This window comes from Desulfoluna spongiiphila (genome assembly GCF_900101345.1).
Taxonomy (GTDB): domain Bacteria; phylum Desulfobacterota; class Desulfobacteria; order Desulfobacterales; family Desulfolunaceae; genus Desulfoluna; species Desulfoluna spongiiphila.
Map to the genome: position 1 here is coordinate 1 of NZ_FMUX01000022.1, position 113302 is coordinate 113302.

Here is a 113302-nt window from a genome sequence, read left to right on the forward strand (position 1 = left end):
CTTCCAAGGAGAGGCCCTCTTTGATAACCCAAACCGTGGTAAGGGTTATGTCATCCGGTATTAGCAGCCCTTTCGAACTGTTATCCCAAATTCAGGGGTAGATTATTCACGCGTTACTCACCCGTGCGCCACTGTACTCGTTTTCCGAAGAAAACTTTCTCGTTCGACTTGCATGTGTTAAGCACGCCGCCAGCGTTCATTCTGAGCCAGGATCAAACTCTCCAATTAAATCATATTTAACAAAATGACCCAATAGGGTTTGATATTGACAGAGACTCGTTTGTCTCATTTATTCGCTGCTTACTGATTTTCAAAGATCAAGCAATATCGACCCGCTTGAATTAATTTCAAACGAACCCGAATAGTGTATCCCAACAAGCTGTTTCAGTCAAGAAAAAAGGTTAAAAACTTTAACCTCACCTTGCGGGCTCTCCGGCCGACCGTCGCGTGTTTTGCGTCGGTTCCGCGCTGAAGACTTGAAGGTTCTACCCCGAAAGACGGCATCTGTCAAAAGCTTTTCGACACCTTTATGCATTTTTTTCAGAACGGCGCGAATTTCCATTGAAATCCGCGCCGCCCATTTGATCATATATCCTGTCAAAAGGCCTTTCAGCCTGCCATGACAACGCGAAGGTAACGCTTTTTCCCGGCGCGCAGGAGTATCTCACCCCCTTCAAAATCCGCACGGGTGATGGGCCGATCAAAGACAGAGAGGCGCTCACCGTTTACATAGGCACCGCCCTGCTGAATCAACTTGCGTGCCGCCCCCCCGGACTGGGCAAGCCCGGCCTGGGCAAACAGCTTAAAAGCGGGCATCCCTTCCCCTTCAAAGGTACTCGCTTCCAATTCAAGACTCGGCACCGCGTCCAGGGCGCTGCCGTCATCCCCCCGGGGAATACCGCTTGAGGCAAGAAGGGAGGCGTCGATCTTTTTCACCCCGAACATGGCCGCTGCGGATTTGTAGGCCTCAAGGGCTGCCTCCCGGCCGTGGCACAGGGCCGTGGCCTCAAAGGCAAGGACAGCCTTGGCGTTGTTCAGGTCGGCACCGGAGAGCCCGGCCACCTGCCGGACCTCTTCCATGGGCAGAAAGGTAAACAGGGCAAGGAACCGCTCGACGTCCGCATCATCCGTGTTAACCCAGAACTGGTAGTAGTCGTACGGACTCGTACGCTCCGGGTCGAGCCAGACAGCACCCTTGTGGGTCTTGCCCATCTTGATGCCGGCAGCGGTCATGATCAGGGGAAAGGTGATACCAAAGGCTGTCTCCCCAGCCTTGCGGCGCACCAGCTCCACACCGGCAACGATGTTGCCCCACTGATCGCTCCCGCCCATCTGCAGATAGCAGTTGTGGGTTCGGGAGAGCTCGTAGAAGTCGTAAGCCTGGAGAAGCATGTAGTTGAACTCAATGAAGCTCAACCCCTCGTCGGAATCAATGCGTGCGCGGTAGCTCTCGGCCTTGATCATTCGGTTGACGCTGAAGTGCCGCCCCACCTCCCGCAGGAAGGGAATGTACTCAAGACCCGTCAACCAGTCCGCGTTGTCCAGGAGAAAGGCCTTTTCATCGGAAAAGTCGAGGAACCGCGACAACTGGGACCTCAGGCCCGCCTTGTTCTCCTCGATGGTCTCGGTGGTGAGCATCTTCCGCATTTCGGTCTTTCCGCTGGGATCCCCGATCATGCCCGTTCCCCCGCCCACCAGGGCAATGGGGCAGTGGCCGGAGCGCTGCATGTGACACAAAGCCATGACCGTCACGAGGTGCCCCACATGGAGACTGGACCCCGTGGGATCAAAGCCGATATAACAGCGCCTTCCAGGCGTGGACAGATATGAAATCAATTCCTCTTCATGGGTTGTATTATCCACAAAACCGCGGTCTCTCAGCGACTCAACGACATTCATAGCATTCTACCTCGTCTCGTTTGGTTGGCTACCGGGGTCGATGCCACCCTGGGCGGCCCACCTGAATAATCCGCCCAGGACCCCGAACCGGCCCTTTCTATAGTAAAGGTGCCCCTCGGCGACATCCCGGCTGCCCGTTCATCCATGGAGATCCGGTGGCCCAGCCACCGTCCCCCTGATACTAAAATAGCCGAAACACCAAGACAGGGACCGGGATTGCCTGTTCAGCAACCCCGATCCCGCTCTTAAGCGTTCGGCTTATTACATTCTCCTTGAAATGGCCGGAGATGCCCTATTTGTTTGCATACCCCACAGCGCGGGTTTCACGGATCACCGTGACGCGAATCTGCCCGGGAAAGGTCAGGGTCTCTTCGATCTGCTTGGCGATGTCCCGGCTCATGACCACGGCATCTTCATCCCGGACCACATCCCCTTCCACAATCACGCGAAGCTCTCGGCCCGCCTGGATGGCGTAGGAGTTGGCAACACCCTTGTACCCGTTGGCAATCTTCTCCAGATCGTCCAGGCGCTTGACGTAGTTTTCCAGGAGCTCTTTTCGAGCACCAGGCCGCGCCCCGGAGAGGGAGTCGGCAGCCTGAACCAGGAGGTCGTACACCGATTCGGGGGGTACATCCTCGTGGTGGGCGGCAATGCCCTGAACAATTTTGGGGTTCTCCCCGTATTTCTTGGCCAGGTTGGCGCCGATGACGGCGTGGGGACCCTCCACTTCATGGTCCACCGCCTTGCCGATGTCGTGGAGCAGGCCCATGCGCTTGGCCAGCTTCACGTTGAGGCCCAGCTCGGCGGCCATCACCCCGCAGAGGAATCCCACCTCCACCGAGTGCTGAAGCACGTTCTGGGCATAACTGGTTCGGAACTTCAGGCGACCGAGAATGGCGATAAGGTCGTTGCTGATGCCGTGGACCCCCAGATCAAAGGCGGCCTGATCACCGGCCTCCCGGATGGTCTGGTCCACTTCCTTTTCAACCGTCTTCACCACCTCCTCGATGCGCGCCGGGTGGATACGCCCGTCGTTGATCAACTTGGTCAGGGAAAGGCGGGCCACCTCGCGACGCACCGGGTTGAACCCGGAAAGGATCACCGCTTCGGGGGTGTCATCTATAATAAGGTCGATGCCGGTGGCCGCTTCAAGGGCACGGATGTTGCGCCCCTCCCGACCAATGATCCGGCCCTTCATCTCATCGTTGGGCAGGGGCACCACAGACACGGTGCGCTCGGCCACGAAATCTCCGGCATAACGCTGGATGGCCGTGGCGATGATCTTTTTGGCTTCCTTGTCGGCGCTCTCCTTCGCCTCGGAGGTCACACGCTTGATCAGTTTGGCGCCGTCGTGGCGGGCGTCGTTCTCCATGGCGCTCAAAAGAAGCCCCTTGGCCTCTTCGGAGGTCATTCCCGATATCTTTTCAAGCTGCATCTTCTGCTCGGAGATCAGGGCATCACACTCCCTGTTCTTCCCGGCGAGGGTATCGGTATCTTCAGACAGCTGCTTGCTTCGCTGGGACAGATCGTTTTCGATACGCTCAATCTGATCCTGCCGGCGGTCAAGCTTTTCTGTTTTCTGGTTGAGGCGTTTGTCCAGCCCTTTGAGCTCCACCCGTGTTTCGTTGGTTTCCGCGTCAAACTCGCTCTTCATCTTTATGAGCCGGTCCTTGGCTTCCACATTGGCTTCCATCAACAGATTTTCAGCCCGAAGCCCGGCGTCACGTATTATTTTCTCGGCCTCTTCCTCTGCTTCCTCTGCCCGCCTGCTGTCCACCCGGCCTTTAAGCACAAAGGTCAGAGCAGCGCCGACAAGAAAACCGACGATGCCGGTTGCCATAATTTTCACTACCATTTGATTCCCCCGAGAATATATCCACCTCAGTTATGACGGAAAAACCGCCTTACGGACTCCACACAATAGACATTCGCCCAACCTTGAGGTCACATGTTTTTGCATACCCAAAGACCGCAGCGGGTATCATACGAACGGACAAGAGGATCCGACGTGTGCCATGCGACGACTTCATAATCTTAAAAAACGGAGACAATGCCGCATCGACGCGGGGCATGGATATAGCTTGGATGTCGGAAACCCTTGACAGAGTCATCGACTTCGAGGGGTGGTTGGAAGGAAGGGTCGGGCAAACGGGGAGACATTGATATGAAAATATCCCCACCCGGGTGCCGTGTTGAATTAAGGTCTTTGAACCGATTGTTCAAAGGGGGGTGCCTCTGTAACTTCTTCAGGCTTTTCTGTCAGGCAGAACATGCGCACCAAAGCCAGAGGAGGCTCCCGTGATATTGCCATTGGGTCAAAGGATATACTCCAATCACGAACACGGCAGGGATATTTTTATTCAAATTGTATCGTATTTCGACCATGCAGAACAGCCTTTTCTGCACCGCCGTTACGGTTGACACCCCCCCAGTTTTTCAATGAGGGTGGCCGACTTCCGGGTGAGCTTCTCATGAAGATCCGCATGGTTCTTTTTCACCTCAGCCAGCTCCTTTGCGATATTCAAGGTGGCCACCAGGAGCTGAATGAACTTGCGATTCTCGGTCAAAGGGCCTTTCATCCCCTCTCCCGCACGACTCACTTCATCCGTGATGCTCTTGACAATGGCCGATGCCTCGCTTGAGTCGGCGTCAGTCTTGAACTTATACGTTTCCCCAAAAAGGTCGACTGTTAGTATCTCTTCCAATGATTGCGCATTCGCTTTTGTCATTCGGTTAGAGATCAGGAGTCCACATCGATGTAGGTGTTAAGGCGATCCATCAGCCCATCGATCTTACCTCGAATGGTTTCCCTCTGTTCTACAAAGGCCGCTTCCGACTGGTTTTTCTCCTGAAGCTGACCTTCAAGTATTTCAATCCTGCCTTTGAGCTCTGCTTTCTCTGATTTCAGGCTGTTGCAGAGTTCAATGAGAAAATCTACCTGTTCTTCTATATAATCAATTTGACCAACTATTGCTTCATCATCCAATTTAGCACCTCTCGAAATTCAAATCACTATAGTCTTCAATTTTCAATAAAGTCAAGGGAATTCATGTGGGCCGCTCTTCCAGCATTTGCCGTACGGTTTCGAGGTCATTTACGGTATTTACGCCCGTCACTTCCCGGGCGGAACCACCGGTTACGACCCCTGCGCCGGCCCCATCCTGAACGGCTATCTCCACGATATCGGTGAGATAGTACTCCCCTTGTGCATTATCCGATTTCACCTTGTCAAGGGCAGAAAAGAGAAAGCCCGCATCCACGCAGTAGATGCCGCTGTTGATCTCTTTAATGGCCTTCTCTTCAGCGCTTGCATCCTTTTCTTCCACGATGCGAAGCAGGGCCCCGTTCTCACCGGTAACCATGCGGCCATAACCCGTCGGGGAATCCAGTGAGACAGCAAGGACCGACACGGCCCTTCCGGCTGTTTCATGGGCCTGGACCAGCTCCTTGAGGGTTTCGGGCTTGACCAGGGGGACATCCCCGCAGAGGATCACCACCTGCTTTGTGGCCTCGCCAATGGCGCTTCGGGCGCTCATCACGGCATGGCCTGTCCCGAGCTGCTCGTCCTGCAGGGCAAAAAATGCCGCGTGCCGCTCGGCCACTGCGGCCTTCACCGCATCGGCCTGGTGGCCAACAACCACGACCACGTCAGGGCCTGCAATCTCTCGGGCCGACGCCATCACGTAATCCACCATGGGACGCCCAAGCACCTCATGGAGCACCTTGGCCTTGTCCGACTTCATGCGTGTGCCCTTGCCGGCGGCAAGGACAACCACCGCTGTCTTTCCTGTGGTTTTACTCAATTTTCCCCCTTGTTGCAATAGCACCTGACCTGCATGCGAAAAAACATGGTTTTCCCTCTCCGCTGAAACCCGCCGGTGTGTCCGTTAAACACGGCCGATGCCCCGGTACAGAAAAAGGGGCAAACCCACCGGGCCGCCCCTTTGAAACTTACGCGCTGTCGATCCTACCCAGGCGACAAAGGGGCCGCCATAACGGCCCATCGTCAGATTCCCCGGAGAGGTTATCGGCTCTCCACCGCATGGATGCGATGCAGGGCCCGGGCAAGAGCCGCTTTGGCACGGGTTTCATCAATGGATGAACGATTCCCGGCCAGGCGGTTTTCCGCCCTCTCCATTGCCGACTGTGCACGATTGAGATCAATGTCGCGCCTGCGCTCCGCCGACTCGGCCAGAATGGTCACCCGATCCGCCAGAGCCTCGGCGAACCCGCCGTTGATAAAGACCCCGCACTCGTTGCCGGCGGTGTCCTTAAATCGGGCCATGCCCACCTTCAGGGAGGTAAGAAACGGGGTGTGCCCATCGAGCACGCCGAACTCACCCTCCGAACCGGGGGCCATGACGATCTGTGCGTCCTCGCTGACCACACGCCTTTCGGGCGTCACGATTTCGAGTCTGATAGTGTCTGCCATATCAACCCCTCATAGGTTTGAAGGGGCGGAGAGGATTCCCCGCCCCGTTCATATCATGTTAATCGGCCATGCCCTTGGCCTTGGTCACTGCATCTTCGATGGTCCCTACAAGGTTGAAGGCGCCTTCGGGCAGCTCGTCGTGCTTGCCGTCCAGGATCTCTTTGAAGCTGCGGATGGTGTCTTCAAGCTTCACGTAGTTGCCCTTGAGACCGGTAAAGACTTCGGCCACATGGAAGGGCTGGGAGAGGAATCGCTGGATACGACGCGCACGGGTCACCACGACCTTGTCCTCATCGGACAACTCGTCGATGCCGAGGATGGCGATGATATCCTGGAGCTCCTTGTACTTCTGAAGCACGGTCTGGACCTGGCGGGCTACTGCGTAGTGCTCGTCGCCGATGTAGGCTGCGTCGAGGATACGGGAAGAGGAGTCCAATGGGTCCACCGCGGGGTAGATGCCCAGCTCGGCAATGGAGCGGGAGAGAACCACGGTGCCGTCCAGGTGGGCAAAGGTGGTGGCAGGGGCGGGGTCGGTGAGGTCGTCCGCGGGGACGTACACGCACTGTACCGCGGTGATGGAGCCTTTGTCCGTTGAGGTAATACGCTCCTGAAGACCGCCCATGTCCACCGCCAGGGTGGGCTGGTAACCAACCGCCGAGGGCATACGACCGAGAAGGGCCGATACCTCGGAGCCTGCCTGGGTGAAACGGAAGATGTTGTCGATGAAGATCAACACGTCCTGGCCTTCCACGTCGCGGAAGTACTCGGCGCAGGTCAGGGCCGACAGGGCAACACGCGCACGGGCTCCCGGAGGTTCGGTCATCTGACCGTAGATCAGGGCGCACTTGTCGAGAACGCCGGACTCCTTCATCTCATGGTAGAGGTCGTTGCCCTCACGGGTACGCTCACCAACGCCAGCAAACACGGAAATACCGCCGTGCTGCATGGCGATGTTGTTAACCATCTCCATCATGATAACGGTTTTGCCCACACCGGCACCGCCGAACAGGCCCATCTTGCCGCCTCGGGGGAAGGGCACGAGGAGGTCGATAACCTTGATGCCCGTCTCAAGGACGGTGACCGAGGTATCCTGTTCGGTGAACTCGGGGGCGGGGCGGTGAATGGGCATGATGCTGTCCATGCTTACCGCGCCGAGGCCGTCCACAGGGCGTCCCACAACGTTGAGAACGCGGCCCAGGGAGGCTTTGCCCACGGGCATGACGATGGGGTTTCCGGTGTCTTTTACGGCCATGCCGCGAACGAGGCCGTCGGTTACGTCCATGGCGATGGTACGTACCACGTTGTCACCCAGGTGCTGGGCCACCTCCACCACGAGGTTGTCCTCTTCGTCGTTGATGGCCGCGTTGGTTATGGTAAGGGCTGTAAGGATCGCCGGCAGGTTTCCAGGTTCGAACTCCACGTCAACAACAGGTCCCATGACCTGTGTGATTTTTCCGATATTGTCAGCCATTGAAAAGTACCTCCTATGTACCTAAATCTATGCTGTATATGCGATAAGCGAGTTACAATCAGCCCTTTAAGGCCTCTGCACCACCGACGATATCCATAAGGTCTGCAGTAATTGCCGCTTGCCGTGCTTTGTTAAACACCCTTTGAAGATCGGTGATCATGTCGGAACACGCCTGGGTGGCGTTGTCCATGGCCGACATTCGGGCCGCATGCTCACTGGTCGACGTCTCCAGAAGACCCCGATAGAGCTGGATATACACATTCCTCGGGAGCATCTCGCCAAGGAGCATGTCCGCACTGGGCTCACAGATGTGCTCGGCCTGGAACGGCTTGTCCTCTCCGCCCTCTTCCTCCTCCACCTCGATGGGGGGAATGGGGAGAAGCTGCTGGACCACCGGCACCTGCCTGCCCATGCTGACAAACTCGGCATAGACCAGGTAGACCTCGTCGTACTCACCGGAGAGAAAGCCGTTGATCAGCTTCTGCCCGCCGGTGGACGCGACGCCAAACCCCACCTTTGAACCGACAACCCCGATGTATTCATCCACCCGGGTCTGGGCCTCTTTACGGGCCCAGTCGCGGCCCCTTTTGCCAAAGTTGGTAAAGGAGATCTCGACCCCTTCACCCTCTTTTTCTTTGATCAGCTTTTCCGCTTTATCAATCAGGTTGATGTTGAAGCCCCCACACAGCCCCCTGTCCGATGTCAGGAGAACCACGTGGACCTTCTTCACCTCCTCGCGTGCTTCAAGGAGCGGACTGGCTCCTTCACCTGCCTTCTGAGCAAGGCTTCCCAGAACCTCTGCGTATTTTTCCGCATAGGGCCGGAAGGCCTCCATGGCTAACTGAGCACCACGCAAGCGGGAAGTCGCGACCATTTTCATGGCGCTGGTGATCTGCTTGGTCTTTTTGACGCCAGCGATCTTTAATTGTACTTCCTTTAACGTTGCCATATGCCATTTACCTTTACGTGTCTCAAATTAATAGAACTGCTCTTCAACGCAAGCTACTTGATGGTGTCCTTGAACTCCTCATCGTACGCTTCCAGGGCTTTGACAATATCGGCTTCAATTTCAGGCGTAATCTTCCTGCTCTCGGCAAGGGCGGGAAGCAGCGCAGGGAATCGACCCTCCACGAAGGGGTAAAGGCCCGCTTCGTACTTGGTCACGGCCTCACGCGGGTAGGCGTCGATGTACCCTTTGGTGCCGGCAAAGAGAATGAGCACCTGCTTTTCAAGGGGAAGGGGTGCGTACTGGGGCTGCTTGAGAACCTCAATCAGGCGCTGGCCACGGGTCAACTGCCTCTGGGTGGAGGCGTCCAGGTCGGAGCCAAAGGCGGCAAAGGCCTCGAGCTCTCTAAACGACGCCATGTCGAGACGCAGGGTACCGGCCACCTGCTTCATGGCCTTCTCCTGGGCGGCACCGCCAACGCGGGAGACCGACAGGCCCACGTCCACGGCGGGACGCATACCGGCAAAGAACATCCCCTTGTCGAGGTAGATCTGGCCGTCGGTGATGGAGATAACGTTGGTGGGGATAAAGGCGGACACGTCCCCTTCCTGGGTTTCGATGATGGGAAGGGCGGTGAGGGACCCTGCGCCCAGCTCATCGGAGAGCTTGGCGGAGCGTTCCAGCAGACGGGAGTGGTTGTAAAAAATGTCGCCGGGGAAGGCTTCACGTCCGGGCGGACGACGAAGCAGCAGGGACACCTGACGGTAAGAGGCGGCCTGCTTGGAGAGGTCATCGTAGATGATGAGGGCATGCTCGCCCTTGTCGCGGAAGTACTCGCCCATGGCGCAACCGGCGTAGGGGGCGAGGAACTGAAGGGCCGCAGGGTCGGAGGCACAGGCTGCAACCACGGTGGTGTACTCCATGGCGCCGTGCTCTTCCAGAACAGCCACAACCTGGGCCACGGTGGATTTCTTCTGGCCGCAGGCCACGTAGACGCACTTCACGTCCTGGCCCTTCTGGGCGAGGATGGCATCGACGGCAATGGCGGTCTTGCCGATCTGGCGGTCGCCGATGATCAGCTCACGCTGGCCTTTGCCCACGGGGGTCATGGCGTCGATGGCCTTGATGCCGGTGTAGCAAGGCTGATGAACACTCTTACGCTGGATAACGCCGGGGGCTACCATCTCGAGACGACGGAAATCCGGGGTATCGATGGCGCCCTTGCCGTCGATGGGCTCACCGGTGGTGGTTACCACGCGGCCGAGAACGGGCTCGCCCACGGGAACCTCGGCGATGCGGCCGGTACGCTTGACGGTGTCCCCTTCCTTGATATGGGTGTCATCGCCCATAACGGCGACGCCCACGTTGTCCTCTTCCAGGTTAAGGGCCAGGCCGAGAATGCCGCCGGGAAATTCCACAAGCTCCAGGGCCATCACTTTTTCCAGGCCGTAGACCCTTGCGATGCCGTCCCCTACTGAAAGAACGACGCCGGTTTCGGAAAGCTCGACCTTCTTGTCGAAATCCTTGATCTGCTCCTTGATTATTTGGCTTATTTCTTCAGCTTTGATTTCCATTAGACACTCTCACCCCTTTTAAAAGATTCTTTCATGTTCTGCAGCTGTGTGCGCACACTGCCGTCAAGTACAAGGTCACCTATCTTCGTTACAATGCCCCCAATCAGCCCGGGGTCTTTTTCCAGATTCAAAATGACGTCCTTGCCTGTCAATGCGGAGAGGGATGCCTTGATTTTCTCCACAGCGTCTTCCGACAGATCCACGGCGGAAACCACATGGGCGTGGGCGATGCCGTTCAGCTCGTCCACCAGCTCCTGGTAGGTTTCATCGATGGAACCAAGGTAACCGAAGCGGCCCTTGTCAAACAAAAGCAGGGTAAAGGATGCGATGACAGGAGAGAGGCCCAGCTTCTCGACCACCACCTTCAACACACCGCGCCTGCCGTCACATTCATAGATCGGGTTGGCGATGGCGCTGGAGAGCTCCGTCTCCCGTGCAAGAAACGCCGCCATCCCGCTGAGCTGTTCACGGTAGGTCTCGGCCTGACCGTCCTCTTTGCCGATAAGCAGCAGAGCTTTGGCATAACGCCTGGATATTGCGATATCTTTCATTACACCACCACCTTGTTCAGATAGTCATCCACCAGCTTTTCCTGGTCGTCCGTGTTGATCTTCTCCTGGATCAGCGCCTCGGCCCTTGAAAGGGCAAGGGCCATGATCTCGGCCTTGAGATCCGCACGGGCGGCCTTGAACTCATGGTCAATGTTGCGCTTGGCCTGCTCTTCGAGCTTTACGGCGTGGAGCTCGGCCTCTTCCATGATGCGCTTTTTGGCGGCCTCGCCCTGATCCCGGTACTGGCCCAGGATCACCTCCACCTCGTCTTCCAGGGTGGCAATCTTGGTCTCGTACTCGGCCAGGGTCTTTTCGGCGTCCGCCTTCTGCTTTTCAAGGGTATCCAGCTCATCTTTGATGGTACTGATGCGGCCTGACAGGGCATTGGATACCGGCTTGCGGAGCACGAAAAACAAAAACCCCATGAGCACCACAAAGTTCAGGACACGCGCCGTATCCGTGGTGAGCCAGTGCTTGGCTTCGGCGGCGTGGCCGCCCCCGCTTGAGGCAAAGGCCGCACCTGCGGTCAGGGTCAACGCAACGAAAAGGCCCCAGAACAGAAGCCTGCGCCCTCCGGACGATTTAAACACATCACGCATTACAGTGCCCTCCCCAGAATCTTTTCGCCGATTGCCTTCGCAAAATCGTCCACCTCACCCTGCAGACTCTCCCGCACAGCAACCATCTCTTGAGAAATCTTAACGCGCACGGCGGCAAGATCATCCTGGGCACGACCGGTGATCTCACCGATGATGCGCCGCTCTTCCTGAGACGCCTCATCTATGATCGCATCCTTGAGCTCAACGCCCTTGGTACGGCCTTCTTTGATGCCTGCAGCAAACGTCTCCTCCTTCTCGCGCACCCCCACAGATGAAGCATCAATGCTGTGATTGAGCCCGTCTATGGCCTCACGACGCTTCGCAAGAACTCCCCGGATCGGCTTATACAAGACGATATTCAAAATAAGGATCAAGAGGATGAAGTTGACGATCTGCACCAATAAGGAATAATCCACACTGACCATTGGTGACCCTCCAACAAAAGTTAATAAGAATGCCAGATAATATGCATAACAACACAGACTAAGGCTGGAGCAAGCCTTAGAAATTCCCTCATTTTAGCACCGAACCTATATCAGTTTTTCTCTTTTTATGTCAACCTGTTTTAGAAAATCTTTTCAGGATTCGCAAGTGATATCAGCTTTTTCCATCTCACCTTAATCCTTGCGAACCGGGGTCCTCAGGATTTACCAACAAGCACTATGTTGCCCGAAAGTCCACAGCCACATCCTGGAGAAAGCTAAGCATTCAACTGCCCTTGCTCATACCACAACAAACGAGTAAAAAGCCACCCCGGATGGGACCACGCCCCACCCAAAACAGCCCCTGCGGTATAGACCCTCCCAGGAGAGCCCCTACTTTTTAAACCGCCGCATGCTGACCCCCATGAGGAGCCCGATGGACATGAAGCTGGTCACCACAGACGAGCCGCCGTAGCTTACCAGGGGCAGAGGCACCCCCACCACGGGCATGAGCCCCATCACCATCCCCATGTTGATAAAGGCCTCCCAGAAGAGCATGGCCGTTACCCCCACGGCGGTGATGGTCCCGAAAGTGTTCTTGCTTTTGTGGGCGATGTTGAGACTCCAGACAAAAAGGGTGCCGTAAAGGAGCACGAGAAGCACCGTGCCCACAAAGCCCCACTCTTCTGCCAGGACGGACAGGATAAAGTCGGTGTGTCGTTCAGGAAGGAAGCTCAGGGTGTTCTGGGTCCCTTTGAGAAACCCCTTGCCGGTAAGCATCCCTGAGCCGATGGCGATTTTGGATTGAATGATATGATACCCCGCCCCCAGAGGATCTCGGTCGGGATTGAGAAAGGTCAGCACGCGCTGCTTTTGATAGGCTTTAAGGAAGAAGAGCCAGGCCGCAACGGCCAGGCCGAGCCCCGCACACACCAGCATGGTGAGGGTGCGGCGCTCAATTTTGACAAAAAGGGTCATGATGCCTGCGATCATCACGATGAGCAGGCCGGTTCCAAGGTCGGGCTGAAGGTAAATCAGCACAAAGGGCAACAGCACGATGGCCGCCGGCTTGATCAGCTCCCGGAAGCCCAGGCCCCGGGTGGTGGCATTGCGTGCGTAGTAGCGCGCCAGCATCAGGATGACGCCCACCTTGGCCAGCTCCGAGGGCTGCAGGGTCAACGGCCCCAGGACCAGCCAGCGACGTGATCCGCCCACCATGCGCCCCACAAAGAGCACCGCCACCAAAAGCCCCATGCAGCAGGCGTAGATCCCCGGGGTCCATCGTTCGAACTCCTTGGGGTCCACGCAGAAGGTGGCGATCATCACTCCCATTCCGGCACCCAGCCAGACCAGCTGCTTGACGAACAGGGGCCTTAAAGACGGGTCGTTTCCTGCGTACACAGCGCTGTACAGGGCCACAAGCCCCAGCCCCGACAAGGCCAGGGTAATGAGCAGGAGCCCCCAGTCGAAATGTTCCACCACACGGCGATCAATCACGGGCAGCCTCCCCTTTTCCCAGATAGGTCTCAATCACTTTTCTGGCAATGGGGGCGGCCTTGGTGGACCCGCCTTCGCCATGTTCCACGATCACTGCCACGGCAATGGTGGGATTCTCCACCGGCGCGTAGGCGACAAACCATGCGTGATCCCTGAATTTTCGAATGCTCTTTTTCGTCCGGGAGTCCCTCTTGGCCTTGCTGATGACCTGGGCGGTACCGGTCTTTCCGGCAACGGTCACCCCTTCAATGGCGGCAACCTTGGCCGTTCCCTTTCGGTCGTTCACCGTCCCCCAGAGCCCCTTGCGGACCAGGGCCAGGGTCTTCTTGCTGGCGGGGAGCCGCCCGTTCACAACAGGAAGGGTCTGCTTGACCAGAGCCCCGTCGGCGGTCTCCATTTTCCCCAAGATGTACGGCTTGTAGATCACCCCTCCGTTGCCAACCGATGCGATGAGCATGGCCATCTGAATGGGGGTCACCAGGTTGTAGCTCTGGCCGATGGACAGGGAAAGGGTCTCTCCGCTGTGCCAGCCTTCATTGAGCTTGCGGCGCTTCCACTCCGCTGTTGGAATCAGCCCGGCCCGCTCGTTGTCCAGCTCCACCCCCGTGGGCTTGCCCAGGCCGCAGCCCCGGGCGTAAAATGCCAGGCGGTCCACCCCGAGCTTTTCCCCCACTTCATAGAAATAGACATCGCAGGACTGGGCAATGGAATCTTCCAGGTTGATGGAGCCGTGGCCCGTACGCTTCCAGCACCGATACACCCGGTCCCCGAAAGCGTGGGTCCCGGAGCAGAAAAAGTGGGTCTTTTCATCCACCACCTTCTCTTCCAGGGCGGCAATGGATGAGACAATCTTATAAATGGACGCAGGCGGGTACAGGGCCTGGGTGGCCTTGTTCTCCATGGGGCGGCCCGGATTGTTTTTCAGGGCGTTCCACTTGGCATAGGAGAGCCCGCTGACAAAGTCGTTCTGATCAAAGGTGGGACTGCTGGCCATGGCCAGTACCGCGCCGTTACGGGGGTCAAGGGCCACCACGGCCCCGACATCTCCCTTAAGGAGGGCTTCCGATCTTTTCTGGAGTTCTGTGTTGACCGTCAGGTAGATGTTTTTACCGGGGTCCGCCTCCACCCGTTTGAGCTCCCGGATCACCCGGCCACGGGCATCCACCTCCACCTGACGCCCACCCTGGGAGCCGCGCAGGAGAGGTTCCATCACCTTCTCGATACCGAACTTGCCGATAAAATCCCCCCCGGAGGCCTCCGGGTGCTTGCCGCTGGAGAGCTCCCGGGCGTTGATCTCTCCCAGGTAGCCCAGCAGATGGGCCGCCATGCCCGGGTTAAGGTAAAACCGCTTGGGACGGACCTTGACCACCACACCGGGCAGGTCAAAACTGTTCACTTCCACCGGCGCCAGGGCGTCCCGCCCGATATCCCGCTTGAGCACCACCTGGCGGGAAGAGTTGTCGCCTCCCTTCTTGGCGATCTTGCCCGCCATCTCCTCCACGGGAATCCCTGTGAACTGCGAAAGGCGCTCCAGGGTCTCAGAAACGGGCTGGGCATCCCGGGGTACGATGATCAGGTCAAAGGCCGGCCGGTTGTCCACCAGGAGGTTGCCCTGGCTGTCGTAAATCAACCCCCGGGACGGAGGAAGGCTCTGGAGGCGGATGCGGTTGTTGGTGGAGAGTTCGCGGTAGACCTGGCCGTTGATGATCTGAAGGTAAAAAAGCCGCACCAGGATAACGGAAAAGGCGATAAAAATCAGGATCATCGTCCCTTTCAGGCGACGGTTGAACCACTCCCCGTCGGGGCTGTTGAGGTACCCTTCCGAGCCCCCCGTCCCTTCGACGTCTCGATTTCGGGGTAAATCAGACACCCTTGCCTCCTTCCAGGCGACAGATGATGCCCCGGGCCATGGCCCCGCCCAGGCGATACCCCAAGGCCATCAGCACGTAGACAAGGGGCCCCAGAAGCGCGCCCCAGAGAAGCTGCCGCCCCCCCTGCTCCACGGCCCACACCATGGTGGGGGGCGTGGCCCCGGACACACTGAGCACGAGCAGGGCCACCAGGTTCTCAAGGACGATGCCGGCCAGGATGGCAAGGTAGATAAGGATACGGCTGTAGACGTGCAGGACCTGAATGGCGACCTGAAGGATAAAAAACAGCCAGAAATAACTGGTGAGATAAAAACCGAAGGGACTGCCCGACAACCCGTCCACGAGGATCCCCGTGACCAGAACCACCGCTCCCCCCTGTAGCCGCGGCAGGGCAAGGGCCGTAAAAACCACCTGCACCACCAGCAGATCAAAGGGGGGACGCATGGACACCTGTGGCAACAGGGCCGTCTGGATCAGGATCAGCAAAATGGACACCAGGGTGTATCCGATGACCGCCATCAGTTCCCCGCCTCCGGGCTCATGATGACAAGGACCTCTTCCAGGGTCTCAAAGGTCACGGAAGGGGCCACGGCCACATCCTGAAAAATGCCGGACACCCCTTTGCGGACCTCGCTGACGGTCCCGAGAAAAAAGCCCTTGGGGAAGACACCGTCCAGTCCCGATGAGACGATCCGCTGACCGGGCTTGATGGTGTCGTTCCGGTTGGCGTAGGCAAACCGGCATTCACCGGCCCCGCCCCCTTTCAGCACCCCACGGACGCGGGTATCCTGGACCAGGACATCCACGGAGCTGTTGCGGTCGGTGACAAGAAGCACCTTGGCGTAACGATGGGAGGCCTCGATGACCTGCCCCACGATGCCATCGGGAACCACCACGGGCTGCCCCTTGGCCACGCCGTTTTCCGTGCCTTTGTCGATGATGAGGGTTCGGTACCAGAGGGAGGCGTCTTTGCCGGTGACCATGGCGGCCACCATGTTGCGGGCCTTGGCCTCTTTGAAGGAGAGGAGGCCGCGCATCCTCCCGTTGAGCAGCTTGAGCTCGTTGTACCCGTTGAGCTGCTCCCGGAGCTGCGCCACCTCACGGCGGAGTTCCTTGTTTTCCTCGGCGGTGGAGACCAGGTTGAAGTACCCGTGCCAGATGGATCGAATCCATCCGAGGGTTGCGGTCAGGCCTTTTTGAAAAGGGGCCGTCAGGTGCAACGCGATGGGCGCTGCACCTCCGGCCGAATCGGGACGGCTGCTAGAGACGGTCAAAGCGGCAATGTTGAGCAGAAGCAGCACCAGAACCGCCACAACCAGTACCATACGCCGAGAAAACATAGGCTACCTGATGACCACCTGCCTGAGGATTTCGATGCTGTCAAGGGACATCCCCGCCCCTTTGGCAACAGTGGAGAGGGGGTCTTCGGCAACAGTAATGGGAAGGCCGGTGTTCTCCTTGAGAAGTTTGTCGAGGTTTTTCAAGAGCCCGCCGCCACCGGTGAGCACAATGCCCCGGTCCACGATGTCTGCGGCCAGTTCAGGGGGGGTCTGCTCAAGGGCGATCTTCACGCACTCCACGATGGCGTCGATCTGCTCGCTGATGGCCTGCCGGATCTCCTCGGAGTCGATGGCCAGGATCTTGGGAATCCCGGAAACGAGGTCACGGCCTTTGACTTCAATGGTCTCAATGTGTTCGGTGTCGGGGTAGGCGTTGCCGATGGTGGTCTTGATCACCTCGGCGGTGCGCTCGCCGATGAGCAGGTTGTAGCGGCGCTTGATGTACTGCATGATCGCTTCGTCGATGCGGTCCCCTGCCACCCTCAGGGAGCGGGAGTAGACGATGCCCGCCAGGGAAATCACCGCCACTTCCGTGGTGCCCCCGCCGATGTCCACCACCATGTTACAGGTGGGCTCGGTAATGGGAAGCCCGGCTCCTATGGCGGCTGCCATGGGCTCTTCCAGAAGGAACACCTCACGGGCCCCTGCCGATTCGGCGGACTCTTTCACCGCCCGTTTCTCCACCTGGGTGATGCCCGAGGGAACGGCGATGATGATGCGGGGGCGGACAAACTTCTGGCGGTTGTTGTGCACCTTCTTGATGAAATGGCTGAGCATGGCTTCGGTCACTTCAAAATCAGCGATCACCCCGTCGCGCATGGGGCGAATGGCCACAATGTTCCCCGGTGTCCGACCAAGCATGTTCTTGGCCTCAAGGCCCACGGCCAGTACCTTGTTCTTGGATCTGTTGTCGGTGCGAACAGCCACCACGGACGGTTCGCTGAGCACAATGCCCTTGCCTTTCACATAGACAAGGGTGTTGGCCGTTCCCAGGTCAATGGCCAGGTCACTGGAAAAAATTCCCAGCAGCGAGTCAAGAAGGTTCATAGTCAGCCTTTGTTTCCGATAGTAAGTAATGGCCTTTGATTGCAGGAATCGCCGTTGTCGCGGCGTCGTCGTATCCCCGACGGGTCGGGTCCGTATCTCCTGAAGTCGTCGTTACATTGATCGATTGCACGCACTTCCCACCCGGAAGAGGGGTTCGCCTGAAGCCGTCTTCCCTAAAAATGGTGCGTGTCCCGGGCCCTGCAGGACAAAAAAAACGCAATAATCAACCTTCACCGCTATCAGAAATCATGCTTCTTGACAACTTAAAAAGCGGGACCGAAGCAGCGCCGGCCTCCCGTCCCAAGGGTGCCTTCGCGAACCATTTTCATAGCGATATCATGCACCTCAGGACGAAACACCCGAATCGCCGTGTTTTCCCGGGAGGGGTGCACCCGGTTGGTGAGCAGGACCACCACCACCCCCTGCCTCGGGTCGGCCCAGAACGAGGTCCCGGTGAACCCCAGGTGCCCCACGCTCCCCGCCGTAAAATACCGGCCGCTTGCCGATCCCTTGCCCGAAGGCAGGTCAAACCCCAGCCCCCGTCCCCTGCCCCGGGATTCAGCGAAAAAGGCGGTCACCACCTTCCGGGAAAAGGGCGAACCCGCCACCCCGTCCCGATGATGGGCCACCAGGTGCCACACAAGGCGCCCCACCTCACGGGCCGTGCCGAAGAGCCCGGCATGAAGGGCCACGCCCCCCAGGGTCCAGGCGTTGTCGTCGTGCACCTCCCCGCAGAGGGTCTTTCCCCGCCAGGGGCAACTCTCCGTGGCCGCCACCGCCCTGTGCACGGGCACATCGGGGGCGTACATCAGATCGTTAAGCCCCAGGGGCGCACGCACCTTCGCGTCGAACAGACGACGCACATCCGCCCCGGCCACGGCCTCCACCACCTCTTTGAGCACCATGAACCCGATATCGCTGTAGCACACCCCGGCCCCGGCCGCCGCCTCCAGGGGGCTGCCTTGAAGGAGCCCCCGGAGTCCCTCGCCCCTTTCGGCCACAGGCATGGACACCAGGGTTTCGTAAAAGGGACGCCAGGCCGGAAGCCCGGAGGAGTGGTCCAGAAGGTGACGAAGGGTAACCGCTTCCCGGCCGCCCCCCGCAAACCAGGGCAGATAACGGCACACCGGGGCGTCGATCTCCAGGAGCCCGTCGGCTACCAGCCCCATGGCAAGGGTGGCGCCGGAAAGGGGCTTGGTAAGGGATGCCAGATCAAAAAAGGTGTCGGGGGCCACCTCGGGCCCGCCATTTCGGAGCCTGCCCGCGCAGTGCTCTGCCGCCACCTCTCCATCCACCATGACCAGGAGCTGTCCCCCGGGAAAGACCCCGGAGGCAACCCCGTCAGCCATTTTTTGAGACAGGGCATCACACATACCGGAACCCCGCAGCAGACGAGAGGACCACGGGCTCGCCGAAGACCAGGGGCAGATTCGTGGGGCCGTGACCAAAGCGCCCCCCGGTCACCACCGGAATATTCAAGGGAGCAAGCACCTCCCGAAAGACCGCCTCCAGCTCCCCTTCCTCTCCGCAGTGAAGGCACTCCCCCACCAGCACCCCGGCCACCCCGTCAAGGGCACCTGAGAGCCGCATCTGCGTGAGGGCCCGATCCAGGCGGTACGGGGCTTCGTTGAGATCCTCCAGGGCCAGGACACACCCCGAAAAATCAGGTTGAAACGGGGTGCCGCAGAGGTGGGCCAGGGTGGTCAGGTTCCCCCCGGAAAGCACCCCCTCCCCTTCCCCGTCCACCAGGGTTTCCCAGGCTGAACCCAGGGGATCGGGACGGATACCGGACCTGAGCAGCCCATCCAGGGCGGCCAGTGTTTCCGGGCAGGCCGTGGCCAGTGCCTGGATCGTGGGGCCGTGCACAGCCCGCACTCCAAGCCCCACAAGCCGGACCAAAAGGGCCGTGGCATCGCTGAACCCCATAAACGGGGGAAGCCCCAGAAGCTCTTCCGGGGTAAGGTCGGCCAGGAGGCGCATGGCCCCGTACCCTCCGCGCGCCGCAACAAGAAGGCCGGCATGCGCTGCGGACATACGGAGAAGGGAAGCCTTTCGGGCCGCTTCGCCGCCGGCCAGATAGCGAAGGGAATCCCCCACCGCCGTCTCGGCTGTCACCTCCCATCCGGCCTCCCGGAGCCTTGCCATCCCCTTTTCCAGTTTTACCGGGTCCACAACCCCCGACGGGGCCACCACCCCGATCCGCGCATCTTGCTCAAGTGGAAACATCATCCGATCGCCTTTCGCCAACGCCCTGATTTTACGCGATTGCCCCGTGGGGTCATTCCACGGCCAGCCACGCGTTTTGCGCCATTATGGGGTCGGGCCATTTTTTTGTCAAAGAGTGCTTGACATCCCTTGAAGCATGGGGGTATAACCCTCCTGTTTTTGGCGGGGCGTAGCGCAGCCTGGTAGCGCACTTGACTGGGGGTCAAGGGGTCGGAAGTTCGAATCTTCTCGCCCCGACCAAAACACACATAGAAAATACAAAGGACCTGATCGATTTCGATCAGGTCCTTTTTTTTTGGTTTTTTGTAACGATTCAAAACAGCCTCCGGCGGCAAGGTGTGCCACCTTGAAAGCGGGTTACGGATGCACTTTGCCCCTCGTTCCTCGGGCCAAAACACATCCGTATTTGTGTCGGCGACATCTTAAAATATGGACACAAGACGCGCTTGAAAAACAGGCCTTGCTCAATTTCACAGAAACCTTCGCGAATGCCCTCACCCTGAGGAACGAAGGGGGAGGGCATTCGCAATATGGGGTCCAGGGGATCATCCCCTGGCCGCCGGAGGCTGTGTTTTTTTAACCGCCCGACTCACCCCTCCGAAGCAATCCTCTCGATCTCAAAGAAGAGCTCCTCCTCCCGGATAATTCCCTGGCACTGGCCCCAGGCCATCACAGCCAGCCTGCGTTGCCGCAAAGAGACCATGAGGTACGCGGCCTCCATGAGGTTGGCCTCGATATCCACTTCCGGGGGGGCTTCCGTCATCACATCCGAGACCTTGCGATCCATGAGCTTTTTGGTCTCAGAGGTAAAGAGCCCCTTCCAGAACATGGGGGAGTACCGGATGGTGGAGGCCGTGCTGGGAAGATCGGCATGGATATAGGCAGGGAGCAGGGCCTCCATGAGCCCCCTGACGGAAAGCACCCCTTTGACCTCGCCGTCGGAGAGCACCAAAAGGGACCGCTGCCCCGACTCGATAAGGGACCCGGAAAGGGTCCGGGGCGAAAAAGAGGCCCTTAAGGCCCGAACGGCGTAGCCAAGGGTCTGGTTGGGGCGGGCCGTTTCATACTCTGCCAGGGGAATCATCACCTCCCCCACCGTCTTCTCCATCTCGGAGTCCGTGCCGGGCACATGCCCCGCCTCGTAAATCTTGGTGGCCAGAAGGTCAATGTCACATGGCTTTGCCAGAAAATCATAGGCCCCCGCAGCCAGGGCCTCCTCGGCGGACTCCCCGGTGCCGTGGCCGGTGAGCATGATCACCGGGATCTTGGGCTTGCGAGCCTTGATCAGGCCCAGGGCCGTCAGGCCGTCCATCCCCGCCATGCGGATATCCAGCACCACCACCTGGGGCGCCTTGTCGAGGCGCTCCAGTGCCTCCTCCCCCGATTCCGCGGTAATCACCTCAAAGCCCCTTCGCTCCAGGACCTTTTGCGTGGCCACGCGAAAGCGCTCCTCATCGTCAACAATCATCACACGTATCTTTATACTCATCGTTGTCTTCTCCTTTCACGAAAATCAAGTGCTGTGCCCCACGGCCTTACACGCCCTGCAGCATGAAAATCCCCTTGAAGAGAGCCACCAGGGCCACAAGGGTGAGCACCACCGCTACAAAGGCACGGCGGCCGCTGAGCCCTCCGAGTTCCCTGAAGCCGGTACCGATGACGCCCCACTTCCAGGGTTCCGTGTACCAGAAGGCCCCCGGGATCCATGAGACAAGCAGGGTCACCCCAAACCCGTAGGCCACGCAGGGCACCACCACGGCCAGCCGCGCCCGGCGCGCCCCCACCGTCTTCAAGGCCATCCAGCCCAGAAGGGAGGAGAGGAGGGCCATGCCCAGGGCGTTGAACACCGACACGGTGCCCAGGACCGCCCGGCCCCCGCCAGGGGCCAGCATCCCCGCCATGAGACCGTTCAGAATCACCGCCCCGGACAACCCCCACAGCAGCCGGTGAAGGGCCCCCCGCGCCGCCAGGGCGCGGTAGACCCGGGAAGGCGACAGCAGCACGGCCGTCACCCCGATTTTCCCATCCTCCGAGGCCGGGCCCCGTTTCAGGTGAGTGTCCATGGGCTACCCTCCCGTCACCCAGGTCACCGCTCCGTAGAGCAGCATGACCAGGGTCAGCACAAAACACACGCGGCGCTCGGCCTCCGCAGAAAAAAAGAGCTTTCCGGCTTTCCATCTCACCGGCGGTTTCATGGCATGTTGCTCCTTCACAGGCCCCATCTCCTTAGGATTCACAGATGATTAAAAGCCCGGCAGGGCGTTAAACCCGCGCAGGACCCAGTACGCCCCGGTGAGGAGCAGAAGGACCGCGTTGGCCACAAACCACAGGGGAAGCCCCACCCTCAGGTAGTCCTTGGGCTCAAGATACCCAGAGGCATACACGATGGCGTTGGGGGGCGTTCCGATGATCAGGCAGTAGGCAAAGCTGGACGCGATGGCCGTACTCATGGCCATGAAGGGCAAAAAGGTGGTCCCGGGATGCACCAGGCCTGCCATGTTCAGGGTAATGGGCCCCACGGCTGCGGCAGCCGGGCCGTCGGCCATGAGGTTGGTGAGCACGGCTGTGAGCCCGTTTGAAACCGCCATGAGCGGAAGGCCGGAGTCCATGCCGAAGGGTGCCAGAAAATCGATGACGGTGCGGGCCAGCCAGTAGGCGGCGCCCGTGGTGTCCAGGGTTCGGCCGAAGATGATGGCCCCGGCATAGAGCCAGACCACGCCCCAGTCCACCTTTTCATGGTAATCCCGCCAGTTCACCACCCCGGTGAGCAGGTAGGCCACGGCCCCTGCCACGGCAATCACCCCGATGCCGAGACGGATGGGATAGATCCCCAGGTTGTAAAACTCTTTTTCCGTGAACCAGCCGAAGACCATCACCAGAAACACCACCAGGGCGATGATCTGCTTGCGGTTCCAGGGCCCCATCTTGTGAATCTCCACGCGCAGGTGGTCCATGGCCGGGGCAAGGCTGGTGACACGCGGCTTGAAGCGCCAGTTGACGATGAGCCAGGTAATGGGAATCATGACGAACAGGTAGGGAAAACAATAGGTGATCCACTGGAAGTACCCGATGTCAAAACCGAACATGTCGGTGAGGTAGGTCATCATGATCACGTTTCTGGCCCCGCCGGAGGGGGCGCCCGGACCGCCGATGTTGCAGGCCATGGCAATGCCGATCATCAGCATCTTGGCCAGCTCGGGGTCTTCCGGAACCTCACTGGTGAGGCTGTTCTGGTAGAGAAGCATCCCGATGGGAAGAAACATGGCGGCCAGGGCATGATCGGAGATAAAAGCGGCCAGGGGGGTGATGATGAGAAAAAAGATGAGGGTGATCCACCGGACGTTGGGCACCGCCAGCTTTTCAAACATCAGCAGGCAGACCCGCTTGTCCACCCCGGTCTTCACAAAGGCCGCGGCAAACATCAACGAGCCCATGATGAACCAGCAGGCATCGGACCAGTAGAGCATGGCCACCTGCTTTCGGGTCACCACCCCGGTGAACACCAGGATCAAGCCGATGCAGAAGGCCACCCCGGGCAGGGGGATGCATTCGGTGAGAAAACAAAGGACCACAAAGACGACCATGGCGATGGCCACCTTGATGTGCCAGCTCCCCTTGTCGGCTGCGGCCTTGTCCTTGCCGGACAGCGCCCCGTAGTCCAGGACGTCGCGCCTCTGCTTCAAGGCCCCTTCCATAAGGGCAAGGAACCTGGCGTCGTCCACCTCGTTTTTAATAAAGGCGTGGGCGCGCTTGAAGTTGGCCCCTGCCGCAGGGATCTTGTATTTTTTGCACCACTTTTCGTTTCGTTTCAGAAAACGGGCCTTGGTCAGGGCCCCCATGCGCATGTTGCGCTCCATCATCTGGGCGGTAAGGAGCTGCCACTGGGGCAGTTCCGTGCTTTGGGCCCCAAAGAGCTCCTGGCTCAGGTAGGCGATCACCGCCTTGGGCCCCACCTTGTACTCGGCCCCCACATCCTTCATCCCGCCAGGTGTGGGCATCAACAGAATAAGAAAAAAAAGGACAACGGGGATGGAGAAGATCTTCCAGTCCACGTACTTGTCATACCCGGTCACCTTTTGCTTGTCGCGTTCTCCCATGAGTGTTCCCCCTTCCTTAGGCGTCGATATCCGACCCCTGCTGCTTCATGATATCCCTCGGGCTCTGCATGCTTCGCTCAAGCATGGCCAACCGAATCTTTTCCGCGTGCCGACGGTACGAATCCCACGCCTCGCTGATCTTGCCCCAGAGCAGGTCGATGTCCGCCGGTTTGACCAGGTAGTCAAAGGCCCCGGCCTTTAACCCCTCCACCGCCGAGTCCACGGTGCCGTGGCCCGTCAGCAGGATCACCTCCACCAGGGGGTGGCTCTTTCGTATGGCCCGGAAGGTCTCGTGCCCGTCCATGCCGGGCATCTTCACATCAAGGACCACCACGTGGACCGGATCCTTGGCAAGCAGGGACAGGGCCTCCACCCCGGAAGTGGCCGTTGCCACGGAACACCCCTTTCGGGCCAGCAGCCGTGAGGTGGTCTCCAGGTAACGAGGCTCGTCGTCCACGAGCAGAACATAGAGAGTCTCCATTCATTCCTCCTAAAAGTATTTAAGGTTAAACATGTGCATACGAATGCATTGGAGATTTGCTCTCATGAGAAATTGCACGGGACATGCCAACCCGCACAGAAACAGTAACCCGCCGTTACAACGCAGGATTCGCACAAACCCATCCACCACACGGCCCCTGCATTGTCAGCCCCGTTTACAAGGTGTCGGACAAGGTTAAAACAGATGCCTCCGGCGGCCAGATTCCCCAGGTTGCAAAATGGGCACAAAAAAAGCCCCGGCCACGTTCTCTTAAAGAGTCGTGTGCCGGGGCTTGTGGTGGTTGGCGTATGCTTTCGAGACGGCTCACCTCGCTGCCGGAGGCAGTCCGGTTAAAGGTGCCTCCGGCGGTCCTGCCGGGGGGGGGGGGGCAAACCTTTGAAAAGTTTGATAAAAAGTCCTTAAAAACAGACTCCGTTTAATCTAAACCAATGGCGAATGTGATTTTCCCTGAGGAACGAAGGGGAAAACGCATTCGCAACTTGCTTTCAAGGTGGCACACCTTGCCGCCGGAGGCATCTTTTTGGTTTTTACTCTGAGCCCTCTTGCCCTGTCGTTCATCCGACTTTAACCATAGAAGGCATCACCTTCAATGTTCGCGGTAACGGGGCAGGGAGATGGTAAACACCGAGCCCTCGCCCACGGTGCTGGAGACATGGATGCGCCCCCCCATGCCCTCCACGATGCCGAAGCAGACCGAGAGCCCCAGCCCTGTCCCCGATCCCGGGGGCTTGGTGGTATAAAAGGGGGAGAAGATCTTGGCGCGGGTCTCCTCGTCCATGCCGCTCCCGTTGTCCGACACGTCCACGCACACGGTTTCCGCCTCCTCCCGGACGGCCACGCTCACCTTCCCACCGCAGCTCCCGTGCCGCGCTTCCACGGCATCCAGGGCGTTGTTGATCAGGTTGAGGAACACCTGCTGAAGCCGTGAGGGATCCCCCCAGACCTGGCGGCCGTTTTCCGGTATCTCCGTCCGGAACTGCACCCCGCTCACCTCGGCCCTTGAGCGCACCATCTTGGCCACGTCGGCAAGGAAGTCCCCCATGGACACGGCCTGGTCCCGGGTGGTGCTCTTTCTGCCGAAATTGAGGACCGACCGGGTGATGTCCGAGCAGCGGCCGATCTGAAGGCGCATCTGGTCCAGGGATTCCCGGACCACCTGAAAGTCTCCGGTGCCCTCCTCCACGTCCCGCACGGTCTCGTTCATGTAGGCCAGCTCGCTTTGCATCACCTGCAAGGGGTTGTTGATCTCATGGGCAAACCCTGCGGCCATCTCCCCCAGCTCGGCCAGCCGGGCCGCGCGATAGAGCTGCTCTTCCAGGTGGACGGCCGCATCGTCGCTTCGCCGGATCCGGGAGACAATGCGGGAGGTCAGCCCGTACCCCACGGCCAGAAGCGCCCCGCCGCCTGCCACCATCACGGCAAAGATCACAAGATAAATCCGCATTCGGTTCTCAAAGGCCTCGCGCTTGTCCTGCACCACCACCAGCCGCCACGCCTTTTCCGTGAGCCGGGTGGAGGCAAAGACCCGCTTGACCCCGTCCCGGCAGGGGATCACCCGGGCACCGGCCCACCCGTCACCCATGACGTAGGCATCGCTGTCGGGGTCCTTTTCCATAAGCTTGCCCCGGGAGGGACGAAGGCTCTGGTACACCCCTTCGTCGTTTAAGAGAAAGGCCTCCCCGGTCTGGCCGATGCGCACCCCGCCGGTGACGGCCTGGAACACATCGGTATCAATGGTGGCCCTCAGCACCCAGGGACGCCCCGTCCCCTGCACCCGCACGGCCACCACCACATGGGGGGTCTTGCGAAATCCGGTAAAGACATCACTGATCCAGGAGCCGGTGTCCATGGTCTTTCGAAACCAGAACTCCTCCTGATAATCGATACCCTCCAGCCGATAGGGGCCGGTATACGCCACATGCACCCCGGCCTCGTCGAAAACCCCCAGGTCCATGAAGGCCCCGGAGCTGGACTGGAGATGGCCAAAGGCCGCCTCCAGGTGCTCGGGATTCGACAGCGCTTCAAATGAGGAGATGGAGGCCAGAAGCACCAGGTCGGTGCGCCGCTCTTTTAAAAAGGTGTCCACCATCATCCCGTGATCCCGGGCCGTCTGGGAGATCCGCGCCATGATGCTTTTTTCCATGGCACCGGAAAAAAGGATGGCCCCCACCACCAGCAGTACGAGAAAGGGAACCAGGGGAACAAGGGTCATGTTGCCCAGGATAAACCGCGCGATTTTCCGATCGTATGCCCTGCCTGTCATCATCGCCTCCTTTTTGGAGAAAAAACGCCTCCGGCGGCAAGGTGAGCCACCTTGAAAGCTGGTTGCGCATGCGCTTTGCCCCTCGTTCCTTGGGTCAAATCACATCCGCCTTTCAAAAAAATTTACTTAAGTAACTATTCAGCTTGCCTCCGGCGGGTCGCTTTTTTGAAAAAAAGCTCCGCAAAAAACTTTCCCGAAAATGACAAACTATCGAAATTGGTTCGGCGAAGCCTGGAAAGACTTACTAAAAACCTGTTTATCAAACTTTTTAAAAGGTTGGCCCCCGGCAGGGCCGCCGGAGGCAAGCGTTTCCATTATTATTGATGCTTTCCCAGCTCCTCGGTCTCACCGGCGTTGATACGAGCGCCCACGGTGATGCCGTACTTGTCCATGCGGGCATGGAGGGTAGGCCGAGAGATCCCCAGCAGCCGGGCGGCCTGGGAGCGATTGCCCTCGGTGGCGGCCAGGGCTTCGGAGAGGATCACCCGGGAGCACTCATCCAGGAGGCGCTCAAACAGATCATCTTCCCGCCGGTCAAGGCGTCCCCGGACCCAGCGGCGGATGATCTCCTCCGGGTCCTTCCAGGGATCCTCGGTGACGACATCCTGGCCGAGGCTTCGCGCGATGCTCTCCTGGGTGATGGCCCCGCCCCGGTGAAAAATCAGGAGCTTCTGGATCACGTTGGAGAGCTCCCGCACGTTACCCGGCCACTCGTAGCCCCCCAGGAGCTTCAACCCCTCCTGGCTGATGCCGGGATTGGCCATGCCCAGCTCCAGGGCGTGGCGCCGGAGAAAGTAATCGGTGAGAAGGGCGATGTCCCCTTTGCGCTCCCGCAGAGGAGGCAGGGCAAGGGTCACCACCTTGAGGCGGTAGTAGATGTCTTCGCGAAACCGCCCCTTTTTGATGGCCCCTTCCAGGTCCCGGTTGGTGGCGGCTATGATCCGAACATCCACGGGGATGGTCTCCCGGCCACCGATGCGCTCAATGCTCCGCTCCTGGAGCAATCGCAGAATCTTGGTCTGGAGTTCCAGGGGCATGTCCCCGATCTCATCTAAAAAAAGGGTCCCGCCGTTGGCCTGTTCAATCTTGCCGATCTTCCGGTGGGTGGCCCCGGTAAAGGCCCCCCGCTCGTAGCCGAAGAGCTCGCTCTCCAAAAGGGTCTCGGGAATGGCCACGCAGTTGATCACCACAAAAGGCCGCCCGCTCCGGTTGCTGTGCTGATAGATGGCCCGGGCCGCCAGCTCCTTGCCGGTGCCGGACTCGCCCCGGATCAGCACGGTGGCGTCGCTTGCCGCCACCCGGCCGATGGACTTGTACACCTCCTGCATGGCAGGGCTGATCCCAACGATGCTCTCTTCATCGCCTCCGGGAACAGCTCCTGCCCCGGTGCCGCCTAAGGTCACGGTGGACTTCATGAAGCGCCCCGCCTCGGCCGCCTGCCCAATGAGCCGCAGCAACGCAGGAATATCAAAGGGCTTGAGCACGTAATCAAAGGCCCCCATCTTGGTGGCCTTGATGGCGGTCTCCGTGGTGCCGTAAGCGGTCATCACAATGACCGGCATAAGGCTCGCCACCTCCTTGAGACGCCCGAAAAGCTCCAGGCCACCCATGCCGGGCATCTTCATGTCGATGATGGCAAGGTCCGGCTTCAATCGCTCGGCAAGGTCAATTCCTGCAAGGCCGTTGGCCGCGCTGTGCACCCGGTACCCCTCAGCCGCAAGCAGCTTTTCAAAGGACGCCCGCAACGAATCGTCGTCGTCCACAATAAGAATGGTAACCATATCGCTCCTTAGTTTAAGGAAAAGCCTCCGGCGGCCCTGCCGGGGGCCAAACTTTTGAAAAGTTTGACAAACAGTTTTTAAAAAAGCGTGTGGACCAGCCCGCACAAACCATTAGCGTTTATATCGGGCGCAGCCCGAGCCGAAGGCCATTGCGCTTTGCCCTGAGGAACGAAGGGCAAAGCGCAATGGCAATCAGCTTTCGAGGTGGCTCACCTCGCCGCCGGAGGCTTGCTTTTGCTCCCGACTTTAACCATAGAAGACATCCCCCTATCCCCTTTCTTCGCTGTCCATGGGCAGGTAGACCACAAAGGTGGTGCCTTTGGCCGCCACGGAGTCCACATCAATCCAGCCGCCGTGGTTTTCGATGATGCGCTGGGAGATGGGAAGACCCAGGCCGGTGCCGTCCTCCCGGGTGGTGAAGAAAGGCTGGAACACCTGCTCAAGCTCCTCTTCGGGGATGCCGCACCCGGTGTCGGCAAAGGAGATCTCCGCAAGGCCCGCACCGTCGGTCTCGCTGACCACCCGCTCGGTGATCACGATGCGGCCTCCACCGCCCATGGCTTTGCAGGCGTTTTCCATAAAGTTCACAAAGGCCTCTTTGAGTTGCTCGGGGTCGCAGGTCACCTCGGGGAGCGCCCTTTCCCGCTTCACCTCCACGGCCACCTCGTAGGAGCGAAGGCGATGGGAGAGGAGCTGGAGGACCCGGTCCACCACCGTGGAGGGGCTTTCTAATTGCATGGCCAGGCGCGGGGGGCGGGAAAACTCCAGGAAGTTCTGGACGATGGTGTCCACCTGGCCGATCTCCCGGGTGATGACCTGAAAATCCTCCTCCTGCTCCCGGGTGAGGGGCAGGGAACGGTTCAGGGAGAAGAGGCGCATCTTCACCGAGGTCATGGGGTTTCGGATGCTGTGGGCCATGCCCGCGGCCAGTTTTCCCACCAGCACCATCTTTTCGGCCATAAGGAGGTTCTCGCGGCTCCGGGCCAGTTCGGTATGGGCCTCGCCGGCGCTGCGGATGAGGTTCTCGATGCGGTGGGTCACGGCCTTGACTTCGTTGGGTTCCATTAAGGAAAGTTCACCGGCCTCTTCCCGGGCCAGGCGACGCAAAGGTGCCAGGACCTGACGGCCCAGCAGCAGGGTCAGGGAGCCCCCCAGAAAGGTCACACAGAGAAGGGCCACCATCGTGACCCATCGCAGCTGTCTGGCCCGTGCATGGACGGCCTGCCGCGTTTCAAAGAGCTCCTCGGCATGGGCCTTCTTGTAGGCTTCGCAGTGGGTGAGGATCTGGAAGAACTGGGCCCTCACCCCGGCATGGGCCTCGCCCCCGGCCTTTTCATCGCCGCTGATGTAAAGGCCCAGGGCCTTGTCTTTGGCCGTCACGTAAAGGTCGTACGCCTCCCCGATGGTCGCAAGGGTTTCCCGCTCCTCGGCGGTTCCGGCAAACCCCTGGGCCCGCTCCAGCCTCATGCGAAACAGCTGCCGGTACTCTCCCAGGCGCTGGAGCCATTCGGGATTGCGGTCCATGACATAGTAGGACATGAACCCCTTCTGGTTTACCAGGGCCGTCTCCAGGGCCTCGGCCGCCTGGTAGGCCGCCACGGTGTCGCTCACCATCCCCTGAATAAGGCGATCCACCCGGTAGGTATTCCATATCATCACCCCGCCGCAGGCCAGGGTCACGGCCACCATCAGGGCCACGAGGGACGTGGTTTTCGTTCGCAGGCTCAAAAAACCCGGCATCTTCTACCTCCTTGCTCCCGTATCAAGCCCCATGCGGGCCACCAGCCAGGCGTAACGGGATGCCGGTAAAACCAGCCTCCGGCCCGGGTGAAGGGCCATGAGACGCCACACCACCTCCTCGGGATCGGTCAGGGAGTCGGGCAAGTCAACCAGCAACCGCCCCCCCCACCCGAGGCCACCGTAAATCACCACCTCATGCTTCGTCGAGGCCATGCGCCCCCCGTTGCGTCCGGCAACGGCCTCCGTCATCTCCGCCAGGCCCCGGTCGCCTTCCACCCGCATGGACAAAAGGTAGGGAACCCGGGCTTCAAAAAGGGAGGGCGGTGCGCCCCGCCGACAGGAGATGGCCCCCAGGGCGTAGTTCCGCCTCACCCGGTCCTCCAGCTCGCCGTTGTCGAGGGGCGACTGGTTCCACAGGGTCAACCCGTTCCCGTGGTTCCAGAACTCCACATCCACACCGCGGCGCACCAGGTCCAATTCGGCCTCGGCCATGTCGGCTGCCAGACGCAGCCGGTCTACGGACAGGGGGCGGCCGGGGTCTCCCATGGCGACGGCGGTGCGTTCCAGAATGGCCCTGGCTTCTTCCCCGGCCGGGGAGAGCCCGCAGGGGAGGTACATGTCGTAGAAGGTGTGATCGAGAAAACTCCGGCCAAACAAGCGCCGACGCCGGCGCGCCCATCCGCGATCGCCGTCGCCCCGGGCATCGGCAAAAAGCACACGAAACACCGCCACGGGAAAACGCTGCAGCAGGTGTCCCAGGTCTCCGTAAAAAATCCTCACCCCCCGCTCCAGGGCCGTGGCCATGGCCCGGCACATCCGGGCCCGGGCACATTTGCGTTCATTTACCATACGGTCTGCCAGGGGGTGAGCGCCGAAAAGAGCCCATGAGAGGGCCAGGCTTCCCCCGCCCCCTTCAGCCGCCATGCCGATGAGCTCGTCATCTCCCATGGCAACGCTTCCGGTCTCCCGTTCCAGGTCTTCAACCAGCGTCCGGACCCGTTCGCTTTCGCCCCCGGAAATCACTATGGCCGTCATATTCGTTTTTACCCTCCACCCGTGCAATCGGTGTTGCCGTTATCCGGGGCCACCACGCACCGATCCCGCCGGTGCCCCGCACATCATGCTGGCATCCGCCGCCCAGGGGCACCGCACCCCGGAGGGTCCTCTCCTGTCCCGAAGCTGACGTGTCAGTGCCCTCCTAACTCAGCAAGACCCATGCCAGCAGTGCCTGTCTGAAATCCTTTGAAAAATGACATCCGTGCGGGACCGGCCCGTGACAAAGGTTTACACAGTGGAAATTTTTCTGACACCCTTTTTTCGTCGGCATCCCTTGTCTACATTGCCCCTTGACACCACCTGCCGGGTACGCGATGGATAGGAGGCGGCATCACGCCACCGGCCCTGAGCCTTTGACCAAAGACAAAGGAGACCCCCATGCCCGTGCCCTCCCCGGCCATCGTTCATCTTCTCTCCACCGAGCTCTCCTTTGGCCGGTTCCTGGATGAAGTCCCCCTGGCCACGGCAGTCCTGGACAGGGACCTGCACATCGTCTGGCTCAACCGCGCCTTTGAGACCCTCACCGGCTTTTCCCGGAGCGATGCCTACGGCATCCCCTGCCGCTACATCGTTCGCAGCCGGGCCTGTGTGGAGGGCTGCCCCAGGAAAAACGGGGACATCACCACCCCGGTGCCCTGTGAGAGTGACCTCATCAACCGGGACCGGGTCCGCCTGCCCGTGAAACTCACCCTGGCTCCTTTGACCGACGCCCACGGCAACCTCACCGGGTACATGGAGACCATCGAGGACCTGCGGGCCGTCAGGAGCCTGGACAGCCGTAAGAGCCAGGCCTTCAGCTTCGAAGGGATCATCGGTCGCAGCGAAAAAATGGACAAGATCTTCCAGACCCTGCCCATCCTGGCCCAGAGCGACGCCTCCATCCTCATCACGGGAGAAACCGGCACCGGCAAAGACGTGGTGGCCGAAGCCATCCACCAGACCTCCCTTCGCGCCGGGGGGCCCTTTGTCAAGGTCAACTGCGGGGCCCTTCCCGAGACCCTTTTGGAAAGCGAGCTCTTCGGCCACGCCAAGGGCGCTTTCACCGGGGCCGTGGAGAGCAAGCCGGGCCGATTCCGCATGGCCCACAACGGCACCCTCTTCCTCACGGAGGTGGGGGACCTGCCCCTGGCCCTGCAGGTCAAGCTCCTCACCTTCCTGGACGACCAGGTGATCTACCCCTTAGGTGAGACCCGCCCCTTCCACGCCAACGTCCGGGTCATTGCCGCCACCCACCGCAACCTGGAGCAGATGGTGGCCCAAGGCACCTTTCGCCAGGACCTGCTCTTTCGCCTCAACGTGGCCCGGGTCCACCTGCCCCCGCTTCGTGAACGCAAAGGAGACATCCGCATCCTGCTGGACCACTTCCTGGAGATCTACCGAACCCAGCTCGGCAAGAGGCTCACCGGCTTCTCGCGGGAGGCCCTGGCCCTGCTCACCCACTATCGGTTCACCGGAAACATCCGGGAGCTGCGAAACATCGTGGAATTTTCCGTCAACATGGCCACCGACACCACCATCGGCGTGGGCGCCCTGCCCGCCTATCTCCTGGAAGGGCCGCCCCAGGTTCCGTCCCCGGATGCGTCCGGCCCGTCCCCGGTGGCCTCCTATGACACGGCCCCTTCCCCCGGTGCCCCCCGGACCTGGGCCAGCACCGAACGGGAGATGATTCTTGCGGCCCTGCAGACGGCCCGGGGAAAACGCCAGGAGGCGGCCAGGTCCCTCGGCTGGGGCCGCAGCACCCTCTGGCGCAAAATGAAACAATACGGCATCACCGCCTGACCCTTGTCCATTTAAGCACTTGAAACAATTTAAAACTCTATGATACAGTTTTTTCCATGTTAACAAAGATCCTCATCCCCATCGCCACCGATGAGGTGGCCCCCCGCTTCGACCTGGCCGCCGAGGTGCACATCGTCACCCTGCTCAAGGGGGGCGAGACCGAGGACAAGACCGTGGTCCTGCCACAGGCCTCCGCAGAAAAGCTCTGCCACCTGATCCTCACCGAGAACATCACCTGCGTAATCTGCGGCGCCATCGAGGAAGAGTATTTTCAGTTCCTTGCCTGGAAAAAAATCACCGTGATCGATGCCGTGGCCGGACCCTGGGAAAAAGCCCTCATCCGCCACCTTCAAGGGGACCTCTCCGAAGGGGAGATGCTCTGCGACCGCATTGTGGAGGGACAGCATGTGGACCATCCGTAATTTCATCAACCAGATCGACGCGCTCTTCAGCCGGGGGGCCGACTCTCCGGGCCACTACCGGAACCTCACCCGGAACATCATCATCACCATGCTGGTGGTCACCATCACCCCCTTAACCGTCATGGGGATCCTCAACCACTTTCAGTACGGCCGCCACCTGCAAAACGAGCTCATCACCCCCCTTGCCAACACGGCCAGCAAGGCCAAGTACTCCTTTGAGCTCTTTTTCGAAGAGCGCCTCTCCACGGTGCGGTTCATCGCCAACGCCTATGACTACGAGGACCTTCAGGACAGCCGGACCCTCCACCACATCCTGCGGATCCTGAAATCCGAACTGGGCGGGTTTGTGGACCTGGCCATCATCAACGCCGACGGCGACCTGGTGAACTACGCAGGCCCCTACAACCTCCAGGGCAAAAACTACGCCAGCCAGAGATCCTTTCAGGAGGTGCTGATCAAGGGCTCTTACATCAGCAACGTCTTCATGGGGCACCGCCAGTTTCCCCACATCGTGGTGGCGGTACAGCGCTACACCACGGAAGGAACCAACTGGATCATCCGGGCCACCATCGACACGGACCGCTTCTACAAACTCCTGGGCAACCTGAGGCTCTCCCCCTTAAGCGATGCCTTTCTCATCAACTCCGAAGGGACCCTTCAGACCAACTCCGCCTTTTACGGCAAAACCCTGGAGACTTGTAGGCTCACCATCCCCAGCGGCACCCGGAGCACCTTTGTAACGGAGACCACCGATCCCGACGGCCGCCAGATCCTTCTGGCCTGTTCCGGCTTCAACAACGCGGACTACGTCCTGGTCATCGCCAAGCCCCGCTCCGTGGTGCTGAGATCCTGGTATGCCCTGAAATCCGATGCCCTCCTCGTCTACGCCTTAAGCCTTCTGGTGATCATCTTCATGGTGGTGAAGATGACCGGCACCCTGGTGCGGCGCATCAAAGAGTCCGACGAACGCCGGGAGACGGCCCTCACCGAGCTGCAACACAACCAGAAGCTCTCCTCCATCGGGCGCCTGGCCGCAGGCGTGGCCCACGAAATCAACAACCCCCTTGCCATCATCAACGAGAAGGCGGGCCTCATGAACGACCTGGTGGCCGCGGGGGAGGACTTCCCCCACCGGGAGCGCCTCTCGGATCTCACGGCAGCCATCATCGGATCGGTCTCCCGCTGCAAGACCATCACCCATCGCCTCCTGGGCTTTGCCAGAAAACTCGACACCCTCATGGAGTCCCTCTCCATCAATGAGATCTTAAAAGAGGTCATGGGCTTTCTGGAGCGGGAAGCCCTCTATCGCCAGCTCGATGTGAGCGTCGACCTCGATCCGGACCTGGCCGACATTCTTTCGGACCGTGGACAGCTCCAGCAGGTGTTTCTCAACCTGCTCACCAACGCCTTTTCCGCCGTGAACGACGGCGGCACCATCCGGATCGCCTCCATGCCCGTGGGGGAAGGCGGGGTCTTGGTAACCGTTGCAGACAACGGCTGCGGCATGACCGAGGATGTGGCCAAACGCATCTTCGACCCCTTCTTCTCCACCAAAAAGGGCAACGGCACCGGCCTGGGCCTTTCCATCACCTACGGCATCCTCAAGAAACTCGGGGGGACCATCACACTGAACACCCTGCAGGGGGAAGGCACGACCTTTACGGTGACGTTGCCTGCCAAGCCCCCCCGCCGACACACGGAAGGGAGAACCTGCCCCATGACCACACATGTCCTGCTGATTGACGATGAACGGGAATTTGTCTCCACCCTGGCCGAGCGCCTGGAGATCAGGGGATTTTCAACGGCCACGGCCGAAGACGGAGAAGCCGGCCTGGCCCTGGTCCGAAACGGAACCTTTGACGTGGTGATCCTGGACCTGCTCATGCCGGGCATGAACGGCCTGGAGACCCTGAAGCATATCCGGCACATCGCACCGAACCTGCCCGTGATCCTCCTCACCGGCCACGGATCCACCCGGGAGGGCATGGAGGGGATGCGCCTGGGTGCTGCGGACTACCTCATGAAGCCCCTGGCCATCGAAGACCTCCTGGACAAACTCAAGGAGGTGGCTGCATCATGAGCCCCCAGACGCCTGACCAGGAGACCACGGCCCTCATGGGGGCTGTCACCGCCCCGGCCACCCACGATCTCATGAACGTGCTGGCCATCATCAACGAGCACGCAGGGCTTCTCTCCGACCTGCTTCACTTCAAGGGCAACGGCGACCTCTCACCGGAGCAGCTCGGGAAAAGCATCGCCGCCATCGAGACCCAGGTGGCACGGGGCCGAGGCCTCCTCAGCCACCTAAACCGCCTGGCCCACGCCCCGGATCCCGGCCCCCTGGGCCCCACCGATGCCGGCATTGCCTTGGAAGAGATCGTCGCCCTCACCCAGCGGCACTTCCACGGCCGAATCACCGCACCGGTCCCTTCCGTCTCGATGCCCTGCGAGCCCGTGAAGCTGCGCCTGCTCCTCTTTCGCCTCCTGGAAGCGGCCAGCCACCCCGCACAAGCCCAAGAAACCCCCGTCACCCCCGAGCTTACCGGCGCCACCTTCTCCATCACCTTTCAAGGGCACGGTCCCGTGGACCTGTCCGAGCCCTTGTGCTCCCTGGCCCAAGGGCTCGGCGGAACCCTCACCTGCCACCACCACAGCCTCTGCCTCACCCTCACACACGGGTAGCCCGCCTGTGACCGGGGGATTCATCCCCCGGTAGCAAGGGCCGGCCCGCACCGCCGTTTGCATCTCCCTTCTCCATGCATCCCGGTGGTCCCTTGATGCTCTACACGGTCAAGGGTTCCCCATGACGGCCCCCTAACCCGGCGTCACGCGGCCCCCCAGAAAACCGCTGCCGGACCGCGGACCGGTAACCCATGGGCAATGTCATTCCCCATCCCCCGTCCTCAAACTGTTTCATATCGTTTCATTTTGTTTGTTTCATTTAGTTTCATTGTGTTTTCATCGCAAGCACCCGCCCGACCACCATCCCAAACAACACCCTGCTTTAACTACTCATTCAGCCTATGGCACACCCCTTGCAATCCATCAATTATACTGAACCAATTCATAAACAACCACCACACAAGGAGCCGCATATGCCATCCATCACCATCACCAACGGCACCTTCAGCCAGGCCGGAGCCATCGTAGACGCCCTCAGCAGCGCCACCGGCATGAAGGTATTCACGGACCGCGAGATCATCACCCTCACCGCCGCACGAGAGCGCTTAAAAGAGGCCTCCCTCCTCAAGATCCTCAAAGGGCAGACCCCCACCTTCAACACCTTCACCAAAGAGCGGGAAAAGAGCCTGGCCGCGGTGAAACTCACCCTGGCAGAGCTTTTGGACGCAGGGGACATCATCCTCCACGGGCTCAGCGGCCACCTCATCCCTGCGACCCTCACCCCGGTGCTGCGGGCCCTTCTCATCACCGACAGGAAACGACGCATCGCCAGTGCCTGTGACACACGGAACATCTCGGAAAGCGAGGCCACCTCAAGGATCCAGGCCTCAGACGAGGCGGCCCAGCTCTGGTGCAGCGCCCTCCACGGAAAGAGCGCCTGGGACCCCAGCCTCTACGACCTGGTCATCCCCACGGACAAGACCCCTGTGCCCGAGGCCCTGAGCCTCATCACGGAGAGCCTCTCACGCATCGAGGTGGAGCCCGAGGAGTCGGACCGCCTGGTGGCGAACTTTGCCCTGGCCTCCCGGGTGGAGCAGGCCCTCATCGACACCGGTGAAGGGCTCACGGCAGAGGCACAGGATGGCCACGTCACGGTGACCATCAACAAAAACGTGCTGATGCTGGGAAAATTCAAGCAGAAGGTGGAGGCCGACGCTGCACGGATCAGCGGGGTGACGTCCGTATCGACCCGCATCGGCAAGGGGTTCTACAAGGCCAACGTCATGTACGACTTCGACCTGCCCACCCCGCCCCGGGTCCTTCTGGTGGACGATGAAAAAGAGTTCGTCCAGACCCTGTCCGAAAGGCTCCGGATGCGGGAGATGACCACCTCCGTGGCCTACGGCGGGGAAGAGGCCCTGGCCATGGTCGGAAAAGAGGAGACCGACGTCATGGTCCTGGACCTTAAGATGCCGGGCGTCAACGGCTACGACGTCTTGAAGAACATGAAGGCCCAGCGGCCCCATGTGGAGGTGATTATCCTCACGGGCCACGGCTCCGAAGAAGACCGCAAGCGATGCCTTGAAATGGGCGCCTTTGCCTACCTCCAAAAGCCCGCGGACATCGACCGCCTCACCGAGACCATGAAGGCGGCCTACGAGAAAATCAAGTCAAACAGAGCCGAGGCCCCCTCGGCCGACGCGTAACACACAGCGCATGGCGGCAACGCACCGCAAAACGCGCCAACACCATTTCAGGAGAGAGAGATGACCTACAAACCCCATGTCCTCGTCGTGGATGACGAGAAAGAGTTCGCAAACACCCTGGCCAAGCGCCTGGAGCTTCGGGATTTCAACACACAGGTGGCCTACTCCGGGGAGGAGGCCCTGGCCATCCTTACCGAGGGCCTCACGGACCTGGTGATCCTGGACGTCCTCATGCCGGGGCTCGACGGGTGCGAGACCCTGGTCCGCATCAAAGCCGACCACCCCCTGGTCCCGGTCCTCATGCTCACCGGGGAAGCCACGGTGGAGCGCGCCATCACCGGCATGAAGGCCGGCGCCCTGGATTTTCTCATGAAGCCCTGCGACATCGGCGTCATCGCCGAGAAATTAGAGGGAGCCTACAAACTCAAGTGCGACCACGAGGCCCGTATTCGCGATGCGGAGATCAACAACATCATCGAAAAAAAAGGCTGGTAATGAGCGCTGCACGCACCACCCCGTCCCCTCCGCCCGGGCGGGACGGACGCCACAGACTTGAGACTCCCTGCATGGAGGTTTATTTATGGTAACGGAAACCCTTCAGGCCGAAACACGGCCCATTGACTGGAAACGCATCTTCTTTCTCGCCCTGGGGCTGGGGCTTTTTACCCTGGTCTACTACAGCTCCGCCTGGCCGGATGCCATCGACCCCAACGGCGAACGCTTTGTCCTCACCACCGAAGCCAAGGGGGCCATCGCCGTCTTCCTGCTGGCAGGAATCTGGTGGGTCTTTGAGGTCCTGCCCATCGGCATCACCAGCCTCACCATCGGGGTGCTGCAGGTGATGTTTATGATCCGGCCCGCCAACGCGGCGTTCAAGGATTTCATGGCCCCTTCGGTCCTTTTTATCTTTGCCTCTCTGGTCATCGGCATGGTGTTCACCAAGACCGGCCTCACCCGACGCATCGCCTACAAGATGCTCTCCATCGTGGGGGAGCGCACCAGCATGATCTACCTGGGCTGCTTCATGGTGACGGCCGCCCTTACCCACATCATGGCCCACACGGCCGTGGCCGCCACCATGTACCCGCTGCTCCTCACCATCCACGCCATGTACGCCGACGACCGCCAGCCCACCCGCTTCGGCAAGGGGCTCTTCATCGGCATGGCCTATGTAGCCGGTGCCGGCTCCATCATCACCCTGCTGGGGGCGGCCCGGGGGGCGGTGGCCATCGGTTTTTTCAAGGACATCGTGGGCCGCGAGATCACCTTCTTCGGCCTCTCCTACTACATGTTCCCCGTGGGCTGGGTCATGGTCTTTATTCTCTGGGCCTTTGTCATGCTCTTCTTCCGGCCCGAGAAACAGCGCATCGAAGGGATCAAGGAGCGCTCGGCCTTTATGCTCAAAGAGATGGGTGCCATGAGCCGTACCGAGGTGGTGTCGGCCATCATCATCTTCTTGTGCATCCTGGCCCTTTCCCTGCGGGCCTTTATCCCGGCCCTTGCAGGGGTCAACAAAACCGCCATCATCCTGGTCTCCACCATTCTCTTTTTTGTCCTCAACATCCTGGACATCAAGGACCTGGAGGCCATCCCCTGGAACATCATCCTACTTTTCGGCGGGGCCATGAGCATCGGGTTCTGTCTCTGGGAGACCGGGGCGGCCCAATGGATGGCGGTCAACTGGCTCACCCTTTTTAAAGAGGCCCACTGGTTTGTCTTTGTCATGAGCATCGCCTTTTTTGTCATGGTCATGACCAACTTCATCATGAACGTGGCGGCCATCGCCATCTCCCTGCCCGTGGCCCTGGTCATCGCCCCTTACCTGGGGGTGGCCCCGGAGGTGATCCTCTTTGCTTCCCTGATCACGTCGGGCATGCCCTTTATCCTCCTCGTGGGGGCGGCACCCAACGCCATCGCCTACGACTCGGGCCAGTTTACCACCGGTGAGTTCTTCACCTACGGCCTTGTCGCCAGCCTTATTCTCATGGTGATCACCGCCCTGTTTGTCCTGGTCGTCTGGCCCATGATGGGCATGCCGGTATTGCTGCCTTAACCGCGCCGCTGTTTACTGGCACCGGAAGGCCGAAGGGTCTTCCGGTGTCAGCCCGACACACATATAGGCTGCGATATCAACCAGATACACAGGAGAAGTCGACAAATCTCACAAGGCAACCGAACCAAGGGATAAGAACACGCTGAACCAAAGGCATTGCCCTGTTTCCCCCGGAGGGAAACCACGAAAATCTTCTGGTAAGAAAATAGGATGTTCCTTTGCGACACAAACCGCGGACGGCGAAAAGGTAGCTATATTTATCAGTAACTTACAGCGTTTTAACCCACGCTAATCCATAAATTTAATTGAACATATTCATCAATCGCCAAAACCCCTTGACACCCTAAATGATCTTTTGCAGAATAGCCATTTATCCACGGTCGTCACACTCCTGGCGAGGCCCTAGGTATAATCGGTCTCAGCGTGCATCTCGGGCCGTTGACATACTTCCCGGATATGTTGCGCACCCACACCGGCCACGAGGTGTGATGAATGGATGCGTCCTTCAACTGCATCCATCGTCCGTGACAAGCGGACGCTTTTGCCTGACATCTGAAAACGGCTCGGATCATCCCCCGGGTCGTCTCAGCGACAGTGTCAACACTGAGGAAGGTAGCAACTGTGACAAGAAAAATGAACACCCCGCCGCCGCGCCAGGGCCGGCCGGAAGCTGAAAACGGCTTCAAGTTGGTTCCCTTTGCGGTCACCTTCGCGGTCATGATGACAACCTGGGTGGCCTTGTCGGGTAAGCTCGACATCTTCCACCTCTCCCTTGGCGTCATCTCCTGCGTGATCGTCTCACTCATCTCATCGGATCTTCTCATCACCGCCACCACGTTTAAAGGAATGCCCGGCCTCTGGCTGCGTTTTTTTCTCTACATGCCGTGGCTCATCAAAGAGATCGTCCTGGCAAACCTCCACCTTCTCAAACTCGTCTTTCATCCCAGGCTGCATGAGGAGATCAATCCCAAGCTCATTGCCTTTCGAAGCCGCATGAAAGATGACATGGGCCTGGTGACCTTTGCCAACTCCATTACCCTGACCCCCGGGACCATCACCGTCTCCCTCTCCGTCTTCGGGGATTATGTGGTACACGCCATCGACGACGCGTCCGCCGAGCCCCTGCCCGGCGAGATGGAGAAACGCGTCGCAACCGTATTCGGAGAGGACCATGACTAATTTTTTTCTCTGCGCAGCCATTGCCATCTGCCTGATTTCGCTGCTCTCGCTGTACCGTGCCATTGCCGGCCCCACCATCCTGGACCGAATCATCGGCATCAACGCCCTGGGCACCAAGACCACGGTCCTTCTCATCATCATCGGTCTTCTCTTTGACCGGGTGGACATGTTCGTGGACATCTCCCTGGCCTATGCCCTGCTGAACTTCATCACGGTTCTGGCATCGGCCCGCTACTTCCATAAGAAAAAGGGGCTCCACGGTGATTCCCTCACGCAGAAATAAGGAGAGACGTAAAAAATGACCTATGTGAGCCTCTTCATCATCGCCCTGGGCATCTTTTTCTTCTTTGCCGGTGCCGTGGGCGTGATCCGATTCCCCGACTTTTACTCCCGGCTCCATCCCGCCGGGATGATCGACTCCATGGGCCTTCTGCTCTCCATGAGCGGCCTGGCCCTTTATGTCCTCAGCCACCACGGCCTTTCCGGGACCCATGTCCTGACGGCCATAAAAATCATCTTGATAGTCATCTTCGTCTACATCACCAGCCCCACCGCCACCCACGCCATCGTGGACGCCGGCATCCGGGCGGGACTGGCTCCGTGGACAAAAAAGAAAAACGGAGGCAGCGATGACGATTCCCATTGATCTGGCGATTCTCACCCTTGTGGTTATCAGCGGCATCGGCGCCCTGGCCGTCAAGGATCTCCTCGGGGCCGCCATTGTCTTCAGCGCCTACAGCTTTCTCATGTGCCTGGCCTGGGCATGCATGGGGGCCGTTGACGTGGCATTCACCGAAGCAGCCGTAGGGGCGGGCGTCAGCACCGTCTTTTGCGTGGCGGCCGTCTTTCACACCACACGGAGGACCAAAGATTGAGACTTTTAGCCATGATCGCCGTCGTCCTCACGGGCGGGCTCATCATCTTCCATACCGGGGCCTTCCCCGATTTCGGCGATGCGGACTCACCGGCGAACACCTACCTCTCCCCCTACTACCTGGAACACGGCCAGGCGGACACCCACGCCCCCAACGTCGTGACCAGCGTGCTGGCCGATTACCGTGGGTTCGACACCATGTTCGAAACCACCGTGGTCTTTGCCGCGGGCCTGGCCTGCTTCTTTCTTCTGCGTCGCAAAAAAAGCCCGGAAGAGACCACCCGCATGTACCGGCACCTCCCCACGGGGGTGACCCTGCACATCAAGGAGGGGGGCAAGCTCCCTGCGGAAGACTCCCAGGTGTTCCGTCGCCTCGACTCCCACTTTGTGCCCCATCAGATCATCATTAAAAACACCTGCCGCCTCGTGATTCCCTTTATCCAGATCTTCGCCCTCTACGTGGTGGCCCACGGCCACTACAGCCCCGGCGGCGGATTCCAGGGCGGGGTGCTTTTGGCGGCGTCCATTATCCTCTACGCCATCAGCCACGACCTGCGGCGGGCCATCCGGCGGTTCCCTGAAAAGGTCGCGGCCCTGTTCGGTTCCCTGGGCGTTCTCATCTACGCCGGCACCGGGGCCCTGTGCCTTTTGTTCGGGGCCAACTTCCTCAACTACGAAGCCCTGGCGCCCCTTCTGGGAGTCGATGCGGTCATGGCGAGATCCCACGGGATCCTCATCGTGGAGATCGGCGTGGCCTTTGCCGTCATGGCGGTGATTATCTGGATTTACTACAACCTGTCTTCTGCAGGGAAACACGACGAGGGGCTCTGATACCATGACCGACCTGTTACCGCTCCTTGCGGCCAAATACAACTACTGGATCTACACCATCCTCATGATGATCGGCCTCTATGCCATGATCGCCAAGAACAACCTGGTGAAAAAGATCATCGGCATGAACATCTTCCAGACCGCCATCATCCTCTTTTACGTCTCCATTGCTTACAAAAAGGGGGGCACCCTGCCCATCATCATGGGTGACGCCCACACAGGGAGCCACGCGGCCGTCCACGCGGCGGATTACATCAACCCCCTTCCCCACTGCCTCATGCTTACGGCCATCGTGGTCTCGGTGGCCACCCTCGGTGTGGCCCTGGCCTTGGCCATCAAGGTCTTTCGGCAGTACGGCACCCTGGAAGAGGACGACATCAACCACCAGATTCGCATGCAGGCAGGACAGTAAGAATGACACAGCATTTTCCGGCACTCCTGATTATCATACCGCTGCTGTCGGCGCTCATCGTCTCCGCCATGGGGTGGATCGACCGGCGCTGGTGCTTTCCCCTGGCCGTGGCATCTCTGGCCGGGGCCCTGGCGGTTTCCGTCGGCCTCTGCGCCCAGGTCATGGCAGCAGGCCCTATTGTTTACAAAATGGCGGGATGGCGCCCTCCCATCGGCATCGTCTACGTCATCGACTACCTGAACGCACCGGTCCTCGTGGTGATCCTGGCCGTGGCGCTCCTCAACCTCATCAGCGCCAAAACCTGGATCGAGCGGGATTTCGCCGAGAAACTAAGCGCCTACCTGGCCTTGTACCTTATGTTTCTCTCCGGCATGGTGGGCATCGTGGCCACAGGCGACGCCTTCAACCTCTACGTCCTCCTTGAGATCGGATCCCTCACCGGCTACGCCCTCATCGGCCTGGGCAAGGAGCGGGCCCCCCTGTCGAGTCTCAACTACCTCTTCATGGGCACCATCGGCGCCTCCTTTTACCTTCTGGGCATCGGCTACATCTACATCGCCACCGGCACCCTCAACATGGCCGACATCGCCACCATGATGCCCAAGCTCGCAGGCTCCGGGACCCTGTTCCTGGCCCTGGTCATCTGCATGGCCGGGCTCTTTGTGAAGATGGCCCTTTTTCCCTTGCACGGCTGGCTGCCCAATGCGTACAGCAACGCGCCGTCGGCTTCGGCCGGCCTCATTGCGCCGCTGACCACCAAGGTGATGATCTACGCCATGGTGCGGGTGGGCCTCACGGTCTTTACCCCGGAGTTCACCTTCTCCCGGGCCCTGCTCTCCGAAGCCATCGTCTGGCTGGCTGTGGCGGCCATTGTCACCGGGTCCCTTCTGGCCCTGATGCAGCGACGGCTCTCCCGGATGCTCACCTACATCATCGTGGCCGAGGTGGGTTACATGGTGGGGGGCTTCTGGCTCGGCAACAAGGCGGGCGTCACCGGCGCCACCCTTCATATCATCAACGACGCCGCCATGACCCTGACCCTCTTCATGGCCGTGAGCGCCATCGTCTGGAAGCTGGGAAGCGACCGCTTCGAAGACCTTCAGGGGCTCTTCGGCAAGATGCCCTTTACCATGACGGGCTTTGTCCTGGCGGCCCTGGCCGTCATCGGCATCCCCCCCACCTGCGGGTTCTTCAGCAAGTGGTACCTCATCTCCGGCGGCATCGATGCCGGGCAATGGGGCTTTGTGGCCGCGCTTCTTTTCAGCAGCCTGGTCAACGCCGTGCTCTTCTTCCGCATCTTTGAGATCGCCTTTTTCGAGCCCTTTGCAGAGGGCCACGGCCATCACGACCACGGCCCCGCCATGAGCGAAGCCCCGGTCACCATGGTGGTGCCCCTGATCCTTGCGGCCCTTTCACTCATCGCTTTAGGTCTCTACACCGGCGACATTGTCACGAAACTCATTCAGCTGGCCATACCGGCAGGGATTGCATAGATATGGAACTGCTTTACTCAGTCAAACCCCTTGCTGCGATTCTCGTCTCCTTTTTCGTGGTGCCCATCATCTTCTCCGCCAGGTCTGAGAACGTGCGTGAGGCATGGACCTTTGTCGCAGCTATTTTAAAATTCGCCATTGTCCTGTCCATGCTTCCCTTTGTCTTAAAGGGAGGCGAGATCGCCTACACCCTGGCCGAGGTACTTCCCGGGCTGGCCATCAAATTCAAGGTGGATGCCTTCGGCATGCTCTTTGCCCTGGTCTCCTCCAGCCTGTGGATCGTCACCTCCATGTACTCCATCGGGTACATGCGGACCCTGAAAGAGCACGGGCAGACCCGCTACTACGCCTGTTTTGCCCTCTCCCTGTCAGCCACCCTGGGCGTCGCCTTTGCAGGCAACCTTCTGACCCTCTATCTCTTCTACGAGATGCTCTCCTTTGCCACCTACCCCCTGGTCACCCATCACCAGGACCGGGAAGCCAGGAGCTCGGGAAGAAAGTACATCACCTACATCCTGGGAGCCTCCATCGGCCTGGTGCTGCCGGCCATGCTGGTCATCTACAGCCAGACCGGGACCTTTGAGTTTGCTCCCCAGGGATTCATGAACGGCCACTTCTCCCAGGGCGCCATGGCCGTGCTGCTGCTCATGTTTGTCTTCGGCTTTGCCAAGGCAGGGGTCATGCCCTTTCACTCCTGGCTGCCTGCCGCCATGGTGGCCCCCACGCCGGTCTCCGCCCTGCTCCACGCCGTGGCCGTGGTGAAAGTCGGGGTCTTCTGCGTGGCCCGTGTCATCACCGGGGTCTTCGGCACCAAGATGCTTGCCACCATGGGCCTGGGCACCCTGGTCTGCTACGTGGCCTCCTTTACCATCATCGTCTCGTCCCTCATCGCCCTGTCACAGGACGGGCTCAAACGGCGGCTGGCCTTCTCCACCATCGGCCAGCTCTCCTACATTATCCTGGGGGTCGCCCTGCTCTCCCCGTCCGGCATGACCGGCGGCATGCTCCATATCGCCATGCACGCCTTCGGCAAGATCACCCTCTTCTTCTGCGCCGGGGCCATCTTCGCCGCCTCGGGCATCAAGAACATCAGCGAGATGGTGGGCATCGGACGGCGCATGCCCATCACCATGACCGCCTTTCTGCTGGGGTCCCTCTCCGTCATCGGGCTGCCTCCTCTGGGGGGCTTTATCAGCAAGTGGCACCTCGTCATCGGCACCCTGGAGTCCGGGCAGATCTTTTTCCTCTTTGTCCTTCTGGCCAGCTCCCTTTTAAACGCCGCCTACTTTCTGCCCATCTCCTACAAGGCCTTCTTCTGCACCGACGAAGAGGCCATGTTTGAAAAGAAGGTGGACGAGGTGCCCACCTGGTGCCTGGTCCCCCTGTGCATCACGGCCACCTGTTCCGTGATCTTCTTCTTCTATCCCCAGCCGTTCCTGCAGCTGGCGAAAATGACGGTGAGTACCATTATCGGCGCTCCCATGCCCTAAGGTTCAAAGGTGAGATATGACTTCAGACAACACACTTTTCAGCAGCCCAAAAACCTTAAAGACCGTGATGGTCATTTTCGCGATCTTTCTGGGATGCCTGCTGGGGGCCGACTTTCTCATTCACCCCCACGCATCGTTTACCGTCGACGGATGGCCCGAGTTCAACCCCCTCTTCGGGTTCCTCTCCGGCCTGGCCCTTCCCGTCATTGCTCTGGGGCTCTCGTTCCTGGTGAAAAACGGAAAATAACAGGTAATCCATACAGGAGATGTTCGATTCCATGACACTTGACATGCCTTTTATAAATATACCCCCGGCCCTGATCATGGTGGTCGGGGCCCTGGCCCTTCCCATCCTGAAAGGGCGCTTAAGGTCCGCCTGGATGACGGTCCTGCCCCTTTTGGCCCTGGTGACCCTGCTCTCGGTGCCCAACGGCACCCACTGGACGGTGCCCTTCCTCGACTACCAGCTTGTCTTCGGACGGGTGGACGCCCTCTCCCGCATCTTCGGCACCATCTTCTGCATCGCCGCCTTTGCCGGCAGCGTCTACGCCATGCACGAAGACGACGCCCTGGCCCACACCTCGGCCATGATCTACGCGGGCAGCGCCGTGGGCGTGACCTTTGCCGGTGACTTTTTCTCCCTGTATGTCTTCTGGGAGTTCATGGCCGTGGCCTCCACCTTCCTCATCCTTGCCCGGCGCACGGAACAATCCCAGAAGGCGGCCTTCCGCTACATCATGATCCACATCCTGGGGGGACTCTCCCTCATGGCGGGCATCGTTCTCCAGATCCAGGAGACCGGTAGCATCGCCTTTTCGGCCATCGAGCTGGCCTCCCCCGCCTCCTGGTTCATCTTCGTGGGCGTGGCGGTGAACGCGGCGGTCTACCCCATGCACGCCTGGCTTAAAGACGCCTACCCGGAAGCCACGGTGACCGGCGCGGTGTTCCTGAGCTCCTTTACCACCAAAAGCGCCGTCTACACCATGGCACGCATCTTTGCAGGGACAGACATCCTCATCCCCTTAGGCCTTGCCATGGCGCTCATCCCCTTGTGCTATGCGGTCATTGAAAACGATATCCGGCGGGTCCTGGCCTACAGCCTCATCAACCAGGTGGGCTTCATGATCGTTGGCATCGGCATCGGCACCAACCTTGCCATCAACGGGGTGGCGGCCCATGCGGTCTGCCACATCCTCTACAAGTCCCTGCTCTTCATGGGGGCAGGGGCCGTGATCCAACAGACCGGCAAACAGGGCCTGAGCGACTTAGGGGGCCTTTTCCGGTCCATGCCCTGGACCGCCACCTTCTGCATCGTCGGCGGCCTGTCCATGTCCACGCCGTTCTTCTGCGCCTTTGTGAGCAAGTCCATGATCATCTCGGCTGCGGCCCACGAACACCTCACCCTGGCCTGGTTTATCCTCCAGTTCACCGCCGTGGGTGTCTTTGCCTATGTGGGCATCCGGGTGCCCTTCCTCACCTTCTTCCACAGGGACTCCGGCTTAAAGCCCGCAGAAGCCCCGTGGAACATGCGCATCGCCATGGGCTTTACCGCCCTGGGATGCGTGTACGTGGGCACCCACCACGAGGTGCTCTACAACATGCTCCCCTTTGCAGCGGACTACGAGCCCTACACCGCAGCCCACGTAATCAACCAGCTCCAGCTCCAGTTCTTCGGCACCCTGGCCTTTTTCCTCCTGCTGGCCAAAGGGCTCCTGCCGAGGCTCTCCAAAGCCACCTTCCTCGACACGGACTGGTTTTATGCCGGAGCCGGGCGCGTCCTCTACGTCATCGCAGACAAGGTACTCAACAGCGTGAACACCGCCTGCGACGCCCTGCTTGTCAAAGGGCTCACCGGACGCATCAACGGCTTTGCCCAAAAAGCTCCGGAGTCCATTGCCGTGGCCCTCATGTCTCCTTTCACCCACCTCTTCGGCAAAGGAAACCCCGGCCAGGAGGATCTCTCCGAGCGGGTGAGGCTGGCCTTCAGGACAGGGACTGTCCCTTCAGGGATCGGCGCCTTTGTCGCCGTGCTCTTTATCTTTCTTCTCTATGCCGTTAGGGGATAGCCCATGCGGTGGGGGGGCCCTTGCCGGTCCCCTCGATAACGGACACCACTACCCGGCTTTTTGAAGCTGTAAGCCCAAAACGAGGACAACAGACCATGATCTCACGAGACGATATAAAAAACGCCTTTCTCTTCTCCACCCTCCCCGATGAGCTGGTGGACCGCATCATCTCCATCGCCAAGCCCCGCTCCTATGAGGAGGGGGAGGTGATCTTCGGGGAAGGGGGCCAGTCCGGCTCCTTCTATCTGGTGCGCTCCGGCACCATCCTCATTGAGCAGGAGATGACCCGCCACATGACTGTTACCGTGGCCACCCTCAATGCCGGTGAGTGCTTCGGCTACTCTTCCCTCATGGAAGAGGTCTCCTTCAGCACCACCGCCTTGAGCTCCGAAGCCTCCGAGGTCATCACCATCGACGGCAAAGCCCTTCTCGACATGATGGAAAAAGACCACACCCTGGGCTACCTCATCCACAAGCAGATGGTCCATATGATGGCAGGGCGCCTCCAGCGACGCACCGAGCAGTTTCTCCGCGCCCTCTCCACCCACCCGGAGATCCACGAACTCGAAAAGTAAATAAAACCAGCGCACCATAACGCGTCATCCTGTTTGCACAAAAAAAAGCCACTCCTTACGGGGTGGCTTTTTTTACGACAAAAGGCTTAAAAAAATGCCTCCGGCGGCCAAGGGCTGAGCCCTTGGAACCCAGGATCGGGAATGCTCCGAGCCTTCGTGCCTCAGGCTCATCACATTCCCTGAAGGGCTGCGCCCGTGGGAGGCTAAAACCCTCAATCCTACAAAAAATGCCGCTGTGATTTAACCCGAGGAACGAGGGTTAAAACGCAGCGGCAACCAGCTTTCAAGGTGGCACACCTTGCCGCCGGAGGCATGTTTTTTGGCTTTTTAGCCCTTGATGAAAAGAAGGGCAACGGAGACCAGGGGCGGGAACGCGGCCAGGGCCACCTCGCGGCGTCCGGGCTTGAAGACGGCGGTGTGGCGCATGCCCATGACCGCCAGGTAAAAGAGGGCCAGCACCGGCAGGGCCGGGACAAAGACGCCCAGGAGCCAGGCTGCGGCCACGGCCAGGAACAGGCCGAGGACGGCCGCCGGGATGCCGGCAACCCGATCTCCCAGGATAAAAAACCGGGAAGCACTGCCCAGAAAAACGACCATGAACCAGTCGGCCACGCCGAAAAACGGATACAATGCATGGGTTCCGGGGCTCGGAAACTTCATCAGGAGGACTTCATACAGGGGAAAAAGCCCCTGTCGCCCCCCGGTGTAGTAGGCAGCCACATCCTGTGCGATGTGATGGGTGGGGCCCACCAGGTAACTGACGGCATCGGCGCACACCATCACACTTACCAGGGGAAGGAGCTCGGCCGGAGACTTCAGGAACCTGGGCAGGTACCCTGCCGCCACCGCCACCACCAGGATCTGCCCGCAGGTACTCAAGGCCTCCCAGCAGAGCCTGAAGGGCAGCCCGAAACGAAGGGCAGCCCAGCTGCCCGCCGTCAACAGAAAACCCACCGCCAGGATCCCCCAGCGATGCATAAGCGGTACTTCGGGAACGGCCACGCGCCGGGCACACCACTGGGTGCCCCCCCACAAAGCCACGAGGATCAAAGCAAGCACCGCCAGTGACCCCACAAGCCCCGAGACCATGCCCATACGTCCCATGAGGGCAGCCCCCGCCACAGAGACGCCCCACCATCCAATCACAAGCACCAGGGCGGCTCCAAGGCCGCTGTATGAAGAAGGTTTCATGGCTGCCATTACACCACAATGGGCCCGAACAGGCACAGAAAAAAACAAAAGCGACGCCTCCAGAGGCATCGCTTTTGTATGTTTTGTTTTTGTACTACCCCTTACTGGGTGACCTTGGAACCCCAGGTCTTGAGGGTGGCCATGCCGCCCTGGACGCTCACGGTGTTGGTGATACCCATTTCACGCAGGTTGATCTGGGCTTCGAAGGAGCGCACGCCGGTGTTGCAGACCAGGACCACCAGCTTGTCTTTGGGGACCTCGTCCAGGCGATGTTTGATCTCGCCCTGGGGGATGCTGTTCCACTTGCCGGGGAACTTCTCGCAGAAGGGCGTGGAGTCCGGACGTTCGCGGCAATCGATGAAGACGCAGTCGCCCTCTTCCCAGAGCCCTTCGAAGGTGGCAAGGGGGATGGAGTGGAGCAGGCCGTCCACCGCGTTGTCAGCCACGTTGGCCAGGGAGTTGACGATGTCCATGGCGGAGCTGAAGGGCGGGGAGTAGGCAAACTCCAGGTTGCTGATATCCAAGATGGTGGGTTTGTACTTCAAGGTGGCGGCAACCGCGTTGATGCGGCCCACCATGGCATCACCGCTTCCGGCAAACCCTTGGATACCGAGGACCCGCTTGGTGGCTTTTTCCACCACCAGCTCCAGGAACATCAGCTCTTTTTCGGGGTAGAAGTGGGCCCGGTCGAGCTGGCACATGGAGACGCTGATGGCGTCGAATCCGGCCGCTTCCGCGCCTTTGAGGGTCAGCCCGCTCCCTGCAAGGGACTTGTCGAAGAGCTTGACCACAAAGCTGCCCACCGGTGCTTCGGTGGTGGCACTGCCCCCGGCCATGTTGGTACCGATGACCCGGCCCTGGCGGTTGGCAAGGGAGCCCAGGGGATAGACCCCGGGTTTGCCGCTGACGGCATGGTTGAGTTCGATGCAGTCCCCGCCGGCGTAGATGTCCGGATCCGAGGTTTCCAGGCGCTCGTTGACCACGATGCCTCCGGTGGGACCGACCTCAAGGCCCGCTTCCCGGGCCAGCTCGCCGTTGGGCTGGATGCCCACGGCCATGATGACCAGGTCGGCCTCCAGGGTGCGCTTGTCGGTGATCACGCGCTGAACGGCGCCTTCATCCCCTTCAAACCCTTTGACGGTCTCCCCGAGGTAAAAGTTCACCTCGTTCTCTTCCATGGAGCGCTGGGCCATATGGGCCATCTGCGGCCCCACGAAACCGGGCATGATCTGATCGCCGATCTCCACGACGGAGGTCTCGATGCCCCACATGTCGGCCAGGGCTTCGGCCATCTCCAGGCCGATGAACCCGGCACCGACGATGACGGCTTTTTCCACCTGCCCGGCGGCCACGAGCTTCTTGATCTCCATGGCGTCTTCAAGGTTCCCCACGGCATGGATGTTGGCCAGGTCCTGGCCGGAGATCCCGAGGTCCCGGGTGCGGCTTCCCGCGCCGATGACCAGCTTGTCGTAAGGGTAGCTCTTCTCGACCCCGTCCTTGCCCTTGGCCCAGACCACCTTGGCCTCCCGATCGATACGGGTCACAAGGGTCCCGGTCACCAGGGCCTCAAACCCTTTGATGGTCTTGAAGAACTCTTCGTTTCGTACCATATGGTACGCCGTGCTCTGAAGGGCCGTATGGTCCGCCACGTCACCGGAGACATAATAGGGAATGCCACAGCCCCCGTATGAGATGTAGTCATCTTTGTCGATGAGGGTCACATGGGTTGTGGGGTCGATGCGTTTCACTCGGCAGGCAGCCTTGGTCCCCAAGGCCACGCCGCCGATGACAACAACTCGTCTTGACATTTTCTTGTCTACCTTTTTGCTTGTGCTTATCGCCACTGGGCAAACGTCCGGGGATCTGTCAGAGGTCCCGCAGCGTCACACCCAACACGCTGAAATTGCGTCTCCCGGCCTGAAAAAGAGCCTGGTTTCCTGAGCAAACCAGCCACGTCGTCAGCCCGACCACCACACGGTTGTAGTATCTTATCCTCTGAATTACAAGAAAAACAAAGGGGGCCGTAAAACCCCGGAGTTGCGGGCCCTCTCAGCCCACAGACAATCCCTGCCGCCCCATGGATCAGGCAGTATATCGATGCGGTTCCCCTCAACGCAAAAAACCGGCCGAGGGAAAATCCCATGACCGGTTTCAACACGATGACCGCCTGCCCCTCCGGCAGAACCTTTAAACGGGACTCAGATCCGAAGGTGATGCTTCTCCTTCTTCAACAGATCCGAGGCATCGTTTAAGGTGGAGACATCAAAGATCGTCAGGCCGACCTCTTCGAAAATGCCATCCACCATCTCCTTGACGCCCCGGGGCATGCCCTCGGCAATGCGGATAACGCGAGACACGTTCATCTGGGCCAGGGTACAGGCCACCTTGCGGATGTGAAAGGCGTTCTTTTTGTCGCCGTTTTCCCGGATCCGGCTGATATCCACAATGACGTCGCATTCGCTCCGAAGGGAATCCAGGACGGTCAGGATATGGTTGGAGAACTGCTTGGCGCCTTTGTAATCGAACTCACCGGCCATTTTCACGTACAGGCGATTCTCAGCGGTGAACCCGCGGATGGCCCACATGGCGGTGCGGGTGCGGCCCACTTTGCTCTCGCCCTTTTTCTCGCGCTCAAGCTCCTTGATGCGCCGCTTGGCCCAGCTGATCTCCTTTTCACGTTCATCCACCTCTTCCAGGAGGTTGAAGATATCCTGGAGAATCTCCTCCTCACCCAGTCCGTCAAGATGGTTCTTCCTGTATTTTTCAGCAATACCGGAAAGTCGGCTATCCATATCGGCCATGCCCTTCTAACCCCGCTTTAAGGCGTTCATATCTATTCTCTTGACTTTATTATCGGATTTACACTATTTTTTTTAAGCTTCTTTTGGCTTTTTTTTAACAACTCTCGATATAAATCAGGCATATGCTGACATTCCAAGAGCTTCTAGACCTTGTCAAGGATAACGAATTAAAATCTCGTAAGTTCAACCACGTTGAAACCAAGATCCTGACAATCCTTAATTTCAAAGATCTCTTTGAGACCCTTCTGTCCGAAATATCCAATCAGTTTGACATCCCGTATGTCTGGATCACCCTGGTGGAGGGAAGCGATACCTCCAGGCTGCTGCTCAAGGCCTTCGGCTCTTCGGAGCTTCTGCCCGAACGGGTCAACCTGACCACCCGCTCCCAGTTTCAGGGGCTCCTGGGCACAGGCACCACCCCCACCCTCATCAACCGGGATATCCACGACTACAGGGCCCTTATCCCCTCCAAAAGCAACTGGATGATCCGCTCCATGTCCGTGGCCCCCATCAGCCTGGACGGAGAGGTCATCGGCTGCCTGAACCAGGGGGACATCTCGGCGGACCGGTTCTCCCCGGACAAGGACCCGGTGTTCCTGGCCCAGCTGGCCTTGAAGTTTTCCCTGTGCCTCTCCAATGTCACGGCCCATGAAAAGCTTCGACTGCTGGCCTTTAACGATCCCCTGACGGAGCTGTTAAACCGCCGCGCCATGGAGCACGCCCTGGAACAGGAATTCCGACGGGCCATCCGCTACAACCGCGAGCTCTCGGTGGCCTTTCTGGACCTCGACAAGTTCAAGGCGGTCAACGACAGGTACGGCCATGACGCCGGCGACAAGGTGCTGATGGACGTGGCCCGGGCCCTCTCCCGCTATACCCGGGAAAGCGACATCCTCTGCCGCTTTGCCGGGGACGAGTTTGTCCTGGTCCTGCCGGAGACCACCGCGGGCAAAGCCGAGTCCATGATGGTGCGCATCCAGGAAGAGCTGGCCGCCATGCCCATCGCCATCAACGGGCAGACCCTGCACCAGCACGTGAGCTTCGGTATCGCGTCCCTGCGGGTTGAAAACACCCCCACCTACCCGGCACTGCTGAAACGTGCCGACAAAGCCCTGTACCAAAACAAAATGCGCCACCATCGCTGCCTGCCGGCCTGAAGGGCAGAGCAGCCCAACCCGGCCTCAGTCAACCGGTAACCAAAAGAGCCCTTTAAAACAAAAAAAGCCCGCGGCATGAAATGCCGTGGGCTTTTATGTGCAACAGGTCACAGCCACCTCCTGAGCAAATGCTCCTTGGCTGTTACTAACTGTTCATGCAGAGGGACCGGAAGGGGCAAAGCCCCTTTAGGTTTTATGCCTCGGTTGCTGCGGGTGCCTCGACCTTGGGAGCGGTAAACTCCACAATAGCCATGGACGCTGCATCACCGGCACGGAAACCGATTTTGGTCACTCGGGTGTATCCGCCGTTTTTACCGCCAAAGCGTGCGGGTGCTTCTTCGAAAAGCTTGTGCACCACATCTTTTTCCATAATCACGGCCATCGCCTGACGTCGGGCATGGAGGTCTCCACGCTTGGCCAGGGTGATCATTTTGTCCGCCCAACGACGAAGCTCTTTGGCTTTTACGTCGGTGGTCTTGATCCTCCCATGCTTGAACAGAGAGGTCACCATATTGCGAAACATCGCCTTACGATGGGCAGAAGTCCTGCCCAGCTTAACGCCTGCTTTTTTATGTCTCATTTCCTCTTACTCCCCTTCAGCTCCGTCTTCCTCCTTCGGGCTGAAACCGTCAAGTTTCATTCCGAGGGAAAGTCCCATCTCTGACAAGACCTCTTTGATCTCATTCAGAGACTTCCGACCGAAGTTCTTGGTTTTGAGCATTTCGGCTTCGGTTTTCTGCACGAGCTGATAGATCTTGATGATGTCGGCATTTTTCAGGCAGTTGGCACTACGAACCGAGAGTTCAAGCTCATCCACATTTCTGTAGAGGTTTTCGTTGAAATCCCTGTCCCCACCCTCTTCACTGACGCTGTCGTGCTCAGGCTCGATATCCTCATCAAAGTTGATGAAAGGACTCATCTGCTCCTTGATGATCTTTGCGGCGTACGCCACAGTGTCCTCTGGAAGCAGGCTGCCGTCCGTCCACACCTCGAGGGTCAGCTTATCGTAGTCGGTTTTCTGACCCACGCGGGAGTTCGAAACCGTGTAGTTGACCTTTTTGATGGGAGAAAAGACGGTGTCGATGGCTATGGTACCAACCGGTGCGTCCTCGTCTTTGTTATCCCTGGCCAGAGCATACCCGCGACCTACTTTGACGGTGAGGCTCATGTTCAGCTTACCGCCCTCGTTCAAGGTCGCAAGATGAAGATCCGGGTTGAGGATCTCCACTCGGCCATCGGGACTGATGAGGTCTCCGGCACATACCTTGCCAGGGCCTTCGGCCTTGAGCTCGAGCATGCGCGTTTCGGTGTCATTCACCTTCAACTTAATCTCTTTGACGTTGAGAATCAGCTCAGAGACATCCTCAAGAACCCCGGGGATCGGAGAGAACTCATGCAGTACATCCTCAATTTTAACCGACACGACGCCGGCGCCATAAAGGGATGAAAGAATGATCCTCCGGAGGGCGTTACCGATGGTAATGCCGTATCCCCTTTCAAGAGGTTCGCATACAAACTTGCCGTAAGTTGAACTGCCGGACAGGAGCACTTTGTCCGGACTGATCATCTCACGCCAGTTCCTGTATATCATTTCGTTTGATGTCATATTGATCTCCAGAATTGTGCCAAGAACAACAGTTTACTCACGTTAATATACTCCGCTACTTGGAGTAGAGCTCGACGATCAACTGTTCCTGAATCGGCAGGGTTACGTCTTCGCGCACAGGAAGATTTACAACTCTGGCTTTCATGTTATCTTTGTCCAGTTCCAGCCACTGGGGCACACCTCGGCGAACCACGGCGTCAATGGCGTCCTGAACAAACTGAACCTTCTTGCTCTTTTCACGGATCTCAACAACATCGTCTTTGCGGACAATGTAAGAAGGGATGTCGACTTTACGGCCGTTCACGAGGAAGTGCCCGTGGCGTACGAAGTGACGTCCCTGGGTGCGGGAGTTGACAAAGCCGAGTCGGTAAACCACGTTGTCAAGTCTGCATTCGAGGGCCTGAAGCAGGTTGGTACCGGTGATCCCCTTTTTCTGATCCGCTTTCTTGAAGATGATGCGGAACTGCTTTTCGGAGACACCGTAAATGCGTCTTACTTTCTGCTTTTCCCTCAGCTGAATGCCGTAATCGGAAAACTTGCTGCGACGCTGACCGTGCTGGCCGGGCGCATAACTGCGACGATCAAAACTACACTTATCTGAATAGCATCGATCGCCTTTAAGGAAAAGCTTCATGTTTTCACGTCTGCAGAGACGGCAGACGGAACCCCTGTATCTAGCCAAATCCTCCTCCTTTGATACTCGATATATATCGTATCATTTGCAAATAATCTTTTTTAAACTCTTCTCTTCTTCGGGGGGCGACAACCGTTGTGGGGAACAGGGGTTACGTCCCTGATCTTGGTGATCACAAAGCCTGCTGCCTGAAGAGAACGAAGAGCCGATTCCCTGCCGGCGCCGGGTCCCTTCACTTCTACTTCCACGGTTTTCATGCCGTGTTCCTGAGCCTTTTTGGCCGCATCTTCTGCTGCAAGCTGTGCAGCAAAAGGGGTGCTCTTTCGGGACCCTTTAAAGCCGTGCATACCGGCACTGGACCAGGAAATGACGTTACCGTTGGTGTCGGTAACAGATACAATTGTATTGTTGAATGTGGACTGGATATGAACCACCCCACTGGATATGTTCTTTCTGACCTTTTTCTTCTGTCGTGCGCGTGTCTTCGCCATGACGCTTAAAAGCCTCCTTTAATCGTGACCAGGTGTCCCAAGCTGCACCTACTTCTTCTTCTTAACAGCAGCTCGTCTGGGGCCTTTGCGGGTACGTGCGTTGGTTTTGGTTCTCTGTCCGTTGACAGGGAGGGATTTACGATGACGAAGTCCGCGGTAGCAACCAAGATCCATCAAGCGCTTGATGTTCATGGATACCTCTGTGCGGAGTTCACCTTCCACACGGTAATCGGCATCAATGGCCTTCCTGATGAGGTTGACGTCGGATTCGGTCAGATCCTGAGTCTGAGTACTCGGGTCAATATCGTGCTTGGTGAGAATCTCTTTGGAAGTGGAGAGGCCTACACCATAGATGTAGGTCAGCGCGATATCGATTCTTTTCTTTCTGGGTATATCTACCCCTGCAATCCTTGCCAAAATTTATCCTCCTCTATCCCTGTCTCTGCTTATGACGTTTGTTTTCGCAGATAACCCGTACAACGCCGTGGCGACGAACAACCTTGCACTTAGGACATATCTTTTTTACTGAAGCTCTGACTTTCATTTGGGTTATACTCCCTCGTCTTATCCTTCAAATATCGTAAGGATACCTACTTGGATCGGTAGGTGATTCGTCCTCTGGTCAAGTCATAAGGTGACAACTCGACGGTCACCTTGTCCCCGGGCAGAATCTTGATAAAATGCATACGCATTTTACCCGAGATGTGAGCCAGGATCTGATGCTTGTTTTCCAGTTCCACTTTGAACATTGCATTGGGCAAAGTCTCAAGTACAGTTCCCTGTACCTTAATGGGCTCCTCCTTTGCCATAACTCTCCTCCCACGATAATCGCATCTGTCTGGTCCAAATGGGTTAAAACGGCTCACACCGCTTTCGACCAGATTGCAGAGTTTACCTTACGAATGATATCCAAATATCGAGTATCTCACACATTGCAACTCGGCTGGCAGTTCCCTGGAGAGGTGGCCACGAAACTAAAAAAACCAGCATGATGTGATACTACACTCGCAAATGGATGACAACCCCTTTTTTTCCGGACACCTCTTATTGGGGGTCCGAAAACAGGGATGGCCATCCATATACGTTCGAAACGTGTCTTGACTTATCGGCGACCCTTGATCGCTTTGCCGTCACCCAGGAAACCGCTGTAGTTTCGCATCACAAGATGCGACTCCATCTGAGCCACGGTGTCAATGGCAACCCCCACCACAATGAGGAGGGCCGTGCCGCCGAAATAAAAGGGGACATGGGCCTTGGTGATCAGGAGGGTGGGAAGCACACAGATGGCGGAGACGTAAACGGCCCCCACGACAGTGATGCGGGTAAGCACCTTGTCAATGTAATCTGCAGTGCGCTTGCCGGGCCTGATCCCGGGGATGTACCCCCCGTTCTTCTTCATGTTCTCAGCCACATCCGTCGGGTTGAACTGGATGGCGGTGTAGAAAAAGCAGAAGAACACAATAAAGGCCACAAAAATGGCCGAATAGAGAAGGCTGCCCGGAGCCATCAGGTCGCTGATGGTTTTCATCACCGGCACATCGGGGAAAAACGAGGCCACGGTGGTCGGGAAGACAATGATGGAAGAGGCGAAGATGGGCGGGATCACGCCGGAGGTGTTGATCTTCAGGGGCAGATGCGAGCTCTGCCCGCCATAGACCTTACGGCCCACAACACGCTTGGCGTACTCCACAGGGATCCGGCGCTGGGCCGTCTCCATGAAGATGATGAAGCCCATAACCGCAACCATCATGACAATGAGCAGCAGCACAGTGAAAAGCGACATCTCCCCGGAGGAGAGAAGCCGGTAGGTGCTGATGACCGCAGCGGGCATGCGGGCAATAATCCCTGCAAAGATGATAAGGGATATACCGTTCCCGATGCCACGCTCGGTGATCTGCTCACCCAGCCACATGATAAACGCGGTGCCGGCCGTCAGGGTGATGACGGTCATGATGCGAAAGCCCCAACCCGGAGAGGTCACGGCGTGCATGGCTTCCAGGCCCACACTGATACCAAAGCCCTGGATCACGCTCAAGAGCACCGTCCCGTAGCGGGTATACTGGGTGATCTTCTTCTGACCCTGCTCTCCCTCTTTCTTCAACTGCTCGAGGTGGGGGACCACCACGGTCATGAGCTGAAGGATGATGGAGGCACTGATGTAAGGCATGATACCCAGGGCAAACACCGAGAGTCTCTCAAGGGCCCCCCCGGAAAACATGTTGAACATGCCCACGATGCCCCCGCCGAATTTTGAAAAAATATCGGCCAGGGAATCGGGGTTGATCCCGGGTGTGGGGACGTGCACACCGATGCGGTAGACGAGCAACAGCATCAGTGTGGTTACGATCCTTTTCTTCAGTTCCGGCAGTTTGAATAGGTTCTGGAATCCGCTGGTCGTCATATGGTCTTAGGCCTCTACTGTTCCACCTGCTGCTTCAATTTTCTCTCGGGCACTCTTGGACACCTGGCACTCTTTGATGGTGAGCTTGCAAGTGATCTCACCGTTGCCGAGGATCTTGATGCCGTCTCGGCGGCCTTTAACCAGGCCGACCGCTACGAGAGCCGCTTCATCCACAACCTGACCCTCGTCGAAACGGGCAAGGTCCTTGACATTCAAGATGGCGAACTCTTTTTTGAAAATATTGGTGAAACCGCGCTTGGGAAGACGCCTGTGAATAGGCATCTGGCCGCCTTCAAAACCGGGGCGGACGTTGCCGCCGGAACGGCTTTTAAATCCCTTGGTACCACGGCCGGAGGTCTTGCCCCAGCCGGAACCCACACCGCGGCCAATACGCTTGCGCGCCTTTACCGAACCTTCGGCCGGCGACAGTTCATTAAGCTTCATTGGCGTTCTCCTCCACTTTCACAAGATGAACGACCTTGGCGACCATGCCCCGAATAGACGGGGTGTCTTCCAGCTCTACTGTTTTGTTCATCTTCGTCAGGCCCATGCCTCTGAGTACCTTGCGGTGCTTCTCGGGTCGGCCGATCATGCTTCTGACAAGAGTGATTTTCAGCTTCTGTGACATTTGCTAACTCCCCCGATTACAGATCTTCAGGTCTCAGACCCCTGCGTCGGGCCACTTCCTCACGGCTCTGGTTGGCTTTCAGGCCGGCGATGGTGGCTTTGACTACGTTATGGGGGTTGTTGGAACCCATGCATTTGGTCAGAATGTTGCGAACACCCACGGCTTCGAGGACGGCACGTACGGCGCCGCCGGCGATGAGGCCGGTACCTTCGGAAGCGGGCTTGAGCAGCACGCGACCGGCACCGAACTTGCCGATAACCTCAGAGGGGATGGTTCCATTCACAAGATTTACCTTCACCATGTTCTTCTTGGCGCTTTCCACACCCTTCCGAATGGCTTCGGGAACCTCTCCGGCTTTGCCGAGGCCGTAGCCGACGCTGCCTTCTCCGTCACCGACGACAACAATGGCACTGAAGCTGAATCTGCGACCACCCTTGACGACCTTGGCAACGCGGTTGATATAGACAACCTTGTCAATCAATCCGTTATCTTCTGTGTCTTTCTTAAACAAAGGACGCCTCCTTCAGAATTAAAATTCCAGTCCTGCTTCACGAGCCCCTTCTGCAAGGGATTTCACACGACCATGGTAGATGTAACCGCTGCGATCGAAAACGATGCTCTTTACACCTTTTTCCATAGCCCTTTCCGCCACAAGCTTGCCGACCGTCTTGGCCTTGGCTGACTTGTCGCCCTCTCCTGCGCTGTACCCCTTATCGACGGTGGACGCGGATGCAAGGGTCACACCGGCGGTATCGTCGATGAGCTGCGCATAGATATGCTTGGCGCTGCGAAACACACAGAGACGAGGACGTTCCTGAGTTCCGACAATTTTTTTACGGATCCTGATCTTTTTTTTGAGTCGCTTCTCTTTGCGAGAGTTTGTAGTACCCATATCTTTATCCTGTATATGATAAGCTGAACCTTGGCGGGACCCGAAAGCTCAGGTCCCGGCCACACCATAGGCGGCACAAAGTCAGGCTTATTATTTTCCTGTCTTTCCAGCTTTTCTCTGGATGTGCTCGTCGACATATTTGATCCCTTTGCCCTTGAAGGGCTCGGGGGGACGAACGTCACGGATGTTGGCGGCAACCTGGCCCACCAACTGCTTGTCGGCGCCCATGATCTTCAGGACGTTTTTGTCCACCTTGGCTTCAATGCCTTTGGGAAGATCATAGCTGACAGCGTGAGAGTATCCGACGTTCAGGATGACCGTCTGACCTTTGACTTCCACCTTGTAGCCGATACCGTTGACCTCAAGGGCCTTTTCAAATCCAGTGCTGACGCCTGTCACCATGTTGGCGGCGATGGCTCGGACCATACCATGATACGCTCCCGCATCACGAACGTTGTCGATGATTTCAACGGATATGACGTTGTCCTCAATCTTCAGGTCCACAACAGGATGAATCTCCTGTTCCAGCTTGCCTTTGGGGCCTTCAACCACAAGTTTTCGATCCGCATAGGCCGCCTTGACGGATGCAGGCAGCACAATGGGCTTTTTTCCAATTCGAGACATATTGTCGCTCCCTTGCTACCAAATATTGCAGAGAATCTCGCCGCCGAGTTTCTGCGACTTCGCCTGCTTGTCGGTCATCACACCTTTGGAGGTGGAGACCACGGCCACGCCGAGCCCGTTGAGGACCGGTTTCAGATCCGAGTACTTTGCGTACACGCGTCGGCTGGGCTTGCTCACTCTGGTGATTCCGAAAATGGCGTGCGTACCTTCCTGATCGTACTTGAGGTACAGCCTCAGCATGCCCTGCTTTCCGTCTTCGACAAACTTGTAGTTCTTGATGTAGCCCTGTTCCTGAAGAACCCGTGCAATCTCCACCTTGATCTTGGATCCGGGGATATCGACTTTGGGGAACTTGGCTTTGCCGGCATTGCGGATGCGAGTCAGCAAATCCGCAATAGGATCACTCATCGTCATGATTTACTCCGTTGAATAGTACTGTATAGGTTTATACCAGTATCGAGGGTAAAGGGAAAATCCCTTACCAGCTCGACTTAGTAACACCGGGTAACTTGCCGTGCGATGCAAGGTTCCTGAAACAGATACGGCAGATACCGAACTTTCGCATGAAAGCCCTGGGTCGCCCGCACATGGGGCACCTGTTGTTCGCACGGACTTTAAACTTGGGCTTTCGTTCGGCTTTCACCATCATTGATTTCTTTGCCACAGCTTTCTCCTTGCAGACTTCCTTTACGGGGACTCGGTCTCCCTTACGCCCCCTTCATGAAGTCAGGTCTTGTTCCTCTAATTCCGGAAAGGCATCCCAAGGAGCTTAAGAAGCTCTTTGCCTTCCGAGTCGTTCTTAGCAGTGGTCACGATCGTGATATTCAGTCCCTTGATCTGATCGATCTTATCGTAATCGATCTCAGGGAAAATAATCTGCTCACGAACGCCCAGAGAGTAGTTGCCTCGGCCGTCAAAGGCCTTGCCGGAAATACCGCGGAAATCCCGAACGCGGGGAAGGGAGATGTTGATCAACCTGTAGAGGAAATCCCACATCTTCTCCTTGCGCAGAGTCGCCATGCAACCGATGGGCATGCCTTCACGCAGCTTAAAGGCTGCGATGGACTTCTTGGCTTTGGTAATCACCGGCTTCTGACCGGAAATGGTCGCCAGCTCGGCGGCTGCCGAGTCGAGGAGCTTTCCGTTCTTGATGGCTTCACCCAGGCCCATGTTCAGGACAACCTTTTCCACCTTGGGAACCTCCATGAGGTTTTTATACCCGAAGGTTTCCATAAGCTTGGGAACCACTTCTTCCTGATACTGTTTCTTAAAATCTGACATTTACATCCTCCGCCTTGGCCCTAAGCTTCGATGGTTTCATTGCATTTTCTGCAAACACGGACCTTCTTACCATCTTCAAGGACCTTCATCTTTATCCGGATGGGGTTGAGGCAGTGGTTGCACATCAGCTGAACATTGGACAGGTGAATGGGCGCCTCCGCTTCAATGATACCACCCTGGGTGTTCTTGAAGTTGGGCTTCTGGTGTCGCTTCACCTTGTTGATGTTCTCCACAACAACCCGGTTTTCCTTCCGGATGACCTTGAGGACTTTGCCGATCTTGCCCCTGTCCTTTCCGGTAAGAACCTTAACTTTATCATCTCTTCGGATATGAGATTTTTCACTGTTCATTATTCGTCTCCAAAATAGCGACCGGGGTCTCTTCCGGCATTAAAGGACTTCAGGAGCCAGTGAGATGATACGCATGAATCGCTTTGCCCTCAGCTCCCTTGCCACCGGGCCGAAAATACGCGTTCCGATGGGCTCCTGGTTCTGATTGACCAGTACCGCGGAGTTCTCATCGAAACGGATGTAAGATCCATCGGCTCGTTTGATGGCTTTCTTCGTGCGTACAATCACGGCCTTCATCACATCGCCTTTTTTAACTTTGGCGTTGGGAATGGCCTCCTTGACAGACACGACGATGATGTCGCCGACACCTGCGTATCGCTTTTTGGAACCGCCCAATATCTTGATGCAGTACAGCTCCTTGGCACCGGAGTTGTCTGCCACGGTCAATCTAGTTTCTGTCTGAATCATCGTTGTCTTCCTTCTTTATCAAACCGCCTTTTCAACAATCTTACTGACGCGGTGCCGTTTGCTTTTGCTCAGCGGTCTGCATTCGCAGATAACCACCTTGTCGCCAATCCCGCAAGCGTTCTCCGCATCGTGGGCTGCATATTTGTTATGGCGCTTGATATATTTCTTGTAAAGAGGATGCTTCACCAGCCTTTCCACAAGAACGACGACGGTTCGATCCATCTTATCGGACACCACAGTTCCCTGCAGCTGTCTCTTCATTCCTCGTTTTTTCATAGCGGTAACTAGTCTCTACCTTTAGAAAGTTCAGTTTTCCCGGATGACCGTCTCGACCCTGGCGATGTCCCTGCGCACACTCTTCAGCGTGGAGGTCTTCTCAAGCTGACCGACACCATGCTGGAAGCGCAGGTTGAAGTGCTCTTCCTTGAGGTCCTGAAGTTTTGCCTTCAGATCATCCTTGCCCATGGCACGAATATCTTTGATCTTCATTAGTAGTCGCCCCTCTCAATGAAACGTGTCTTAATGGAAAGCTTGTGGGCGGCAAGACGCATGGCTTCGCGAGCCAGATCTCTGGGAACACCTTCGAGTTCATAAAGGATCTTGCCGGGCTTCACAACGGCTACCCATGCCTCGGTGGAACCTTTACCTTTACCCATTCGGACTTCGGCAGGCTTCTTTGTGATGGGCTTGTCCGGAAAAATCCGGATCCACATCTTTCCGCCACGCTTGACGCGGCGGTTCATGGCAATACGGGCGGCCTCAATCTGGCGCGCGTTGACGTACCCGCACTCCAGGGCCTGCAGCCCGAATTCGCCGAAGCTGAGGGTGGAGCCACGGTAGGCTTTCCCCGTCATTCTTCCACGCTGCTGCTTTCTGAATTTGACCTTTTTAGGACTCAGCATTTGGAAACTCCTTCATTATCCTGTCAAAGCAAGGGACACATCAGTCCTTGCTCAGGATCTCTCCTTTGAAAATAAACACTTTGATGCCGATGACCCCATAGGTCGTATGGGCTTCGGCAAAGCCGTAGTCGATATCCGCACGGAGGGTATGAAGGGGCACCCTGCCTTCCCGGTACCATTCGGTACGGGCCATTTCCGCGCCGCCGAGTCGACCGGCACAGATAATCTTGATGCCCAGAGCGCCGAAACGCATGGCTGAGGAAACGCACCGCTTGATGGCGCGGCGGAACGCAACACGACGCTCCAGCTGGAGGGCCACGTTTTCAGCCACCATCTGAGAATCGAGTTCGGGACGTTTGATCTCCTGGATGTCGATCATCACGTCACGTTTGTCCCCACCGGCAGAAATCAGCTTCACCAGATCGGTTTTCAAGAGACCGATCTCAGAGCCCTTCTTGCCGATGACGATCCCGGGGCGGGCAGTGTGAATGCGGAGACGGATCCTCTTGGAGGATCGCTCAATCTCTACCTTGGAAATACCGGCATGGTACAGTCGCTTTTTGAGAAACTTGCGGATCCGGAAATCTTCCATGACAAAATCCGCATACTGCTTGTCGGCGTACCAGCGGGAATCCCAGGTCTTGTTGATTCCGAGTCTAAGTCCTATTGGATTTACTTTCTGGCCCAACTTATTATCTCCTTTTCGTTACGCCTCATCAGCCACGACGACTGTGATGTGACTGGTTTTCTTCAGGATGCGTGATCCTCTGCCGCGCGCTCTGGCCCTGAATCTCTTCAGACTGGGCCCCTGGTCAACCGTGATATTTTTAATAAAGAGAGCGTCAACGTCGAGTTCGTTGTTGTGATCGGCGTTGGCGACAGCTGACCGCAGAGTCTTTTCGACGATTGCAGCGGCTTTCTGAGGCATAAATTTGAGCGAATTGATACCCGCTTCAACGGGCTTCCCCTTCACGGCGCCGAGTATCTTCCGCACCTTCTGAGGAGAAATTCGCACATACCTTGCTACAGCTTTAACCTCCATTGTAAGTCATCCTCTACTTAAAGGTTGCGGGGCGCTATTTGCCCTTGGTCTTTTTATCAGCCGCATGCCCCCAGTAGGTGCGTGTCGGTGAAAATTCCCCCAGTTTATGTCCTACCATATTCTCGGTAACAAATACCGGAATAAACTTTCGACCATTGTGTACTGCAAGCGTCAACCCTACCATTTCGGGGAAAATGGTAGATCGTCTCGACCATGTCTGGATGACCTGGTTGGATCGGCTTTCCTGAGCCAAGAGCACTTTCTTGACAAGCTTTGCATCAACAAACGGCCCTTTCTTAAGCGAACGTGGCATTTTGTCTCCTGTTCTTAATCTTTCAATTACCCGTACTAGCTTTTACGTGAGCCTGTTACTTCGTGCGTCGCTTCACGATGTAGCGATTGGTGGTCTTGTTCTTTCTGGTGCGGTAGCCCTTGGAGGGTACGCCCCAGGGTGAACAAGGGTGACGGCCGCCGGAAGAGCGTCCTTCACCACCACCCATGGGATGGTCAACAGGGTTCATGGCCACACCACGCACGCTGGGACGAACGCCCATCCAGCGGGTTCGGCCAGCCTTGCCCTTGTTGATGCTGCTGTGCTCTGTATTACCAAGTCGCCCGATGGTCGCCTTGCACTTGGCAAGGACCATGCGTACTTCACCGGAGGGAAGTCGAACCATCGCGTAGGCCTTCTCTTTGGCCATAAGCTGTGCAAAGGTACCGGCGCCGCGGACAACCTGTCCGCCTTTGCCCACCTTGAGCTCAATGTTGTGGATCTGGGTACCCAGGGGAATGCTCTCCAGGGGAAGGCAGTTCCCGGGCTTGATGTCGGCCTCGGGGCCTGACATGATCTGATCGCCCACATTGAGGTTGATGGGCGCCAGGATGTACCGCTTCTCGCCGTCGGCGTAGTGAAGCAGGGCAATCCGTGCGCTACGGTTGGGATCGTATTCGATCGTTGCTACTTTAGCAGGGATACCGACTTTGTCACGCTTGAAGTCGATGACCCTGTAATGTCTCTTGTGTCCACCACCCTTGTGACGGCAGGTAATCCGGCCGTTGACGTTTCGACCGCCGCTTTTCTTCAGGGGCCGAAGCAGACTCTTTTCGGGTTTGTCGGTGGTAATCCCTTCAAACGTCGAATATTCCTGGTGCCTGCGGCCAGGTGATGTCGGTTTGGTTTTTCTAATTGCTGCCATTTATCGCTCCCGGTCTATACGCCTTCAAAGAATTCAATGGTACTTCCAGGCACCAGCGTCACAATCGCCTTTTTCCAGTCCTTGCGCTTTCCGACGATTTTGCCTCTCTGCTTGACCTTGCCCTTCACGTTGACCGTGCGGACATCTTCCACGCCGACTTTGAAGATCTTCTCGACAGCCTTCTTGATCTCAATCCGGTTGGCCTTCGGGGCGACTTCAAAAGATACCTGGTTCAGCGTCTCTTTCTGAATGGTGGTCTTTTCCGTGTTCAACGGCTTGATAATGATATCGAATGTGTTCATGCTGAAAGCCTCCCTTCGATTCCCTTGATGGAAGACTCAAGCAGGAGCAACTTGTTGTACTTGAGAATATCATACACGTTGAGGCCCTCGGTTCGAATCACCTTGATGCCTTTGATATTGCGCGATGACAGCTCGAATTTGATATCTTCCGCATCCGTCACGATCAGGGCATTGTCGACCTTGAGGTCGGCAAGGGCCTTGACAACGGTCTTGGTTTTGATCTCGTCCACCCCAAAGGTGTTGACCACCATGAGGTTGTCACCCTGCAAACGGCTTGAAAGGGCCATTTTCAGTGCAAGCCTTCGCACTTTCTTGGGCACTTTGTAGGCCCAGCTTTTGGGCTGGGGCCCGAAGATCACTCCCCCCCCGCGACGCAGGGGCGACTTAACGGAGCCGGAACGAGCGTTACCGGTACCCTTCTGTCGGTAAAGCTTCTTGGTGCTACCGGTAATATCGGAGCGGTTCGTAACGGATGCAGACCCGGCACGCCGGTTGGCCAACTGCATCTTGACCACTTCGTGAAGGACACTTCCTTTTACGGCTACATTGAAGATATCGTCCGCAAGCTCAGCCTGCGAGACCTTATCTCCTGTAACATTCAGTACATCAACGACAGCCATAACTTCCCTCGTTTTTTATTTTCATGCACCCACTTCGCAGGGTCCCTGCGGTTGGGCACACGTTGATGTTCATCGTTTACTTGCCAAACTTCGGCTTCTTGATCTCAACAAGACCGGACTTGGCACCGGGAATGCATCCCTGAATCAGGACCACATTCTCGTCGGCACGGATGTCCACGACGGTCAGGTTGCGAACGGTCTTTCTGACGCCGCCGTACTGTCCGGGAAGCTTCTTTCCTTTAAAAACCTTGGCAGGCCAGGCGCTGCAACCGATGGAGCCAGGGGCCCTGTGGTTACGGCAACCGTGGGTCTCAGGGCCGCGGGAGAACCCGTGACGCTTGATGGTGCCTGAAAAACCGCGTCCCTTGGAGGTACCGGTTACGTCCACGATCTCACCGACCTCGAACATCTCGGCGGTGATTTCCTGGCCCAGGGCATACTCGGCGGGGTCGGCCACTTCAAACTCACGGACATCGGCATAAAAGCTCTCGCCACTCTTGGCGAAATGGCCCTGAAGGGGCTTGGTGGTGTGCTTGGCTTTTTTCTCACCGAATCCGAGCTGAACGGCGTTGTACCCGTCCGTATCCACGGTTTTGATCTGAGTTACGACGCAGGGGCCTACCTGTACTACAGTGACGGGGATGTACCTCCCGTCTGAGGAGTAGACGCCTGTCATCCCCAATTTTTTACCCAAAAGTCCTCTACTCATTGGTAATATACCCCTTAACTACAGTTTAATCTCTACATCGACACCGGGCGAAAGATCCAGCTTCATCAGAGCGTCCACGGTCTGCTGGGTAGGTTCGAGAATGTCCAGCAGTCTCTTGTGGGTTCTGATCTCAAACTGCTCACGTGATTTTTTGTTCACGTGGGGTGAGCGAAGAATGCAGAATTTGTTGGTACGCGTGGGCAATGGAATAGGCCCGCAGATCTTTGCGCCGGTCTTCTTGGCTGTGTCGACAATATCAAGGGCTGATTTGTCGAGAAGCCTGTGGTCGTATGCCCTGAGTCTGATCCTGATTTTGGTATTGATCATCATGATTTGGTTACCACCTATTCAATAATTTCAGATACGACGCCAGCACCAACGGTACGACCGCCTTCGCGGATGGCGAAGCGGAGCTCTTTTTCCATGGCGATGGGGCTGATCAGTTCAGCAATGATGGCGGTGTTGTCGCCGGGCATAATCATCTCAACGCCTTCGGGAAGGTTCAGGATCCCGGTGACGTCGGTGGTGCGGAAGAAGAACTGGGGACGGTAGCCGGAAAAGAACGGGGTATGGCGGCCGCCTTCCTCTTTGGAGAGGACGTAGATCTCTGCTTTGAACTTGGTGTGGGGAGTGATGCTGCCGGGCTTGGCTACAACCTGACCACGCTCTACCTCGTCACGCTTGGTGCCGCGGAGGAGAAGGCCTACGTTGTCGCCGGCCATGCCTTCATCGAGGAGCTTGCGGAACATCTCAACACCGGTACATACGGTCTTGGCGGTGGGACGGATACCCACGAGTTCCACTTCGTCGCCGGTGTGGATCACGCCACGCTCGATTCGACCGGTAACAACGGTACCACGACCGGAGATGGAGAAGACGTCCTCAATGGGCATGAGGAAATCTTTGTCGGTGTCGCGCTCGGGCTCGGGGATGAAGCTGTCGCATGCGTCCATGAGCTCGAAGATGCAAGCAGCTGCTGCGTCTTCGTGGCTGTCGGCTTCCAGGGCACGCAGGGCGCTGCCGCGGATGATGGGGGTGTCGTCTCCGGGGAACTCGTACTTGGAGAGAAGCTCCTGAAGTTCCATTTCGACGAGCTCGATGAGCTCTTCGTCATCGACCATGTCGCATTTGTTGAGGAACACAACAATACGGGGAACACCAACCTGACGGGCAAGCAGGATGTGCTCACGGGTCTGGGGCATGGGGCCGTCGTCTGCGGACACAACCAGGATCGCACCGTCCATCTGGGCGGCGCCGGTGATCATATTCTTAATGTAGTCGGCGTGACCGGGGCAGTCGACGTGTGCATAGTGACGGTTGGGAGTTTCGTACTCCACGTGAGCGGTTGCAATGGTGATGCCGCGCTCTTTCTCTTCCGGTGCCTTGTCGATCTCGTCGAAGGCAACGGCTGCGCCTGCTCCGGCTCGGAGGGCGTTCTGCTTGGTAATCGCAGCGGTGAGCGTGGTCTTGCCATGGTCAATGTGACCGATGGTACCGACGTTTACATGCGGTTTGGAACGTTCAAATTTTTCTTTTGCCATGGGTTGTTTTTTCCTCCTCCGACCTGGCGGGTCGGATTATGATGGTGTTTGCTTTCATGCAGGCGGACATAAAGCGCTTTTCAAGGCTTCACTCACACAGTGCAATCGGTCGCGTAACAAAATTGGATCCGGATTACCACCTGTAGTGGGCGAATGCCTTGTTTGCGTCTGCCATCTTGTGGGTGTCTTCACGCTTCTTAACGGAAGCACCGCGGTTGCTTGCTGCGTCCATCATCTCGGCGGCCAGCTTGGCAGCCATGGACTTTTCAGAACGCTTGCGGGAATACTCAATGACCCAGCGCATGGCAAGAGCCCTGCGTCGGGAAGGGCGAATCTCGGTGGGGACCTGGTAAGTAGACCCCCCTACCCTTCGGGATTTAACCTCAATGGCAGGTCGCACGTTTTCAAGGGCTTTTTCGAATATTTCAAGGGGCGGCTGGCCGCTTTTTTCCTTGATGATATCAAAGGCGCCATAGAAAATTTTCTCAGCGGTGCTCTTCTTCCCATCGAGCATAATGGCCGCCACGAAACGTGAAACAAGCTCACTGTTGTATCGGGGATCGGGCATTACCGGTCTATGGGGAACTTCCCTTCTTCTTGGCATAGCTTCTCACTCTTTGAACAAATCTTGGTTAACGAATCAGATGGAGAGTCGTTTTACTTCGGCTTGCGTGCGCCGTACTTGGAGCGACTCTGCTTCCTGTCTTCCACACCCAGCGTATCAAGGGTACCCCTTACAATAGTGTAACGGACACCCGGAAGGTCTTTCACTCGACCACCTCGAACAAGAACAACGGAGTGCTCCTGGAGGTTGTGGCCGATACCGGGGATATAGGCGGTAATCTCCACGCCTGTGGTGAGGCGAACCCTGGCCACCTTCCTGAGTGCTGAGTTTGGTTTTTTCGGAGTCGAAGTATACACACGAGTACAGACACCACGCTTCTGAGGCCCACCCATCAGGGCTGGCGTGCTGGTCTTTTTCTTCGCGCGCGTTCTTCCTTTCCGGACCAACTGGTTAATCGTAGGCATTTCGTACCAAACTCCTTTAATTGTTTGTCATTTTCCTAAAACGCAAAATACGGCATGATACATATACCATCCCGTTTTGTCAAGGAATAATTTCCTTACCCATTTGTAGCCAAGGCGGGCCTCCCCAAGAAAACCCGGAGAAACCCGCCTTTTTTTTTAAAGATCGATGACGTTGCTCTCTTCAACAACCTCTTCGAGGTCGCTCTGCACTTCAATATTTCGGTACTGAGCGATGCCGGTACCGGCAGGAATCAGCCGGCCCATGATCACGTTTTCCTTGAGACCGCGGAGGGTATCCACCTTGCCGCGGATGCCCGCTTCGGTGAGGACCTTGGTGGTCTCCTGGAAGGAGGCAGCCGAGATGAAGCTGTCCGTGGACAAGGAAGCCTTGGTGATCCCGAGGATCAGAGGCTCGCCCTGGGCGGGCTGAGACCCCTCTTCCACGAGGGCCCTGTTCACGTCGGCAAACTCGGTGCGATCCACATGCTCTTCCATGATGAAGTTGGAGTCGCCGGAGTCGGTGACTTTTACCCGCTTCATCATCTGGCGGACGATCACCTCGATGTGCTTGTCGTTGATGCGGACGCCCTGAAGGCGGTAGACCTGCTGGACCTCGTCCACCAGGTAGCTGGCCAGAGCCACTTCGCCCTTGATGTTCAGGATGTCCTGGGGGTTCTCGCTGCCGCCGGTGAGTTTTTCACCCGCACGGACGTAGTCCCCTTCGTAGACGTTGATGTGGCGCCCCTTGGGAATCAGGTATTCGCGCTTCTCGTTCACCTCGGCGTTGGTCACGGTGACCTTCTGCTTGCCTTTGGTGCCCTTGGCGATACCCACATACCCGTCAATCTGGGTCAGGACAGCGGTCTCTTTGGGCTTGCGCACCTCAAAGAGCTCGGCCACGCGGGGGAGACCCCCGGTGATATCCTTGGTCTTGGTGGTGGCACGGGGAAGCTTGGCGATGATGTGACCCGCTTTGACCTCGTCGTGTTCCTCCACCAGAATAACCGCCTCAACGGGCAGGCTGTAACGGGCCAGGGCCCCGCCGCCCAGCTGCACGGTCTTGTTGTTCTCATCCTTAATAGAGATACGCGGCCGGGCATCGCCCAGACGGCTCTCGATGATGGTTCGACTGGACTTGCCGGTAACGGGGTCGAGCTTCTCCTGCATGGTCTTGCCGGACTCGATGTCACCGAACTTGACCTTGCCGGACACCTCCGTGATGATGGGCACGGTGAAGGGGTCCCAGGAGGCCAGGAGCTGCCCGTTGTCCACGGAGGCCCCGTCTTCCACCAGAAGGTGGGCACCGTAGATGACGTGGTGCTTCTCGCGCTCACGGCCGGTGTCGCTGACGATGGAAAACTCCCCGCCGCGCCGGTTCATGACAATGAGCTCCCCGTCCTGGTTCTTTACCACCTTCAGGTCGTCGAGGAACTTGATGTTGCCGTCGACACGCGCCTTGATTTCAGCGACCTCAACCTTCCGGCTCGCCGTACCACCGATGTGGAAGGTACGCATGGTAAGCTGGGTGCCGGGCTCGCCGATGGACTGGGCAGCCATGATCCCCACGGCCTGTCCGATTTCCACGGTGTCCCCGTGGGAGAGGTCTCGGCCGTAGCACTTGGCACACACCCCGCCTCGGGTCTTGCAGGTGAGAACGGAGCGGATCTTGAGGCTGGTGATGCCGGCATCTTCCATGATGGTAAGGATCTTTTCATCGATCTCAACACCCTCTTCCACCAGCACCTCATCGGTGAAGGGGTCGTAAACGTTCTCCAGGGTGGTTCGACCGAGGATACGCTCGCCAAGACGCTGAATCACCTCACCGCCCTCCATGAGGGCCTCCACTTCAATGCCCATGGTGGTGCCGCAGTCGGGCTCGATGACGGCGCAGTCCTGGGCCACGTCGGCCAGGCGGCGGGTCAGGTAACCGGAGTTGGCCGTTTTAAGGGCCGTATCCGCCAGACCCTTACGGGCACCGTGGGTAGAGACGAAATACTGGAGAACCGACAGGCCCTCGCGGAAGTTCGCCTGGATGGGCGTTTCGATGATCTCCCCGGACGGCTTGGCCATGAGGCCTCGCATACCGGCCAGCTGACGCATCTGGTCCTTGGAGCCTCGGGCACCGGAGTCGGCCATCATGAAGATGGAGTTGATGTTATCGATGTTGCGGGTGTCCAGGCGGATGTCGTGCTCTCCCTTTTCGGGGAGAATCACGGGCACCTTGGGCTCGCTCATGGTGTCCATCATGGCGTTGGCGATGTCGTCCGTGGCCTTGGCCCAGATGTCCACCACCTTGTTGTACTTCTCGCCCTGGGTAATGAGACCCTCGGCGTACTGCCGGTTGATCTCAACCACCTTGTCCTCGGACTCGTGCATGATGTCCCACTTGTTGCCGGGGATTACCATGTCGTCGATGGAGATGGAGAGACCGCCGATGGTGGAGTAGCGATACCCCAGGTTCTTCAAGCGGTCCGCCAGGAGCACGGTGGCCTTGGGGCTGATGTAGCGGTAGGCAAAGTCAATGAGGTCCCGTGATGCCTTCTTGTCCATCACCTTGTTGATCATGGCAAAGGGGATGCCCGGCCGGCGGTTGGCCACGTAAAAGACGTGATGCCCGCCCGAGGTTTCGATGACCTCGCTGAAATCCCCCACCTCCATGGCGAAAAGGACCTCCAGGGTGTCGTCGTCGATGCGAAACACCTTGCGCATCTCCTCGTGGTCCATGTAGCCGATGTCCCCGCCGCGCTTCTTGTCGGAGCTTTCGGAACGGGACACCAGTTCGGCAAACGGGGTGCCGGAGGCCAGAGCCGTGCGGATCTCTTCAGCCTTGTCGCGGTCTTTGAGCACGATGCGGCGGAAGCTCAGCTCGGGGTGGGACGGAATGATGTCCCAGAGAAGGGTCCGGCCCACGGTGGTTTCCATGAACTCACCTGCCATGCGCACCTTGATGGCGGCGTGCAGGCCGAGCTTGCCGTGGTCGTATGCGGTACGCACTTCGTCAAAGCTGCCGAAGGTGGTCCCTTCCCCGCGGGCGCCGTCCACCTGGCGGGAGATGTAGTACAGACCAAGGACAATATCCTGGGTAGGCACGATCACCGGCTGGCCGTTGGCAGGGGACAGGGTGTTGTTGGAGGCCAGCATCAGAACACGGCACTCCACCTGGGCTTCGATGGACAGAGGAAGATGGACCGCCATCTGGTCCCCGTCAAAGTCGGCGTTGAAGGCGGTACAGACCAGGGGATGCAGCTGAAGGGCCTTGCCTTCCACGAGCACGGGCTCGAACGCCTGGATGCCCAGACGGTGAAGGGTGGGCGCACGGTTCAGCATCACCGGGTACTCTTTTACCACCTCATCCAGAGTGTCCCAGACCTCGGGCACCTCGCGCTCCACCATCTTCTTGGCGCTTTTGACGGTGGAAACCAGGCCCTTTTTCTCCAGGCGATGGTAGACGTAAGGCTTGAACAGCTCCAGGGCCATCTTCTTGGGAAGACCGCACTGATGCAGGCGCAGGCTCGGCCCAACGGTAATAACGGTACGTCCGGAGTAATCCACACGCTTGCCGAGAAGGTTCTGGCGGAACCGGCCCTGCTTGCCCTTCAAGGTATCGGAAAGGGACTTCAGGGGCCGCTTGTTGGTGCCGGTGACCACACGGCCGTGACGGCCGTTGTCGAACAGCACGTCCACGGACTCCTGGAGCATCCGCTTTTCGTTGCGCACGATGATGTCCGGCGCCTTAAGCTCCATGAGGCGGCTCAGGCGGTTGTTCCGGTTGATCACACGGCGGTAGAGATCGTTCAGATCCGAGGTGGCGAATCGGCCGCCTTCCAGGGGAACCAGGGGTCGCAGGTCCGGGGGAAGGATGGGCACCACGCTCATGATCATCCAGATGGGGTCCACGCCGGAGTTGTAAAAGGCGTCGACGATCTTGAGCCGCTTGCTGAGTTTTTGCTTCTTGGCCAGGGATGTCGTGGTCTTGAGCTCTTCGCGCAGATCGTTGTAGATCTGCTCTAAGTTCAGCTCCTCAAGGAGGGTCCGCACCGCTTCGGCGCCGATCCCCACCTCAAAGGCCTCCTTGCCGTACAGGTCCAGGGCCTCGATGTATTTGTCATCGGAGAGGAGCTGGTACTTGGTAAGACCGGTCTCCTTGGGGTCCATGACGATGTAGCTGTCAAAATAGAGGACCTTCTCCATGTTCTTCAAGGTGATGTCCAGAAGGTTGCCGATCTTACTGGGCAGGCTCTTCAGGAACCAGATATGGGCCACGGGGGTGGCCAGCTCGATGTGGGCCAGGCGCTCACGACGCACCTTGGACTGAATGACTTCAACGCCACATTTTTCGCACACCACACCGCGGTGCTTCATGCGCTTGTACTTGCCGCAATTGCACTCATAGTCCTTGGTGGGACCAAAGATCTTGGCACAGAACAGGCCGTCACGCTCAGGCTTGAACGTACGGTAGTTGATCGTCTCTGGCTTCTTGATCTCCCCGTGGGACCACTGCATGATCTGCTCGGGAGACGCCAGGGCAATCTTTACGCCGGAGTACATCTTGGGATCTATCGGCTTGGCGAAAAAATCGTATAGGGTTTCCAATATCTGCTCCTTAGTTAGTGCCTTCCATTAAGGTTACGTCCAGTCCGAGGCTCTGCAGTTCTTTGGTAAGAACGCGGAAGGATTCAGGCATTCCCGGTTCCAGAACGGCTTGCCCCTTCACGATCTTCTCGTACATACGGGTACGACCGGCCATGTCATCGGACTTGACCGTAATGAACTCCTGAAGTGCATGGGACGCACCATACGCTTCCATGGCCCAGACCTCCATCTCCCCGAGACGCTGGCCACCGAACTGTGCCTTACCGCCCAGTGGCTGCTGGGTAACAAGGGAGTAGGGACCGATGGATCGGGCGTGGAGCTTGTCGTCCACCAGGTGGTGGAGCTTCAACATATACATGGTGCCGACCGTCACTTCGCCGTCGAAAGGCTCACCGGTCCGGCCGTCAAACAGACGGGCCTGGCCGGAGGTTTTGTACTCCGCCTCTGTCAGGTAGTGCTTGATGTCTTCTTCTTCGGCGCCATCAAAGACCGGGGTGGCCATGTGGACCCCGCGACGATAGTTTTCCGCAAAAGTATAGATATCCTCCCCTTCCAGGCTGTCCATCATCTGATGGTCGGCCTCTCCGGTGAAGATTCGTTTCAGTTTGGTTCGCAGGGCATCGGCTTTCTTCTCGTCGATGAGATCGGCGATCTGGTTGCCGAGCCCCTTGGCTGCTCTCCCCAGGTGGATCTCAAGGATCTGCCCCACGTTCATACGGGAGGGAACCCCCAGGGGGTTCAGGATCATGTCCACCATGGTGCCGTCTTCGAAGTAAGGCAGGTCTTCCTGGGGAAGGACGCGGGAGACCACACCCTTGTTCCCGTGTCGGCCCGCCATCTTGTCGCCCACGGAGAGCATGCGCTTCATGGCGACGTAGACCTTGATCATCTTGATGACGCCGGGAGGAAGGTCATCCCCCTTCTCGTAGCGCACCACCTGGTCTTCAAAGGTCTTCTTGATCTTGTCGATCTCTTCGTTCTTGCGATCAAGGATCTCGTTGACCCGCTCGGTGACGGTGTCGTCGTCCAGGATGATCCCCTCCAACTGAGAGAGAGACACCTCGGCAAACATCTCACCGGTAATGACGGTATCGGCAGGAATCACGACCTTCTTGGCTTTGCGCAAGGGGGTGGGGCAGCTCTTGCCCACCACCATGGCCTCGATCATCTCGCGGGCTGTCTTTTCAATCACCTCGATCTTGTCGTTGCGATCTTTTTCAAAGCCTGCAATCTCATCGTCCTCGATGTGACGCGTCCTGTCGTCCTTGTCCACGCCGCGGCGGGAAAAGACCTTGGCGTCCACCACGGTGCCGGTGACGCCGGGGGGTACCCTCAAGGAGGTGTCCTTCACGTCCCCTGCCTTCTCGCCAAAAATGGCGCGAAGCAGCTTCTCTTCGGGAGAGAGCTGGGTTTCGCCCTTGGGCGTGATCTTGCCCACGAGGATGTCCCCGGGGTTGACCTCGGCGCCCAGGCGGATGATCCCGCTGTCGTCGAGATCCTTTAAGGCCTCTTCACCAACGTTGGGGATGTCCCGGGTGATCTCTTCCTTGCCCAGCTTGGTGTCACGGGCCACCACCTCGAACTCTTCGATGTGGATACTGGTGTACACCCCGTCGCGGACAATGGCTTCGGAGACGAGGATGGAGTCCTCAAAGTTGTAGCCGCCCCAGGGCATGAAGGCCACGGTGACGTTCTGGCCCAGGGCCAGTTCGCCCTTCTCGGTGGAAGGACCGTCGGCCAGGACCTCGCCTTTTTTCACCTTCTGACCGTTGACCACGATGGGTCGGTGGTTAAAGCAGGTGTTCTGGTTGGACCGGATGAACTTGGAGAGGTTGTAGATGGTCACCGGGTTGAACCCGGGTTTCTCCATGTCCACCTCGTGCTGGAGCACAATGCGCTCGGAGTCCACTTCCACCACAGTCGCGTCGGCCTCGGCCACGATGGCCACGCCGGAGTCGCGTGCCACAACACCTTCCACACCGGTGCCCACCAGGGGCGCGCGGCTCTGGGTCAGGGGCACGGCCTGACGCATCATGTTGGAGCCCATGAGGGCTCGGTTGGCGTCATCGTTTTCCAGAAAAGGAATCAGAGAGGCCGAGACACTCACCAGCTGGTTGGGGGAGATGTCCATGAGCTCGATCTCTTCGCGCTCCACCATCTCAAATTCCCCCTCCACGCGGGAGGTCACCAGGGCGTTGACGTAGTTGTTGTCATCGTCCATGGGCGCGTTGGCCTGGGCAATGGGCAGGGCCTTCTCTTCGAAGGCGCTGAGCATGCGGACCTCATTGGTCACATGGGAATCGTTGACCACACGGTACGGGGTCTCGATGAACCCGAAGTCGTTGACCCGTGCGTAGGTACACAGCGAGACGATGAGGCCGATGTTGGGGCCTTCAGGGGTCTCGATGGGGCAGATTCGACCGTAGTGGGACGGGTGCACGTCACGGACTTCAAAGCCTGCGCGCTCACGGGTCAGACCGCCGGGTCCCAGGGCCGAGAGACGACGCTTGTGTGTGGTCTCCGACAAGGGGTTGGTCTGGTCCATGAACTGGGAGAGCTGGCTGGTGCCGAAGAACTCCTTGACCACGGCGGACACCGGCTTGGGGTTCACCAGGTCGTGGGGCATGAGGGCGTCGACTTCCTGCATGCTCATGCGCTCTTTGATGGCACGCTCCATGCGGACCAGACCGATGCGGTACTGGTTCTCCAGGAGCTCGCCCACGGCGCGGACGCGTCGGTTGCCGAGGTGGTCGATGTCGTCCACCACACCCTGGGTGTCGCGGAGCTGGACCAGGGTCTTGGCGGTGAGGAGAATGTCCTCCCGTCGCAGGGTCTTGATATTGATATCGGTGTTCAAGCCCAGGCGGTGGTTCATCTTGAGACGGCCAACCCCTGAGAGATCGTAGTAAGCCTCTTTGAAGAAGAGGTGGTCGATGAACTCCTGGGCGACCTCGGGCGTAGCCGGGTTGCCGGGCCTGAGGCGGCGGTAGATCTCAACGAGGGCCTCTTCCTTGGTGTTCACCTTGTCGGCCACGATGGTCTTTCGGATGGCATCCGAAGAGTACGCCGTGTCCTGATAGAGCAGTTCGAACCCGGTCACGTTGGACTCGGTGATGCGTTCCAGCACCTCTTCGTCCACCAGGTCCCCTGCCATGGCAATAACTTCGCCGGTCACCGGGTCCACCAGACGGGTGGCCAGGCCGCGCTGATCAATGTCATCGGGGCTCATGGGCAGGGTCTCGGTGCCCAGGGCCTTGAGCTGCTTGATGGCGCGCTTGGTGAAAAGGCGCCCCTGCTTGACGATGACCTCACCGGATTCGGGATCCGTGACGTCTTCGCTGGCGCGCTGGCCTTTGAGGAAATCTTCGTTGAAAACGCGCTTGAACACGCCGCCTTCAAGGAGAATCTTCTCTTTGGCATAGAAATAGGTAAGCAGGTCTTCGTTGGAGTACCCGAAGGCCTTGAACAATACGGTAACGGGAAACTTCCTGCGGCGATCGATGCGAATGTAAACGATATCCTTGGGGTCGACTTCCATGTCGATCCAGGAACCACGCACGGGAATGATCCGTGCCGAATAGATGATCTTGCCGCTGGAGTGGGTCTTGCCTTTGTCGTGGTCAAAAAAGACACCGGAGGACCGGTGGAGCTGGCTCACCACGACACGCTCGGTGCCGTTGATGATAAAGGTTCCCCGCTTGGTCATGAGGGGAATGGTGCCGAAGTAGATCTCCTGTTCTTTGATGTCCCGGATATTGGAGATACCGGCGTCCTTATCAATGTCGTAGACAACGAGGCGAACGCGAATCCTGAGGGAGATTTCATACGTCATCCCACGCTGGATACACTCCTCCATGGAGTGCTTGATCTCACCAAAAGAATACGACACGTATTCAAGGGAAGCGCTACCTGTAAAGTCCTTGATGGGGTAAACGGACTTGAAGACTGCCTGGAGACCTATATCCTCCCTCTTCTCAGGCGGAACGTCCATCTGCAGAAAACGGTTGTAAGAATCTCGCTGCATACCGATAAGATCAGGAATCTCAGCGATTTTATGCTTCCCTCCGAAATTCTTCCTTAATCGCTTTTTCGCCAAGGGGCTTCCAGTCATATCATCTCCAAATTTTTTGTTGAGACTGCAGAAACAGGATTAGCGGATTAAAAGGCAGGCACAAGTGCCCGCCTTTCATCCGCAAAGGTGATAGTAATTGGGTATGGGTAGGCTTATTAAGCGTATAACTACTTAAGTTCAACCTGGGCGCCAGCTTCTTCAAGCTGAGCTTTGACTTTTTCTGCTTCGTCTTTGGCGATGCCTTCTTTAACGGGCTTGGGAGCTTCGTCAACGAGAGCCTTGGCTTCTTTGAGACCGAGGCCGGTGATGGCGCGGATCTCTTTGATCACGTTGATCTTCTTGTCGCCGGGGGCGGTGAGAATGACGTCGAACTCGGTCTTCTCTTCAGCAGCACCACCTGCTTCGCCAGCAGGACCAGCAGCCATCATGGCAACGGGAGCGGCAGCAGAAACACCAAACTTATCTTCAAGTTCCTTAACGAGCTCGGAAAGCTCGAGGACAGTCATGTTTGCGATAAACTCAATTACGTCGTCTTTGGTAATATCAGCCATTGTCTTATAACCTCCAGAAAAACTTATCTTGTTCTAATGTATCGATTGTGTCGTAAAGGGAAACCCGCGCAAATTACGCCGCTTCCTTCTGATCCTTGATGGCCGAAAGGACATTGACCATCTGACGGGGGACTTCGGCAAGTACGCGTACCATACCTGTGGGCACCGCGTTCATGGCGGAGAGCACCTGGGAGAGGAGAACCTCGCGAGACGGCAGCTCAGAGAGCGCCTTGAGGCCATTCATATCCAGGGTCTTGCCTTCCATGACGGCTGCCTTGATCTCCATCTTCTCGTTGTCTTCGACAAACTTGGAGAGGATCTTGGCAGGAGCCACCGGGTCATCAAAGCTGATGGCGATGGCCGTGGGGCCTTTGAAGGAGTCGGTAATGAGCGCTGCGTCGGTCTCTTCGGAAGCACGCCGGAGCAGGGTGTTCTTGGCAACGTGGAACTCGACACCGACCTTGGTAAGTTCGGCCCGGAGTTTCGTCACGGTAGCCACGTCCAGTCCCTTGTAATCCGTCGAGATGACGATGGCGGACTTCGCAAGCTTTTCGTGCAGGCTATCTACTACAGCCTTTTTCTTATCCAGATTCAATTCTTTCACACCTCCTTTAAGCAGATTTTTCTACATGAGGTGCCAACTGTACCAAAACGAGTGTCTCGGTAGGCCGGCCTCGCCGATTAAACACGGTGAACCTAACGTGTGCACCTACTGTCTGTGACATATATAGAACCCAAACCTGGCCGCACGCAGTGCGGCAGGCGGGTTATGCCCAAATGAAAAAATCGATATAGTATATACCTTGAGCGAATCAAAGGCAAGATCTATTTTGCAGCATCTTTCAGAGCGGCGGGATCGACCCGGTAGCCGTGGCCCATGGTGGACGACACGGTCAGGCTCTTGAAGTAAGCCCCTTTGGCTGCAGAGGGCTTGAGCTTGGTGAGCACCTCGAGGAGTGCCACCAGGTTTTCGGTGAGCTTTTCAGCACCGAAGGAGATCTTTCCGATGGGGGCATGGATGATACCAGCCTTTTCCACGCGGAAGTCGATCTTACCAGCCTTGAGCTCTTCAACGGCCTTGGCCACGTCGAAGGTGACGGTGCCGGTCTTGGCGTTGGGCATCAGGCCACGGGGACCGAGAACGCGCCCGATCTTGCCGACCACACCCATCATGTCAGGGGTGGCAATGGCCTTGTCGAACCCGAACCAGCCGCCCTGGATCTGCTCTACGAGATCCTGGCTTCCTGCGAAATCGGCACCGGCGTCCAGGGCCTCTTTCTCTTTTTCGCCCTTGCAAAATACAAGGACCTTCACCTCTTTGCCGAGCCCGTGGGGAAGGATGCAGGTGCCACGCACCATCTGATCCGCATGACGGGGATCAACCCCGAGTCGGATGGCCACGTCCACGGTTTCGTCAAACTTGGCGTATGCGTTGGAAACAGCTGCCCCAACGGCTTCGGCCAATTCAAACTTCTGCAGGGGCGTTACATCTTTCCCAGCTTCTATGTATTTTTTACCACGCTTTGGCATCGTACCCTATTGCTCCTTATCTAAATTCAATTAGACGACGTCAATTCCCATGCTTCGGGCTGTGCCTGCAATGATTTTGCTTGCAGCCGCGAGATCGTTGGCGTTGAGGTCTTCCATCTTGATCTTGGCGATCTCTTCCACCTGATCCATGGTAATTTTTGCGACCCTGTTGCGAAGGGGATCGCTAGAGCCCTTCTGAAGCTTGGCTACCTTTTTCAGAAGCACAGATGCCGGAGGGGTCTTGGTGATGAACTTGAATGTTCTGTCGGCAAAAACGGTAATCACCACCGGGATGATCATGTCAGGCTCTTCATTGGCGGTTCGTGCGTTGAACGCCTTGCAGAAGTCCATGATGTTCACACCATGCTGACCAAGCGCAGGACCAATGGGTGGTGAGGGGTTGGCTTTGCCGGCCTTTACCTGTAATTTTATCTGTCCAATAACTTTTTTTGCCATTGTACTTACTTACTCCCGATAGTGAATGCTATAACTTCGTTACCTGAACAAAGTCCAGTTCAACTGGCGTAGCACGTCCAAAGATACTCACCAGCACTTTGATCTTTCCCTTTTCAGGATTGACTTCTTCTACCGTGCCGTTGAAATTGGTGAAGGGCCCGTCGATCACGCGAATTTCGTCGCCAGTTTCAAATAGAAATTTTGGTTGAGGCTTCTCTTTACCCGCCTCCATGCGGTTCAGGATCTTTTCCGCCTCCTCCTCGGAGATCGGCGCAGGCCTGTTCCTTCCACCCAGAAAACCGGTGACTTTCGCAGTGTTGTTGACGATGTGCCAGGTATTGTCGTTCAGCTCCATTCGGACAAGGATGTAGCCCGGGTAGAATTTCCTTGAAGACTCACGCCGCTTCCCTTTGACCAGTTCAACCACCTGCTCGGTGGGAACAACGATCTCCTCAAATTTCTCCTTGAAGGGTGATACGGCTATCCGCTCTTCCAAGGCAGCTTTGACCTTGTTTTCAAAGCCCGAGTATACGTGAACCACATACCATTTTAGAGCCACTGAACTATCTCCTCGGTTTTAGTGAAGAACGAGACTGATTAGGCCCTTTAAACCCACATCGACCAAGCCCAAAAAGGATGAGATGATAATCACCAGAACAATGACCACCGATGTGGAGGCAATCGTCTGCTTCTTTTCAGGCCAAACAACCTTTTTTGTCTCTAATTTCACCTCGTTAAAGAAAGTTTTCACCTTCTCAATCAAACCAGGCTCATTATTGATTCCGGTTGTCTTCACCGAATAATGAGCCTTGGTCTGAATCTGCTTTTTCTGATCAGGTAACTTCTTTGACGAGGGCCCTTGGTCCGCCAGAACGTCAGCTTGTGTTTCCTTGCGAAGCTTTTGCTTCTCCTTTTGCTTCAGTTTCTGGCTATCTGTCTTTTTGCGCTGTATACGACCCATACCTCTCCTTCTATATCTGTCGATAGGGAGGTCCCAGGGAGCCCCTCTAATCAAGGTTTGTGGCAGGTCAGGAGGGACTCGAACCCCCAACATTCGGTTTTGGAGACCGACGCTCTACCAATTGGAGCTACTGACCTGCAAGGTAAACCTTTTTCAAGCGACCGGGGTGAATTCGGTGGGACCCACCCCGGCTATGGACCTGATTACTTCGTCTCCTTGTGAGCAAGATGCTTCTTGCAGAAGGGACAGTATTTCTTAAATTCAAGCTTGTCAGGCGTCGTACGCTTGTTTTTTGTCGTGGTGTAGTTTCGCCTTTTGCACTCGGTGCAGGCGAGAGTCACTAGAGTTCGCACTTATCGGCTCCTCGATCTATTCGATGATTTCGGATACAACCCCGGCACCGACGGTACGGCCGCCTTCGCGAATCGCGAAACGAAGCTCTTTTTCCATGGCGATGGGGTTGATCAGTTCTGCGATGATGGTCGTATTGTCCCCAGGCATGATCATCTCAACACCCTCAGGCAGGTTCAGGATACCGGTAACGTCCGTGGTACGGAAGAAGAACTGGGGACGGTAGCCGGAGAAGAAAGGCGTATGACGGCCGCCTTCTTCTTTGGAGAGAACGTAAATCTCTGCCTTGAACTTGGTGTGGGGAGTGATGCTTCCGGGCTTGGCCACAACCTGGCCGCGCTCAACCTCATCACGCTTGGTTCCGCGGAGAAGCAGACCAACGTTATCGCCGGCCATGCCTTCGTCGAGGAGCTTGCGGAACATCTCAACACCGGTGCATACGGTCTTGGAGGTGGGACGGATACCCACGAGTTCCACTTCGTCGCCGGTGTGGATCACACCACGCTCAATTCGACCGGTAACAACGGTACCGCGACCGGAGATGGAGAACACATCCTCAATAGGCATGAGGAAATCTTTGTCGGTGTCGCGCTCGGGCTCGGGGATGAAGCTGTCGCAAGCATCCATCAGCTCGAAGATGCAAGCGGCTGCTGCGTCTTCGTGGGTGTCGGCCTCCAGGGCGCGCAGGGCGCTGCCTCGGATGATGGGCGTGTCGTCACCGGGGAAATCGTATTTGGAGAGAAGCTCCTGGAGCTCCATCTCAACGAGCTCGATGAGCTCTTCGTCGTCAACCATGTCGCATTTATTAAGGAAGACAACAATACGGGGAACACCAACCTGACGGGCGAGCAGGATGTGCTCACGGGTCTGGGGCATGGGGCCGTCATCAGCGGACACAACCAGAATTGCGCCGTCCATCTGGGCAGCACCGGTGATCATGTTCTTAATGTAGTCGGCGTGACCGGGGCAGTCAACGTGAGCATAGTGACGGTTGGGGGTCTCATACTCCACGTGCGCTGTGGCAATGGTGATCCCGCGCTCTTTCTCCTCGGGAGCCTTGTCAATCTCGTCGAAAGCGACGGCTGAGCCTGCTCCGGCTCTGAGGGCGTTCTGCTTTGTAATCGCAGCGGTCAGCGTAGTCTTTCCATGGTCAATGTGACCGATGGTACCGACGTTCACATGCGGTTTGGACCGCTCGAATTTTTCCTTTGCCATGTCAACTACCTCCCTGTACGTTTGGTGCTTTACCCAAATTGTGATCTTAATATAATATGGTGTGACTTGCTTACTTACACCTGCCGCATTATCAGAAGGCGAAACACAAATCAGCGTGGAGCCCATGATCAGAGTCGAACTGATGAACCTCATCCTTACCAAGGATGCGCTCTACCAACTGAGCTACATGGGCTAATCGCTGATTATGCGGCCGGGCATTTGCTAAATGGAGCGGGAGACGAGATTCGAACTCGCGACATTCAGCTTGGAAGGCTGAAGCTCTACCAACTGAGCTACTCCCGCCGACCTACCGGTGCAAAACACCGGAAGCAAGTTTTATGTAGGCAGCCGTGTAGTCGCGGCCATTAGGCCTCCTACACCCGGCTTGCTATTCCGGGATGGTGGTGGGGGGAGGATTTGAACCTCCGAAGGCTGAGCCGTCAGATTTACAGTCTGATCCCTTTGACCACTCGGGAACCCCACCATGTTTGGAACGTGTTCTTTTTGGAGCCGGCACCCCGAATCGAACGGAGGACCATCTCATTACAAGTGAGACGCTCTGCCAACTGAGCTATGCCGGCTCGATTTGAAGACTGCCGTCGTCAAAGAACGAACCCCTTTTACCCAGCAGACCATAAATTATCAATGCCGGTTACAGCCGATTAAAGTCAAATAGAGCCCTAAAAAGCCTTCAAATCGCTGATTAGCTCTGGATATCTCCCGCAAATGCGATTTTTCAAAATACTTGCCCCCGCCAGGGGGACCCCAAGACCTAATTGTCGGATATTACCACACAATCCATTTTTAATCCCCATAAAATTGAGCTCCCTTTTTTCCACAGGCTCCCCGTTTTTTCCACGGCACCGTGGCTGGGCTCTCCGGGCCTCTGCCCCAAATCACTTGACACCTCCCGCCCAAGCCTGTAATTCCCCTGTATTCAGATAACAACAACTTACAGCCATATAGAAGCCCATACACTATGAAAAAGACCTCGTTTATTACATGCGCCCTCGTGCTGCTCACCTCCGCATGCACCACGCCGTCGGCCCCCCTCGCTCCCAAGGCGCCTCGCTATCCTTATATAGGCATCGAAAAAACAGCGCCGGAACCGACCGAATTCAACTTCGCCACCAACCGCCGCAACATCTCCCTGGAGTTGCCCGAAGAGGCCCAGGAGGAGCTGCCCCTCTTTGACCATGCCATTGAATACTGCAAGGCGGCCCAGTCCTTCTGGGAAAAAGGCGACATGGACGGGGCCCTATCAAGCCTCGATGAGGCCTACGGCCTCATCCTCAAGGTCGAGACAGGCAACGACCCCCTGCTCCTCCAGCAGAAGGAGGACCTCCGGTTCACCATCTCACGCCGGATCCTGGAGATTTACACCTCCCGGGCCACCACCACCGCCTTTACGCGCAACGCCATCCCCATCACCATCAACAAGCAGGTGCAGCGGGAGATCGACGTCTTCACCAAAAAGGACCGTCGCTTCTTTGCCGAGTCCTTGAAACGGTCCGGCAAATACCGCCCCATGATGCTCAAGAAGCTCCAGGAGGCGGGGCTGCCCGCCGAGCTGTCCTGGCTCCCCCTGGTGGAAAGCGGGTACAAAGTCAAGGCCCTCTCTTCGGCACGGGCCCTGGGCCTCTGGCAGTTCGTTCCGTCCACGGGGTACATGTACGGCCTGAAGCGCACCACCTTCGTCGACGAGCGCCTGGACCCGGACAAGTCCACCGATGCCGCCATCGCCTACCTGAACCGCCTGCACAAGCTCTTCGGGGACTGGTCCACGGTCCTGGCCGCCTACAACTGCGGCGAAGGGCGCGTCCTGAAGATCATCCGCCGCCAAAACATCAACTACCTCGACAACTTCTGGGACCTCTACTCCCGGCTTCCGTCCGAGACGGCCCGCTACGTGCCCAAGTTCATCGCCACCCTGCATATCGTCAACAACCTCGAAAAGTACGGCTTCCATACCGTGACCCCGGACACCCCTCCGCTTTTCGACACCGTCACCGTCCAGAAGCAGGTGAAGCTCTCCGATGTGGCCAAGGCCATCGGTGCCTCCTACGCCACCCTCAAGCGCCTCAACCCCGAGCTGCGCTACGCCATCCTGCCCAAGGAAAAATACAGCCTCCGGGTCCCCGTGGGCAAAAGCAAGGCCACCTTAACGGCCATGGGCTCCCTGCGGGTCTCGTTGCCGCCGCAGCGGGCCTTCGTCTACCACAAGGTGCGACCGGGGGACACCCTCTCCACCCTGGCCAAACGCTACGGCACCTCGGTAAAGGCCATCTCACGCGCCAATGGGCTCTCCAACCGCCACATCATCGTGGCCGGGAAGAAGATCAAGATCCCCCAGCGCGGGTACACCACCCAGGGCTATTACGCCAACACCGCCATCCCCGAGGCCAAGCGCCCCACAAAGCACGTGGTCCGCAAGGGCGAGTCCCTCTGGCTCATCGCCAGGAAGTACGGAACAACCCCCACGGGCCTCAAGGAGGCCAACCGGCTCTCAAGCAACACCCTCACCGTGGGACAGGTCCTCAGACTGCCCCGACCGGCGTCTCCCAAGGCCCGCCAGGCGAAAAAATCCGTCTATTATGTCAAACGCGGTGATAATCCCTTTACAATTGCCACAAAACATAATATTTCAGTCGCGAGATTGCTTGACCTGAACAACCTGACTTCAGGAAGCACCATCTACCCGGGTCAGCGTCTCTACATCGACTAGTGCCCCCATAGCTCAGTGGATAGAGCATTGGATTCCTAATCCATGTGCGCAAGTTCAATTCTTGCTGGGGGTACCACGTTTAAAAAAATACGCATGTTTTAAAGGGTTAAAGCGTCTGCTTTAACCCTTTTTGCGTGGTGCCCTGCATGCCTTCCCTCCCCCCCTTCGTGTTGCCGCATGGTCATTCCCATGGTATATTAACAATGTTAGCGCCCTTGACGGCCATTACCTCCTGAGTCCAGCCCCTCCCCCGCTCTTCGATACGCAGGTCAAGGCGCCCGCAATCCCACGCCCTTCCCGCTGCTGTTTCCATGCCACACCGATCTAACCGGCAGCCTGGAGACTCCCATGAAAAGGTTACCCCCTCTACATCGCCATGCCCTTGTTGCATGGGCCCTCGTCATCGGGTTTTGCCTGGTGCTCCCGGCCGGGGCCGCCGAAGACCTCACCGAGCTCTCCATTGAAGAGCTGGCCAATATCGAGGTCACCTCCGTCTCCCGCAAGCCCCAGAAGCTCTCCCACGCCCCCACGGCCATCTTCGTCATCACCTCCGACGACATCCGCCGCTCCGGGGTCACCAACATCCCGGATGCCCTGCGCATGGTCCCCGGTATTCAGGTGGCACGCATCTCCTCCAGCAAATGGGCCATCACCGCCCGGGGGTTCAACAGCCAGTTCGCCAACAAACTCCTCGTCCAGATGGACGGCCGCACCCTCTACTCCCCCCTCTTTTCCGGGGTGTTCTGGGAAGACCAGACCACCCTCCTGGAGGACATCGACCGCATTGAAGTCATCCGGGGCCCCGGAGCCAGCCTCTGGGGAGCCAATGCCGTCAACGGCATCATCAACATCATCACCAAGACATCGGACAAAACCCAGGGTGCCCTCGCCACCAACCGGGTCGGTACCCTGGAGCGCAGCGGGGGCGGGGCCCGCTACGGGGCCCCCGCAGGCTCCATGGGCCACTACCGACTCTATGCCACCTACGCCAACCGGGATGAATCCGTCAGCCCTGAAGGGGAAGGCAGCGGGGACTCCTGGGACAACCTCCAGGGCGGATTCCGCAGCGACCTTTCCCCCACGCCGGAGACGCGCCTTACCTTCCAGGGCGACGTCTACGCCGGCCGGTTCAACGAGAACACCGCCCTCCCCTCCCTTTCCGCCCCGTACACCACACTCTACGAAAACGAAAACGACTCCAAGCACATGAACCTGCTCAGCCGCATCACCCGCACCCTGTCCGCGACGTCGGAACTCTCCTTCCAGGCTTACTACGACCGCTCGGAAAAGGAAGAGAACCAGCTTGCCTGGGACGGGGACCTTGCCGACCTGGACCTTCAGCACCGGTTCGAGCCCCTCACCGGTCACGAGGTGATCTGGGGGCTGGGCTATCGCTACTACGCCGACACCATCGAATTCAGTGACAATTTTTCCCTGACGTCCCCGTCCACCACCGACCACCTCATCAGCGCCTTTCTGCAGGATGTCATCTCCCTGTCCCCTTCGGTCCAGCTCACCCTGGGCGCCAAGGTGGAACACAACGACTACACCGGAATGGAGTTCCAGCCCAACGCCCGGCTTCTCTGGGCACCCAATGCCATCCACAGCACCTGGTTTGCCGTCTCCCGGGCCGTGCGCACCCCCAACCGATCCGAAACCCAGATCCGGATCCGTCAGGGGGTCATCCCGCCGGGGTCCCCACAAAACCCAGCCCCCCTGCCGGTGGAGGTCATCATCGCAGGGGACGAGGACCTGGAATCCGAAAAACTCATCGCCCTGGAGGCCGGATACCGGCTCACGCCGGATCCCTTGTTTTCTTTGGACCTGGCCCTTTTTTTCAACGCCTACGACGACCTCAACGGATACCTCACGGCCGACCCGGTGCCGGACCCGGGGGCCACCCCGCCCCGCATCACCTCGGTGACCGCCATCAACAACGGCATGGAGGGCCACACCTGGGGCCTGGAGGTCGCTTCCAACTGGGCCCCCCGTCCCCACTGGCGCCTCCAGGCCTCCGGAACCCTTTTCCAGGCCAGCTACGACACCAAGTCCGGCTACGAGGGGAGTTTTTCCGATGACACCGACGACGCCGCGCCCAAGGTCCAGTTCTCCCTCCGGTCAGGCCTCGACCTCTCCCCAAAGGTCACCCTGGATCTCTGGCTCCGGCACATGGACGATATTCAGGAGGGAACGGTGGACGCCTACACCGAACTCGACGCACGCCTTGCCTGGAAACCCGCAAAGGGCGTCGAGCTCTCCCTCACCGGCCAGAACCTCCTCCACGAAAGCCACGCGGAGTTTGCCGAGTCCCTCCTGTGGACCTCTCCCACGGAAGTGGAGCGTTCTGTCCACGCCCAGGCAACCCTCACCTTTTAACCCGAAACGCGGCAGGCCATTTCCCGCGGTGCCCCACCATTTACCAGAGGGCCATGAACAGCAAGCAACTCTTCCTTATTGCCGGTCTTTTCTGCAGCATCGCCCTCCACAGCGTTGGCCCTGCCCCCCTGCTTGCGGAACCGGCCACGGAAAGCCGCATCAAAGCGGCCTATCTCCTGAATTTTGCCCGATTCGTCACCTGGCCCGAGGCCGCCTTTGATAACAGCGTCGCCCCCATTGTGCTCTGCGTTCTGGGAGACGACCCCATCGATTCAGCCCTGCCCACCATTCAATACAAGCGCGTCCAGAACCGCCCCCTGGAAATTCACCACATCGGTTCCCTCAAGGACCTGCCCCGCTGCCACATGCTCTTTGTGGGAGAAACGACGCCGAGCCCCGTCCAGCAGGTGCTCTCGGCCCTGGGCAACCGGCCGGTCCTCACCGTCAGCAGCCAGCCCGGATTCTCCAGTCGGGGGGGCATGCTCACCTTTATAGAGACGGACAACAAAATCCGTTTTGAAGTCAACCTGTCCACCACCCGGACAGCGGGACTCGCCATCAGCTCCCGGCTCCTCAAACTCGCCCGGGTGGTGCCCTAACCCCCAATCAGGCAAACCCATGCTTACCTATTTTAAAGCCCTGCCCCTTCGCCAGAAACTCGTGGCCCTGATGACCCTCATTTCGGGCGTCATCCTGATTCTGGCCACCTTGCTGCTGCTGGCAACCGAGGCCTTTACCTCTCGGCGGGAGATGCACAACAACCTCTCCATGCTGGCCCGCATCATCGGCTACAACTCCGTGGCGCCCCTTACCTTCAATGACACCAAGGTGGCCAGGGAGAACCTGGAAGGGCTCTCCGTGGACCCCAGCCTGGACCTGGCCCGCATCCACAAACCGGACGGGACCCTGTTCGCCCAGTACCGACGCCTTCCCTCCCCCGCGCCATCCCCTGCCCCTGACTCTCCCCGTACACATCGCCTGCTCAACGGCCTGCCCTTTCTCGACACCCACATCGAGGTCCGGGAGGAGATCCGCTTTGACGGAGAGGTCCTCGGCTCCGTCACCCTCCAGTCCGACCTCACCCGGGTCTACCGGCGCCTCCTCTTTTACCTGGCAGCGGCCATGGGAATCCTTGCCCTTTCCATTTCCGCCGCCTACACCATCTCGTCTCGTCTCCAGGCCATTGTCTCCGGCCCCATCCTTGAACTCACCGACATGATGAGTGAAGTCTCCGATGAAAAAAACTACGGGGTGCGGGCCGTCAAGCGCACCGACGACGAGATCGGCCTGCTCATGGAGGGCTTCAATGACATGTTGAGCCAGATCCAGCGACGGGATGCCGAACTCTTAAAACAGCACGAGAGCCTGGAGGAGACAGTGGCCCTGCGCACGACCGAACTCCGGCAGACCGTGGCGGACCTGAAAGATGCCAAAGCCGACACCGAGGCGGCCAACTTTCGCTTGCGGGAAGCCATCCACAACGCCAAGGGCCTGGCCCGTGCCGCCGAAGCCGCCAACCGGGCCAAGAGCCGGTTCCTGGCCAACATGAGCCACGAAATCCGCACCCCCATGAACGGCGTCATGGGCATGACCCGTCTCCTGCTGGGCACCTCCCTCTCCGAGGAGCAGAGCCACCGGGTCAACACCATCCAGAAAAGCGCCGATGCCCTCCTGGCCATCATCAACGACATCCTGGACTTTTCCAAAATCGAATCGGGCAAGCTGGAGCTGGAGACCATCGACTTTGACCTGCTCACCATGCTGGAAAACATCAACGACATCATGGCTGTCAAGGCCCAGGCCAAGGGGCTTGAATACATCTTCCGCATGGATCAGGACGTCCCGTTGCGGATCTCCGGGGATCCCTCCCGCCTTCGACAGATCCTCGTGAACCTCATCAGCAACGCCATCAAGTTCACCGCAGGCGGGGAGATCCTCATCCACGTCACCCGATGCACGGAACGGGAAGCCGCCCCCCGGTGGAAAATTCCCTTGTGGTTCGCTGTCACGGACACGGGCATCGGCATCCCCGACGAAACCGTCGACAGCCTGTTTTCCCCGTTCACCCAGGCCGATGTTTCCACCACCCGGCGATTCGGGGGCACCGGGCTGGGCCTTTCCATCTCCAAACAGCTGGTGACCCTCATGGGCGGAGAGATCGGGGTGGAGAGTCAGGAAGGCAAAGGGAGCACCTTCTGGTTTACCGTGATGCTCGACTGCTGCTCCCGGGAAGGGAGCTTCTGCATGACCCCGGCCGCCGATATCCGCGGCAGCCGGATCCTGCTGGTGGACGACAACCAAAGCAGCCGCATGGCCCTGAAAAGTCAGCTGGAGGCCTGGCACTGCCGGGTCGACGAAGCCCCCAGCGGCGATGACGCCTTGGGGCAGCTCCTCTCCGCCCCCCAACGGGACCCGTATGCCATCGCCATCATCGACAGCGACATGCCGGATATGGACGGTGAAACCCTGGGAAAAACCATCCGGGACCATGGGGCCTTAAAAGGGCTCTCCCTCATTTTCATGGCCACCCTCTGGCAACGGGGAGATGCCAGCCGCTTCAAATCCGCCGGCTTCGACGCCTACTTCACCAAACCCTACAAGCGCTCCCAACTCTACAACTGCCTTGCCACACTTTTGGGGGCGGCCCCCATGGAAGACGAACCGGCAAAACGGTTCATCACCCGCCACACCATGGCCGAACTCTCTCGACGGAACCACCGCATCCTCCTTGTGGAAGACTTTCCCATCAATCAGGAGGTGGCTTTAGGCATCCTGGAAAGCTACGGCTTCCGGGCCGATGTGGCGGAAAACGGCGCCCAGGCCGTCAAAGCCTTGGAATCCACCGCCTACGACCTGGTGTTCATGGATCTTCAGATGCCGGAAATGGACGGCTTCGAAGCCACCCGCGTGATACGCGATCCCCTCTCGGCGGTCATGCGTCACGACGTCCCCATCGTGGCCATGACCGCCAACGCCATGGAGGGCGACCGGGAAAAGTGCCTCAAGGCAGGCATGAACGACCACATCCCCAAACCCATCCTGCCCGAGGCGGTCTACCGGGCCCTGCAGACCTATCTCCTGAGGGCCACGCGCCACGATACCCCGGCCACCCTCCCCGACCCATCCGGTGAGAGCGAAGCTTCAGGCGAACTCCCGCTGTTCGACCGGGACGACCTCCTCCTGCGCATCCAGGGCAACACCCGGCTCCTGGACAAACTCATCGCCCTCTTCCTCGACAAAACACCCCAGGAGCTGGAGCGCATGAAACACGCCGTGGCCCTGGGGGAATTCGAACCCATCCGTGCACAGGCCCATAAAATGAAGGGGTACTTTGCCAACATCTCGGCCAAACGGCTGGAACGCCTGGCCGCAGCCCTTCAACAGGCCGCCCAGGATGGTGACCTGAAGGGATGCGCCGACCATGCCGCGGCCATTGAGGAGGGGGTGGATCGGTTCGTGAAATACCTGCAGGAGGGCATGTAGGGGAGGAAGCGCATAAAACAAAAAAAGCCTCCGGCGGCCCTGCCGGGGGCTAAACTTTTAAAAAGTTTAATAAACAGGCTTTAAAAAACAGATTCAGACCAATCAAAATCAATAGCGAATGTGATTTTCCCTGAGGAACGAAGGGAAAAGCGCATTCGAAACCTGCTTTCGAGGTGGCACACCTCGCCGCCGGAGGCATTGCTTTTGTTTTTTCCTGAGCCCTCTTGACCCTGTGACTCATCAGACTTTAACCATAGAAGGCTTACATGCCTCGCCCCTGGCTCTCCACAATGGCCTCAAAGGTCTCTTCCAGGGCCAGAAAAGCCTCCACCACATAGGGGTCGAACTGGGTGCCATCCCCTTCCATGATCAGGTTCTTGGCCACGTCATGGCTGTAGGCCGGCTTGTACACCCTCTTGGAGATCAGGGCATCGTAGACATCGGCAAGGCTGAAGATACGCGCCGCCAGGGGAATGTCCCGCCCCTTCAACCCCCTGGGATAGCCGGTGCCGTCATAGCGCTCGTGGTGGCACAGGGCGATGTCCCGTGCCACCCGCAGAAAGGAGGCGTGGGGGGCCACCTTCAGGACCGAATCCAGGGTCGCGGCCCCTTCGGTGGTGTGGCGCTTCATGATCTCGAACTCCGCGTCGGTGAGGCGCCCGGGCTTGAGGAGCACGTAATCCGGTATGGCCACCTTGCCGATGTCGTGCAGGGGGGTGGTTAAGTACATGTTTTCCACAAAGGCGGTGTCTATCTCCCCGCGCAAAGGGCCTTCGGCCCCCATGCGAAGGGCCAGGGCCCGGGAGTAGCCCCGCACCCGTTCCAGGTGGGCTCCGGTTTCAGGATCCCGGGATTCCGCAAGTTTGGCCAGGGCAAAAATGGTCATGTTGCTCGCCTCAAGGGACATGAGGCGCAACCCCGAACGCAGCCTCACCTCCAGCTCCGAGGGATGAAACGGCTTGGACATGAAGTCGTCGGCCCCGGCTTCGAGCCCCTCCACCACGTTGGCGGTGCCCCCCCGGCTGGTGACCATGATGATGTACACATAGTGACCGATGCTGTCCTGCCGGATGCGACGGGTCAGCTCCAGCCCGTCCATATCAGGCATCTCCCAATCGGTGATCACAATGCGGCACTCCCCATGATCCCTCAGGTAGGCAAGGGCCTCGCTCCCGTTCTCGCGAACGGCCACCTCATAGCCTGTCAGGTTCAAGGCCTCTTTCAGGAGTTCCACCGAGAGGATCTCGTCATCCACGACCAGTACGTTCATGGGCTTGTCTCTCTGCTGGGTTGTCAGTGAAGGCTGGCCCGGAGGCGGCGAGCGCTGCCCGGACACAGGGTGTCGGATTGGTGATGGAGGGTCTGTCGTGCAGGCGGCCCCGCTTTAAAGGCCCGAAGCTCCGTCCTGCATTGCGGCGTGCCGAAGGTCAGGGACCAAGGGACGTCCCGTGGGCACGAAGAAAATGAGGAATCGTCGCCTGGACGATACCTGTTTTTTTACTCTACCACAAAAGAGGGAATACCCATAGGGGAATCAACGGGTTACCCCCTGGAAGGCCTGATACAGGCACCGCTGATCAACACGGATGCTCCCTGAGGCATCCCCGAAGAAAGAACCGTTTTCATTTGATAACGCTTCCTGTAGAGTAACCCAAGGAATCAAGGCAGCCGCAGCCTCGCCTTGCCCACGAAACCCCACCGGCAAGACGCAGGATGCCTCGGAGTGCGGCAAAACCCAGATGACGGACAAGGCGGGTAACCTGTGCAAAAAAAGACAAAAATCGTAGCAACGATCTCCAACCTGAAATGTGATGTGGACTTTTTACTCGAGCTCTACGAAGCCGGCATGAACGTGGTGCGCCTCAACACCGCCCACATGACCACAGACGACGCCCAAAAGGTCATCGACAACGTTCGGGCCGTCTCCGAACACCTGGCCATCATGGTGGACACCAAGGGCCCCGAGATCCGAACGGTGCCCATGGATGAGGGCCTGCCCGTCACCGCAGGCGACCTCATCGACGTGCGCGGAGACGCCACCGGCACATCGAAGCCGGGCCTTCTCTGCGTCTCTTACAACGAGCTGGCCACCGACGTGCCCGTGGGGAGCCAGCTCCTCATCGACGACGGGGACATCGCCCTGTCCGTCACCGGCAAAACCGACACGACCCTCCACTGCACCGTGGAAAACGACGGGACCATCAAGGGACGCAAAAGCATCAACATCCCGGATGTCACCATCAACCTGCCCGCCCTCACCGAAAAAGACATCGCCTTTGTCAAATACTCCGCCGAGCAGGATGTGGACTTCATCGCCCATTCCTTTGTCCGTAAAAAAGAGGACGTCCAGGCCGTTCAGGAGATCCTGGATGCCATGGGCAGCGACGCCAAGATCATCGCCAAGATCGAAAACCAGGAGGGCCTGGACAACATCGACGAAATCCTGGACCACGCCTTCGGCGCCATGATCGCAAGGGGAGACCTGGCCATCGAGATCCCGGCCGAGCGCATCCCCCTTATCCAGAAACGTCTGGTCAAAAAATGCGTGGAGAAGCGAAAGCCCGTCATCATCGCCACCCAGATGCTCCACTCCATGATCCACGCCCCGCGCCCCACCAGGGCCGAAGTCTCGGATGTGGGCAACGCCTGCCTGGACGGCACCGATGCCATCATGCTCTCCGGTGAAACCGCCAACGGCAAATACCCCCTGGAATCCGTCCAGACCATGGCCCGCATTGCCCTGGAGGTGGAAGAGAGCCGCAGCACCTTCAACGACACCCCCTACACCCCGGAGAACATCACCACCGACTACCTCACCAAGGCCGCCGTCAAAGCCGCCCTGCGCCTTCCCACCAAGGCCATCGTGGCCGACACCTTAACCGGGCGCACCATAAGGGGCCTGGCCGCCTACCGGGGAGAAAACCCCATCTACGCCCAGTGCTACAGCAAACGGGTGATGCGCGAGCTCGCCCTCTCCTTCGGGGTCCACGGCAGCTACATGAAACTCAACCAGACCACCAACGAGTTCCTCCATGAAGCCCTGACCCGCCTCATGGCCCGAGGTGCCGTCTCCGAAGAGGATCTCCTCGTGGTCCTGGCCGGCCACTTCGGCGCCACCAACGGCGCCTCCTTTGTGGAGATCAGCACCGCCAAGAACTTGCTGACAAGGGCGTAATGCAGAGGGATAAATAATTTAGGTCATAGGTCATAGGTCATAGGTCATAACAACGTACCGTCTATGATCAAAACAGGTTCAAAAAACAGAAGGGAGCAGTGGAAAAATGTTCCACGGCTCCCTTCTGTTTAGGCTCCACGCGTGTGATTAGACGCGTCCACCCAGCCACTCTGATATCGGGCGCAGCCCGAGCAAAAGTCCGTTGCGATTTGCCCCGAGGAACGAGGGGCGAAGCACAACGGAAACCCGCTTTCGAGGTGGCTCACCTCGCCGCCGGAGGCAGGTGTTTAGGCTTTTTTACCGGTGAAGAGGGTAACAATGCCGAAGGTCATGGGGCGGGCATGGACGTCGGTGAAGCCGGCCTCGGCCATGATGGCTTTGAATTCGGCGTGGCTGGGAAATTTGAGGACGGACTCGGGGAGGTAGGTGTAGGCGCCCCTGTTTTTGGAGAAAAGCCCGCCGATGACAGGCAGGACCTTCTGGAAATAGAGAAGGTAGAGGCTTTTCAGAATCTTGTTGGTGGGGGTGGTGAGCTCCAGGACCGCCACGCGGCCGTCGGTTTTGAGGCAGCGGTGAAACTCTTTGAGGGCGCCTTTGCGGTCCATGATGTTCCGGATGCCGAAGGCGATGGTGACGGCGTCAAAGGCGTCGTCAAAGCTGGGCAAGGCCAGGCCGTTGCCCTGGGCCAGGGAGATGGATTTTCCGTGGGGCTCGCCGGCGACCTTGATTTTCCCCAGGGCCAGCATGTTGAAGGAAAAATCCGTGGCGACAACACAGAGGCGTCCCTGGGTCCTCCGCACCGCTTCGATGGCCATGTCGCAGGTGCCGCAGGCCACATCAAGCATTTTTTTATGACGCCCGTTGCCGAGCTTCAGGGAGGCAATGGCCCGACGCCTCCAGATCACGTCCTGGTACAGGCTCAGGCTTCGATTCAAAAAATCGTACTTCGGGGCAATGGCGTCAAACATCTCCCGAATAAAGGGCAGCTCTACATTATTCATTGACAACACCAAATTCTGATTTAATTTAGTCCATGGTTCTGCCGACATGGGAGGGGTGCGCCCTGATGAACGTCACCTGGTGGTGGCGGAACCACGCCGACGGCCGAGCCGCATGTTCTGGGCAGCCTTGAGTTGATGATCCCGCGCCCGTAAAGGGCGTATCGCAGGACCAAGCCATCGAAATTATCACAATTGGTCAACCGTGACAACCTGTTGGAAGCGTATCGGAAATATACATGACGACGAAAAGAGACTACTACGAAATCCTCGGCGTCGATCGCGAGGCAAGTGCCGAGGAGCTGAAAAAGAAATACCGCAAGCTGGCACTGAAATACCATCCCGACCGAAACCCGGGAGACAAGGAAGCCGAGGACAAATTTAAAGAGGCTGCCGAAGCCTACGATGTCCTCACCGACCCCAAAAAACGCCAGGTCTACGACCAGTACGGCCATCAGGGCCTTGAAGGCAATGGCTTCTCCGGGTCCGGCGGGTTTGATGACATCTTCTCCAGCTTCGGGGACATCTTCGAAGACTTCTTCGGTATGGGCGGCGGTGGCGGCAGGGGCAGAGGACGCGGCAGGAGCCGGGTCCAGAGGGGTGCCGACCTTCGGTACGACCTCACCATCGACTTTGAAGAGGCCGCCTTCGGCACGGAAAAAGAGATCCACCTGGACAAGCGCCAGACCTGCCCCACCTGTGAGGGCAACGGCTGCAAGCCCGGCACCGAACCCGAGATCTGCCACCTCTGCAAGGGCACGGGCCAGCACACCCAGAGCCAGGGCTTTTTCACGGTGCGATCCACCTGCCCGGCCTGCCAGGGCCGCGGAAAATCCATCAAGAGCCCCTGCCCCGACTGCAACGGGCGCGGCCAGGTCGCCGTCAGCAAGACCGTCTCCCTGAAGATCCCTGCCGGGGTGGACACCGACTCCCGCCTCCGCCTCAACAGCGAAGGGGAAGCCAGCCCCAACGGAGGCCCTGCCGGCGACCTTTACGTCTTCATCACCGTCCGTCCCCACAAGCACTTCCAGCGCAACGGCGACGACATCATCTGCCTGGTGGAGATCTCTTTTATCCAGGCGGCCCTGGGGGCGACCATCACCATCCCCACCCTGGAAGGGGAAGAATCCCTCAAGATCCCTGCCGGCACTCAGTATGCGGAGACCTTCCGCTTCCCCGGCAAAGGCATTCCCTCCTTAAGGGGCGGACGCCGTGGGGACCAGATCATCCAGGTGGAGATCACCACCCCGAAGAAAATCTCCAAAAAACAGGAGAAGCTGCTCCGGGAATTTGAAAAGCTCGACTCGGAAAAATTCTCCAACAGGCTGAAAAACCTCCTCAAGGGGTCAGGATACTAAACGAAGGAGAGCCCATGTTTGAATTGAAAGTCACCACCCGTTTTGCCGCCGCCCACCGCCTTACCATGGTGGGCAAACAATGCGAGAACCTCCACGGTCACAACTGGCACGTGGAAGTGTACGTTCAAGGGGAGAACCTCGACAAGGGCGGTGTCCTCATGGACTTCGGCATCGTCAAAAAAGAGCTCAAAAAGGTGATCGACACCCTGGACCACACCTATTTGAACGAATCGGAGATCTTCAAGGATGTGCCCGCTTCCTCCGAGCACATTGCCATGTACATCGCCAAGGAGCTGGAACGCCGCATCGACGTGGACGGGATCAAGGTCTCCCGTGTCTCGGCCTGGGAATCCGAAAACTCCTGCGCCACCTACATCGCAGACTGATCGCTTCCTTGCGGGACAGGAGACCATGAAATTCAGACCATGCATCGACCTCCACCAGGGGGTCGTCAAACAGATCGTGGGCGGCACGTTGACCGACACAGACGAGTCGCCCACCACCAACTTTTCCGCCACCCGGCCCGCCTCCTGGTTTGCAGAGCTCTACCGCAGGGACAACCTCACCGGGGGTCACATCATCCAGCTGGGCCCCGGTAACGAAAAGGCGGCCTGCGGCGCCCTTGAGGCCTGGCCCGGGGGCATGCAGGTCGGCGGCGGCATCACCTGCGACAACGCCGCCTCCTGGCTCGACCGGGGAGCCGCAGCCATCATCGTCACCTCCCACGTCTTCCACGACGGCCGGATTGACGAAGAGCGCCTCTCCAGGCTGGTGGAGACCGTGGGCAAAGAGCGCCTTGTCCTGGACCTGAGCTGCAGGCGCAGCGACGAGGGCTACCGCATCGTCACCGATCGCTGGCAGACGTGGACCGATGAGGTGATCACCCTTCCCCTCCTCGACCGGCTGGCCGACTCCTGCCATGAATTCCTCATCCACGGGGTGGATGTGGAGGGCATGGTGTCCGGCATTGAAGAGCCCCTGGTGGAACTCCTGGGGACATGGGGAAAGCGCCCCGTCACCTATGCCGGAGGCATCCGCTCCCTCGCCGATATCGAAAAGATCGACACCCTGGGCAACGGGGCCATCGATTTTACCGTGGGCAGTGCCCTGGATATCTTCGGAGGCGATGCCCTGGCCTATGACGTGCTGAGCAGCCGCTACAGCACCTGACACCTCCCTTGTACAAATTGTGCAAACCAACCGGCTTGGTTTGCACACCCTCCTCCATCTCTGCCCGTCAACACCGCACACGCCCCGCCCAAACCACCCGTTTTTTCAAGCCCTTTCCCTCTCCTCAATCTTCAGGCATACTGTTTGCATAAACCCGGAGACGTACCCAAACCGGTAAGATGCAAGGCAGACGCACCCATCCCCGTCATCGGCCCCGTCACCCATGGGCGACAAGGTGTCCGAAACCGGTTTTATTGAGATCCGTCACCCACAACCCCACGGAGGTCACAGACCATGAGATCCTTTCTGCCCGGCCCGATCAGGGGAGCCCTCGCCTTCCTGCTCTACTTTCTCAACTCCATTGTCATCATCGTCCCCCTCGTCACCGTTGCCGTCACCAAATTCCTGATCCCCTTTTCCTTCTGGCAGCTTATCTCCCGGAAAATCCTGGATGTGCTGGCCACCACCTGGATCGATGTGAACACCTTCAACATGTGGCTCATGCAGGATTTCGAACTGGAGGTCACCGGGGCCGAGGGGATTGAAAAAGACATGTGGTACCTTGTCATCAGCAACCACCAGAGCTGGGTCGACATCCTTATCCTCCAGAGGGTCCTCAACCGCAAAATCCCCTTTCTCAAGTTCTTCCTCAAAAAAGAGCTCATCTGGGTTCCCATCATGGGACTCGCCTGGTGGGCCATGGACTTTCCCTTCATGAAACGCTACTCCAAGGATTTCCTGAAGAAGAACCCCCACCTGAAAGGCAAGGACATCGAGGTCACCCGAAAGGCCTGCGAAAAATACAAAACCATCCCTGTCTCCATCGTCAACTTCGTGGAGGGCACCCGCTTCACCCCGGGCAAGCACAGCAGGCAAAATTCGCCCTTCACCCATCTCCTCAAACCCAAGGCCGGGGGCGTCGCCTTTGTCCTGGGCTCCATGGGCGAACTCATGACCGGCATCGTCAACGTCACCATCGTCTACCCCAACGGAACGAAGAGCTTCTGGGAATACCTCTGCGGCAAGATCGACGCCGTGAAGGTCCACGTGGAACTCATGGAGGTCACCGACGACATCATCGGCTCTTACGAAAACGACCCCGATTTCCGCGCCCACTTCCAGACCTGGATCAACGGCGTCTGGGAAGAGAAAGACCGCCGCATCGATCAGCTGCGCAACGCGGCTTAAAATAAAAAACAGGCCTCCGGCGGTGAGGTGAGCCACCTCGAAAGCGGGTTGCCCCTGCGCTTTCCCCTTCGTGCCTCAGGGAAAAGCACAGGGGCGTATGCCTTAGGGCTCGGGCAAAAAATACGACCCACCGATCGTACACACATAGAAAGTCAATGCATGTGTATTTTATATCGGCCATGGCCCTTACCCGAACAGTCTTCGTTTTACGTCCCCCTACCCCTCTCATATATCCCTGATCTGCACCTTTCTCCTCAGCTCCCGTTGCGACAGCAGGTTGGTAAGCGTCCCCAGTGGCGGCAGGGCATTGCTCCTCGCCCAAACACCCTGAGGGAACATTACCCTTCGCTCATATTCAGGTATTTACAGTCTAAATCAAGTAGTATACGTTTTTTCTGGATGAACCGACGGGTAGTATGAAGCAATTCTTTTTTACGGGGAGACGAAACGATGGAGTTTGGCGGCTACAGGTGTCATGGGGTGGAGATGTGCGATTTCCTTCTGGACGGAGGCGCCATGTTCGGGGTGGTGCCCAAGCCCCTCTGGGAAAAAAAGATTGCCTCGGACGAAAAGAACCGCATCCCCTTAAAGGCCCGTTCCCTGCTCCTTTGCGGCAACGGTCGCAACATCCTGGTGGACACCGGCTGCGGCACAAAGTTCAACGACAAAGAGCTGGCCATCTACGGGGTCACCGCCACCCGCAGCCCGGATGAGGCGTTGAGTGACTTCGGCCTCTCCACGGCGGAGATCACCGACGTGATCCTCACCCACCTCCACTTTGATCACGCCGGAGGCACCACCTTCCTGAAAGAGGGCGAAGCGGTCCCCACCTTTCCCAACGCCACCTACTACACCCAGAGACGCCAGCTCAACTGGGCCAAAAACCCCACCCTGCGGGATCGAGCCAGCTTTTTTGCCGACAACTGGGCACCCATGGAGCAAAGCGGGCAGCTCGCGGTGCTGGACGGCAACACCCTGCCCATCGACGGCATTGACCTGCTCTTCTCCGACGGCCACACCTGCGGACAGCAGCTCCCCCTCATCAAAGGCGAGGGCGGCTGCCTTCTCTACTGCGGCGACCTGATCCCCACCTCGGCCCATATCCCCGTCCCCTGGCACATGGGCTACGACAACCAGCCCCTTCTGATCATGTCCGAAAAGGAGAGCGTCCTCAAACAGGCCGTGGCCGGCAACTGGACCCTCTTTTTTGAGCACGACCCCACCGTTGCCGCCGCCACCGTCAAAGAGGGCCGCAAAGGAATCGAAAGGGACCGTGTCGTGGAGATATAAAGATAAAGGTAACGATTCAGCTTATGCCTCCGGCGGCCCTGCCGGGGGCTAAACTTTTGCCTGATCGCATGAAGAACGGGTTTAACAGACAGGCCTTAAAAACCGCTTGAATGAATTTCGTTTTAAACGCGGATGCGCTTTGACCCGAGGGACGAGAGGCAAAGCGCATCCGCAACCTGCTTTCAAGGTGGCACACCTTGCCGCCGGAGGCAACTGACGGCTTTGCCACCGACGTATGCCTTACACGCCTTATTTGTATTGAACACCCAACCCCGGAGACGCCCATGCTCACCTTCTTGCTCACAGTTGTGCTCTTCCTCGCCCTGGTCTTCCTTATCCCCCTGGCCCTGTTCAAAATCAAACTCGCCCGCGGCATCAAGCGGCAGCAAAAGCAACATGCCGCGTTCCAGGCACCGGAACTCGACACCTCCCCCGGGGTCTCCTCCCTGACGGTGCTGCCCCTGGTGGAGTTCCACGCGGCCGAGCCCGGGCTGGCCACCGAGGCCGGGGTGTCCTACCTCGTAACGGCAGGCGATACGCGGATCCTGCTGGACGTGGGTGCCAATGAAAAGGGGGAGCACCCGTCTCCCCTGCTGGCCAACGCCAAGGCCCTCGGGGTGGATTTAAATACCATCGACGCCCTGGTCCTCAGCCACCTCCACCGGGACCATGTGGGGGGAGTTCCCGAAGAGAAGGAGAAACGCTTCTCCTTTTCACAAGGGCCCTTTTCCATGGCGGACCTCCCCGTCTACACCCCGGAGCCCCTCATCGGCCATCTGCCCCAGGGGTGCCGTCCCATCACCGTCACCGAGCCCCGGGAGATCGCTCCGGGCGTCTGGTCCCTGGGCCCCATGGGCCGGTCCCTTTTTTTCATGGGCTACATCGAGGAACAGGCCCTGGCCGTCCACGTCAAAGGAAAGGGCATGGCCCTGATCATCGGATGCGGCCACCCCACCATCGAGGGGCTCCTTGAGCGGTGCGCGGCCCTTTTTCCCCATCCTGTGTTCGCCGTCATCGGAGGCCTTCACTTCCCCATCCACGAAGGCCGCATAAAGGTGGGCCCCGTGAACATCCAGAAACTCGTGGGGTCCGACCGCATGCCGTGGAACGGCCTTACCGAAGCCGATGTCCAAAAAGGCATCGAAGCCATCAAAACCACCGGCGCCACCGCCGTCGGCCTCTCGCCCCACGACAGCTGCGACTGGAGCCTGGACCGGTTTCGGGACGCCTTTGGGGAGGCCTACACCGAGGTCCAGGTGGGCCGCCCCATTACCCTTGCCGGACACCCCTAACGAGGTAAACCACTACATCTGCAGCTCTGATGCCTTGAATATGGGTGTACTCGACGCGTGAAATATCCGGAATATAACCAACACGCCGCCCTGTGAGACCTTTTTACCCACACGGCGGCGCAATATGGCTCGTATGGAGCCACCTGGATCTTTTTTTCTTTCTGTCCCGTCCGGCAGGTCCTCCAAGGAAAACGCCACAGCCCCCGTGTTTCAAGGCTTTGGTTTTTTTTGATCGTGTTGGCACGGACTGTGTAATATAACCAGCTACTCCCCCACACAGGGAGTTTCTTCATCGTATTCTCCTATCGTTCACAGCTTGATGGGGGGGACGCTCAGCCGGCAACGGCCGCGACCCCCACATCAAATGCTGTGAGGTTCTGAGCCAGCACCTCCCCGTCAAACCGCTTACGCGCAGCCCCTTCGAACAAAGCCCTGGGCAGGGGGAGTTCCCCCGATCCCGCCAGGGCACCTGCCATGATAACGTTACCCAGCACCGGCGCACCGATCTTAACGGCTTCTTCCGTGGCATTGAGAAACCAAGCCGCCTCGGCCATCTCCCGGACCCACCCCCTGATCTCCTCATCCGACGGGTAACTGAGCTGCCCGGAAATCACCCCCACCGGCAGAAACGGACGCGTGTTGGTGATCACCTTGACACCGCGGTTCCCAAAATCCTTGAGCACCCGAATGGCCTCGGACGGCTCCATGGAGACCACCATGTGCGCCTGGCCCAAAGGGATCTGAGGCGACCAGCTGCACCGGCCGGAGATGCGAAGATGACTCATCACCGAGCCGCCACGCTGGGACGCCCCAAAGGTCTCCCCGATGGTGACAAAAAAGCCCTGTGACGCCAGCATGGACCCGATGGTCCGCGACGTCATCACGTTCCCCTGCCCGCCCACCCCCGCAACAATCAAATTGTACGGATCATGGGGAAGTCCTGTGCCTTCCATATGCTCTCCTCTGTCTGCAAAAACAGGTTCAAAAAGCGCCTCCGGCGGCCAGGGGATAAATCCCCTGAACCCCAGGATCGCAAATGCTCCTGGGCTCGTTCCTCGCCCTACGCATTTGCTGACGGGCTTCGCCCGTGCTGAATACCGTGGGCAATGGGCAATACCCGGTACAGAGTACCTTTCGTTCCCAGGCAAAGCCTGGGAGCGAGAAAAATGCGCATCGGAGTCCTCTTGTGTGGCTGTAAGGCGTCCGAATTCGCGTAACGTTAGAGGCCCGGCACCCTATCCCACGAAAGCATGAGCCGGGGAGTGATCCATCACAACAGACACCTCAAAAGCTGTGAAACCGTATCCACCCCCTTACAGGCCTTGTGACAATGCCCGTACAGTCTCAAGCTTTGGAGGCGGGCGCAGCCCGCGGCGAACGCCCTTGCGCTTTGTCCTGGGGAACGAAGGACAAAGCGCAAGGGCAATCAGCTTTCGGCCCGGCTACGTCTTCGGCTTCGCCGTGGCAAGGGAGCCACCACAGACCCTGCAGACGGTGAGCGCCAGCGAACCGGATGCATTATGGGGTCCAGGGGATTATCCCCTGGCCGCCGGAGGCACGCTTTTTCACACGGTTTCTGCCACATTCTTCCTAATGGCGCCCACAGGGCAGATGTCAGCGCAGACACCGCACCCGGTGCAGACCACCTCATCGATGCGGGCTTTGCCTTTCTCTTTGTCCCAGACAAGGCCTGGGCAGGCAAAGACCCGGGTGCAGAGGCGGTTGCACCCGCAGCTTTCTCCTAAGCAGGCAGACTCATCCACGGCCATGTCCCAGGCTCTGGCGTGTTTCTTTTCAGGGCTCAGGGCGCAGGCCTGTTTAAGGACCAGGACACCGACGCCCTCTTGGTCCATGAGGTCAAAGAGGATCTCCCGGGTGGTTGTCACCTCAAAGGGATCGCCCACTTTTACGGTGGCTCCCAGGGCCTTGCACACCGCGGGGATATCGATTGAATCGGCGGGACTTCCCATGGCATCGACGCCAAGTCCCGGATGGGGCTGAAAGCCGGTCATGGCCGTGCCGCTGTTGTCCAGGACCACGAGGGTGAGGTTGGCCCGGTGGTGGATGGCGTTGGCAAGGGGGGGGAGAACCGAATGGAAAAAGGTGCTGTCCCCGCAGACGGAGACCACGGGCTGGTCCATGCCAAAGGGGGAGAGTTTCCCGAAGCCGCTGGCCACCCCGGTACCGGAGCCCATGGCATGGAGGGTTTTCAGGGTCGAGAACCCGGCCGGGAGCACCGCCATGGAGTAGCAGCCGATGTCCCCGCAGACAAAGCCGTTGCGGTTGTCCATGGAAAGGGCCGTGTTGATGGCCCAGAACGAGGCGCGGTGGGGACAGCCCGGGCAGAAGGTGGCCTCCCGGTTGGGGGAGCCCATGAACGAGACCTCGGTGGCCCGCTGGGCATAGGTGGCATCAAGGCCTTCGTAGGGAATATCCAGGATGGTTGAAAGGGCGGCCACCACGCGGTCCGGATTCATCTCTCCGGTGGAGGGGAGGGTCCCCTCTTTTTTGCCGTAAAACGTTTTCACCCCGATCTCATCGGCGGATTCGGCGGCCAGGATTTTGATCTCTCCTTCCAGGAACGGAAGCACCTCTTCCACCATCAGCACCTTTTTGGCGGTGGCCAGGTGTTTTTTCACGAGGGTCTCGGGCAGGGGCCAGGTGGTGCCGAGTTTGAGGATCCCCACCCTCTCTTCCGCGTTCAGGAGGCTCACGGCTTCCCGGCTGTAGAGGGCACAGACCGAGCTGGTGATGATGAGCAGCTCCGGGGCCTCCGGCCCTTCGTAGGTGTTGAAGGGCGACGTCTCGAATAACACACGGGCCTTTTCGAGCTTCTCCTGCTGCTGGCCGTGCTTCCACTCCACCGGAGGGCTCATCACCACCCCTTCCATGGGGTCGATGATAAACCCGTCATGGGTAAAGCGCGCGGTCTTCTCCGCTTTCCGAAGCTCTCCCATCACCACGGTCCCGCTGGCATGGGAGAGCCGGGTGACGGTCCGCACCAGCACCACATTGCACAGGGTCTCGGAGAGTTCGAAGGCCCAGGCCGTCATCTCCCTGGCCTCCTGGAAATCCCCGGGCTCAAGCAGGGGAACCTCCATGAGCTTGGCGTAGGGGCGGGTCTCCCCTTCGTTGACGCTGGAGAGCGCCCCGGGATCGTCGGCGGAGACCAGCACCATCCCCCCCCGGGTACCGGAGGCCGACAAATGGAGCAGGTAATCCGAAGCCACGTTGAGGCCAGGCTGCTTCATCACGGCCAGGGCCCGGAGCCCTGCAAAGGAGGCCGACGAGGCCACCTCCAGGGCCACCTTCTCGTTGACCGACCACTCCACATAGAGCCCCATGGGTTCAGCCACCGCCGAAAGGGTCTCGATAATCTCCGATGACGGGGTCCCCGGGTAGCCCGCAGCTACGGCGACCCCGGCTTCAAGGGCCCCACGGACGATGGCTTCGTTTCCCATACAGAGCCGGCGCGTTCCCGGCGTCTCTTCATGCAGATGACTCATCTCTCCTCCCTGGGCTGGGGGACGGCAGTGGGCTCGTCCGGTTCATGATATCATCCACAACGGCAGGGGCCATATGAAACACCGAGGGTCCCTCCTTCCTGTTCAAGGCCCCTTCTTCCCGAACCTTTGCAAGGGCCCGTGCCTTTTTAGCTGAAGCGGCCTTCAGAAGCCCGGCCGCCTGGTCCGGGTCCATGGGGACTGTTTCCAGATAGCCCCTGGCCACGGCCGTTTCAAACAGGGCTTCACCGGCTTCGGTGCGGCAGATAAGGACATTCCAGGCGGTGTCCTTCTCCAAGGCCCCCACGGAGAGATCGGTGAACTCAGCGGTCATGTCCGGGCATACCCGGCAACCATCGGGAATAGCGCGCCGAACGGTCTCAAGGGGAAGGTCCACGGGACCGTTTCGGGTGTGAAGGGAAAAAACCGAAGAGGGGGGCGGGGGGACATCCATGCCGGTAATCGCTTCGGTATCCGTCTCGGCAGGCATCAGATCGGAAAGCAACCGGGCATCCAGGGCCCAGGTGCAAAAAAGGCCGATGGTCAGGGCCATGGGGTCCATATCATTGCGGCCCAGGGGGTCGCACCGCATCTGCCCCACAGCGGTCACCTGGCAGGGGGTTCCCACCATGGCAATGCGCCGAAACCCCGACGAGAAAGCCTCATGAACGGCTGCCACCGTGGGCGATGCCATGTATTTGGAAGAGGCACAGGCCAGCACGCCCGCCACATCGGTGACCACACGGGGCCTTGGCATCAGCCCCTTTCGATCGGTAAGGGCCGCGGCGTCGATGAGGCCGGTATCAAAGGCCAGGGCCAGAAGGGAGGAGACAGTCCCCCCGTTCTGGTACCGTGCCCGGCCCGCCATCTTCTGCCCGGCCCGTGACTTGACGATGCGGCGAAACCGGCCTGCGGGTTTCCCTGTGTAGGCGCCCCCCGGGACCTTTCGACTGACGGCATCCATGTCCACCTCCGCCTTGGGACAGTGGACGTGGCACCGCCCCTGCTCAAGGTTGCAGTCAAAAAGCATGGCCACGCGCCCCCTGTGGCTCCGAAAATAGGGGCAGAGCCCCACGCAGCCCCCACAGTCCACGCACAGCCCCTTTTCCTGCACATCACGCAACAGCGCCATCCCTCCGCGAATCTCCATGACAGCCCCCCTCTCATCACACACATGGGTGAATCGAAACCATCTTTCCGGTTCAACGGACACAGGGCCCCCGGGCTAATCGCCCTTCGGCCCCCACGTGTTCGACATTACCAAACAGTGTATATCATTATAAAAAAAGTATACGGGCTTCCCTTTTTTGCTGTCAACAAAATTATCGAACAACACTTTTATATTGCGATCGATGTTCATTTTAGATACACACGTTATTAATGTCTCCGGCGGCCCTGCCGGGGGCCAAACTTTTGAAACGTTTGACAAACAGGATTTAAAAACAGATTCGGTATAATCGAAACCAATGGCGAATGTGATTTCCCCTGAAAAACGAAGGGGAAAGCGCATTTGCAACTTGCTTTCTTTTTGGTTTTTACTCTGAGCCCTCTTGCCCCTGTCGTTCATCCAACTTTAACCATAGAAGGCATCGCCTTTGACTGTCTTATTTTTGTACCGTCCCTGACGTGCCGACGAAGACAAACGGAATCGTTACCCGGTTTATTCCTACCGCTGCACGCACCTGAATATTTCTCTTTACCTTGCGTCGGCATCTTCGTATCGTGGTTTCACTTCCACAGCGGGCCGAACGTCTCTTTATTTTTAGAAATATAGAACACCAACCTTCCATCCGGAGAGATGCCATGTCACCCAGAAGAAAAGGTCTTTTCGCTTTACTCATCGCCCTCTCACTGGCCCTGCCCCACGCTGTCTCCGCCCAGGGTACGGTCAATGCCAGCTGCTCATCCCAGATTGCCGAAGCATTCGGGCGAACGGTCCTTGACGATTTTAAACAAACCACCGGCCTCAATGTCACCCTCCACGTCTTCTCCTCCCAGGTGTCGGTGAACCGCCTGAAAAACGGATTCTGCGAGCTTGCCGCCTCGGCCCTGAAGCTCTCCGCCGACGACCGGAAACTCGGCCTCGTGGCCATCCCCATCTGCAAGGACCCCATGGTGGTCATCGCCTGCAAGGAGATCACCGTCAGCGACCTCTCCCTGACCCAGGTCAGGCGGCTCTTCAGCGGCCACATCACCAACTGGAAAGAGGCCGGGGGCCCGGACCTTCCCGTACGCATCATCACGCCGGTCAAAGAGACCGCGGCCTATGTCAACTTTGTCCGGCAGGCCATGGGCGCCTCCCAGGTAAAATTCGATTACCAGGCTGCCCGCTCCTCATCGGCGGTGGAGGCTGTCAGCCATATCCCCGGGGCCATCTCCTTTGCCACACGCAGCGTGGTGACGAAATTCAACAACGTAAAAATGTTTACCATCGACGGCCTTGAACCCGGTTCCAAGGAGTACCCCTACATGCAGACCTTTTCCCTGGTCACCCGCGGGCAACCCTCGGGGGTGGTCCGTGAGGTCCTCAACTATTCCCTCTCTGAAAAGGCGCGGGAAAACATGAAGCGGCGGGGCCTCACCCCCCTTATCGATTAACCTGCGGGACCCACCAGCCACCGGAGCAACGGGAGAACACCATGCACCTGAAAAAGATCATCGGCCTCATCTGGCTTTCAACCCTCCTTCTCGCCATGGGGTGCGCCTCGGCCCTCACCATGTCGGCCCCGCGCGTGGAGGAGACCCGCACCGGAGAAAAAGGGGTGGGCAAGCGCATCAACGCCGTCTACATGCTGGAAGAAGACGAGGGGATCTACACCCTTACCCGTCAGCCTCACTGCAAAGAGACCGTCGAAGAGATCCAGATCTCACGCAAACGGCCCCGAGGCTTCATCATCGCCCTGTGCGAGCTGCCCCTCTACGGCCTGGGTGCCGTGGACTACCTCATGGCAAAGATCTATGCCAACGCCAGCGAAGAGGAACTGGGGCGCATGATGACAAACTCCGGCGAGGTGATCCCCTGCGGGGATGTCGAAAAAGCCCCGGGTGAAAAGGTCCTGCTCCAGTTTCCCGATTCGGAACGGCTCCAGAGCCTCCTCACGGACGACAACGCCGTGCTCCAACTCGGAGAGTGTTTCGAAAAATCCTGCCGCGACCTCCAGATCCATGTTTTCGTCAAAAAGGAGAACAACATTCTCTACATCTCGACCATCGACAAAACCTATACGCACTGAACACGTGGCGTTGAGCAAATAAAGCATGCCTCCGGCGGCAAGGTGAGCCACCTTGAAAGCAGGTTGCGGATGCGTTTTGCCCCTCGTTCCTCGGGGCAAATCACATCCGCCTTTAAAGTAACATTCATTCAAGGAGTCTTTTTAAGACCCGTTTGTTAAACCCGTCGTTATAAGATAAGGCAAAAATTTAGCCCCCGGCAGGGCCGCCGGAGGCATAAGCTGAATAGTTACAAAAAAGGCCGTGATTTCCATGGAATCACGGCCTTTTTGAATTTGGTTTACCTATGCCCCGGTAACGCTGTCTGGGCCACACACGTGCACCGGTCAGGTACTAAGCATGCAGGCATGCTTACTTCACCTCCGGCAGGTCCGCCAGGGTTTCGGCAAGGCGTTCGCTGATGCGTGCCGCCTTCTCCTTCTCCACATAGGCGAGGATCTTACCGGCCACGTCTCCTTTAAGGTTCATGAAGAGGCGCTCTGCGATGACAATGTCCATGCTGTTGACAATGGCTGCGGCCTGTTTGGGCTTCATGCTGGAGTAGAGCTTGACGAGCTGCTTGATCTTCTTCTCCTCTTCCAGGCGCTGGGCCTCGTTCACCGTCTTCTCCTTGGCTTCGAGGCGGCTCAGGCTGGTTTCGATCTGCCGGCGAAGGGTCTCCAGGGTTTCACGGGTCGCCTCCAGCTCCGTTTTCAGCTCTTTGAGTTTCTTCTCTTCCAAGCGAATGGCCTCGGCCCTCGCCTCCAGGGCGATGCGTTTGGCTTCAAGGCCCCGGAACAGGACCTCCGGGGTCTCCACCACAGGGATGGGAACACCCTCCTGCTCCTCGGGAATCTCCCCGTCAGGGGAATCGGCACAGAACACGGGCCCTGAAAGGCTCCACAAGATCACCATCCCCATCATCACAACTCTGATTGCCTTCATCGCTCCTCACTCCCGGCTCCGGGCCGTGGCCGCCCGATGCACCAGTACCGTCTCTTCGTCCAATTTACGCTGCTCTTCGTCCTGCTCACGGATAAAGGCCTCACGCTGCCTGTCCTTCAGGGTCTCCATGGCCTTTCGCTCCACGGCGCACCGGGCCAGCTCGCTGCGCTTGGCGTCGAGGTACCGCTGCACCTTCTCGCACAGAGCGTATTCCTCCTGCCAGCGCACCACGATCCCCTTGATGTATGACTGAACCCCCTGGAGTTCGGCTCCGCTCATGCCGAGCCCCATGCGCCGGGCCAGGTCCTGCTCCACCTCGACCCGCTCCACCTCCAGATCCGCCATGACGCCCTTGACCCGGTCCAGTTCCTGGGTCAGCGCCCCCACCTCCTGCATCACAAGACGCTCCTTGTGCAGGCGCAAAGAGAGCACAGACTCCAACTTGAATTTGAATTTTTTCATAAAAAACGCTGCCTCCGGCGGCAAGGTGTGCCACCTTGAAAGCAGGTTGCGAATGCATTTTGCCCCTCGTTCCTCGGGGAAAACCACATCCGCACTTGATCCAGGTTGGCCTGAAACTATTTGTCAAAAGCCTGTTTGTTAAACTTTTTAAACGTTTAGCCCCCGGCAGGGCCGCCGGAGGCATCTTTTTTTTGTATGGTGTCCCTTAGGCCATAAACAAGGCCTTCAACCGGTTCAGGGAGACGCCGTAGCTGCACTTCATCTCCACGTTCTGGCGGAGCAGGTCGTCGATCTTGGGTTTCAGGGCGATGGCTTCGTCGATCTGGGCGTTGCTGCCCTGGTTGTAGGCTCCGATGGCAATCATGTCTTCGGACTGGCGGTAGGTGGACATCAGGCCTTGGAGCCGGCTTCTAAGGGCCAGGTGCTCCGGCCCCACCACATCGCTTGCCACGCGGCTCACGCTGCCCAGGACCTCGATGGCGGGGTAATGGCCCCTATTGGCAAGGTCTCGGGAAAGGACGATGTGGCCATCCACGATGGAGCGCACGGTGTCGCCCACGGGATCGTTCATGTCGTCCCCTTCCACCAGGGTGGTGTAGAACCCGGTGATGGAGCCCTTGCCCTCCACGGCCCCGGCCCGCTCCAGCAAAACGGGAATCTTCACAAAAAAAGAAGACGTGTAGCCCCGGTTGGTGGGGGCCTCTCCCGCGGAGAGTCCCACGTCCCTTGAGGACATGGCAAAGCGGGTGATGGAATCGATGATCAGGAGCACGTCCTTGCCCTGGTCCCGGAAGTACTCTGCCAGGGCCGTGGCCTGATAGGCGCCGCGCATACGCACCAAAGGGGGGCTGTCCGAGGTGGCCGCCACCACCACGGCCCGCTCCATGCCCTCTTTGCCCAGGGTTTTGTCCACAAAATCCTTTACCTCCCGGCCACGCTCGCCGATGAGGCCGATGATGACGACCTCGGCTTCGGTGTACCGGGTCATCATGCCCATAAGCACGCTTTTCCCCACCCCGGAACCGGCCATAATGGCCACGCGCTGGCCCCGTCCCACCGGGGTCATGAGGTTGATGGCGGAGATCCCCACGTCCAGGAACTCATCCACGGCCCGCCGCTGCATGGGGTTGATGGGCTTGCCGTAGAGGGGGTAGTCCTGACAGGGCCCCAGGGGCCCCTTGCCGTCGATGGGGTGGCCCAGGCCATCCACCACCCGCCCCAAAAATCCGTCCCCCACGCTGGCCGCGGGTTCCGACTCCGACAGGCGGATCCGGTCTCCTTCGCACACCCCGGCGATGTCCCCGTAGGGCATGACCACCACGCGTCCCTCGCGAAACCCCACCACCTCTCCGGCCAGGGCACGGCCAGAGGATGCCAGGATGGTCACGAGGCTGCCGATGCCGGCCTTGAGGCCCCGGCCTTCCACAACCAGGCCCAGAACCTGCTCCACCCGGCCTTCCGATGAAAAGAGCCTTGTCTGGCGGGCTGCGTCTTCCATGGCCTCCCAGGGCCCGTTGTCATATGCCACTTAAGGTCTCCCCGGGATCGGTCGCCGGCAGGCCCGCGGCCTCGCCCACACGGGAGAGGACCTCGTCCAGGCGTTTTTTTGCGTGGGTTTCGAGCCACCCGTTGTCGCTTTCCAGACGCACCTCCCCTTCCTCCACCACGCCGTCGGGAAGGATGGTAATTTCCTGGAGGTTGGCGACCCGCTGAAAGAGATCGCCCCGCAGGCGCTCCACCGAGTCAAAATCACCTGGGTTCACGCGGACGGTACAGG

The 113302-nt window shown here is 58.5% G+C and carries 114 protein-coding genes, 7 tRNA genes, 1 rRNA gene and 1 other RNA gene (1 of these 123 cut by a window edge); 34 read left to right on the top strand and 89 right to left on the bottom strand.

Annotated features, from left to right (window positions below; all coding sequences use genetic code 11):
• From BLQ12_RS22180 to BLQ12_RS22280, 21 genes are all read right to left on the bottom strand, one after another.
• Positions 1 to 228 (bottom strand): 16S ribosomal RNA (locus tag BLQ12_RS22180); the annotation flags it as partial.
• A gap of 381 nt (positions 229 to 609) precedes the next feature.
• On the bottom strand, positions 610 to 1899 hold the full coding sequence (gene tyrS / locus BLQ12_RS22185) for a tyrosine--tRNA ligase (RefSeq protein ID WP_092214262.1): 1290 nt from the start codon (positions 1897 to 1899) through the stop codon (positions 610 to 612).
• 292 nt (positions 1900 to 2191) lie between these two features.
• Positions 2192 to 3754 carry a ribonuclease Y gene (gene rny / locus BLQ12_RS22190; RefSeq protein WP_092214264.1) on the bottom strand — a complete coding sequence of 521 codons (1563 nt, stop codon included), beginning with the start codon at positions 3752 to 3754 and terminating at the stop codon, positions 2192 to 2194.
• Between the two features lie 314 nt (positions 3755 to 4068).
• Positions 4069 to 4253, bottom strand: a non-coding RNA gene (ssrS, locus tag BLQ12_RS22195) — 6S RNA.
• Between the two features lie 57 nt (positions 4254 to 4310).
• On the bottom strand, positions 4311 to 4628 hold the full coding sequence (gene zapA, locus BLQ12_RS22200) for a cell division protein ZapA (protein WP_092214267.1): 318 nt from the start codon (positions 4626 to 4628) through the stop codon (positions 4311 to 4313).
• A gap of 11 nt (positions 4629 to 4639) precedes the next feature.
• Positions 4640 to 4885, bottom strand: coding sequence for a cell division protein ZapB (gene zapB / locus BLQ12_RS22205; protein WP_092214268.1), 246 nt, complete (start codon positions 4883 to 4885; stop codon positions 4640 to 4642).
• Positions 4886 to 4946: 61 nt separating this feature from the next.
• Positions 4947 to 5702 carry a sugar phosphate nucleotidyltransferase gene (locus tag BLQ12_RS22210; RefSeq protein ID WP_092214270.1) on the bottom strand — a complete coding sequence of 252 codons (756 nt, stop codon included), beginning with the start codon at positions 5700 to 5702 and terminating at the stop codon, positions 4947 to 4949.
• Between the two features lie 221 nt (positions 5703 to 5923).
• Positions 5924 to 6331 carry a F0F1 ATP synthase subunit epsilon gene (locus BLQ12_RS22215; protein ID WP_092214272.1) on the bottom strand — a complete coding sequence of 136 codons (408 nt, stop codon included), beginning with the start codon at positions 6329 to 6331 and terminating at the stop codon, positions 5924 to 5926.
• 58 nt (positions 6332 to 6389) lie between these two features.
• Positions 6390 to 7802 (bottom strand): F0F1 ATP synthase subunit beta, encoded by a 1413-nt coding sequence (atpD, locus tag BLQ12_RS22220; RefSeq protein ID WP_092214274.1) that lies wholly within the window; start codon positions 7800 to 7802, stop codon positions 6390 to 6392.
• Positions 7803 to 7860: 58 nt separating this feature from the next.
• Positions 7861 to 8751 (bottom strand): ATP synthase F1 subunit gamma, encoded by an 891-nt coding sequence (gene atpG / locus BLQ12_RS22225; RefSeq protein ID WP_092214275.1) that lies wholly within the window; start codon positions 8749 to 8751, stop codon positions 7861 to 7863.
• A gap of 53 nt (positions 8752 to 8804) precedes the next feature.
• On the bottom strand, positions 8805 to 10322 hold the full coding sequence (gene atpA, locus BLQ12_RS22230; protein WP_092214276.1) for a F0F1 ATP synthase subunit alpha: 1518 nt from the start codon (positions 10320 to 10322) through the stop codon (positions 8805 to 8807).
• Complete coding sequence (gene atpH / locus BLQ12_RS22235) at positions 10322 to 10873, bottom strand: ATP synthase F1 subunit delta (protein ID WP_092214278.1); 552 nt, start codon at positions 10871 to 10873, stop codon at positions 10322 to 10324. Before atpH ends, atpA begins: the two co-directional genes overlap by 1 nt.
• Positions 10873 to 11472, bottom strand: coding sequence for a F0F1 ATP synthase subunit B (gene atpF / locus BLQ12_RS22240; protein ID WP_092214280.1), 600 nt, complete (start codon positions 11470 to 11472; stop codon positions 10873 to 10875). Before atpF ends, atpH begins: the two co-directional genes overlap by 1 nt.
• Positions 11472 to 11897: a F0F1 ATP synthase subunit B family protein gene (locus BLQ12_RS22245; RefSeq protein WP_092214282.1), complete on the bottom strand. Its 426-nt coding sequence runs from the start codon at positions 11895 to 11897 to the stop codon at positions 11472 to 11474. Before BLQ12_RS22245 ends, atpF begins: the two co-directional genes overlap by 1 nt.
• A gap of 390 nt (positions 11898 to 12287) precedes the next feature.
• Positions 12288 to 13391, bottom strand: coding sequence for a rod shape-determining protein RodA (gene rodA / locus BLQ12_RS22250; RefSeq protein ID WP_092214284.1), 1104 nt, complete (start codon positions 13389 to 13391; stop codon positions 12288 to 12290).
• A complete protein-coding gene (mrdA, locus tag BLQ12_RS22255; protein ID WP_226860103.1) occupies positions 13384 to 15261 on the bottom strand; it encodes a penicillin-binding protein 2 in 1878 nt (625 codons plus the stop codon). Before mrdA ends, rodA begins: the two co-directional genes overlap by 8 nt.
• The gene (locus BLQ12_RS22260) at positions 15254 to 15781 is read right to left on the bottom strand and encodes a hypothetical protein (protein ID WP_092214286.1); all 528 of its coding nucleotides are present in this window, start codon (positions 15779 to 15781) and stop codon (positions 15254 to 15256) included. The genes mrdA and BLQ12_RS22260 overlap by 8 nt, the downstream gene beginning before the upstream one ends.
• The gene (gene mreC, locus BLQ12_RS22265) at positions 15781 to 16587 is read right to left on the bottom strand and encodes a rod shape-determining protein MreC (RefSeq protein ID WP_217640381.1); all 807 of its coding nucleotides are present in this window, start codon (positions 16585 to 16587) and stop codon (positions 15781 to 15783) included. Before mreC ends, BLQ12_RS22260 begins: the two co-directional genes overlap by 1 nt.
• 18 nt (positions 16588 to 16605) lie before the next feature.
• The gene (locus BLQ12_RS22270; RefSeq protein ID WP_092214291.1) at positions 16606 to 17649 is read right to left on the bottom strand and encodes a rod shape-determining protein; all 1044 of its coding nucleotides are present in this window, start codon (positions 17647 to 17649) and stop codon (positions 16606 to 16608) included.
• 263 nt (positions 17650 to 17912) lie between these two features.
• A complete protein-coding gene (locus tag BLQ12_RS22275) occupies positions 17913 to 19022 on the bottom strand; it encodes a serine hydrolase domain-containing protein (RefSeq protein ID WP_092214293.1) in 1110 nt (369 codons plus the stop codon).
• Positions 19015 to 19878 (bottom strand): S66 peptidase family protein, encoded by an 864-nt coding sequence (locus BLQ12_RS22280; RefSeq protein WP_092214295.1) that lies wholly within the window; start codon positions 19876 to 19878, stop codon positions 19015 to 19017. Before BLQ12_RS22280 ends, BLQ12_RS22275 begins: the two co-directional genes overlap by 8 nt.
• A gap of 160 nt (positions 19879 to 20038) precedes the next feature.
• Here BLQ12_RS22280 and BLQ12_RS22285 point away from each other — a divergent pair.
• Positions 20039 to 20115: transfer RNA gene (locus tag BLQ12_RS22285), tRNA-Pro, on the top strand.
• Positions 20116 to 20464: 349 nt separating this feature from the next.
• On the opposite strand, the gene BLQ12_RS22290 is transcribed toward BLQ12_RS22285, so the two are convergent.
• The 9 genes from BLQ12_RS22290 to BLQ12_RS22325 all read right to left on the bottom strand — a co-directional run bounded on the left by BLQ12_RS22290 (position 20465) and on the right by BLQ12_RS22325 (position 31293).
• Positions 20465 to 21364, bottom strand: a complete 900-nt coding sequence (locus tag BLQ12_RS22290; protein WP_092214297.1) for a response regulator — start codon at positions 21362 to 21364, stop codon at positions 20465 to 20467.
• Positions 21365 to 21410: 46 nt separating this feature from the next.
• The gene (locus tag BLQ12_RS22295; protein WP_092214299.1) at positions 21411 to 21938 is read right to left on the bottom strand and encodes a hypothetical protein; all 528 of its coding nucleotides are present in this window, start codon (positions 21936 to 21938) and stop codon (positions 21411 to 21413) included.
• A 3-nt stretch (positions 21939 to 21941) separates the two neighbouring features.
• Positions 21942 to 22088, bottom strand: a complete 147-nt coding sequence (locus tag BLQ12_RS27570) for a hypothetical protein (protein WP_175470011.1) — start codon at positions 22086 to 22088, stop codon at positions 21942 to 21944.
• A gap of 30 nt (positions 22089 to 22118) precedes the next feature.
• A complete protein-coding gene (locus BLQ12_RS22300; protein ID WP_092214301.1) occupies positions 22119 to 23972 on the bottom strand; it encodes an SLC13 family permease in 1854 nt (617 codons plus the stop codon).
• A gap of 16 nt (positions 23973 to 23988) precedes the next feature.
• A complete protein-coding gene (locus tag BLQ12_RS22305) occupies positions 23989 to 24453 on the bottom strand; it encodes a sigma-54-dependent transcriptional regulator (protein WP_092214303.1) in 465 nt (154 codons plus the stop codon).
• A gap of 607 nt (positions 24454 to 25060) precedes the next feature.
• On the bottom strand, positions 25061 to 26740 hold the full coding sequence (locus BLQ12_RS22310) for a sensor histidine kinase (RefSeq protein WP_092214305.1): 1680 nt from the start codon (positions 26738 to 26740) through the stop codon (positions 25061 to 25063).
• 314 nt (positions 26741 to 27054) lie between these two features.
• Complete coding sequence (locus tag BLQ12_RS22315; RefSeq protein WP_092214307.1) at positions 27055 to 28518, bottom strand: sigma-54-dependent transcriptional regulator; 1464 nt, start codon at positions 28516 to 28518, stop codon at positions 27055 to 27057.
• A gap of 267 nt (positions 28519 to 28785) precedes the next feature.
• A complete protein-coding gene (locus tag BLQ12_RS22320) occupies positions 28786 to 30258 on the bottom strand; it encodes an ATP-binding protein (protein WP_139164070.1) in 1473 nt (490 codons plus the stop codon).
• A gap of 3 nt (positions 30259 to 30261) precedes the next feature.
• On the bottom strand, positions 30262 to 31293 hold the full coding sequence (locus BLQ12_RS22325) for a hypothetical protein (RefSeq protein ID WP_092214309.1): 1032 nt from the start codon (positions 31291 to 31293) through the stop codon (positions 30262 to 30264).
• A 399-nt stretch (positions 31294 to 31692) separates the two neighbouring features.
• Between BLQ12_RS22325 and BLQ12_RS28230 the strand changes: the two genes are divergently transcribed.
• The 18 genes from BLQ12_RS28230 to BLQ12_RS22415 all read left to right on the top strand — a co-directional run bounded on the left by BLQ12_RS28230 (position 31693) and on the right by BLQ12_RS22415 (position 48816).
• Positions 31693 to 33093, top strand: a complete 1401-nt coding sequence (locus BLQ12_RS28230) for a sigma-54 interaction domain-containing protein (RefSeq protein WP_092214311.1) — start codon at positions 31693 to 31695, stop codon at positions 33091 to 33093.
• A gap of 56 nt (positions 33094 to 33149) precedes the next feature.
• Positions 33150 to 33515 carry a NifB/NifX family molybdenum-iron cluster-binding protein gene (locus tag BLQ12_RS22335; protein WP_092214313.1) on the top strand — a complete coding sequence of 122 codons (366 nt, stop codon included), beginning with the start codon at positions 33150 to 33152 and terminating at the stop codon, positions 33513 to 33515.
• The gene (locus BLQ12_RS22340; protein WP_092214315.1) at positions 33499 to 35595 is read left to right on the top strand and encodes a hybrid sensor histidine kinase/response regulator; all 2097 of its coding nucleotides are present in this window, start codon (positions 33499 to 33501) and stop codon (positions 35593 to 35595) included. The genes BLQ12_RS22335 and BLQ12_RS22340 overlap by 17 nt, the downstream gene beginning before the upstream one ends.
• Positions 35592 to 36197, top strand: coding sequence for a hypothetical protein (locus tag BLQ12_RS22345; RefSeq protein ID WP_092214317.1), 606 nt, complete (start codon positions 35592 to 35594; stop codon positions 36195 to 36197). Before BLQ12_RS22340 ends, BLQ12_RS22345 begins: the two co-directional genes overlap by 4 nt.
• Before the next feature lie 413 nt (positions 36198 to 36610).
• Positions 36611 to 37843 carry a response regulator gene (locus tag BLQ12_RS22350; RefSeq protein WP_175470012.1) on the top strand — a complete coding sequence of 411 codons (1233 nt, stop codon included), beginning with the start codon at positions 36611 to 36613 and terminating at the stop codon, positions 37841 to 37843.
• A gap of 60 nt (positions 37844 to 37903) precedes the next feature.
• Complete coding sequence (locus BLQ12_RS22355) at positions 37904 to 38338, top strand: response regulator (RefSeq protein WP_092214321.1); 435 nt, start codon at positions 37904 to 37906, stop codon at positions 38336 to 38338.
• Between the two features lie 85 nt (positions 38339 to 38423).
• Positions 38424 to 39896, top strand: coding sequence for an SLC13 family permease (locus tag BLQ12_RS22360; RefSeq protein ID WP_092214323.1), 1473 nt, complete (start codon positions 38424 to 38426; stop codon positions 39894 to 39896).
• A gap of 621 nt (positions 39897 to 40517) precedes the next feature.
• Positions 40518 to 41075, top strand: a complete 558-nt coding sequence (locus BLQ12_RS22365) for a Na+/H+ antiporter subunit E (protein WP_226860102.1) — start codon at positions 40518 to 40520, stop codon at positions 41073 to 41075.
• On the top strand, positions 41068 to 41358 hold the full coding sequence (locus BLQ12_RS22370) for an MrpF/PhaF family protein (protein WP_092214327.1): 291 nt from the start codon (positions 41068 to 41070) through the stop codon (positions 41356 to 41358). Before BLQ12_RS22365 ends, BLQ12_RS22370 begins: the two co-directional genes overlap by 8 nt.
• A 15-nt stretch (positions 41359 to 41373) precedes the next feature.
• On the top strand, positions 41374 to 41721 hold the full coding sequence (gene mnhG, locus BLQ12_RS22375; RefSeq protein ID WP_092214329.1) for a monovalent cation/H(+) antiporter subunit G: 348 nt from the start codon (positions 41374 to 41376) through the stop codon (positions 41719 to 41721).
• Positions 41705 to 41950 (top strand): Na(+)/H(+) antiporter subunit B, encoded by a 246-nt coding sequence (locus BLQ12_RS22380; protein WP_092214331.1) that lies wholly within the window; start codon positions 41705 to 41707, stop codon positions 41948 to 41950. The genes mnhG and BLQ12_RS22380 overlap by 17 nt, the downstream gene beginning before the upstream one ends.
• Entirely contained in the window at positions 41947 to 42780 is an 834-nt protein-coding gene (locus tag BLQ12_RS22385; RefSeq protein ID WP_092214333.1) for a Na(+)/H(+) antiporter subunit B, read from the top strand. The genes BLQ12_RS22380 and BLQ12_RS22385 overlap by 4 nt, the downstream gene beginning before the upstream one ends.
• 4 nt (positions 42781 to 42784) lie before the next feature.
• Positions 42785 to 43192 carry a cation:proton antiporter subunit C gene (locus tag BLQ12_RS22390; protein WP_092214335.1) on the top strand — a complete coding sequence of 136 codons (408 nt, stop codon included), beginning with the start codon at positions 42785 to 42787 and terminating at the stop codon, positions 43190 to 43192.
• Between the two features lie 2 nt (positions 43193 to 43194).
• Positions 43195 to 44685, top strand: coding sequence for a monovalent cation/H+ antiporter subunit D family protein (locus tag BLQ12_RS22395; RefSeq protein WP_092214336.1), 1491 nt, complete (start codon positions 43195 to 43197; stop codon positions 44683 to 44685).
• Between the two features lie 2 nt (positions 44686 to 44687).
• Positions 44688 to 46175: a monovalent cation/H+ antiporter subunit D family protein gene (locus BLQ12_RS22400; protein WP_092214338.1), complete on the top strand. Its 1488-nt coding sequence runs from the start codon at positions 44688 to 44690 to the stop codon at positions 46173 to 46175.
• 16 nt (positions 46176 to 46191) lie between these two features.
• Entirely contained in the window at positions 46192 to 46422 is a 231-nt protein-coding gene (locus tag BLQ12_RS22405; RefSeq protein WP_092214340.1) for a hypothetical protein, read from the top strand.
• 31 nt (positions 46423 to 46453) lie between these two features.
• On the top strand, positions 46454 to 48241 hold the full coding sequence (locus tag BLQ12_RS22410; RefSeq protein ID WP_254782098.1) for a Na(+)/H(+) antiporter subunit D: 1788 nt from the start codon (positions 46454 to 46456) through the stop codon (positions 48239 to 48241).
• Between the two features lie 95 nt (positions 48242 to 48336).
• Positions 48337 to 48816, top strand: a complete 480-nt coding sequence (locus BLQ12_RS22415; RefSeq protein WP_092214341.1) for a Crp/Fnr family transcriptional regulator — start codon at positions 48337 to 48339, stop codon at positions 48814 to 48816.
• Positions 48817 to 49143: 327 nt separating this feature from the next.
• On the opposite strand, the gene BLQ12_RS22420 is transcribed toward BLQ12_RS22415, so the two are convergent.
• The 3 genes from BLQ12_RS22420 to BLQ12_RS22430 form a co-directional block, all read right to left on the bottom strand.
• A complete protein-coding gene (locus tag BLQ12_RS22420; protein WP_139164071.1) occupies positions 49144 to 50007 on the bottom strand; it encodes a hypothetical protein in 864 nt (287 codons plus the stop codon).
• Between the two features lie 101 nt (positions 50008 to 50108).
• The gene (locus tag BLQ12_RS22425) at positions 50109 to 51815 is read right to left on the bottom strand and encodes an FAD-dependent oxidoreductase (protein WP_092214345.1); all 1707 of its coding nucleotides are present in this window, start codon (positions 51813 to 51815) and stop codon (positions 50109 to 50111) included.
• Positions 51816 to 52205: 390 nt separating this feature from the next.
• Positions 52206 to 52799 carry a hypothetical protein gene (locus BLQ12_RS22430; protein WP_092214347.1) on the bottom strand — a complete coding sequence of 198 codons (594 nt, stop codon included), beginning with the start codon at positions 52797 to 52799 and terminating at the stop codon, positions 52206 to 52208.
• A gap of 131 nt (positions 52800 to 52930) precedes the next feature.
• Between BLQ12_RS22430 and BLQ12_RS22435 the strand changes: the two genes are divergently transcribed.
• Positions 52931 to 53965: a GGDEF domain-containing protein gene (locus tag BLQ12_RS22435; protein WP_092214349.1), complete on the top strand. Its 1035-nt coding sequence runs from the start codon at positions 52931 to 52933 to the stop codon at positions 53963 to 53965.
• A gap of 193 nt (positions 53966 to 54158) precedes the next feature.
• Here the strand turns inward: BLQ12_RS22435 and rplQ are convergent, their stop codons facing one another.
• The 47 genes from rplQ to BLQ12_RS22670 form a co-directional block, all read right to left on the bottom strand.
• Complete coding sequence (gene rplQ / locus BLQ12_RS22440) at positions 54159 to 54545, bottom strand: 50S ribosomal protein L17 (RefSeq protein WP_092214351.1); 387 nt, start codon at positions 54543 to 54545, stop codon at positions 54159 to 54161.
• A gap of 6 nt (positions 54546 to 54551) precedes the next feature.
• Positions 54552 to 55571 (bottom strand): DNA-directed RNA polymerase subunit alpha, encoded by a 1020-nt coding sequence (locus tag BLQ12_RS22445; protein ID WP_092214352.1) that lies wholly within the window; start codon positions 55569 to 55571, stop codon positions 54552 to 54554.
• Positions 55572 to 55626: 55 nt separating this feature from the next.
• Positions 55627 to 56253, bottom strand: a complete 627-nt coding sequence (gene rpsD / locus BLQ12_RS22450) for a 30S ribosomal protein S4 (protein WP_092214354.1) — start codon at positions 56251 to 56253, stop codon at positions 55627 to 55629.
• A gap of 53 nt (positions 56254 to 56306) precedes the next feature.
• A complete protein-coding gene (gene rpsK / locus BLQ12_RS22455) occupies positions 56307 to 56696 on the bottom strand; it encodes a 30S ribosomal protein S11 (protein ID WP_092214356.1) in 390 nt (129 codons plus the stop codon).
• 48 nt (positions 56697 to 56744) lie between these two features.
• Positions 56745 to 57113 carry a 30S ribosomal protein S13 gene (rpsM, locus tag BLQ12_RS22460; protein WP_092214358.1) on the bottom strand — a complete coding sequence of 123 codons (369 nt, stop codon included), beginning with the start codon at positions 57111 to 57113 and terminating at the stop codon, positions 56745 to 56747.
• Between the two features lie 13 nt (positions 57114 to 57126).
• Entirely contained in the window at positions 57127 to 57240 is a 114-nt protein-coding gene (gene rpmJ, locus BLQ12_RS22465) for a 50S ribosomal protein L36 (protein WP_092214360.1), read from the bottom strand.
• A 46-nt stretch (positions 57241 to 57286) separates the two neighbouring features.
• Positions 57287 to 57505, bottom strand: coding sequence for a translation initiation factor IF-1 (gene infA, locus BLQ12_RS22470; RefSeq protein WP_092214362.1), 219 nt, complete (start codon positions 57503 to 57505; stop codon positions 57287 to 57289).
• A gap of 293 nt (positions 57506 to 57798) precedes the next feature.
• Positions 57799 to 59097: a preprotein translocase subunit SecY gene (gene secY / locus BLQ12_RS22475; protein ID WP_092214364.1), complete on the bottom strand. Its 1299-nt coding sequence runs from the start codon at positions 59095 to 59097 to the stop codon at positions 57799 to 57801.
• A 6-nt stretch (positions 59098 to 59103) separates the two neighbouring features.
• Complete coding sequence (gene rplO / locus BLQ12_RS22480; protein WP_092214366.1) at positions 59104 to 59541, bottom strand: 50S ribosomal protein L15; 438 nt, start codon at positions 59539 to 59541, stop codon at positions 59104 to 59106.
• A complete protein-coding gene (gene rpmD, locus BLQ12_RS22485; RefSeq protein ID WP_092214368.1) occupies positions 59531 to 59725 on the bottom strand; it encodes a 50S ribosomal protein L30 in 195 nt (64 codons plus the stop codon). Before rpmD ends, rplO begins: the two co-directional genes overlap by 11 nt.
• 16 nt (positions 59726 to 59741) lie before the next feature.
• Positions 59742 to 60236 carry a 30S ribosomal protein S5 gene (rpsE, locus tag BLQ12_RS22490; protein ID WP_092214370.1) on the bottom strand — a complete coding sequence of 165 codons (495 nt, stop codon included), beginning with the start codon at positions 60234 to 60236 and terminating at the stop codon, positions 59742 to 59744.
• 18 nt (positions 60237 to 60254) lie between these two features.
• Positions 60255 to 60617 (bottom strand): 50S ribosomal protein L18, encoded by a 363-nt coding sequence (gene rplR, locus BLQ12_RS22495; protein ID WP_092214372.1) that lies wholly within the window; start codon positions 60615 to 60617, stop codon positions 60255 to 60257.
• A gap of 90 nt (positions 60618 to 60707) precedes the next feature.
• A complete protein-coding gene (gene rplF / locus BLQ12_RS22500; protein WP_092214374.1) occupies positions 60708 to 61241 on the bottom strand; it encodes a 50S ribosomal protein L6 in 534 nt (177 codons plus the stop codon).
• A 15-nt stretch (positions 61242 to 61256) separates the two neighbouring features.
• Positions 61257 to 61655, bottom strand: coding sequence for a 30S ribosomal protein S8 (gene rpsH, locus BLQ12_RS22505; RefSeq protein ID WP_092214375.1), 399 nt, complete (start codon positions 61653 to 61655; stop codon positions 61257 to 61259).
• Between the two features lie 64 nt (positions 61656 to 61719).
• Entirely contained in the window at positions 61720 to 61890 is a 171-nt protein-coding gene (locus BLQ12_RS22510; RefSeq protein ID WP_300667565.1) for a type Z 30S ribosomal protein S14, read from the bottom strand.
• A gap of 92 nt (positions 61891 to 61982) precedes the next feature.
• Positions 61983 to 62522, bottom strand: coding sequence for a 50S ribosomal protein L5 (rplE, locus tag BLQ12_RS22515; RefSeq protein ID WP_092214377.1), 540 nt, complete (start codon positions 62520 to 62522; stop codon positions 61983 to 61985).
• A 20-nt stretch (positions 62523 to 62542) separates the two neighbouring features.
• On the bottom strand, positions 62543 to 62872 hold the full coding sequence (gene rplX / locus BLQ12_RS22520) for a 50S ribosomal protein L24 (RefSeq protein ID WP_092214378.1): 330 nt from the start codon (positions 62870 to 62872) through the stop codon (positions 62543 to 62545).
• A gap of 39 nt (positions 62873 to 62911) precedes the next feature.
• Positions 62912 to 63280 carry a 50S ribosomal protein L14 gene (gene rplN / locus BLQ12_RS22525; protein WP_092214380.1) on the bottom strand — a complete coding sequence of 123 codons (369 nt, stop codon included), beginning with the start codon at positions 63278 to 63280 and terminating at the stop codon, positions 62912 to 62914.
• 18 nt (positions 63281 to 63298) lie between these two features.
• On the bottom strand, positions 63299 to 63556 hold the full coding sequence (gene rpsQ, locus BLQ12_RS22530) for a 30S ribosomal protein S17 (RefSeq protein WP_092214382.1): 258 nt from the start codon (positions 63554 to 63556) through the stop codon (positions 63299 to 63301).
• Between the two features lie 30 nt (positions 63557 to 63586).
• Positions 63587 to 63769 carry a 50S ribosomal protein L29 gene (rpmC, locus tag BLQ12_RS22535; protein WP_092214383.1) on the bottom strand — a complete coding sequence of 61 codons (183 nt, stop codon included), beginning with the start codon at positions 63767 to 63769 and terminating at the stop codon, positions 63587 to 63589.
• The gene (gene rplP / locus BLQ12_RS22540; RefSeq protein WP_092214385.1) at positions 63769 to 64182 is read right to left on the bottom strand and encodes a 50S ribosomal protein L16; all 414 of its coding nucleotides are present in this window, start codon (positions 64180 to 64182) and stop codon (positions 63769 to 63771) included. The genes rpmC and rplP overlap by 1 nt, the downstream gene beginning before the upstream one ends.
• Before the next feature lie 40 nt (positions 64183 to 64222).
• Positions 64223 to 64870, bottom strand: a complete 648-nt coding sequence (rpsC, locus tag BLQ12_RS22545; RefSeq protein WP_092214387.1) for a 30S ribosomal protein S3 — start codon at positions 64868 to 64870, stop codon at positions 64223 to 64225.
• Between the two features lie 18 nt (positions 64871 to 64888).
• Positions 64889 to 65224 (bottom strand): 50S ribosomal protein L22, encoded by a 336-nt coding sequence (gene rplV / locus BLQ12_RS22550; RefSeq protein WP_092214389.1) that lies wholly within the window; start codon positions 65222 to 65224, stop codon positions 64889 to 64891.
• Positions 65225 to 65258: 34 nt separating this feature from the next.
• Positions 65259 to 65537: a 30S ribosomal protein S19 gene (gene rpsS / locus BLQ12_RS22555; RefSeq protein WP_092214391.1), complete on the bottom strand. Its 279-nt coding sequence runs from the start codon at positions 65535 to 65537 to the stop codon at positions 65259 to 65261.
• A gap of 55 nt (positions 65538 to 65592) precedes the next feature.
• Positions 65593 to 66420 carry a 50S ribosomal protein L2 gene (rplB, locus tag BLQ12_RS22560; protein WP_092214393.1) on the bottom strand — a complete coding sequence of 276 codons (828 nt, stop codon included), beginning with the start codon at positions 66418 to 66420 and terminating at the stop codon, positions 65593 to 65595.
• 14 nt (positions 66421 to 66434) lie between these two features.
• Positions 66435 to 66722: a 50S ribosomal protein L23 gene (locus BLQ12_RS22565; protein WP_092214396.1), complete on the bottom strand. Its 288-nt coding sequence runs from the start codon at positions 66720 to 66722 to the stop codon at positions 66435 to 66437.
• A complete protein-coding gene (gene rplD, locus BLQ12_RS22570) occupies positions 66719 to 67342 on the bottom strand; it encodes a 50S ribosomal protein L4 (RefSeq protein ID WP_092214398.1) in 624 nt (207 codons plus the stop codon). The genes BLQ12_RS22565 and rplD overlap by 4 nt, the downstream gene beginning before the upstream one ends.
• A 76-nt stretch (positions 67343 to 67418) precedes the next feature.
• A complete protein-coding gene (gene rplC, locus BLQ12_RS22575; RefSeq protein ID WP_092214400.1) occupies positions 67419 to 68051 on the bottom strand; it encodes a 50S ribosomal protein L3 in 633 nt (210 codons plus the stop codon).
• 18 nt (positions 68052 to 68069) lie between these two features.
• Positions 68070 to 68378 (bottom strand): 30S ribosomal protein S10, encoded by a 309-nt coding sequence (gene rpsJ, locus BLQ12_RS22580; RefSeq protein ID WP_092214491.1) that lies wholly within the window; start codon positions 68376 to 68378, stop codon positions 68070 to 68072.
• Positions 68379 to 68395: 17 nt separating this feature from the next.
• Positions 68396 to 69592 (bottom strand): elongation factor Tu, encoded by a 1197-nt coding sequence (gene tuf, locus BLQ12_RS22585; protein WP_092214402.1) that lies wholly within the window; start codon positions 69590 to 69592, stop codon positions 68396 to 68398.
• 133 nt (positions 69593 to 69725) lie between these two features.
• Positions 69726 to 70196 carry a 30S ribosomal protein S7 gene (rpsG, locus tag BLQ12_RS22590; RefSeq protein ID WP_092214404.1) on the bottom strand — a complete coding sequence of 157 codons (471 nt, stop codon included), beginning with the start codon at positions 70194 to 70196 and terminating at the stop codon, positions 69726 to 69728.
• Between the two features lie 53 nt (positions 70197 to 70249).
• The gene (gene rpsL, locus BLQ12_RS22595; protein ID WP_092214406.1) at positions 70250 to 70621 is read right to left on the bottom strand and encodes a 30S ribosomal protein S12; all 372 of its coding nucleotides are present in this window, start codon (positions 70619 to 70621) and stop codon (positions 70250 to 70252) included.
• A gap of 156 nt (positions 70622 to 70777) precedes the next feature.
• Positions 70778 to 75214, bottom strand: a complete 4437-nt coding sequence (gene rpoC / locus BLQ12_RS22600; protein ID WP_092214408.1) for a DNA-directed RNA polymerase subunit beta' — start codon at positions 75212 to 75214, stop codon at positions 70778 to 70780.
• Positions 75215 to 75224: 10 nt separating this feature from the next.
• Positions 75225 to 79325 carry a DNA-directed RNA polymerase subunit beta gene (rpoB, locus tag BLQ12_RS22605; RefSeq protein WP_092214411.1) on the bottom strand — a complete coding sequence of 1367 codons (4101 nt, stop codon included), beginning with the start codon at positions 79323 to 79325 and terminating at the stop codon, positions 75225 to 75227.
• A 128-nt stretch (positions 79326 to 79453) separates the two neighbouring features.
• Positions 79454 to 79837 (bottom strand): 50S ribosomal protein L7/L12, encoded by a 384-nt coding sequence (gene rplL / locus BLQ12_RS22610; RefSeq protein ID WP_092214413.1) that lies wholly within the window; start codon positions 79835 to 79837, stop codon positions 79454 to 79456.
• Positions 79838 to 79910: 73 nt separating this feature from the next.
• Complete coding sequence (gene rplJ / locus BLQ12_RS22615; RefSeq protein ID WP_226860100.1) at positions 79911 to 80441, bottom strand: 50S ribosomal protein L10; 531 nt, start codon at positions 80439 to 80441, stop codon at positions 79911 to 79913.
• A gap of 221 nt (positions 80442 to 80662) precedes the next feature.
• Complete coding sequence (rplA, locus tag BLQ12_RS22620; RefSeq protein WP_092214418.1) at positions 80663 to 81367, bottom strand: 50S ribosomal protein L1; 705 nt, start codon at positions 81365 to 81367, stop codon at positions 80663 to 80665.
• 30 nt (positions 81368 to 81397) lie between these two features.
• Entirely contained in the window at positions 81398 to 81823 is a 426-nt protein-coding gene (gene rplK / locus BLQ12_RS22625; RefSeq protein WP_092214420.1) for a 50S ribosomal protein L11, read from the bottom strand.
• A gap of 28 nt (positions 81824 to 81851) precedes the next feature.
• Positions 81852 to 82382 (bottom strand): transcription termination/antitermination protein NusG, encoded by a 531-nt coding sequence (nusG, locus tag BLQ12_RS22630; protein WP_092214422.1) that lies wholly within the window; start codon positions 82380 to 82382, stop codon positions 81852 to 81854.
• An 18-nt stretch (positions 82383 to 82400) separates the two neighbouring features.
• A complete protein-coding gene (secE, locus tag BLQ12_RS22635) occupies positions 82401 to 82784 on the bottom strand; it encodes a preprotein translocase subunit SecE (RefSeq protein ID WP_092214424.1) in 384 nt (127 codons plus the stop codon).
• 60 nt (positions 82785 to 82844) lie between these two features.
• Positions 82845 to 82921: transfer RNA gene (locus tag BLQ12_RS22640), tRNA-Trp, on the bottom strand.
• 66 nt (positions 82922 to 82987) lie between these two features.
• The gene (gene rpmG / locus BLQ12_RS22645; RefSeq protein WP_092214426.1) at positions 82988 to 83137 is read right to left on the bottom strand and encodes a 50S ribosomal protein L33; all 150 of its coding nucleotides are present in this window, start codon (positions 83135 to 83137) and stop codon (positions 82988 to 82990) included.
• Between the two features lie 16 nt (positions 83138 to 83153).
• Positions 83154 to 84350 (bottom strand): elongation factor Tu, encoded by a 1197-nt coding sequence (gene tuf, locus BLQ12_RS22650; protein WP_092214428.1) that lies wholly within the window; start codon positions 84348 to 84350, stop codon positions 83154 to 83156.
• A gap of 116 nt (positions 84351 to 84466) precedes the next feature.
• Positions 84467 to 84543: transfer RNA gene (locus BLQ12_RS22655), tRNA-Thr, on the bottom strand.
• Between the two features lie 34 nt (positions 84544 to 84577).
• Positions 84578 to 84653 (bottom strand) — tRNA-Gly (locus BLQ12_RS22660).
• Positions 84654 to 84749: 96 nt separating this feature from the next.
• Positions 84750 to 84834: transfer RNA gene (locus tag BLQ12_RS22665), tRNA-Tyr, on the bottom strand.
• Positions 84835 to 84855: 21 nt separating this feature from the next.
• A tRNA-Thr gene (locus BLQ12_RS22670) sits at positions 84856 to 84931 on the bottom strand.
• A gap of 398 nt (positions 84932 to 85329) precedes the next feature.
• Between BLQ12_RS22670 and BLQ12_RS22675 the strand changes: the two genes are divergently transcribed.
• From BLQ12_RS22675 to BLQ12_RS22695, 5 genes are all read left to right on the top strand, one after another.
• A complete protein-coding gene (locus tag BLQ12_RS22675; protein WP_092214430.1) occupies positions 85330 to 87075 on the top strand; it encodes a LysM peptidoglycan-binding domain-containing protein in 1746 nt (581 codons plus the stop codon).
• Between the two features lies 1 nt (position 87076).
• A tRNA-Arg gene (locus BLQ12_RS22680) sits at positions 87077 to 87151 on the top strand.
• Between the two features lie 272 nt (positions 87152 to 87423).
• Positions 87424 to 89451: a TOL_0244 family TonB-dependent receptor gene (locus BLQ12_RS22685; RefSeq protein ID WP_092214432.1), complete on the top strand. Its 2028-nt coding sequence runs from the start codon at positions 87424 to 87426 to the stop codon at positions 89449 to 89451.
• Between the two features lie 53 nt (positions 89452 to 89504).
• Positions 89505 to 90050, top strand: coding sequence for a TOL_0243 family YfiR-like periplasmic protein (locus BLQ12_RS22690; protein ID WP_092214434.1), 546 nt, complete (start codon positions 89505 to 89507; stop codon positions 90048 to 90050).
• Positions 90051 to 90069: 19 nt separating this feature from the next.
• Positions 90070 to 92934, top strand: coding sequence for a response regulator (locus tag BLQ12_RS22695; protein ID WP_092214436.1), 2865 nt, complete (start codon positions 90070 to 90072; stop codon positions 92932 to 92934).
• Positions 92935 to 93196: 262 nt separating this feature from the next.
• Here the strand turns inward: BLQ12_RS22695 and BLQ12_RS22700 are convergent, their stop codons facing one another.
• A complete protein-coding gene (locus BLQ12_RS22700; RefSeq protein ID WP_092214438.1) occupies positions 93197 to 94204 on the bottom strand; it encodes a response regulator in 1008 nt (335 codons plus the stop codon).
• 492 nt (positions 94205 to 94696) lie between these two features.
• Here BLQ12_RS22700 and pyk point away from each other — a divergent pair, with 492 nt between their 5' ends.
• On the top strand, positions 94697 to 96109 hold the full coding sequence (pyk, locus tag BLQ12_RS22705; protein WP_092214440.1) for a pyruvate kinase: 1413 nt from the start codon (positions 94697 to 94699) through the stop codon (positions 96107 to 96109).
• A gap of 287 nt (positions 96110 to 96396) precedes the next feature.
• On the opposite strand, the gene ubiE is transcribed toward pyk, so the two are convergent.
• Complete coding sequence (gene ubiE, locus BLQ12_RS22710; RefSeq protein ID WP_092214442.1) at positions 96397 to 97110, bottom strand: bifunctional demethylmenaquinone methyltransferase/2-methoxy-6-polyprenyl-1,4-benzoquinol methylase UbiE; 714 nt, start codon at positions 97108 to 97110, stop codon at positions 96397 to 96399.
• A gap of 236 nt (positions 97111 to 97346) precedes the next feature.
• On the opposite strand from ubiE, the gene dnaJ reads away from it, so the two are divergent.
• The 6 genes from dnaJ (at position 97347) to BLQ12_RS22740 (ending at position 103405) form a co-directional block, all read left to right on the top strand.
• Positions 97347 to 98465: a molecular chaperone DnaJ gene (gene dnaJ / locus BLQ12_RS22715; RefSeq protein WP_092214444.1), complete on the top strand. Its 1119-nt coding sequence runs from the start codon at positions 97347 to 97349 to the stop codon at positions 98463 to 98465.
• A 14-nt stretch (positions 98466 to 98479) separates the two neighbouring features.
• Positions 98480 to 98851, top strand: coding sequence for a 6-carboxytetrahydropterin synthase QueD (gene queD / locus BLQ12_RS22720; protein ID WP_092214446.1), 372 nt, complete (start codon positions 98480 to 98482; stop codon positions 98849 to 98851).
• Positions 98852 to 98876: 25 nt separating this feature from the next.
• Positions 98877 to 99635: a phosphoribosylformimino-5-aminoimidazole carboxamide ribotide isomerase gene (hisA, locus tag BLQ12_RS22725; protein WP_092214448.1), complete on the top strand. Its 759-nt coding sequence runs from the start codon at positions 98877 to 98879 to the stop codon at positions 99633 to 99635.
• A gap of 294 nt (positions 99636 to 99929) precedes the next feature.
• Positions 99930 to 100823 (top strand): 1-acylglycerol-3-phosphate O-acyltransferase, YihG family, encoded by an 894-nt coding sequence (gene yihG / locus BLQ12_RS22730; protein WP_092214450.1) that lies wholly within the window; start codon positions 99930 to 99932, stop codon positions 100821 to 100823.
• A gap of 450 nt (positions 100824 to 101273) precedes the next feature.
• Positions 101274 to 102113 carry an MBL fold metallo-hydrolase gene (locus BLQ12_RS22735; RefSeq protein ID WP_092214452.1) on the top strand — a complete coding sequence of 280 codons (840 nt, stop codon included), beginning with the start codon at positions 101274 to 101276 and terminating at the stop codon, positions 102111 to 102113.
• Between the two features lie 284 nt (positions 102114 to 102397).
• The gene (locus BLQ12_RS22740; RefSeq protein ID WP_092214454.1) at positions 102398 to 103405 is read left to right on the top strand and encodes an MBL fold metallo-hydrolase; all 1008 of its coding nucleotides are present in this window, start codon (positions 102398 to 102400) and stop codon (positions 103403 to 103405) included.
• A gap of 332 nt (positions 103406 to 103737) precedes the next feature.
• On the opposite strand, the gene BLQ12_RS22745 is transcribed toward BLQ12_RS22740, so the two are convergent.
• The 3 genes from BLQ12_RS22745 to BLQ12_RS22755 form a co-directional block, all read right to left on the bottom strand.
• A complete protein-coding gene (locus tag BLQ12_RS22745) occupies positions 103738 to 104358 on the bottom strand; it encodes an indolepyruvate oxidoreductase subunit beta (RefSeq protein WP_092214457.1) in 621 nt (206 codons plus the stop codon).
• Positions 104359 to 104970: 612 nt separating this feature from the next.
• On the bottom strand, positions 104971 to 106911 hold the full coding sequence (locus BLQ12_RS22750) for a thiamine pyrophosphate-dependent enzyme (protein ID WP_092214458.1): 1941 nt from the start codon (positions 106909 to 106911) through the stop codon (positions 104971 to 104973).
• Positions 106895 to 108058 (bottom strand): Coenzyme F420 hydrogenase/dehydrogenase, beta subunit C-terminal domain, encoded by a 1164-nt coding sequence (locus tag BLQ12_RS22755; protein ID WP_092214460.1) that lies wholly within the window; start codon positions 108056 to 108058, stop codon positions 106895 to 106897. The genes BLQ12_RS22750 and BLQ12_RS22755 overlap by 17 nt, the downstream gene beginning before the upstream one ends.
• Before the next feature lie 653 nt (positions 108059 to 108711).
• Between BLQ12_RS22755 and BLQ12_RS22765 the strand changes: the two genes are divergently transcribed.
• Together BLQ12_RS22765 and BLQ12_RS22770 are read left to right on the top strand one after the other, a co-directional pair.
• A complete protein-coding gene (locus BLQ12_RS22765; RefSeq protein ID WP_092214465.1) occupies positions 108712 to 109506 on the top strand; it encodes a substrate-binding domain-containing protein in 795 nt (264 codons plus the stop codon).
• A 41-nt stretch (positions 109507 to 109547) separates the two neighbouring features.
• Positions 109548 to 110141 carry a hypothetical protein gene (locus BLQ12_RS22770; RefSeq protein WP_092214467.1) on the top strand — a complete coding sequence of 198 codons (594 nt, stop codon included), beginning with the start codon at positions 109548 to 109550 and terminating at the stop codon, positions 110139 to 110141.
• A gap of 349 nt (positions 110142 to 110490) precedes the next feature.
• Here the strand turns inward: BLQ12_RS22770 and BLQ12_RS22775 are convergent, their stop codons facing one another.
• The 4 genes from BLQ12_RS22775 to BLQ12_RS22790 form a co-directional block, all read right to left on the bottom strand.
• Complete coding sequence (locus tag BLQ12_RS22775) at positions 110491 to 111063, bottom strand: MotE family protein (RefSeq protein WP_139164072.1); 573 nt, start codon at positions 111061 to 111063, stop codon at positions 110491 to 110493.
• A 6-nt stretch (positions 111064 to 111069) separates the two neighbouring features.
• Positions 111070 to 111525, bottom strand: coding sequence for a flagellar export protein FliJ (fliJ, locus tag BLQ12_RS22780; protein ID WP_139164073.1), 456 nt, complete (start codon positions 111523 to 111525; stop codon positions 111070 to 111072).
• 205 nt (positions 111526 to 111730) lie between these two features.
• Positions 111731 to 113053 carry a FliI/YscN family ATPase gene (locus BLQ12_RS22785; protein ID WP_226860099.1) on the bottom strand — a complete coding sequence of 441 codons (1323 nt, stop codon included), beginning with the start codon at positions 113051 to 113053 and terminating at the stop codon, positions 111731 to 111733.
• Positions 113043 to 113302, bottom strand: partial view of a FliH/SctL family protein gene (locus BLQ12_RS22790; protein WP_175470013.1) — the 3' portion only. Its footprint extends 598 nt past the window's final position; 260 of the gene's 858 nt are visible here — the last part of the coding sequence; its start codon lies beyond the right edge, outside the window; the stop codon is at positions 113043 to 113045. Before BLQ12_RS22790 ends, BLQ12_RS22785 begins: the two co-directional genes overlap by 11 nt.

Bases quoted from the DNA above. Each gene is read 5' to 3' on its own strand.
- tyrS (WP_092214262.1), bottom strand. From the start codon at position 1,899: ATGAATGTCGTTGAGTCGCTGAGAGACCGCGGTTTTGTGGATAATACA.
- rny (WP_092214264.1), bottom strand. From the start codon at position 3,754: ATGGTAGTGAAAATTATGGCAACCGGCATCGTCGGTTTTCTTGTCGGC.
- zapA (WP_092214267.1), bottom strand. From the start codon at position 4,628: ATGACAAAAGCGAATGCGCAATCATTGGAAGAGATACTAACAGTCGAC.
- BLQ12_RS22215 (WP_092214272.1), bottom strand. From the start codon at position 6,331: ATGGCAGACACTATCAGACTCGAAATCGTGACGCCCGAAAGGCGTGTG.
- atpD (WP_092214274.1), bottom strand. From the start codon at position 7,802: ATGGCTGACAATATCGGAAAAATCACACAGGTCATGGGACCTGTTGTT.
- atpG (WP_092214275.1), bottom strand. From the start codon at position 8,751: ATGGCAACGTTAAAGGAAGTACAATTAAAGATCGCTGGCGTCAAAAAG.
- atpA (WP_092214276.1), bottom strand. From the start codon at position 10,322: ATGGAAATCAAAGCTGAAGAAATAAGCCAAATAATCAAGGAGCAGATC.
- atpH (WP_092214278.1), bottom strand. From the start codon at position 10,873: ATGAAAGATATCGCAATATCCAGGCGTTATGCCAAAGCTCTGCTGCTT.
- atpF (WP_092214280.1), bottom strand. From the start codon at position 11,472: ATGCGTGATGTGTTTAAATCGTCCGGAGGGCGCAGGCTTCTGTTCTGG.
- BLQ12_RS22245 (WP_092214282.1), bottom strand. From the start codon at position 11,897: ATGGTCAGTGTGGATTATTCCTTATTGGTGCAGATCGTCAACTTCATC.
- BLQ12_RS22260 (WP_092214286.1), bottom strand. From the start codon at position 15,781: ATGGCGGTCATCGGATACACCCTGGTGTCCATTTTGCTGATCCTGATC.
- mreC (WP_217640381.1), bottom strand. From the start codon at position 16,587: ATGGTACTGGTTGTGGCGGTTCTGGTGCTGCTTCTGCTCAACATTGCC.
- BLQ12_RS22270 (WP_092214291.1), bottom strand. From the start codon at position 17,649: ATGAACCTTCTTGACTCGCTGCTGGGAATTTTTTCCAGTGACCTGGCC.
- BLQ12_RS22275 (WP_092214293.1), bottom strand. From the start codon at position 19,022: ATGTGTGATGCCCTGTCTCAAAAAATGGCTGACGGGGTTGCCTCCGGG.
- BLQ12_RS22280 (WP_092214295.1), bottom strand. From the start codon at position 19,878: ATGATGTTTCCACTTGAGCAAGATGCGCGGATCGGGGTGGTGGCCCCG.
- BLQ12_RS22290 (WP_092214297.1), bottom strand. From the start codon at position 21,364: ATGAGTATAAAGATACGTGTGATGATTGTTGACGATGAGGAGCGCTTT.
- BLQ12_RS22295 (WP_092214299.1), bottom strand. From the start codon at position 21,938: ATGGACACTCACCTGAAACGGGGCCCGGCCTCGGAGGATGGGAAAATC.
- BLQ12_RS22300 (WP_092214301.1), bottom strand. From the start codon at position 23,972: ATGGGAGAACGCGACAAGCAAAAGGTGACCGGGTATGACAAGTACGTG.
- BLQ12_RS22305 (WP_092214303.1), bottom strand. From the start codon at position 24,453: ATGGAGACTCTCTATGTTCTGCTCGTGGACGACGAGCCTCGTTACCTG.
- BLQ12_RS22310 (WP_092214305.1), bottom strand. From the start codon at position 26,740: ATGATGACAGGCAGGGCATACGATCGGAAAATCGCGCGGTTTATCCTG.
- BLQ12_RS22315 (WP_092214307.1), bottom strand. From the start codon at position 28,518: ATGGTTACCATTCTTATTGTGGACGACGACGATTCGTTGCGGGCGTCC.
- BLQ12_RS22320 (WP_139164070.1), bottom strand. From the start codon at position 30,258: ATGCCGGGTTTTTTGAGCCTGCGAACGAAAACCACGTCCCTCGTGGCC.
- BLQ12_RS22325 (WP_092214309.1), bottom strand. From the start codon at position 31,293: ATGACGGCCATAGTGATTTCCGGGGGCGAAAGCGAACGGGTCCGGACG.
- BLQ12_RS28230 (WP_092214311.1), top strand. From the start codon at position 31,693: ATGCCCGTGCCCTCCCCGGCCATCGTTCATCTTCTCTCCACCGAGCTC.
- BLQ12_RS22335 (WP_092214313.1), top strand. From the start codon at position 33,150: ATGTTAACAAAGATCCTCATCCCCATCGCCACCGATGAGGTGGCCCCC.
- BLQ12_RS22340 (WP_092214315.1), top strand. From the start codon at position 33,499: ATGTGGACCATCCGTAATTTCATCAACCAGATCGACGCGCTCTTCAGC.
- BLQ12_RS22345 (WP_092214317.1), top strand. From the start codon at position 35,592: ATGAGCCCCCAGACGCCTGACCAGGAGACCACGGCCCTCATGGGGGCT.
- BLQ12_RS22350 (WP_175470012.1), top strand. From the start codon at position 36,611: ATGCCATCCATCACCATCACCAACGGCACCTTCAGCCAGGCCGGAGCC.
- BLQ12_RS22355 (WP_092214321.1), top strand. From the start codon at position 37,904: ATGACCTACAAACCCCATGTCCTCGTCGTGGATGACGAGAAAGAGTTC.
- BLQ12_RS22360 (WP_092214323.1), top strand. From the start codon at position 38,424: ATGGTAACGGAAACCCTTCAGGCCGAAACACGGCCCATTGACTGGAAA.
- BLQ12_RS22370 (WP_092214327.1), top strand. From the start codon at position 41,068: ATGACTAATTTTTTTCTCTGCGCAGCCATTGCCATCTGCCTGATTTCG.
- mnhG (WP_092214329.1), top strand. From the start codon at position 41,374: ATGACCTATGTGAGCCTCTTCATCATCGCCCTGGGCATCTTTTTCTTC.
- BLQ12_RS22380 (WP_092214331.1), top strand. From the start codon at position 41,705: ATGACGATTCCCATTGATCTGGCGATTCTCACCCTTGTGGTTATCAGC.
- BLQ12_RS22390 (WP_092214335.1), top strand. From the start codon at position 42,785: ATGACCGACCTGTTACCGCTCCTTGCGGCCAAATACAACTACTGGATC.
- BLQ12_RS22395 (WP_092214336.1), top strand. From the start codon at position 43,195: ATGACACAGCATTTTCCGGCACTCCTGATTATCATACCGCTGCTGTCG.
- BLQ12_RS22400 (WP_092214338.1), top strand. From the start codon at position 44,688: ATGGAACTGCTTTACTCAGTCAAACCCCTTGCTGCGATTCTCGTCTCC.
- BLQ12_RS22405 (WP_092214340.1), top strand. From the start codon at position 46,192: ATGACTTCAGACAACACACTTTTCAGCAGCCCAAAAACCTTAAAGACC.
- BLQ12_RS22410 (WP_254782098.1), top strand. From the start codon at position 46,454: ATGACACTTGACATGCCTTTTATAAATATACCCCCGGCCCTGATCATG.
- BLQ12_RS22415 (WP_092214341.1), top strand. From the start codon at position 48,337: ATGATCTCACGAGACGATATAAAAAACGCCTTTCTCTTCTCCACCCTC.
- BLQ12_RS22420 (WP_139164071.1), bottom strand. From the start codon at position 50,007: ATGAAACCTTCTTCATACAGCGGCCTTGGAGCCGCCCTGGTGCTTGTG.
- BLQ12_RS22425 (WP_092214345.1), bottom strand. From the start codon at position 51,815: ATGTCAAGACGAGTTGTTGTCATCGGCGGCGTGGCCTTGGGGACCAAG.
- BLQ12_RS22430 (WP_092214347.1), bottom strand. From the start codon at position 52,799: ATGGATAGCCGACTTTCCGGTATTGCTGAAAAATACAGGAAGAACCAT.
- BLQ12_RS22435 (WP_092214349.1), top strand. From the start codon at position 52,931: ATGCTGACATTCCAAGAGCTTCTAGACCTTGTCAAGGATAACGAATTA.
- rplQ (WP_092214351.1), bottom strand. From the start codon at position 54,545: ATGAGACATAAAAAAGCAGGCGTTAAGCTGGGCAGGACTTCTGCCCAT.
- BLQ12_RS22445 (WP_092214352.1), bottom strand. From the start codon at position 55,571: ATGACATCAAACGAAATGATATACAGGAACTGGCGTGAGATGATCAGT.
- rpsK (WP_092214356.1), bottom strand. From the start codon at position 56,696: ATGGCGAAGACACGCGCACGACAGAAGAAAAAGGTCAGAAAGAACATA.
- rpmJ (WP_092214360.1), bottom strand. From the start codon at position 57,240: ATGAAAGTCAGAGCTTCAGTAAAAAAGATATGTCCTAAGTGCAAGGTT.
- infA (WP_092214362.1), bottom strand. From the start codon at position 57,505: ATGGCAAAGGAGGAGCCCATTAAGGTACAGGGAACTGTACTTGAGACT.
- secY (WP_092214364.1), bottom strand. From the start codon at position 59,097: ATGACGACCAGCGGATTCCAGAACCTATTCAAACTGCCGGAACTGAAG.
- rplO (WP_092214366.1), bottom strand. From the start codon at position 59,541: ATGAAGCTTAATGAACTGTCGCCGGCCGAAGGTTCGGTAAAGGCGCGC.
- rpmD (WP_092214368.1), bottom strand. From the start codon at position 59,725: ATGTCACAGAAGCTGAAAATCACTCTTGTCAGAAGCATGATCGGCCGA.
- rplR (WP_092214372.1), bottom strand. From the start codon at position 60,617: ATGGGTACTACAAACTCTCGCAAAGAGAAGCGACTCAAAAAAAAGATC.
- rplF (WP_092214374.1), bottom strand. From the start codon at position 61,241: ATGTCTCGAATTGGAAAAAAGCCCATTGTGCTGCCTGCATCCGTCAAG.
- rpsH (WP_092214375.1), bottom strand. From the start codon at position 61,655: ATGACGATGAGTGATCCTATTGCGGATTTGCTGACTCGCATCCGCAAT.
- BLQ12_RS22510 (WP_300667565.1), bottom strand. From the start codon at position 61,890: ATGATGGTGAAAGCCGAACGAAAGCCCAAGTTTAAAGTCCGTGCGAAC.
- rplE (WP_092214377.1), bottom strand. From the start codon at position 62,522: ATGTCAGATTTTAAGAAACAGTATCAGGAAGAAGTGGTTCCCAAGCTT.
- rplX (WP_092214378.1), bottom strand. From the start codon at position 62,872: ATGAACAGTGAAAAATCTCATATCCGAAGAGATGATAAAGTTAAGGTT.
- rplN (WP_092214380.1), bottom strand. From the start codon at position 63,280: ATGATTCAGACAGAAACTAGATTGACCGTGGCAGACAACTCCGGTGCC.
- rpsQ (WP_092214382.1), bottom strand. From the start codon at position 63,556: ATGAAAAAACGAGGAATGAAGAGACAGCTGCAGGGAACTGTGGTGTCC.
- rpmC (WP_092214383.1), bottom strand. From the start codon at position 63,769: ATGAAGATCAAAGATATTCGTGCCATGGGCAAGGATGATCTGAAGGCA.
- rplP (WP_092214385.1), bottom strand. From the start codon at position 64,182: ATGCTGAGTCCTAAAAAGGTCAAATTCAGAAAGCAGCAGCGTGGAAGA.
- rplV (WP_092214389.1), bottom strand. From the start codon at position 65,224: ATGGAGGTTAAAGCTGTAGCAAGGTATGTGCGAATTTCTCCTCAGAAG.
- rpsS (WP_092214391.1), bottom strand. From the start codon at position 65,537: ATGCCACGTTCGCTTAAGAAAGGGCCGTTTGTTGATGCAAAGCTTGTC.
- rplB (WP_092214393.1), bottom strand. From the start codon at position 66,420: ATGGCAGCAATTAGAAAAACCAAACCGACATCACCTGGCCGCAGGCAC.
- BLQ12_RS22565 (WP_092214396.1), bottom strand. From the start codon at position 66,722: ATGAACACATTCGATATCATTATCAAGCCGTTGAACACGGAAAAGACC.
- rplD (WP_092214398.1), bottom strand. From the start codon at position 67,342: ATGGCTGTCGTTGATGTACTGAATGTTACAGGAGATAAGGTCTCGCAG.
- rplC (WP_092214400.1), bottom strand. From the start codon at position 68,051: ATGAGTAGAGGACTTTTGGGTAAAAAATTGGGGATGACAGGCGTCTAC.
- rpsJ (WP_092214491.1), bottom strand. From the start codon at position 68,378: ATGATCAATACCAAAATCAGGATCAGACTCAGGGCATACGACCACAGG.
- tuf (WP_092214402.1), bottom strand. From the start codon at position 69,592: ATGGCAAAAGAAAAATTTGAACGTTCCAAACCGCATGTAAACGTCGGT.
- rpsG (WP_092214404.1), bottom strand. From the start codon at position 70,196: ATGCCAAGAAGAAGGGAAGTTCCCCATAGACCGGTAATGCCCGATCCC.
- rpsL (WP_092214406.1), bottom strand. From the start codon at position 70,621: ATGCCTACGATTAACCAGTTGGTCCGGAAAGGAAGAACGCGCGCGAAG.
- rpoB (WP_092214411.1), bottom strand. From the start codon at position 79,325: ATGACTGGAAGCCCCTTGGCGAAAAAGCGATTAAGGAAGAATTTCGGA.
- rplL (WP_092214413.1), bottom strand. From the start codon at position 79,837: ATGGCTGATATTACCAAAGACGACGTAATTGAGTTTATCGCAAACATG.
- rplA (WP_092214418.1), bottom strand. From the start codon at position 81,367: ATGCCAAAGCGTGGTAAAAAATACATAGAAGCTGGGAAAGATGTAACG.
- rplK (WP_092214420.1), bottom strand. From the start codon at position 81,823: ATGGCAAAAAAAGTTATTGGACAGATAAAATTACAGGTAAAGGCCGGC.
- secE (WP_092214424.1), bottom strand. From the start codon at position 82,784: ATGGGTCGTATACAGCGCAAAAAGACAGATAGCCAGAAACTGAAGCAA.
- tuf (WP_092214428.1), bottom strand. From the start codon at position 84,350: ATGGCAAAGGAAAAATTCGAGCGGTCCAAACCGCATGTGAACGTCGGT.
- BLQ12_RS22675 (WP_092214430.1), top strand. From the start codon at position 85,330: ATGAAAAAGACCTCGTTTATTACATGCGCCCTCGTGCTGCTCACCTCC.
- BLQ12_RS22685 (WP_092214432.1), top strand. From the start codon at position 87,424: ATGAAAAGGTTACCCCCTCTACATCGCCATGCCCTTGTTGCATGGGCC.
- BLQ12_RS22690 (WP_092214434.1), top strand. From the start codon at position 89,505: ATGAACAGCAAGCAACTCTTCCTTATTGCCGGTCTTTTCTGCAGCATC.
- BLQ12_RS22695 (WP_092214436.1), top strand. From the start codon at position 90,070: ATGCTTACCTATTTTAAAGCCCTGCCCCTTCGCCAGAAACTCGTGGCC.
- BLQ12_RS22700 (WP_092214438.1), bottom strand. From the start codon at position 94,204: ATGAACGTACTGGTCGTGGATGACGAGATCCTCTCGGTGGAACTCCTG.
- ubiE (WP_092214442.1), bottom strand. From the start codon at position 97,110: ATGAATAATGTAGAGCTGCCCTTTATTCGGGAGATGTTTGACGCCATT.
- dnaJ (WP_092214444.1), top strand. From the start codon at position 97,347: ATGACGACGAAAAGAGACTACTACGAAATCCTCGGCGTCGATCGCGAG.
- queD (WP_092214446.1), top strand. From the start codon at position 98,480: ATGTTTGAATTGAAAGTCACCACCCGTTTTGCCGCCGCCCACCGCCTT.
- hisA (WP_092214448.1), top strand. From the start codon at position 98,877: ATGAAATTCAGACCATGCATCGACCTCCACCAGGGGGTCGTCAAACAG.
- yihG (WP_092214450.1), top strand. From the start codon at position 99,930: ATGAGATCCTTTCTGCCCGGCCCGATCAGGGGAGCCCTCGCCTTCCTG.
- BLQ12_RS22735 (WP_092214452.1), top strand. From the start codon at position 101,274: ATGGAGTTTGGCGGCTACAGGTGTCATGGGGTGGAGATGTGCGATTTC.
- BLQ12_RS22740 (WP_092214454.1), top strand. From the start codon at position 102,398: ATGCTCACCTTCTTGCTCACAGTTGTGCTCTTCCTCGCCCTGGTCTTC.
- BLQ12_RS22745 (WP_092214457.1), bottom strand. From the start codon at position 104,358: ATGGAAGGCACAGGACTTCCCCATGATCCGTACAATTTGATTGTTGCG.
- BLQ12_RS22750 (WP_092214458.1), bottom strand. From the start codon at position 106,911: ATGAGTCATCTGCATGAAGAGACGCCGGGAACGCGCCGGCTCTGTATG.
- BLQ12_RS22755 (WP_092214460.1), bottom strand. From the start codon at position 108,058: ATGGAGATTCGCGGAGGGATGGCGCTGTTGCGTGATGTGCAGGAAAAG.
- BLQ12_RS22765 (WP_092214465.1), top strand. From the start codon at position 108,712: ATGTCACCCAGAAGAAAAGGTCTTTTCGCTTTACTCATCGCCCTCTCA.
- BLQ12_RS22770 (WP_092214467.1), top strand. From the start codon at position 109,548: ATGCACCTGAAAAAGATCATCGGCCTCATCTGGCTTTCAACCCTCCTT.
- BLQ12_RS22775 (WP_139164072.1), bottom strand. From the start codon at position 111,063: ATGAAGGCAATCAGAGTTGTGATGATGGGGATGGTGATCTTGTGGAGC.
- fliJ (WP_139164073.1), bottom strand. From the start codon at position 111,525: ATGAAAAAATTCAAATTCAAGTTGGAGTCTGTGCTCTCTTTGCGCCTG.